This window comes from Rhodanobacter sp. Root627, from assembly GCF_001427835.1.
Classification (GTDB): domain Bacteria; phylum Pseudomonadota; class Gammaproteobacteria; order Xanthomonadales; family Rhodanobacteraceae; genus Rhodanobacter; species Rhodanobacter ginsenosidimutans.
In genome coordinates, this window is record NZ_LMGW01000001.1 from 666,195 (window position 1) to 779,272 (window position 113,078).

General features: G+C 64.0%; 104 protein-coding genes, 1 tRNA gene and 1 pseudogene (2 of these 106 cut by a window edge). 58 read left to right on the top strand and 48 right to left on the bottom strand.

The window, feature by feature from the left end; translation table 11 throughout:
* Positions 1-724: the 5' portion of a LysR substrate-binding domain-containing protein gene (locus ASD68_RS03210; protein WP_056603318.1), read on the bottom strand. Its footprint begins 188 nt before the window's first position; 724 of the gene's 912 nt are visible here — the first part of the coding sequence; its start codon is at positions 722-724; its stop codon lies off the left edge, out of view.
* A 232-nt stretch (positions 725-956) separates the two neighbouring features.
* Positions 957-2,975: an NADPH-dependent 2,4-dienoyl-CoA reductase gene (locus ASD68_RS03215; RefSeq protein ID WP_056603320.1), complete on the bottom strand. Its 2,019-nt coding sequence runs from the start codon at positions 2,973-2,975 to the stop codon at positions 957-959.
* A 177-nt stretch (positions 2,976-3,152) separates the two neighbouring features.
* On the opposite strand from ASD68_RS03215, the gene cmk reads away from it, so the two are divergent.
* The 10 genes from cmk to ASD68_RS03265 all read left to right on the top strand — a co-directional run bounded on the left by cmk (position 3,153) and on the right by ASD68_RS03265 (position 13,175).
* Positions 3,153-3,830 (top strand): (d)CMP kinase, encoded by a 678-nt coding sequence (gene cmk, locus ASD68_RS03220; protein WP_082545927.1) that lies wholly within the window; start codon positions 3,153-3,155, stop codon positions 3,828-3,830.
* 169 nt (positions 3,831-3,999) lie between these two features.
* Positions 4,000-5,673, top strand: coding sequence for a 30S ribosomal protein S1 (gene rpsA / locus ASD68_RS03225; RefSeq protein WP_007080709.1), 1,674 nt, complete (start codon positions 4,000-4,002; stop codon positions 5,671-5,673).
* 77 nt (positions 5,674-5,750) lie between these two features.
* The gene (locus ASD68_RS03230) at positions 5,751-6,050 is read left to right on the top strand and encodes an integration host factor subunit beta (protein ID WP_007080710.1); all 300 of its coding nucleotides are present in this window, start codon (positions 5,751-5,753) and stop codon (positions 6,048-6,050) included.
* Positions 6,051-6,203: 153 nt separating this feature from the next.
* Positions 6,204-6,452 carry a LapA family protein gene (locus ASD68_RS03235; protein ID WP_056078774.1) on the top strand — a complete coding sequence of 83 codons (249 nt, stop codon included), beginning with the start codon at positions 6,204-6,206 and terminating at the stop codon, positions 6,450-6,452.
* The gene (gene lapB, locus ASD68_RS03240) at positions 6,449-7,621 is read left to right on the top strand and encodes a lipopolysaccharide assembly protein LapB (RefSeq protein ID WP_056603323.1); all 1,173 of its coding nucleotides are present in this window, start codon (positions 6,449-6,451) and stop codon (positions 7,619-7,621) included. Before ASD68_RS03235 ends, lapB begins: the two co-directional genes overlap by 4 nt.
* A complete protein-coding gene (locus ASD68_RS03245; RefSeq protein WP_056078780.1) occupies positions 7,614-8,660 on the top strand; it encodes a glycosyltransferase family 4 protein in 1,047 nt (348 codons plus the stop codon). Before lapB ends, ASD68_RS03245 begins: the two co-directional genes overlap by 8 nt.
* The gene (locus ASD68_RS03250) at positions 8,647-10,542 is read left to right on the top strand and encodes a nucleoside-diphosphate sugar epimerase/dehydratase (protein WP_056078784.1); all 1,896 of its coding nucleotides are present in this window, start codon (positions 8,647-8,649) and stop codon (positions 10,540-10,542) included. Before ASD68_RS03245 ends, ASD68_RS03250 begins: the two co-directional genes overlap by 14 nt.
* A complete protein-coding gene (gene galU, locus ASD68_RS03255; RefSeq protein WP_056078787.1) occupies positions 10,543-11,418 on the top strand; it encodes a UTP--glucose-1-phosphate uridylyltransferase GalU in 876 nt (291 codons plus the stop codon). It abuts the gene before it with no gap.
* Positions 11,419-11,520: 102 nt separating this feature from the next.
* Positions 11,521-12,810, top strand: a complete 1,290-nt coding sequence (locus ASD68_RS03260; RefSeq protein WP_056603326.1) for an FAD-binding oxidoreductase — start codon at positions 11,521-11,523, stop codon at positions 12,808-12,810.
* Positions 12,807-13,175, top strand: coding sequence for a tRNA-binding protein (locus ASD68_RS03265; RefSeq protein ID WP_056603329.1), 369 nt, complete (start codon positions 12,807-12,809; stop codon positions 13,173-13,175). The genes ASD68_RS03260 and ASD68_RS03265 overlap by 4 nt, the downstream gene beginning before the upstream one ends.
* Before the next feature lie 6 nt (positions 13,176-13,181).
* Here ASD68_RS03265 and ASD68_RS03270 read toward each other — a convergent pair whose 3' ends face one another.
* Positions 13,182-14,114 (bottom strand): MBL fold metallo-hydrolase, encoded by a 933-nt coding sequence (locus ASD68_RS03270; RefSeq protein ID WP_056603333.1) that lies wholly within the window; start codon positions 14,112-14,114, stop codon positions 13,182-13,184.
* A gap of 111 nt (positions 14,115-14,225) precedes the next feature.
* Between ASD68_RS03270 and ASD68_RS03275 the strand changes: the two genes are divergently transcribed.
* Positions 14,226-14,708: a TlpA disulfide reductase family protein gene (locus ASD68_RS03275; protein WP_056603336.1), complete on the top strand. Its 483-nt coding sequence runs from the start codon at positions 14,226-14,228 to the stop codon at positions 14,706-14,708.
* 77 nt (positions 14,709-14,785) lie between these two features.
* Here the strand turns inward: ASD68_RS03275 and ASD68_RS03280 are convergent, their stop codons facing one another.
* Positions 14,786-15,643 carry a sensor domain-containing diguanylate cyclase gene (locus ASD68_RS03280; RefSeq protein ID WP_235578616.1) on the bottom strand — a complete coding sequence of 286 codons (858 nt, stop codon included), beginning with the start codon at positions 15,641-15,643 and terminating at the stop codon, positions 14,786-14,788.
* A gap of 122 nt (positions 15,644-15,765) precedes the next feature.
* On the bottom strand, positions 15,766-16,668 hold the full coding sequence (locus ASD68_RS03285; RefSeq protein WP_056603342.1) for a LysR family transcriptional regulator: 903 nt from the start codon (positions 16,666-16,668) through the stop codon (positions 15,766-15,768).
* Between the two features lie 103 nt (positions 16,669-16,771).
* Between ASD68_RS03285 and ASD68_RS03290 the strand changes: the two genes are divergently transcribed.
* Positions 16,772-17,647 (top strand): NmrA/HSCARG family protein, encoded by an 876-nt coding sequence (locus ASD68_RS03290; protein ID WP_056603345.1) that lies wholly within the window; start codon positions 16,772-16,774, stop codon positions 17,645-17,647.
* Positions 17,648-17,668: 21 nt separating this feature from the next.
* On the opposite strand, the gene ASD68_RS03295 is transcribed toward ASD68_RS03290, so the two are convergent.
* Both ASD68_RS03295 and ASD68_RS03300 read right to left on the bottom strand, forming a co-directional pair.
* Positions 17,669-18,691 carry an alpha/beta fold hydrolase gene (locus ASD68_RS03295; protein WP_235578617.1) on the bottom strand — a complete coding sequence of 341 codons (1,023 nt, stop codon included), beginning with the start codon at positions 18,689-18,691 and terminating at the stop codon, positions 17,669-17,671.
* Positions 18,688-19,245 carry a TetR/AcrR family transcriptional regulator gene (locus tag ASD68_RS03300; protein WP_056078806.1) on the bottom strand — a complete coding sequence of 186 codons (558 nt, stop codon included), beginning with the start codon at positions 19,243-19,245 and terminating at the stop codon, positions 18,688-18,690. Before ASD68_RS03300 ends, ASD68_RS03295 begins: the two co-directional genes overlap by 4 nt.
* 43 nt (positions 19,246-19,288) lie before the next feature.
* Here ASD68_RS03300 and ASD68_RS03305 point away from each other — a divergent pair, with 43 nt between their 5' ends.
* Positions 19,289-20,524, top strand: a complete 1,236-nt coding sequence (locus ASD68_RS03305; RefSeq protein ID WP_235578618.1) for a hypothetical protein — start codon at positions 19,289-19,291, stop codon at positions 20,522-20,524.
* Positions 20,525-20,572: 48 nt separating this feature from the next.
* On the opposite strand, the gene msrA is transcribed toward ASD68_RS03305, so the two are convergent.
* Entirely contained in the window at positions 20,573-21,079 is a 507-nt protein-coding gene (msrA, locus tag ASD68_RS03310) for a peptide-methionine (S)-S-oxide reductase MsrA (RefSeq protein WP_056603350.1), read from the bottom strand.
* Here msrA and ASD68_RS03315 point away from each other — a divergent pair.
* Positions 21,069-21,821, top strand: a complete 753-nt coding sequence (locus ASD68_RS03315; protein WP_235577495.1) for a TMEM175 family protein — start codon at positions 21,069-21,071, stop codon at positions 21,819-21,821. The two genes, msrA and ASD68_RS03315, sit on opposite strands and share 11 nt — an antisense overlap.
* A gap of 73 nt (positions 21,822-21,894) precedes the next feature.
* On the opposite strand, the gene ASD68_RS03320 is transcribed toward ASD68_RS03315, so the two are convergent.
* Positions 21,895-22,662, bottom strand: a complete 768-nt coding sequence (locus ASD68_RS03320) for an SDR family oxidoreductase (RefSeq protein ID WP_056603352.1) — start codon at positions 22,660-22,662, stop codon at positions 21,895-21,897.
* 140 nt (positions 22,663-22,802) lie between these two features.
* On the opposite strand from ASD68_RS03320, the gene ASD68_RS03325 reads away from it, so the two are divergent.
* From ASD68_RS03325 to ASD68_RS03345, 5 genes are all read left to right on the top strand, one after another.
* A complete protein-coding gene (locus ASD68_RS03325; RefSeq protein WP_156458317.1) occupies positions 22,803-23,705 on the top strand; it encodes a LysR family transcriptional regulator in 903 nt (300 codons plus the stop codon).
* Between the two features lie 228 nt (positions 23,706-23,933).
* Positions 23,934-24,692 (top strand): triose-phosphate isomerase, encoded by a 759-nt coding sequence (tpiA, locus tag ASD68_RS03330; protein WP_056605104.1) that lies wholly within the window; start codon positions 23,934-23,936, stop codon positions 24,690-24,692.
* 13 nt (positions 24,693-24,705) lie between these two features.
* On the top strand, positions 24,706-25,149 hold the full coding sequence (secG, locus tag ASD68_RS03335) for a preprotein translocase subunit SecG (RefSeq protein WP_056603354.1): 444 nt from the start codon (positions 24,706-24,708) through the stop codon (positions 25,147-25,149).
* Between the two features lie 24 nt (positions 25,150-25,173).
* A tRNA-Leu gene (locus ASD68_RS03340) sits at positions 25,174-25,258 on the top strand.
* A 353-nt stretch (positions 25,259-25,611) separates the two neighbouring features.
* On the top strand, positions 25,612-26,265 hold the full coding sequence (locus tag ASD68_RS03345; RefSeq protein WP_056078824.1) for a response regulator: 654 nt from the start codon (positions 25,612-25,614) through the stop codon (positions 26,263-26,265).
* A gap of 70 nt (positions 26,266-26,335) precedes the next feature.
* Here the strand turns inward: ASD68_RS03345 and ASD68_RS03350 are convergent, their stop codons facing one another.
* Positions 26,336-29,443, bottom strand: coding sequence for an Rne/Rng family ribonuclease (locus ASD68_RS03350; protein ID WP_056603357.1), 3,108 nt, complete (start codon positions 29,441-29,443; stop codon positions 26,336-26,338).
* A gap of 335 nt (positions 29,444-29,778) precedes the next feature.
* On the opposite strand from ASD68_RS03350, the gene ASD68_RS03355 reads away from it, so the two are divergent.
* Positions 29,779-30,777: an RluA family pseudouridine synthase gene (locus ASD68_RS03355; RefSeq protein WP_082545928.1), complete on the top strand. Its 999-nt coding sequence runs from the start codon at positions 29,779-29,781 to the stop codon at positions 30,775-30,777.
* Here the strand turns inward: ASD68_RS03355 and ASD68_RS03360 are convergent, their stop codons facing one another.
* Positions 30,778-31,119 carry a 4a-hydroxytetrahydrobiopterin dehydratase gene (locus ASD68_RS03360; protein ID WP_056603363.1) on the bottom strand — a complete coding sequence of 114 codons (342 nt, stop codon included), beginning with the start codon at positions 31,117-31,119 and terminating at the stop codon, positions 30,778-30,780.
* Positions 31,120-31,260: 141 nt separating this feature from the next.
* On the opposite strand from ASD68_RS03360, the gene ASD68_RS03365 reads away from it, so the two are divergent.
* Positions 31,261-31,869 carry an NfuA family Fe-S biogenesis protein gene (locus ASD68_RS03365; RefSeq protein WP_056078833.1) on the top strand — a complete coding sequence of 203 codons (609 nt, stop codon included), beginning with the start codon at positions 31,261-31,263 and terminating at the stop codon, positions 31,867-31,869.
* A gap of 75 nt (positions 31,870-31,944) precedes the next feature.
* Here ASD68_RS03365 and ASD68_RS03370 read toward each other — a convergent pair whose 3' ends face one another.
* The 6 genes from ASD68_RS03370 to ASD68_RS03395 all read right to left on the bottom strand — a co-directional run bounded on the left by ASD68_RS03370 (position 31,945) and on the right by ASD68_RS03395 (position 36,559).
* Positions 31,945-32,304, bottom strand: a complete 360-nt coding sequence (locus tag ASD68_RS03370; RefSeq protein ID WP_056078836.1) for a cytochrome c — start codon at positions 32,302-32,304, stop codon at positions 31,945-31,947.
* Positions 32,305-32,319: 15 nt separating this feature from the next.
* Positions 32,320-32,646, bottom strand: coding sequence for a cytochrome c (locus ASD68_RS03375; protein ID WP_007080738.1), 327 nt, complete (start codon positions 32,644-32,646; stop codon positions 32,320-32,322).
* A 108-nt stretch (positions 32,647-32,754) separates the two neighbouring features.
* A complete protein-coding gene (locus tag ASD68_RS03380) occupies positions 32,755-33,999 on the bottom strand; it encodes a TraB/GumN family protein (protein WP_056078839.1) in 1,245 nt (414 codons plus the stop codon).
* Between the two features lie 80 nt (positions 34,000-34,079).
* The gene (locus ASD68_RS03385) at positions 34,080-34,970 is read right to left on the bottom strand and encodes a carbon-nitrogen hydrolase (protein ID WP_056603367.1); all 891 of its coding nucleotides are present in this window, start codon (positions 34,968-34,970) and stop codon (positions 34,080-34,082) included.
* Positions 34,971-35,061: 91 nt separating this feature from the next.
* Positions 35,062-36,099 carry an agmatine deiminase family protein gene (locus ASD68_RS03390; protein WP_056603370.1) on the bottom strand — a complete coding sequence of 346 codons (1,038 nt, stop codon included), beginning with the start codon at positions 36,097-36,099 and terminating at the stop codon, positions 35,062-35,064.
* 94 nt (positions 36,100-36,193) lie between these two features.
* Entirely contained in the window at positions 36,194-36,559 is a 366-nt protein-coding gene (locus ASD68_RS03395; protein ID WP_056603373.1) for a hypothetical protein, read from the bottom strand.
* A 200-nt stretch (positions 36,560-36,759) separates the two neighbouring features.
* On the opposite strand from ASD68_RS03395, the gene ASD68_RS03400 reads away from it, so the two are divergent.
* The 4 genes from ASD68_RS03400 to ASD68_RS03415 all read left to right on the top strand — a co-directional run bounded on the left by ASD68_RS03400 (position 36,760) and on the right by ASD68_RS03415 (position 41,799).
* Entirely contained in the window at positions 36,760-38,694 is a 1,935-nt protein-coding gene (locus ASD68_RS03400) for an ATP-binding cassette domain-containing protein (RefSeq protein WP_056603376.1), read from the top strand.
* Between the two features lie 13 nt (positions 38,695-38,707).
* Positions 38,708-39,631: a hypothetical protein gene (locus tag ASD68_RS03405; protein ID WP_056603379.1), complete on the top strand. Its 924-nt coding sequence runs from the start codon at positions 38,708-38,710 to the stop codon at positions 39,629-39,631.
* Positions 39,628-41,349 (top strand): single-stranded-DNA-specific exonuclease RecJ, encoded by a 1,722-nt coding sequence (gene recJ, locus ASD68_RS03410; RefSeq protein WP_056605107.1) that lies wholly within the window; start codon positions 39,628-39,630, stop codon positions 41,347-41,349. The genes ASD68_RS03405 and recJ overlap by 4 nt, the downstream gene beginning before the upstream one ends.
* Positions 41,350-41,424: 75 nt before the next feature.
* A complete protein-coding gene (locus tag ASD68_RS03415) occupies positions 41,425-41,799 on the top strand; it encodes an STAS/SEC14 domain-containing protein (protein ID WP_056603383.1) in 375 nt (124 codons plus the stop codon).
* 40 nt (positions 41,800-41,839) lie between these two features.
* On the opposite strand, the gene ASD68_RS16750 is transcribed toward ASD68_RS03415, so the two are convergent.
* The gene (locus ASD68_RS16750; protein ID WP_156458318.1) at positions 41,840-42,100 is read right to left on the bottom strand and encodes a hypothetical protein; all 261 of its coding nucleotides are present in this window, start codon (positions 42,098-42,100) and stop codon (positions 41,840-41,842) included.
* Between ASD68_RS16750 and asnB the strand changes: the two genes are divergently transcribed.
* Positions 42,099-43,781, top strand: a complete 1,683-nt coding sequence (gene asnB / locus ASD68_RS03420) for an asparagine synthase B (RefSeq protein ID WP_056603386.1) — start codon at positions 42,099-42,101, stop codon at positions 43,779-43,781. The genes ASD68_RS16750 and asnB overlap by 2 nt on opposite strands.
* Positions 43,782-43,785: 4 nt before the next feature.
* On the opposite strand, the gene chrA is transcribed toward asnB, so the two are convergent.
* Positions 43,786-44,985, bottom strand: coding sequence for a chromate efflux transporter (gene chrA, locus ASD68_RS03425; RefSeq protein ID WP_056603389.1), 1,200 nt, complete (start codon positions 44,983-44,985; stop codon positions 43,786-43,788).
* Complete coding sequence (locus ASD68_RS03430) at positions 44,982-46,463, bottom strand: multicopper oxidase domain-containing protein (RefSeq protein ID WP_056605110.1); 1,482 nt, start codon at positions 46,461-46,463, stop codon at positions 44,982-44,984. Before ASD68_RS03430 ends, chrA begins: the two co-directional genes overlap by 4 nt.
* A 106-nt stretch (positions 46,464-46,569) precedes the next feature.
* On the opposite strand from ASD68_RS03430, the gene prfB reads away from it, so the two are divergent.
* The 11 genes from prfB (at position 46,570) to ASD68_RS03480 (ending at position 59,437) form a co-directional block, all read left to right on the top strand.
* A protein-coding gene (gene prfB, locus ASD68_RS03435) for a peptide chain release factor 2 (RefSeq protein ID WP_156458319.1) occupies positions 46,570-47,695 on the top strand; the annotation gives its coding sequence in 2 pieces (ribosomal slippage) (positions 46,570-46,644 and positions 46,646-47,695; 1,125 coding nt in all).
* Positions 47,696-47,742: 47 nt separating this feature from the next.
* A complete protein-coding gene (locus ASD68_RS03440; RefSeq protein ID WP_056603392.1) occupies positions 47,743-48,069 on the top strand; it encodes a hypothetical protein in 327 nt (108 codons plus the stop codon).
* 84 nt (positions 48,070-48,153) lie between these two features.
* A complete protein-coding gene (lysS, locus tag ASD68_RS03445; RefSeq protein WP_156458320.1) occupies positions 48,154-49,701 on the top strand; it encodes a lysine--tRNA ligase in 1,548 nt (515 codons plus the stop codon).
* 129 nt (positions 49,702-49,830) lie between these two features.
* The gene (locus ASD68_RS03450; protein WP_007080751.1) at positions 49,831-50,136 is read left to right on the top strand and encodes a YciI family protein; all 306 of its coding nucleotides are present in this window, start codon (positions 49,831-49,833) and stop codon (positions 50,134-50,136) included.
* Positions 50,133-50,393 carry a BolA family protein gene (locus ASD68_RS03455; protein ID WP_056603395.1) on the top strand — a complete coding sequence of 87 codons (261 nt, stop codon included), beginning with the start codon at positions 50,133-50,135 and terminating at the stop codon, positions 50,391-50,393. The genes ASD68_RS03450 and ASD68_RS03455 overlap by 4 nt, the downstream gene beginning before the upstream one ends.
* 128 nt (positions 50,394-50,521) lie before the next feature.
* Positions 50,522-54,022, top strand: a complete 3,501-nt coding sequence (smc, locus tag ASD68_RS03460; RefSeq protein ID WP_056603398.1) for a chromosome segregation protein SMC — start codon at positions 50,522-50,524, stop codon at positions 54,020-54,022.
* A gap of 12 nt (positions 54,023-54,034) precedes the next feature.
* Complete coding sequence (gene zipA / locus ASD68_RS03465) at positions 54,035-55,024, top strand: cell division protein ZipA (RefSeq protein WP_056603402.1); 990 nt, start codon at positions 54,035-54,037, stop codon at positions 55,022-55,024.
* Positions 55,025-55,385: 361 nt separating this feature from the next.
* The gene (locus ASD68_RS03470) at positions 55,386-55,811 is read left to right on the top strand and encodes a MerR family transcriptional regulator (protein WP_056078875.1); all 426 of its coding nucleotides are present in this window, start codon (positions 55,386-55,388) and stop codon (positions 55,809-55,811) included.
* Entirely contained in the window at positions 55,808-58,153 is a 2,346-nt protein-coding gene (locus ASD68_RS03475; RefSeq protein ID WP_056603405.1) for a heavy metal translocating P-type ATPase, read from the top strand. The genes ASD68_RS03470 and ASD68_RS03475 overlap by 4 nt, the downstream gene beginning before the upstream one ends.
* 177 nt (positions 58,154-58,330) lie before the next feature.
* A complete protein-coding gene (locus ASD68_RS16755; protein ID WP_156458321.1) occupies positions 58,331-58,591 on the top strand; it encodes a hypothetical protein in 261 nt (86 codons plus the stop codon).
* Between the two features lie 141 nt (positions 58,592-58,732).
* Complete coding sequence (locus ASD68_RS03480) at positions 58,733-59,437, top strand: glutathione S-transferase N-terminal domain-containing protein (RefSeq protein ID WP_056603408.1); 705 nt, start codon at positions 58,733-58,735, stop codon at positions 59,435-59,437.
* Between the two features lie 542 nt (positions 59,438-59,979).
* On the opposite strand, the gene ASD68_RS03485 is transcribed toward ASD68_RS03480, so the two are convergent.
* Positions 59,980-61,335, bottom strand: a complete 1,356-nt coding sequence (locus ASD68_RS03485) for a cation:proton antiporter (RefSeq protein WP_056603411.1) — start codon at positions 61,333-61,335, stop codon at positions 59,980-59,982.
* 136 nt (positions 61,336-61,471) lie between these two features.
* Positions 61,472-61,891: a CBS domain-containing protein gene (locus ASD68_RS17045; protein ID WP_056603414.1), complete on the bottom strand. Its 420-nt coding sequence runs from the start codon at positions 61,889-61,891 to the stop codon at positions 61,472-61,474.
* 114 nt (positions 61,892-62,005) lie between these two features.
* Here ASD68_RS17045 and ASD68_RS17050 point away from each other — a divergent pair, with 114 nt between their 5' ends.
* On the top strand, positions 62,006-62,470 hold the full coding sequence (locus ASD68_RS17050) for a hypothetical protein (protein ID WP_162247402.1): 465 nt from the start codon (positions 62,006-62,008) through the stop codon (positions 62,468-62,470).
* A 112-nt stretch (positions 62,471-62,582) separates the two neighbouring features.
* Here the strand turns inward: ASD68_RS17050 and ASD68_RS03500 are convergent, their stop codons facing one another.
* Entirely contained in the window at positions 62,583-64,097 is a 1,515-nt protein-coding gene (locus ASD68_RS03500) for a catalase (protein WP_056603421.1), read from the bottom strand.
* A 228-nt stretch (positions 64,098-64,325) separates the two neighbouring features.
* Here ASD68_RS03500 and ASD68_RS03505 point away from each other — a divergent pair, with 228 nt between their 5' ends.
* The 3 genes and pseudogenes from ASD68_RS03505 to ASD68_RS17200 all read left to right on the top strand — a co-directional run bounded on the left by ASD68_RS03505 (position 64,326) and on the right by ASD68_RS17200 (position 67,211).
* Entirely contained in the window at positions 64,326-65,537 is a 1,212-nt protein-coding gene (locus tag ASD68_RS03505; RefSeq protein ID WP_056603424.1) for a bifunctional alpha/beta hydrolase/OsmC family protein, read from the top strand.
* Between the two features lie 275 nt (positions 65,538-65,812).
* On the top strand, positions 65,813-66,058 hold the full coding sequence (locus ASD68_RS03510; RefSeq protein WP_056603427.1) for a hypothetical protein: 246 nt from the start codon (positions 65,813-65,815) through the stop codon (positions 66,056-66,058).
* Positions 66,059-66,302: 244 nt separating this feature from the next.
* Positions 66,303-67,211: pseudogene (locus tag ASD68_RS17200) on the top strand (urea transporter).
* A 356-nt stretch (positions 67,212-67,567) separates the two neighbouring features.
* Here ASD68_RS17200 and ASD68_RS03520 read toward each other — a convergent pair.
* From ASD68_RS03520 to ASD68_RS03555, 9 genes are all read right to left on the bottom strand, one after another.
* Complete coding sequence (locus ASD68_RS03520; RefSeq protein ID WP_056603431.1) at positions 67,568-67,816, bottom strand: hypothetical protein; 249 nt, start codon at positions 67,814-67,816, stop codon at positions 67,568-67,570.
* Between the two features lies 1 nt (position 67,817).
* Entirely contained in the window at positions 67,818-68,213 is a 396-nt protein-coding gene (locus ASD68_RS03525; protein ID WP_056603434.1) for an Ig-like domain-containing protein, read from the bottom strand.
* Positions 68,214-68,219: 6 nt separating this feature from the next.
* Positions 68,220-69,422 (bottom strand): hypothetical protein, encoded by a 1,203-nt coding sequence (locus ASD68_RS16480; protein WP_162247403.1) that lies wholly within the window; start codon positions 69,420-69,422, stop codon positions 68,220-68,222.
* A gap of 143 nt (positions 69,423-69,565) precedes the next feature.
* Positions 69,566-71,293: an Ig-like domain-containing protein gene (locus ASD68_RS03530; protein WP_056603437.1), complete on the bottom strand. Its 1,728-nt coding sequence runs from the start codon at positions 71,291-71,293 to the stop codon at positions 69,566-69,568.
* Between the two features lie 5 nt (positions 71,294-71,298).
* Entirely contained in the window at positions 71,299-71,862 is a 564-nt protein-coding gene (locus ASD68_RS17205) for a hypothetical protein (RefSeq protein WP_056603440.1), read from the bottom strand.
* Positions 71,863-71,883: 21 nt separating this feature from the next.
* Positions 71,884-72,312, bottom strand: a complete 429-nt coding sequence (locus ASD68_RS03540) for a hypothetical protein (RefSeq protein WP_056603443.1) — start codon at positions 72,310-72,312, stop codon at positions 71,884-71,886.
* A gap of 86 nt (positions 72,313-72,398) precedes the next feature.
* Positions 72,399-72,626, bottom strand: coding sequence for a hypothetical protein (locus ASD68_RS03545; protein WP_056603446.1), 228 nt, complete (start codon positions 72,624-72,626; stop codon positions 72,399-72,401).
* Complete coding sequence (locus ASD68_RS03550; RefSeq protein ID WP_156458323.1) at positions 72,623-73,270, bottom strand: hypothetical protein; 648 nt, start codon at positions 73,268-73,270, stop codon at positions 72,623-72,625. Before ASD68_RS03550 ends, ASD68_RS03545 begins: the two co-directional genes overlap by 4 nt.
* 395 nt (positions 73,271-73,665) lie before the next feature.
* Entirely contained in the window at positions 73,666-74,664 is a 999-nt protein-coding gene (locus tag ASD68_RS03555) for a DNA-binding protein (RefSeq protein ID WP_056603452.1), read from the bottom strand.
* Between the two features lie 169 nt (positions 74,665-74,833).
* Between ASD68_RS03555 and ASD68_RS03560 the strand changes: the two genes are divergently transcribed.
* From ASD68_RS03560 to fabF, 3 genes are all read left to right on the top strand, one after another.
* Entirely contained in the window at positions 74,834-75,997 is a 1,164-nt protein-coding gene (locus tag ASD68_RS03560) for a site-specific integrase (RefSeq protein WP_056603456.1), read from the top strand.
* The gene (locus ASD68_RS03565) at positions 75,994-76,302 is read left to right on the top strand and encodes a hypothetical protein (RefSeq protein WP_056603459.1); all 309 of its coding nucleotides are present in this window, start codon (positions 75,994-75,996) and stop codon (positions 76,300-76,302) included. The genes ASD68_RS03560 and ASD68_RS03565 overlap by 4 nt, the downstream gene beginning before the upstream one ends.
* Before the next feature lie 466 nt (positions 76,303-76,768).
* Positions 76,769-78,001, top strand: a complete 1,233-nt coding sequence (gene fabF / locus ASD68_RS03570; RefSeq protein WP_056605118.1) for a beta-ketoacyl-ACP synthase II — start codon at positions 76,769-76,771, stop codon at positions 77,999-78,001.
* Between the two features lie 476 nt (positions 78,002-78,477).
* Here the strand turns inward: fabF and ASD68_RS03575 are convergent, their stop codons facing one another.
* The 10 genes from ASD68_RS03575 to ASD68_RS17210 all read right to left on the bottom strand — a co-directional run bounded on the left by ASD68_RS03575 (position 78,478) and on the right by ASD68_RS17210 (position 85,148).
* The gene (locus ASD68_RS03575; protein ID WP_056605121.1) at positions 78,478-78,795 is read right to left on the bottom strand and encodes a DUF167 family protein; all 318 of its coding nucleotides are present in this window, start codon (positions 78,793-78,795) and stop codon (positions 78,478-78,480) included.
* 77 nt (positions 78,796-78,872) lie between these two features.
* A complete protein-coding gene (locus tag ASD68_RS03580; protein WP_056603462.1) occupies positions 78,873-79,226 on the bottom strand; it encodes a response regulator transcription factor in 354 nt (117 codons plus the stop codon).
* Between the two features lie 83 nt (positions 79,227-79,309).
* Positions 79,310-80,095 (bottom strand): hypothetical protein, encoded by a 786-nt coding sequence (locus ASD68_RS03585; RefSeq protein WP_156458324.1) that lies wholly within the window; start codon positions 80,093-80,095, stop codon positions 79,310-79,312.
* Positions 80,079-80,306, bottom strand: coding sequence for a ribbon-helix-helix protein, CopG family (locus ASD68_RS16485; protein WP_156458325.1), 228 nt, complete (start codon positions 80,304-80,306; stop codon positions 80,079-80,081). The genes ASD68_RS03585 and ASD68_RS16485 overlap by 17 nt, the downstream gene beginning before the upstream one ends.
* A gap of 108 nt (positions 80,307-80,414) precedes the next feature.
* On the bottom strand, positions 80,415-81,194 hold the full coding sequence (locus ASD68_RS03590; protein ID WP_056603467.1) for a succinate dehydrogenase iron-sulfur subunit: 780 nt from the start codon (positions 81,192-81,194) through the stop codon (positions 80,415-80,417).
* A gap of 71 nt (positions 81,195-81,265) precedes the next feature.
* Positions 81,266-83,053, bottom strand: a complete 1,788-nt coding sequence (gene sdhA, locus ASD68_RS03595; protein WP_056603470.1) for a succinate dehydrogenase flavoprotein subunit — start codon at positions 83,051-83,053, stop codon at positions 81,266-81,268.
* Positions 83,054-83,072: 19 nt separating this feature from the next.
* Entirely contained in the window at positions 83,073-83,477 is a 405-nt protein-coding gene (gene sdhD, locus ASD68_RS03600; RefSeq protein WP_056603473.1) for a succinate dehydrogenase, hydrophobic membrane anchor protein, read from the bottom strand.
* Positions 83,474-83,869 (bottom strand): succinate dehydrogenase, cytochrome b556 subunit, encoded by a 396-nt coding sequence (sdhC, locus tag ASD68_RS03605; RefSeq protein ID WP_056603476.1) that lies wholly within the window; start codon positions 83,867-83,869, stop codon positions 83,474-83,476. Before sdhC ends, sdhD begins: the two co-directional genes overlap by 4 nt.
* 198 nt (positions 83,870-84,067) lie before the next feature.
* A complete protein-coding gene (locus ASD68_RS03610; protein ID WP_056603478.1) occupies positions 84,068-84,934 on the bottom strand; it encodes a hypothetical protein in 867 nt (288 codons plus the stop codon).
* Entirely contained in the window at positions 84,918-85,148 is a 231-nt protein-coding gene (locus ASD68_RS17210; protein WP_235578619.1) for a CopG family transcriptional regulator, read from the bottom strand. Before ASD68_RS17210 ends, ASD68_RS03610 begins: the two co-directional genes overlap by 17 nt.
* A 136-nt stretch (positions 85,149-85,284) precedes the next feature.
* Between ASD68_RS17210 and hyfB the strand changes: the two genes are divergently transcribed.
* From hyfB to ASD68_RS03670, 11 genes are all read left to right on the top strand, one after another.
* A complete protein-coding gene (gene hyfB, locus ASD68_RS03620; protein ID WP_235578620.1) occupies positions 85,285-87,297 on the top strand; it encodes a hydrogenase 4 subunit B in 2,013 nt (670 codons plus the stop codon).
* The gene (locus ASD68_RS03625) at positions 87,294-88,247 is read left to right on the top strand and encodes an NADH-quinone oxidoreductase subunit H (protein ID WP_056603488.1); all 954 of its coding nucleotides are present in this window, start codon (positions 87,294-87,296) and stop codon (positions 88,245-88,247) included. Before hyfB ends, ASD68_RS03625 begins: the two co-directional genes overlap by 4 nt.
* 3 nt (positions 88,248-88,250) lie before the next feature.
* Positions 88,251-88,916, top strand: a complete 666-nt coding sequence (locus ASD68_RS03630) for a formate hydrogenlyase (protein WP_235578621.1) — start codon at positions 88,251-88,253, stop codon at positions 88,914-88,916.
* Between the two features lies 1 nt (position 88,917).
* Positions 88,918-90,369: a hydrogenase 4 subunit F gene (locus tag ASD68_RS03635; protein ID WP_056603494.1), complete on the top strand. Its 1,452-nt coding sequence runs from the start codon at positions 88,918-88,920 to the stop codon at positions 90,367-90,369.
* A complete protein-coding gene (locus ASD68_RS03640) occupies positions 90,366-91,919 on the top strand; it encodes an NADH-quinone oxidoreductase subunit C (RefSeq protein WP_056603496.1) in 1,554 nt (517 codons plus the stop codon). Before ASD68_RS03635 ends, ASD68_RS03640 begins: the two co-directional genes overlap by 4 nt.
* 6 nt (positions 91,920-91,925) lie before the next feature.
* Entirely contained in the window at positions 91,926-92,438 is a 513-nt protein-coding gene (locus ASD68_RS03645; RefSeq protein WP_056603499.1) for a formate hydrogenlyase, read from the top strand.
* 29 nt (positions 92,439-92,467) lie between these two features.
* Positions 92,468-94,756, top strand: coding sequence for an NADP-dependent malic enzyme (locus ASD68_RS03650; RefSeq protein WP_056603502.1), 2,289 nt, complete (start codon positions 92,468-92,470; stop codon positions 94,754-94,756).
* Between the two features lie 500 nt (positions 94,757-95,256).
* On the top strand, positions 95,257-96,129 hold the full coding sequence (gene folD, locus ASD68_RS03655) for a bifunctional methylenetetrahydrofolate dehydrogenase/methenyltetrahydrofolate cyclohydrolase FolD (protein ID WP_056603505.1): 873 nt from the start codon (positions 95,257-95,259) through the stop codon (positions 96,127-96,129).
* A 52-nt stretch (positions 96,130-96,181) separates the two neighbouring features.
* Positions 96,182-96,535, top strand: a complete 354-nt coding sequence (locus ASD68_RS03660; RefSeq protein WP_056603508.1) for a YkgJ family cysteine cluster protein — start codon at positions 96,182-96,184, stop codon at positions 96,533-96,535.
* A 116-nt stretch (positions 96,536-96,651) separates the two neighbouring features.
* Positions 96,652-96,984, top strand: coding sequence for a DUF3147 family protein (locus ASD68_RS03665; RefSeq protein WP_056603511.1), 333 nt, complete (start codon positions 96,652-96,654; stop codon positions 96,982-96,984).
* Positions 96,985-97,030: 46 nt separating this feature from the next.
* On the top strand, positions 97,031-99,997 hold the full coding sequence (locus ASD68_RS03670) for a Tn3 family transposase (RefSeq protein WP_056603515.1): 2,967 nt from the start codon (positions 97,031-97,033) through the stop codon (positions 99,995-99,997).
* Positions 99,998-100,007: 10 nt separating this feature from the next.
* Here ASD68_RS03670 and ASD68_RS03675 read toward each other — a convergent pair whose 3' ends face one another.
* The 3 genes from ASD68_RS03675 to ASD68_RS03685 all read right to left on the bottom strand — a co-directional run bounded on the left by ASD68_RS03675 (position 100,008) and on the right by ASD68_RS03685 (position 104,364).
* Positions 100,008-100,565, bottom strand: coding sequence for a VC1465 family Xer recombination activation factor (locus ASD68_RS03675; RefSeq protein ID WP_343123432.1), 558 nt, complete (start codon positions 100,563-100,565; stop codon positions 100,008-100,010).
* A gap of 224 nt (positions 100,566-100,789) precedes the next feature.
* Positions 100,790-102,646, bottom strand: coding sequence for a TonB-dependent receptor (locus ASD68_RS03680; RefSeq protein WP_056603521.1), 1,857 nt, complete (start codon positions 102,644-102,646; stop codon positions 100,790-100,792).
* Positions 102,647-102,816: 170 nt separating this feature from the next.
* A complete protein-coding gene (locus ASD68_RS03685; protein ID WP_235578668.1) occupies positions 102,817-104,364 on the bottom strand; it encodes a VCBS repeat-containing protein in 1,548 nt (515 codons plus the stop codon).
* A 378-nt stretch (positions 104,365-104,742) separates the two neighbouring features.
* On the opposite strand from ASD68_RS03685, the gene ASD68_RS03690 reads away from it, so the two are divergent.
* From ASD68_RS03690 to ASD68_RS03700, 3 genes are all read left to right on the top strand, one after another.
* The gene (locus ASD68_RS03690; RefSeq protein ID WP_056603527.1) at positions 104,743-107,055 is read left to right on the top strand and encodes a nitric-oxide reductase large subunit; all 2,313 of its coding nucleotides are present in this window, start codon (positions 104,743-104,745) and stop codon (positions 107,053-107,055) included.
* 213 nt (positions 107,056-107,268) lie between these two features.
* Positions 107,269-107,664: a SirB2 family protein gene (locus ASD68_RS03695; protein WP_056603531.1), complete on the top strand. Its 396-nt coding sequence runs from the start codon at positions 107,269-107,271 to the stop codon at positions 107,662-107,664.
* Positions 107,665-107,685: 21 nt separating this feature from the next.
* On the top strand, positions 107,686-109,167 hold the full coding sequence (locus tag ASD68_RS03700; RefSeq protein WP_056603534.1) for a UbiD family decarboxylase: 1,482 nt from the start codon (positions 107,686-107,688) through the stop codon (positions 109,165-109,167).
* Between the two features lie 16 nt (positions 109,168-109,183).
* Here ASD68_RS03700 and ASD68_RS03705 read toward each other — a convergent pair whose 3' ends face one another.
* From ASD68_RS03705 to ASD68_RS03715, 3 genes are all read right to left on the bottom strand, one after another.
* Positions 109,184-109,681 carry a hypothetical protein gene (locus ASD68_RS03705; RefSeq protein ID WP_056603538.1) on the bottom strand — a complete coding sequence of 166 codons (498 nt, stop codon included), beginning with the start codon at positions 109,679-109,681 and terminating at the stop codon, positions 109,184-109,186.
* Positions 109,682-109,794: 113 nt separating this feature from the next.
* Positions 109,795-110,262, bottom strand: a complete 468-nt coding sequence (locus ASD68_RS03710; protein ID WP_056603541.1) for an OsmC family protein — start codon at positions 110,260-110,262, stop codon at positions 109,795-109,797.
* Positions 110,263-110,264: 2 nt separating this feature from the next.
* Positions 110,265-113,078: the 3' portion of an efflux RND transporter permease subunit gene (locus ASD68_RS03715; RefSeq protein ID WP_056603545.1), read on the bottom strand. It continues 429 nt past the right edge of the window; only the last 2,814 of its 3,243 coding nucleotides appear in the window; its start codon lies beyond the right edge, outside the window — the gene reads right to left on this strand; it ends in the stop codon at positions 110,265-110,267.

Consider the following 113,078-nt stretch of genomic DNA (forward strand, 5'->3'; position numbering starts at 1 on the left):
CGGCGGCCACCAGCGCCAGCAAGCCATTGATCTGCTGCGCGTGCTGGTTGATGCGCGGCTTGAACCCGGCCTTGGCGGCCAGCTTCACCAGCCGGTCGTACAAGGTGGCGGCCAGCTCGCGCGGTTGCGTGATGAAGGCATCATCGGCTACTTCGGCCAGCCGCACGCTTTTCCTGGTGGCCAGCGGATGGCCCGACGGCAGCGCCAGCAGGAGCGGTTCGCGGTCGATCACGGTGAGGCGCAGGCTGCGGGCGTCCTTCGTATGTTGCGGTTCGTCACGGACGAAACCCACGTCGATCTGCCCGGCCAGCAACGCGGCGAACTGGGGTTCGCTGTACATCTCATTGAGCTGGATGCGCACGTTCGGCGCGATCTGGCCGTAACGCAGCAAGGCCTGGGGCAGGGCGGGGTGAAACGACACCGATACGGTGTACGCCAGGCGCAGTTGCCCGCTGTAGCCGGCGGCAGCGGCCAGGACGTGACTGCGTGCCTCTTCGGCTTTGGCCAGGATCTGCCGGGCCTCTTCGAGGAAAACCCTGCCGGCCTCGGTCAGCGCCACATTGCGCTTGTCGCGCTCCAGCAACCGAACCCCGAGGTCGCGCTCAAGTGCCTGGATTTGCTGCGAAAGGGGCGGTTGCGAAAGATGCAGCCGAATGGCGGCGCGGGTAAAGCTGAGTTCCTCGGCGACGGCGACGAAGTAGCGCAGCTGGCGGAAATCGAACATATAGCAATACCGACTAAGTGGAGCGCTAAATATATATTGGTTTCTTTATTGCGTCGGTCATAAACTATCCCTGTCCCATCACTTCCTCCCCCTTGGTGATGGTGGCCCTCGCCCCGCAGCGACGCTATCGCGATATCTGGCTCCCCTCCCCCTCGGGCCCATATTGACGCGTCGCACTTGCGGGGCGTTCTTGTTTTTGCGATCCGCCAATGCTGGCGGACCGCGCGTCGGGTCAGAGACGACAGCCCAGCTGCGTGCCTTGCGCAATGGCGCGTTTGGCGTCCAGTTCCGCCGCCACGTCGGCGCCGCCAATGACGTGCACGCGCAGGCCGGCGGCAATCAGGGCGTCGGCCAGCGCACGGTTCGGCTCCTGTCCGGCACAGATCACGACGTGGTCGACCGGCAGGACGTGAGATGCGCCGTCGACCGTGATGTGCAGTCCATCGTCATCGAAGCGCTGGTAGCCCACGTTGCCCAGCATGGTGACCTGCTTGGCCTTCAGCGTGGCGCGGTGAACCCAGCCGGTGGTCTTGTTGAGCCGTGCGCCAAGCCGCCCCTGGCTGCGTTGCAGCAGCCAGACCTGTCGCGCGGGTGCCTCGGGCTGGGGATTCTGCAGGCCGGCACGGTTCTGCAGACTCATGTCCACGCCCCACTCGCGCGTCCAGCGCACGGTGTCGGTGGTGGGTGAGGGCGGGTGTTCCACCAGGAATTCGGCGACGTCGAAACCGATGCCGCCGGCACCGATGATGGCGACTTTCGCGCCCACCGGATGATGGCGTGCCAGCACATCGAGATAGCTCAGCACGCGCGGGTCATCGTGGCCAGGGAAATTGACGGCGCGCGGCGTGACGCCGGTGGCTATCACCACGTCGTCGTATCCGGCGTCGCGCAACGAGGTGGCCGTCGCGGTCGTGCCCAGTTGCACGTCGACCCCGGTATCGGCCAGCTGATGTCGGAAATAGCGCAAGGTCTCGTGAAACTCTTCCTTGCCCGGGATCTGTTTGGCGTAGTTGAACTGGCCGCCGATTTCAGTGGCCTGCTCGATCAGCGTCACCGCATGGCCGCGCTCGCCCAACGTGCTGGCACATGCCATGCCGGCAGGGCCGGCCCCGATCACGGCAATGCGTTTGCGCGTGGCAACGGGCTCGGCGCGCAATTCGGTTTCGTAACAGGCGCGGGGGTTCACCAGGCAACTGGCGCGCTTGTTCTGGAACACGTGGTCGAGGCAGGCCTGGTTGCAGGCGATGCACGTATTGATGCGTTCGCTGTGCCCGGCCTTTGCCTTGTTCGCCCAGGCCGGATCGGCCAGCAGCGGCCGCGCCATGGAGACCATGTCCGCTTCGCCAGCGGCAAGAACGCCTTCGGCCACCTCGGGCATGTTGATGCGGTTGGTGGCCACCAGCGGGATCGACACCTCGCCTTTCAGTTTCCTGGTGACCCAGGAGAAACCGGCGCGGGGCACGCTGGTGACGATGGTGGGCACGCGCGCTTCATGCCAGCCGATGCCGGTATTGATGATGCTGGCTCCGGCCGCCTCGATGGCCTTGGCCAGCGTCACGATTTCATCCCATTGCTGGCCGCCCTCGACCAGGTCGAGCATCGACAGGCGATAGATGATGATGAAGTCGCGACCGACCGCCTCGCGCGTGCGGCGCACGATTTCGATCGGCAGCCGCATCCGCCGTTCGACATCGCCGCCCCAGGCATCGTTGCGGTGGTTGGTGCGTTCGGCGATGAACTGGTTGATCAAATAGCCTTCCGAACCCATCACTTCCACGCCGTCGTAGCCGGCTTCCCGCGCCAGCCGTGCGCAACGGACGAAGTCGTCGATGGTGTGCTCGACACCTTGTGGCGACAGCGCGCGGGGTGTGAACGGCGTGATCGGTGATTTGATTTTCGACGGTGCCACCGACAGCGGGTGATAGCCGTAGCGGCCGGCGTGCAGGATCTGCAGGCAGATGCGCCCGCCTTCGGCGTGCACGGCGGTAGTGAGCTTGCGATGCCGCGGTTTGTGCCAGGGCAGGGTCAGTCGACCACCGAAGGGCTTGAGCCAGCCGGCGATGCTGGGGGCGATGCCGCCGGTGACCATCAGGCCTACGCCGCCGCGTGCCCGTTCCGCGAAATAGGCCGCCAGCTTGTCGTAATCGCGAGCCTTGTCTTCGAGCCCGGTGTGCATCGACCCCATCAGGATGCGGTTGGGCAGGACGACATGGCCGAGATCCAGCGGAGCGAACAGGTGCGGGTAATTCATGGTGGTGCCACCTCAAACGGTCGTATGAATGTGCCGGTATCGAGGCTGTAAAAGCAAGGGGCGTAGTCATGCGCGCAGCGGTGAGCGCGGAAATATGGAGGAAGCCGGCGTCCACGTCGGGCTTCGTGGCGGTGACGGGTTAAACTTCGCGATTCGACGTTACGACCAGGAATTTCCATGCCGCACGCTTCATCCGTTCCCGTGTTGACCATCGACGGGCCGTCCGGATCGGGCAAGGGCACGATCAGCGCGCTGGTGGCGCAGCAACTTGGCTGGCATTTGCTGGATTCCGGCGCGCTGTACCGCGCGGTCGGCTATGCGGCCGGCATGGAAGGGCTGGACCTGTCGGATGTGGAGGCCGTGACGCGCTGCGCGCAGACCACCCGGATACAGTTCCGGGCGAAGAAGGGCGCCGAGACGCGGGTGATCGTCAATGGGCACGATGCCACCGACGAATTGCGCACCGAAACAGCGGGGGCGGCGGCTTCGGCGATCGCATCGGTGCCATCGGTGCGCGAGGCCCTGGTGTCCCTGCAATTGGGCTTCCGCAAGGCACCCGGGCTGGTGGCGGACGGGCGCGACATGGGTACGGTGATCTTCCCCGATGCCGCGTTCAAGGTTTTCCTCACCGCCAGTGCCGCCGAGCGTGCGAAAAGACGCTATAAGCAGTTGAAAGACAAGGGACTCAGCGTTACACTTTCCAGCCTTCAGCGCGAAATTGAGGCGCGTGACAGCCGCGATGCATCGCGCGCGGTCGCGCCGCTCAAGCCCGCCGCCGATGCGTTGCTGGTGGATACCACCGGCATGGGCATCGACGAGGTCGTCGCGAAAGTACTTGCCGTCGTGCAGCCCTGACCGGTTGCACGGCGGTTTTTGCGCCCCTGCCGCGGCAGGGGATTTTGGCCAACGGTGGCTTGCGACCGGTTCGACAGAACCGCCGAAGACACCCTCAACCGGTGGATCGATGATTTCGTGGCCAACACAGACGCCACAGCCAGCGGTCCTTTCCCACTATGGAATCAACATGACTGAAAGTTTTGCCGAACTGTTTGAACAGAGCCAACAGGCTATCTCCAAGCTGAAGCCCGGCGCCATCGTCACCGGCATCGTTGTGGAAATCCGCAACGACGTCGTCGTGATCAACGCCGGCCTGAAGAGCGAAGGCATCGTCCCGATCGAGCAGTTCAAGGACGAGCAGGGCGTGCTGGAGGTGCAGGTTGGCGACGAGGTGAAGGTTGCCCTCGAAGCCCTGGAAGACGGGTTCGGCGAAACCAAGCTGTCGCGCGAGAAGGCCAAGCGCTCGATGGTGTGGGACGACCTGGAGCAGGCGTTCGACAAGGAAGAAACGATCAAGGGCATGATCTCGGGCAAGGTCAAGGGCGGTTTCACCGTCGACATCAAGGACGTTCGCGCGTTCCTGCCCGGTTCGCTGGTCGACGTGCGCCCGGTGCGCGAGCCGACCTACCTCGAGGGCAAGGAGCTCGAGTTCAAGATCATCAAGCTGGACCGCAAGCGCAACAACGTGGTGGTCAGCCGCCGCGCCGTCGTCGAGACCGAGTTCTCCGAAGAGCGCGAGAAGCTGCTTGAGCGCCTGACCGAGGGTGCCGTCGTCAAGGGTGTGGTGAAGAACCTCACCGATTACGGCGCATTCGTGGACCTGGGCGGCATCGACGGCCTGCTGCACATCACCGACATGGCGTGGAAGCGGGTGCGTCACCCGTCCGAAGTCGTCAACGTCGGCGACGAGCTGGACGTGCGCGTGCTGAAGTACGACAAGGAGCGCAACCGCGTCTCGCTGGGCCTGAAGCAGCTGGGCGACGACCCGTGGGTCGCCATCGCCCGCCGCTACCCGGTCGGCAGCCGCCTGTTCGGCAAGGTCTCCAACGTCACCGATTACGGCTGCTTCGTCGAGATCGAGCCGGGCGTGGAAGGCCTGGTGCACGTGTCCGAGATGGACTGGACCAACAAGAACGTCAACCCGGCCAAGGTGGTTCAGGTCGGTGACGAAACCGAAGTCACCGTGCTGGACGTGGACGAGGAGCGTCGCCGCATCTCGCTGGGTATCAAGCAGACCCGCTCGAACCCGTGGGAAGCCTTCGCCGCCATGCACAAGAAGGGCGACAAGGTCTCCGGCCAGATCAAGTCGATCACCGACTTCGGCGTGTTCATCGGCCTGGACGGCGGCATCGACGGCCTGGTGCACCTGTCCGACATCTCCTGGCAGGTGTCCGGCGAAGATCTCGTGCGCGACTTCAAGAAGGGCGAAGAGATCGAGGCCGTGGTGCTGGCCGTCGACCCGGAGCGTGAGCGCATCTCGCTGGGCATCAAGCAGATGGAGCAGGACCCGTTCGGCCAGTTCATGGCGGCGAATCCGCGCGGCACGATCGTCAACGGCACCGTCAAGGAAGTCGACGCCAAGGGCGCCGTGATCGATCTGGGCGAAGGCGTCGAGGGTTACCTGCGCGCCAACGACATCGCCAAGGAGCGCATCGACGATGCCACCCAGCATCTGAAGGTGGGCGACGCGGTCGAAGCCAAGTTCACCGGCATGGATCGCAAGGGTCGCCAGCTGGCGCTCTCGATTCGCGCCAAGGACGAGGAAGATGCACCCGACGTGGCCGTCGATTACTCGGCAGCCGCAAGCGGTACGACCAAGCTCGGTGCCTTGCTCAAAGAGCAGTTCAACAAGGCTGATTGATCGGCAGCGACATTGCCGAGTTGACGCGGGGCGGCATCACGCCGCCCCGCTGTTTCAAGTCACGGACATTGGGGACCATGACCAAATCCGAATTGATAGAAGCGCTGGCAAGACGCCAGACCCATCTTGCGTTCGCGGACGTGGAGATGGCCGTAAAAAGTGTGATCGAGCAGATGAGTCACGCGCTGGCCCATGGCGAACGCATCGAAGTACGCGGTTTTGGCAGTTTCGCGTTGCATTACCGTCCGCCAAGGATGGGCCGCAATCCCAAAACGGGTGAAGCGGTTGCGCTCCCCGGCAAGCATGTGCCGCACTTCAAGCCCGGCAAGGAATTGCGCGAACGCGTGAATCTGCAGCTGGAAAGCGCAACGGCCTGAAGCACGGCCACGCGTTGATCAAGGCAGGCGACAGGTGTCGTTCCTGCCTTTCTTTTTTTTGATGGCCACCCATCCGCATCATTTGCTGACCCATGCCTGATCGTGCATGCGGCCTGGCTGTGACGACGTCAGTCAATCAGGTAAAGTCCTGCCATGCGATTGCTCGTATTGCTACTCCTCATTGCCTTCCTCGCTGCTGGCGTTTTGCTGGGGGCGCTGAATGCCGACCTCGTCGGTTACGACCTGGGCTTTGCGCGTATCCAGTTGCCCAAGGGCGCCGGCCTGCTGGGGAGTCTGGTCATTGGTTGGCTGCTCGGTGGTCTTACCGCCTGGTTTGGCGTGAGCACCAGCCATCGTCGCCAACAACGCAAGGCAAACAAGAAGCCAGCGGCTGGCGCATGAGCCTCCTGTATCTGCTGGTGATGGCGGTGCCGGCGGCCTTCGCGCTCGGTTGGTGGACCTCGCGCCGGGCAGGCGTGCGTCGCTCGGGCGCAAAGGTCAGCGAACTCTCATCCGATTATTTTCGTGGCCTGAACTACCTGCTCAACGAAGAGCAGGACAAGGCGATCGAGGTGTTCCTCAAACTCGCCGAGTACAACCGCGATACGGTGGAAACCCACCTGGCGCTCGGTAATCTGTTCCGCCGTCGCGGCGAAGTGGATCGCGCCATTCGTTTGCATCAACACCTGGTGTCACGCCCCGGCTTGAATGACGCCATGAAAACGGTGGCCTTGCTGGAGTTGGGCGAGGACTACATGCGGGCCGGGCTGCTTGATCGCGCCGAGGCGTTGTTCCGTGACCTGGTGGCGATGGATGCCCACGCGCCCTCGGCGTTGCGTCATCTCATCGCGATCTACCAGCACGAGCGGGATTGGCACAAGGCGATCGAACACGCGCGCCGGCTGGAAACCATGACCGGCGAGGACGAGACGCCGATGATGGCGCAGTTCTATTGCGAGCTCGCCGAGCGTTCACGCCAGCACGGCGCGCGAAACGAGGCGCGCGATTATCTCGCCCAGGCGTTTGCGAGCCAGGCGCAATGCGTGCGCGCCTACATGCTGACCGGCCGCCTGCATTCGGAAGACGGCGCGTACGACGCGGCAGTGGAAGCCTACGAAGCCGCCGTCGAAGCGGATGTGGCGTTTGTGCCGGATATCCTGCCGCCGCTGCTAGACAGCTATGAACGGTCGCGGCAAATGGGCCGTGCGGAGCATTTTCTGCGTGGCCTGCTTGATCGTTATCACGGTGTCTCACCGGTTCTGGCGTTGACGAACTTGTATCGGCAGCGCGACGGCGACCGGCAGGCGGTGGAATTTCTCACCGCGCAATTGCGGCAGCGGCCGTCGGTGCGCGGGCTGATGACCTTGATCGACGCCACCATGGACAAGATCGACGGTGAGGCCAGGGAGAATTTCCAGATATTGCGCGAGCTGATGCGCAAGCTGCTGGAAGGGCAGGCGATGTATCGCTGCAGCCGTTGTGGTTTCGGCGCCAAAGCCCATCATTGGCAATGCCCCAGCTGCAAGAACTGGAGCACCATCCGGCCCATTCACGGGGTTGCCAATGAATGAGCATGGATTTGTCGTGCCAGGGCTGGCAGCGGGGTGGTTGGTATCGTCATTCGTTCTGACGTCTCTGCTGGTGGGTGCCGCGATTTACTACGCGCGCCGACGCGGCATGTTCGATCAACCCGGCCATCGTCGCTCCCACCGCATTCCGACGCCGCGCGGTGGCGGTATCGGCGTGGTAGTGGCTGTGTTCATCTGCGCTTCCGGAGCACTGCTGACATTATCAAAGCCGATATCCGTGCTGGTTGTGGCGGGAATGGCGGCAGCGTTGTTTCTGGTCGCATTGGTCGGGTGGTGGGATGACCATCGCCCGCTGCCGGTATGGCCGCGGTTGGGGACGCAGGCGGCCGCCGTCGTTTTGTTTTCCTTCACGCTGATCGCTACAAACTTGTCGTGGTACTGGTTCCCGTTATTGCTGCTGGCGGGTATGTGGAGCATCAACTTGCACAACTTCATGGATGGCATCGATGGCTTGCTTGCGCAGCAAATCGTTTTCGTGGCGGGCGCCCTTGGCTGCCTGGCCTGGTCCGTTGCAGAGCCGGCGCTGGCAATCGGGGCGGGTACGGTCATGACGGCCGGTGTGGGTTTCTGGTTCTACAACCGATCGCCTGCGCGCATTTTCATGGGTGACGTGGGCAGCGGCAGCGCGGGACTGCTGGTGTTTGTTTTTTCCGTCCTGCTGTGGCGCGTTGAACCGTCGCTGGCATGGGCGGCACTGGTGCTTTCGTCGGCGTTTGTCACCGATGCCAGCCTGACCCTCCTCACGAGAATGACGGGCGGACGCTCGTGGCATAGCGCTCACCGTGAACATCTCTATCAATGGATGGTGCGCAGCGGCATGTCGCATGCCGGCGTTGACGCGCGTTACCTGGTCTGGAACCTGTTGATAGCGGCGCCTGCTGCATGGTGGATGGCCAGCCATCCGCAGGCCGCCTTGCCGATTGCTGTCGCGATCTACGCGATTGCGGCGGTGCTCTGGCTGGTCATGAAACGTCGCTGCCTGCAGCGCCCTACCGCAGGAGGTCGCCATGTTGCTGCGTAAGATGGCCGCCTTCATCCATCCGCGTGTCGCCGTGGTGCTGCACGACCTCGCGGCGACGGCGCTGGCCTGGTGGATCAGCAAACTGCTGCGCTATGCGTTGAAGCCGGACGAGATCGTCAGCTTCATGCTGTTCGAGTTTCCCATCGTGTTGCTGGTACAGGGCCTCATCTTCCGTTGGACGGGGTTGTACAAGGGCGTCTGGCGCTTCGCCAGCTTGCCAGACCTGTGGAACATCCTGCGTGCCGTGCTCATGGGCGCGCTGGCGATCGGGCTGTCGCTGTTCCTCTACAACCGTCTGGAAGGCGTCCCGCGGTCGGTACTGTTGATGTATCCGATGGTCCTGGCCGGGTTGCTGGGTGTACCGCGGCTCACCTACCGGTTCTGGAAAGACAGTCGGGATGACTCGCGTCGTGGCGTGTCCATCAAACGGGTCTTGATCGTCGGTGCCGACCGTGCCGGCGAGGTGCTGTCACGTGACCTGCGCCGCGACAGCGGCTACGCCGTAGTGGGTTTCGTGGATGACCGCATGACGTTGCGCGGCGCCAGCATCAATGGCCACCCCGTGCTGGGTGATCTGGAGCAGTTGCCTGACGTGGCGCGGGAAGCGGCGGTGGACATGCTGTTGATCGCCATGCCCGGTGCCTCGACCAACGAGATGCGCCGCGTGGTTGCGCTGTGTGACGCCACCGATTTGCCGTATCGCACCGTGCCGCGCCTGGATGACGTCGTGGCCGGTCGCGCGCAGTTCAACGAAATCAAGGACGTGGCGATCGAGGATCTGCTGGGTCGCGACGCGGTGGAGCTGGACTGGACCGCGATCCGCCAGACGCTGACCACACGCCGCGTGCTGGTTACCGGCGGTGGCGGTTCGATCGGTTCCGAATTGTGCCGGCAGCTGGCGAGGCTGGGGGCGCAATCGCTCGTCGTTGTCGACCAGAGCGAATACAACCTGTATCGCATCACCCAGGAATTGCGCGCCGACTTCCCCGAACTCATCCTGGACGGTGTACTGGCCGACTGCGGCGATCGCACCGCCATGCACAAGGTGTTCGTGGAGGCGCAGCCCCAGGTCGTATTCCACGCGGCAGCCTACAAGCATGTGCCGATGTTGCAGACGCAGCTGCGTTCGGCCTTCCGCAACAATGTGCTCGGTACGCGCACGGTGGCCGATCTGGCCAGCGAGACCGGCGTCGAGTGTTTCGTGCTGATCTCCACCGACAAGGCGGTCAACCCGACCAGCGTCATGGGCGCCTGCAAGCGCGTGGCCGAAATCTATTGCCAGAACCTCAATGCCCAGACGTCGACACGCTACATGACCGTGCGGTTTGGCAACGTGCTGGATTCGGCCGGGTCCGTGGTACCGCTTTTCCGCCGCCAGATCCGCGCCGGTGGCCCGGTGACGGTGACCCATCCGGAGATATCGCGTTACTTCATGACCATTCCGGAGGCATGCCAGTTGATCCTGCAGGCGGCAAGCCTCGGCAAGGGCGGCGAGATTTTCGCGCTGGACATGGGCGAGCCGGTTCGCATCCGCGACCTCGCCGAACAGATGATCAGGCTTGCCGGCAAGAAGCCGGGCAGCGAGATTCCCATCGTCTACACGGGGTTGCGCGCCGGCGAGAAGCTGTTCGAGGAATTGTTCCACCCGCTGGAAAATTACAGTGGCACCGCGCACGCCAAGATTTTCCTGGCGCAGCACCGCGAGGTGTCGTGGGAACTGCTGCATGCGCTGCTGAACAAATCCGTCGACGCGGTACGGGATTTCAGGGAGGAAGATCTGCGGCGCTGCGTTTCCAGCCTGCTGCCTTCGTTCCGCTGGAGCGAAGTGGCGCAGCCCGACAACGTGGTGTCCATCCGTCGCAATGAATCAGGAGACAAGTAAGTGAGCAAGCCTCTGCGCAAAGTGGTGTTTCCCGTGGCGGGGCTTGGTACACGCTTTCTTCCGGCGACCAAGGTGGTGGCCAAGGAAATGCTGCCGGTGCTGGACAAACCGCTGATCCAGTACGCGGTGGATGAGGCGGTGGATGCGGGCGCGGACACGTTGATCTTCGTGACCAACCGCTACAAGCACGCGATCGCCGACTACTTCGACAAGGCCTACGAGCTTGAGGCCAAGCTTCACGCCAAGGGCAAGGAGGCGTTGCTGGCGTTGGTGCAGGGGACGTTGCCCAAGAATGTCCGCGCCATCTTCGTCACGCAGCCAGAGGCCTTTGGCCTCGGCCATGCCGTGCTTTGTGCCAAACCCGTCGTGGGCGACGAACCGTTTGGCATCGTGTTGCCTGACGATCTGATCTGGAACGGCCAAGGCAAGGGCGCGCTGCGGCAGATGGCCGAGCTGGGCGACGAGCAGCAGGCGGGCGTGATTGCGGTGGAAGAGGTACCGCACAACGAAACCGACAAATACGGCATCGTCGCGGCAACCGCGATCGATGAGCGCAGCGCGCGCATCGACCACATGGTGGAGAAGCCCAAGCCCGCCGACGCACCCTCGAACCTTGCCGTGGTGGGCCGGTATGTCCTGCCGAGCCGGATTTTCCAGCTGCTTGAACAGACCGTGCCCGGTGCCGGCGGCGAGATCCAGCTGACCGACGCCATCGACGCGCTGCTGAAAGAGCAGGGCAAGGTGCTGGCCTATCGCTTCGAAGGCACCCGTTTCGATTGCGGCAACAAGGCCGGCCTGGTGCGCGCCACCATGCACATGGCGATGCAGGACCCGACGTTGGAGCCGACGGTGCGCTCGTTTCTCGCGGACCTCTGACCGCACGCCAGCGCATGCACGCGCAGCGGTGAGCTGAAACCCGCGCACCATCCTGACCCTCGGCACTCGTCGGGTTGCGCGCCCGGGTTGTAGGGTGACGCCATGCCCGATGGCCTGCCAACCTCCTATTACCGCGCCACCGCCACGGCGTATGCGCCGTATCCAACGTTGCATGGCTCGCATGAGGCGAACGTGGTCGTCGTGGGTGGCGGCTACGCGGGGCTGAATACCGCGCTGGGCCTGGCCGAGCGCGACGTGCGCGGAGTGATGTTGCTGGAGCGCGAGCAGGTCGGCTTCGGTGCGTCCGGGCGCAACGGCGGTTTCGTTTTTGCCGGTTATTCGCTGGGCGAGCAGAGCCTGCTCGATCAATCGGGTGCGCCGCGTGCCCGCGCATTGTTTGCGCTGACCACCGCAGCAGTGCAGCGCATCCGTCGACGTATCGCGCAATACGACATTGCTTGCGACGTGGTGGACGAGGGCGTGATCTGGGCCAACTGGTTTCGCGACCCGTCCATCCTGCGTCGACGCCAGCAGTTGCTGGCCGATCACTACGACGTGCACTGGAAGGCCCTGTCGCCAACCCAGCTGCGCCAGCTGGTGGACAGCGCGCGGTATCACGGCGGGTTGTACGAATCCGATGCCTTGCATCTGCATCCGCTCAATTACGCGACCGGGTTGGCGCGCGCTGCGGCAAGCCGTGGCGTGGCCCTGCACGAAAACAGCGGTGTACTGCAGGTGCGCCGCGAGGGTTCGCGCTGGCGTGTCGATACGGCGCATGGCAGCGTACTTGCCGATCAACTGGTGCTGGCGTGTGGCGGTTATCTGGCGGGGCTGGAGGAATCGATTGATCGCGCGATCCTGCCGATCGCCACCTATGTCATGGTGACCGAGCCGCTGGGCGAACGGATGCAAACCTGTCTGCGGACCCGGGCGGCGGTGTACGACACCCGGTTTGCGTTCGATTACTATCGTCCACTGCCCGACACGCGCCTGCTGTGGGGCGGCCGCATCTCGATTCGCGAACGTTCCTCACGCGCCATAGAGCGGCTTCTCACTGCCGACATGCTGCGGGTGTTTCCGCAACTGCGGGGCGCGCGCATCGATTACGCATGGTCTGGCCTGATGAGCTACGCGAGGCACCAGATGCCGCAGATCGGTGGCAATGCGGAAGGTTTGTGGTGGGCGCAGGCGTTCGGCGGGCACGGGTTGGCGCCAACCTGCGCCGCCGGCGAACTGCTTGCCGCCGCCATCGCGCACGGTGACGAGAGCTGGAAACAATTCCACGATTACGGATTGCGCAGCACACATCGCCCCTGGGGCTACCTGGGGGCGCAAACCCATTACTGGTGGCAGCAAAGCCGCGACTGGTTGAAGAGTGGACTGGAACGATGAGCGATACCGAGCAACAAATCGCACGCGCCCCCGGCACCGAAATATCCTGGGCGGACTTCGAGAAGATCGTCATGGTCGCGGGCACGGTCACGCGGGTGGAGGCCTTTCCGGAAGCGCGCAAGCCGGCGTGGAAGGTCTGGGTGGATTTCGGCCCGTACGGCGAGCGCAAAACCAGTGCGCAGATCGTGGCGCTCTACGGCGCCGCGGAGCTGGTGGGCCGGCAAATCGTGGGCGTCATCAATTTCCCCGAGAAGCAGATCGGCCCGTTCCGATCGCAGTTCCTGCTGACCGGTTTTGCGACGGAGCAGGGCGTGGTGATCACCACGCTGGAGAGGCCGGTGCCCAACGGCACGCGAATGGCGTGAGTGGCCTCAGTGCCGCGCTTGCCGATCCAGCCACACCAGCAATCCTTGTGCGTTGAGTTCGATATCCATGCCCAGCAGTTCGCACAGCGTCGCGCGGCTGCCGGCCCAGCCATGCGCGGCGGCGTGTTCGGCGTAAAGATCGGTGAGGGCTTCCATCAGGTGCGCTTGCCGGTCGGGCAACTCGCCTGCCGATCGGGTCAGCGTCACCATGGCGTCGATCCGGCGGTGCAGGTCGTCGGCCAGTTTTTCCACCTGCTCGACGGCGCCGTAGTGGGTGAGATGGATCGCCTCCGGCTGCAGGGCGACCAAACGCCGTAGTGATGCATGCAATGCCTCGGGGTCGAACTGCACCGGCGACGTGGTGGGAATCACGAACGGCCCGTTGGCGGTATCGAATTCGCGATAACTGAGGCCGAACGTATCGCCGCTGAAACAGCGGTTGGAGCGCTCGTCGTAAAGGCACAGGTGGTGCTTCGCGTGGCCGGGTGTATCCATGCAGCGCAGCGGCCGCCCCGCCAGGTCGATCACGTGGTTGTCCGGTGCTTCCACAACGCGCTCGGATGGAACGGGTTGCAGCCGACCGTAGGTCTGTTCCATCACCGCCTCGCCATAGACCGCACTGGCGCCGGCCCAGAGTTGCGCGGGGTCGATCATGTGTCGTGCGCCACGCGGGTGCACAGCCAGGCGTGCGTGGGGCAGTTGCGCCATCAATGCACCGGCGCCGCCGGCATGGTCCAGATGGACGTGGGTAAGGATCAGCCAGTCCACATCGTCCGCCGTGAGGCCTGCCTGGCGTAGCGCGTCGAGCATGCGCGGCACGGCGAAATTCGTGCCGCAATCGACAAACGCGCCGCGCCCGTTTTCCACGATCAGGTAGGCGGCATCGAAACGCGGGCGCACGAAACCGGTGTCGATGGTGTGGATGCCGTGGACGGTCATGGTGCCTCCGGATGCTTGTCGGGGCAGGTTAGCAAGTTGCCGCGCAGGGATCATCCGCCGTGCGTGCAGCGCGTAAACTGTGATGTCATGCAGTCTCGACAGGAGAAGCGTATGACCTCGCCCATGGCGCCCGCGTGGCAGGTGTCGCGCTGGTTCAATAGTGAACCGCTGGCCCTGGCCGACTTGCGCGGAAAGGTCGTGTTGCTGCATGCGTTCCAGATGTTGTGCCCCGCCTGCGCCATGCAGGCGCTGCCGCAGATGCAGCGCGTACGGCGCGCCTTTGCGGATGAGCGCCTTGCCGTCGTGGGGTTGCACACCGTGTTCGAACATCACGACGCGCAGGGGCCGGTTTCGCTGGCGGCCTTCCTGCACGAGTATCGCTACGACTTTCCGGTGGGCGTGGACGCGCATGATGAGGGCGACCCGTTGCCCCGCACGATGCGAAGCTATGCCATGCAAGGTACGCCGACCCTGGTCCTGATCGACGCGGAAGGGTGTTTGCGCCAGCAGCATTTCGGTGTGGCGGATGATCTTGCGCTGGGCGCCAGCATCGGACGGCTTCTGGCCGAATTGCCTGCGGCTGTGGACGCCTGAGTCCCGCGCGCAATACATCGCTTCAGATGAGGTTGTTTGCTCGAACCAGCGCCGGTCTCGTTGTATGGGCGTCTTGCCTAACCGGGCAACGATCGTTGTCGCTTGGCGGCGTACATGGTCCGGTCGGCGTGGGCCAGCAGGCTGTCCGCGTCGGTGCCATTGATGGGGAAACAGGCGATGCCAATGCTGACGTCCAGCAGGAACGGGCCATCAGGCAGGCTGAAAGGTTGCGTGAGGCGAGCGCGCAATGAATCGGCTACCTGGTGGGCCGAAGCCGTGTCGTGGCAAGCGGGAAGCAGCGCCACAAACTCGTCGCCGCCGATGCGGGCCAACACGTCGTTGGGGTTGATGCCCTCTTGCAGGCGCACGGCAACGTCGCGCAACAGCTGGTCGCCAGCATCATGCCCGGCGCGATCGTTGGCAAACTTGAAGCCATCCAGGTCGAGGTAAAGCAGCGTGAAGCCATGCTCGGCATGCGCGGCGTGGTCGATGGCTGAGCGGATCTCCGCGCGCAGGCGATCGCGGTTGGCCAGGCCGGTCAGGGAGTCGTGGTTCGCGCGATGTTCCAGTTCGCGCTCCAGGCGCCGCAGCTCGGTCACTTCGCGGCCGACGCCGATACGCACGTGATGGTCGGGCAGCCAGCGTGCGGACCACTGTATGTCCACGTCGTGGCCGTCCTTGTGGATATAGCGATTGCGAAAGTGGCGCTGCAGTTCGCCTGCCATGACCGCTTCGGCCTGTCTTGCGGTGGCGTCGCGGTCATCGGGATGGACCAGATCGAAGATCAGCCGGCCGAGCACCTCGTCGGGCATGTAGCCGAAAATGCGCTGGAAACTGGCATTGACGAACAGGAAACGTCCATCGACATCGACCACGCACACGGCATCGGGCATCAGGTCGAGTACGTCGGCAAGGGGCGGTAACGTCGGAGTCATCAATCTGCGGTGGTGGTGTGCCCGTGGCGACCTGACGTCGCCGTTGCAGGAATATCGAAACTACCAGAATCCTCTTCCGTCGCGGTGAACGTCGCTTCCGGCGGGTTATCGATGCACATGCATCAGCTCGCATGGGGGAGCTGGGCGAAGGCAGCGGGCGACGCGTTTTCGAACCGCTCCAGCAGCAACTTCACGAAGGCCGAGACGCGCGCGCTCACATGCCGATGCGAGGGGTACAGCGCCCACACCTCCACCGGGTGGGCGGTGAGCACGCCCCAGACGATCAGGCGGCCGGCATCGATGTCGGCCTGTACCAGCGAGCGCGGCATGGCGGCTGCGCCGATGCCGGCGATGACCGCGTCGTGGATCATCGACATCGACGACAGCCGCAATACCGTACGGGTCGCGATGTTGCGCACGCTGCGTGCGCGGCTGAGCTGCCAGGAGGCATCGGCCGGCGTGCGCGAAAGCGTGATGACTGGCACCGTGGCTTCAACTCGTCTTGTCGGCAGAGGCAGCGACGGCGCGGCCACCACCACCATCACGTCGCGCAGGAAGCATCGGCCGGACAACTCGGTTGAAGGGTCGGGGTTGGCGCGGATGATCAGGTCGAAATCGTCATCGACGGGATCGACGAAGCGGTCCTCCGCCACCACTTCCAATTGCACCTGTGGATAGGCGAGGGCGTAATCCGCGGCGATACGGCCCAGGCCGCGCTGGCCGAACAGCACCGGCGCACTGACCCGCAATCGGCCACGCGGCGTACTGACGCCGCGCCGCAGCGTATCGCCCACTTCGTCGATGTGTTCCAGCAGCGACTGGGTCTGCTCCTGCAGCTCGCGGCCCTCCATCGTCAGGCGCAAGGTGTGGCCGCCGCGCTCGAACAGACGCACGCCCAGCGCGTCCTCAAGCTGGCGCACGCGGCGTGAAAGCGTGGCCTTGGGGCGGCCGGTGATCCGCGCGGCGCGGCCGAAGCCGCCATGTCGCGCCACGTCGTTGAAATCGGCCAGAGCGAGGAGATCCATGATGTTTCACCAGTGAGACAGGATGTCCAGATTATGCGGCTATCGCGAGCTCCCATGAAACACCACGATGTGGCTCCACATCCACAGATACAGGAGACACCCCATGAACATTCTGGTTACGGGCAGTACCGGCACCATTGGCAGCCTGGTCGTGCAAGGGCTGGCGGCGCAGGGCGCCAGCGTCCACGCGCTGACGCGCAACCCGGACAAAGCATCGCTTCCCGCCGGCGTCACGGCCGTCAAGGGCGACATGACCGACATCCCCTCGATGCGCGCGGCGCTGAAACAGGTCGATACGCTGTTTCTGCTCAACGCCGTGGTCGCCGACGAGGTGACCCAGGCGATTGGCACCCTGAGCCTGGCACGCGAGGCGGGTATCGAACGCATCGTCTATTTGTCGGTGCTCAACAGCGATACCTATGCCGACGTGCCGCATTTCACTGGCAAATACACGGTGGAACGGATGATCGAACAGCTCGACTTGCCGGTGACGGTGCTGCGCCCTTCGTACTTCATGCAGAACGACGCCAAGCTCAGGGACGGCTTGTTGCAGGGGCGCTACGGCATGCCGGTGGGCGATGTCGGGATAGCGATGGTTGACGTGCGTGACATTGCCGAGATTGCGGTCGCCGCGCTGCTGCGCCGCGCGAATGCGCCGACGCCGCTGCCGCGCGAGGTGATCGAAATCGTGGGGCCGGATGTGTTGACCGGCGATGCGCTGGCGACGCTCTGGTCCGGTGTACTGGGCAAGCCGATAACTTACGCGGGCAATGACCTCGCTGCGTTCGAAGGTTTCATGGCTGGAATCATGCCTTCGTGGTCGGCTTACGACCTGCGCCTGATGCTTGCGCGATTCCACGTCGACGGCATGCTCGGCAAACCGCTCGCAGTGAAAACACTTACGGGGCTGCTTGGCCATCCGCCCCGTCGCTATCGTGATTTCGCTGCCGGGCTGGCACTGGCCTGGCAGGCGGGCTGATCGGCACGTGGCCGTCGGCGGTCATCCGGCGGCCTGGCCCGAGGTCTGGAAAAAAGCTGCCAGCGCGGAGGCTACGGCGGCGGGTTGCTCCTCTGGCATGAAGTGACCGCAGTCGGCGATCCTGACTCCGTGCACGTCGTCAGCAAATGCTCGCAACGGTGCGGCCATATCGGGGATGGAGCCCTGATCCGCACTCAGGGCCAGCACCGGCATCGCGAGTTTCTCCCTGGCAGCGAATGCGCGGTTCTGGCGTGCGGATTCGGGTGTTGCCCGGTAATAGGCCAGGCCGGAACGCAATCCACCGGGCAGCGTGAAGACGCGCAGGTATTCATCCAGATCCTGCTCGCTGAAAACCGACGGATCAGCCGCCTTTCGACGCAGAAACCAGGCCAGGTATTGGCGTTCGTGACCGGTGATCAACATCTCGGGTAAATCCGGAATCACATGGAAGGCGAAGTGCCAGGTGCGCCACGCCTGTTCCGGCGCCATCGGCAGGCGATCAGGCAAGGTCACGCCCGGGATACCGGCGTCGAGCAGCGCCAGCGCCTGCACTTCATCGCTGTAGCGTGCGGCCAGCGGGTAGGCGACCCAGGCGCCCACGTCGTGCGCGACCAGACCGTAGCGATGGACCCCGAGCTGCTGCAGCAGCGCGTGCACCTTCCCTGCCAGCGCGTCGGTATCGTAACCACCGTCGAGTCGGTCGGAATCGCCTTGTCCGGGCAGGTCGATCGCGATCACGTCGCGGGTTGATGCCAGGTAGGGCATGACCTTGCGCCATGCGTACCAGCTCTGCGGAAAGCCGGCCAGAAAGACGATGGTATCGCCCCCTGGCTGCCCGCCGCGGACGTAATGCAGCCGAACTCCATCGACGTTTGCGAACCGGTGGGTAAAGTCCGGCGACGGCAACCCGGGCCTCGCGCTCGACGGGGAATCAGGCAACTGTTCTACAGCCTGTGCATGGTTATCTTCTCGGTCTTTCATCATGGATTCCTCTACCAATGTAAAAAGGAAATATTCATTTCCTAATAAGTCAAAAAAAATCAATCGAGAACTTTCAGGGCGAGCGAGACCAGCGCGTTCATGTCGTCATGCGACCGCCCGGTCTTGCCGACGACGCGCATGCCCTGCAGGACGCACAGCATCAGTCGACCGGCCGCTGCGCTATCCAGATCCGCGCGGATCGATCCATCTGCCTGGCCATCGCGGATGGTGCGGACGAGCAGTCGCTCATTGCGGGCATAGGCGGCACGCACTCGCCGTGCGGTGTCCGCGTCCATGGTCGCCAGCTCGGTCGCGCTGCCAGCCACCATGCAACCCTGTTTCCCCTCTGATCCGGAGGATGCCGCGGCGTAGAGGCCAAGCAATTCCCCGAGCTGCTCACGCCCGTTGCCTGCATGGCGCAGGGCAAGGTGGCGCATGGCGTCCCTTTCCTCGACATAACGGTCGAAGGCGGCCAGGAATATCCCGCGTTTGTCCTTGAACGCCTTGTAGATACTGCCTGCGACCAGCCCGGTGGCCTGGGTGAGATCGGCAATCGTCGTTGCGTTGTAACCACGCTCGCGAAAAACCCGGACTGCTCCGTCCAGAGCTTTGGCCATGTCGAACTCTCGCGGCCGTCCGCGTCCTCGGGAGCGCGTGGCCATGGGCGGATTGGATGGGCTCATGTCGCTATTTTGGAATGGACCGTTTCCAAAATCAATGGCGATCGGTATGCGATGGATCCGGGCGGATGTTCACTCTCGAGACATTCACCAACCCACACACTGGAGGGCCTGGTCCAGAGTCATGCAAGTGCACCGTCATACCGGCCCCATTTCGACTGTTCGCCATGCCGCGCGCTGTGCCGCGTCGCTGGCCCTGTTTGTCGCGATGCCTGCGTTCGGCAGCGCGTCGGCCGACCGCGGAAAGCCGCTGAAGATCGACGTCGTTCGCGATCGGCTGACGCTGTCATTGACGCATTACCCGCAGGTGTATCTGCATGGCGAGATCGATGCCGGCGCGCCACAGCGGTTCGCGGCGCTGGTTGCGTCCGGTCGCATCGAAAGGGGTTCGGACATCTATCTCAACGCGCGCGGCGCTGACCGCGCTGCCGGCATGGCGTTGGGCAGGATGTTTCGCGCTGGCGGCATGGCCACGCATCTGGGTACGCCACGGCAGCCGAAGTGGGCGAGCGTCGAGGCCAAGACGGCTATCTGCATGGATGCCTGTCTTTACGCCTATCTCGGTGGCCTGTATCGCTGGGTGCCCAGCGGGCGCGACCGTATCGGATTCAGCTCGCCACAGACGCAGGCCACGCGCCACTCGCCCGATGCCGTCACTTATCTGAAAGCGATGGGGATCAAGGATGAAATGCTTGGCAGCGAGGCGTGGCTGACGGCCGAGAAGATGACCGCGTCTGGCCTGGCCAACAATGGCCGGCTGCCGACGACGGCCACTTATGATTTGTCCAGGCCTGCGCCACGACTGGATTTGCGCCTGGCGGATCGCAAGGGAACGCACCGGCTCACGGTCCAGTGCCAACCGGGCAAGACCACGGTGACGGCGTATGACGAAGTGGGCATCGCGCGTGCGCGGCAAATCGCCTTGCGTGGTGGTAGTTCCTATTTTCAGCTCGGGGACGAAAAGCGGTTGAGCCAGCCACGTGGCGGCGCGCAGGCGATGGGCAACGCGCTGGTGATCCGCCGTGATCTGCCGCCCGCCGATCTGGTGGATCTGATATCGGCGTGGTCGGTCGGTGCATGGGTCGGCGGCCGCAGCGATGCCTTCCGTGATGGCTTCACCATGCCGTTGCAGCCGGTGCGCGCGCAGCTCAAGGTTTTCTACTACACCTGCTGGCGCGTTGCGCCATGGCCAGCGCGGCCCAAGAAGGCGCACTGAAAGCTGTTGTCCCGCGAGCGGGACGACAACGCTTGGCGACGTCGTGCTTCAGGCGCGCCGCGGCAATATCCAGTCCGGCCGGATGAAGTGGCAGGTGTAGCCGGTGGGGAAGTGTTCGAGATAGTCCTGGTGTTCGGGCTCGGCTTCCCAGAAGTCACCCGCGGGCCCCAGCTCGGTCACGACCTTGCCCGGCCACAAGCCGGACGCGTCGACGTCGGCCATGGTGTCTTCGGCCACTTCCTTCTGCGCTTCGCTGGTGTAGAAGATGGCCGACCGGTAGCTGGTACCCCGGTCGTTTCCCTGCCGATTGATGGTGCTGGGGTCGTGGATCTGGAAGAAGAACTCCAGCAGGGTACGGTAGCTGATGACCTGCGGATCGAACACGATCTCGATGGCCTCGGCATGGGTGCCGTGATGGCGATACGTCGCGTTCGGCACGTCGCCGCCGGAATAACCCACGCGGGTGGAGACGACGCCGGGCTGGCGGCGCAGAAGATCCTGCATGCCCCAGAAACAGCCGCCGGCAAGAATGGCGCGATCAGTGGTGGCTGTCATCGAAATCTCCGGTGGTTGGTGTGCGGTTGAAGATGGGGATGATGCGCGGCTTTGTCGAGTGGTGGAACGACAGGCAGACCCATCCAACGTTTGCCGTGCAACCGCGTCGTTCCTGAGGCAAGCTTTGCCGCCTGGGGGCCGTCGGGCGCCCAACGGGGATCGACACATGGGCAAGGGGCGGTTGGAAGCGTTCAGCGATGGCGTCATCGCGATCATCATCACCATCATGGTGCTGGAGCTGAAAGTGCCTGAAAGCCATGCGCTGGCATCGCTCGCGCCGCTGGCTCCGGTTCTGCTCAGCTACGTGTTGAGCTTCGTGTACGTGGGCATTTACTGGAACAACCATCACCACATGCTCTCGACCGTGCACCGCATATCGGGGCGCGTGCTGTGGGCGAACCTGCACCTGCTGTTCTGGCTGTCGTTGCTTCCATTCACCACGGCCTGGATGGGCGAAAACCACTTCGCCGCGTCGCCGACGGCCGTCTATGGCGTGGTGCTGTTGATGGCGGCGGTCGCCTATTGGCTGCTGCAGCGCACGCTTATCGTGGCTGATGGCCGCGACGCCGTGCTCGCCACGGCGATCGGGTCGGATTGGAAGGGCAAACTGTCGCCACTGCTCTATCTGACGGGCATCGCGTTGACGTTCTGGCGGCCGTGGGCGGGCCAGGCCATGTACGTGTTGGCGGCGTTGTTGTGGCTGATTCCGGATCGCCGCATCGAACGTGCCAGCAACGCCTGAGCGCCAGCTCCCTCCGTGGAGCTGGTGGTGTCACGACGGTGTGTGGCTGGCGCCGTGGAACTTCCGCCGATGGTTACAGGAACATGCCGCCCGAGGCCTCGATCCGCTGGCCATTGATCCAGCCATTGGCGGACGTCAGCAACGACGCCACCACGCCGCCGATATCGTCCGCTTCGCCAACCCGACCCAAGGCGGTCTGTGAGGCCACGAAGGCATTCAACTGCGCGTTGTCGCGCACCGCGCCACCACCAAAATCGGTGGCGATGGCGCCAGGCGCCAGCGTATTCACGGCGATACCGCGCGGGCCCAGTTCCTTGGCCAGGTAGCGCGCGAGTACCTCGATGGCGCCTTTCATCGCCGCATAAGCGGTATAGCCGGGCAGGGTGAATCGCGTCAGGCCGCTGGAGACGTTGAGAATGCGTCCGCCGTCGGCGATCAGCGGCAACAGCTTCTGGGTGAGGAAAAACACGCCCTTGAAGTGCACGTCGACCAGTTCGTCGAACTGCGCTTCCGTCGTTTCGGCAAAGCTGACGTGCCCGCCGGTACCCGCGTTGTTGACGAGAAAGTCGAACTGCTGGCGCTGCCAGCGGCTTTCGAGCACCTCGCCCACCTGTTGAGCGAAGGCATCGAAGCGCTGGCTGTCGGCCATGTCGAGCGCCAGCGCCACTGCCCGGCGGCCCATGGCCTCGACCTGCGCCACGACGGCCTCGGCTTCGGTGCGATTGGTGCGGTAGGTGATGATGACGTCGGTGCCTTGTTCGGCCAATTTCAGTGCGGCGTTCCTGCCCAGGCCGCGACTGCCGCCGGTGACGAGGGCGATGGAAGGTGCGTGGCGAATCATGGTTGTCTCCGATCAGATGTGGGAGAGGCGACTTTATTGATCGACAGACAAGGGATAAATTGGCGTTAGTTGATTTGTATGTTCGTCATTTTTGAACAATAGGCGCTTGGACAGGCCTCGGTACCTCCACGGGAAAGCGCGTGAACAAACTCGATGCGATGCGGATATTCCTGCGGGTGGCGGAAATGGCCAGCTTCACGCGCGCCGCCGAGAGCCTGGCGATGCCCAAGGCCAGCGCGTCCATGGCCGTGCAGCAGTTGGAAAGCCTGCTCGGCACACGGCTGCTGCACCGGACGACGCGCAAGGTCGGCCTGACCCATGACGGCCAGGCCTTCTACGAGCGCAGCAAGGACCTGTTGGGGGACATGGACGAGCTGCAGTCAATGTTCCAGCAAGGTGGTCAATCGCTGCGCGGGCGCTTGCGGGTGGACATGTCCACCGGCATGGCGTGCAACATCGTGATCAGGCGATTGCCGGAATTCCTGCAGGCGCATCCATCGATCGAGTTGGAGTTGAGCAGCACCGATCGCGTGGTCGACCTTGTGCGCGAGGGTTTCGACTGCGTGTTGCGTGCCGGCCCGTTGGCGGAAAACAACCTCGTGGCCCGTCCGCTCGGCAACCTGCGCGTCATCAATTGCGCCAGCCCCGACTATTTGCGCCGCCACGGCGCGCCGCAAACGCTGGAGGATCTCTCGGCACATCGGCTGATCCACTACGCATCCACGCTGGGCAGCAAACCAGCAGGCTGGGAATATCCCACCGGCACCGGATACGCGTGCCTGCCGATGGAGGGCGTGCTGACGGTCAACAACACCGAGGCCTATACGACGGCCTGCCTGGCCGGGTTGGGGCTGATCCAGTCACCCATTGCAAGCCTGCAACCGTGGATCGAGCAGGGACAACTGGTGGAAGTGCTGCCGCAATTTCCAGCCGAACCGATGCCGCTGTCGATCCTGTACGCCAACCGCCGCAACCTGCCCAGCAGGGTTCGCGAATTCATGGGTTGGCTGGAAGGTTTGCTGGCGCCTTATCTGCGGTTGTGACGGTCAACGCGTTGCTGACCCCGGTCCCGACATGCGTTGCTGGCCCTCGCCGATCACGGTCTCTCACGACTCGCGATCGCACACAAATGTGAATTGGTATGGTCCGATGGTGCCCGTGGTATCAATTTATAGGCAAAGTGGTACTGGATTGTGGCAGGCGGCATGACCAGTTTGCCGGGGGGCAGGGGCATCAGTAAGCTTGCCGCTCGCTCGCCTATGAAGCAGACCATGCGCAGAAAACTTGTGGCCGGAAACTGGAAGATGTACGGCAGTCGCTCGATGGCCTCGGACCTGGCCGGCGCCATTGCCGCCAGCATGCCGGCCGACATCGATGTAGCCGTGTTTCCCCCGTATCCATACATCAACACCTTGAGCGAACAACTCGCCGGCACGGTCCTGCAATTGGGTGCGCAGGACGTGAGCGAGCATGAAGGACAGGGCGCCTATACCGGCGAGGTAAGCGCCGCGATGCTGGCGGAAGTCGGCGTGGACTATGTCTTGGTGGGTCATTCGGAGCGCCGCCGCTATCACGGCGAAAGCAACGAATGCGTCGCGCGAAAATTCGCGGCCGCGAGGGCGGGAGGGCTCACCCCCATCCTTTGTGTCGGTGAAACCCGCCAGCAGCGTGACAGTGGTGAAACCGAAAACGTCATCGGCGAACAACTCGAAGCGGTCCTGCGACTCAACGGCATTGCGAGTTTCGACACGGCGCTGGTCGGGTACGAACCGGTGTGGGCGATCGGCTCCGGCGAGACGGCGACGCCGCAACAAGCGCAGGACGTTCACGCGTTCATTCGTAGCAAACTCGAAAAAGAAGATGTTACAATCGCCCGTCTGACTAGGCTGCTTTATGGCGGCAGCGTCACCGCGGTCAACGCCGCAAAGCTGTTTGCGCAACCGGACGTCGATGGCGGGTTGGTAGGCGGCGCAGCCTTGACTGCAACCGACTTCCTAGACATCTGCGCCGCGGCGCATCAAGCGCCATAGGTTCCGAGAAATCATGTTCGTCATCTTCAGCGTCTTCTACATCCTGGTCGCGGCGGCAATGACCGTGCTGATCCTGTTGCAAAACGGTCAGGGCGCCAGTGCCGGCTCCGGTTTCGGCGGCGGTGCCTCTGCCACCGTATTCGGTGCGCGCGGTTCGGCCAACTTCCTGACCCGGGCCACCGGTGCGCTCGCCGCGGTGTTTTTTGCCCTCAGTCTGGGCATGGGTGTTTACCTGAACTACAACGGCAACGCTCATCAGGATGCCGTCGATCTTGGCGTGATGTCCGGCGTGGCCACCAAGCCCGCTGAAGCACCCGCCGGCAAGACAGCCGTCAGCTCGGAAGTGCCGCAAGCCACCTCGCCGGCCACGGCCGTACCCGAGGCCACAACGGCTCCCGCCGGCGACCAAGGCGAAATACCGGCTGCACCCCAGCCGAAACCTGCGACAAAACCCTGAAAAGGGCGCGGTAGAAACACACCTGCCCAGGTGGCGGAATTGGTAGACGCACTACCTTGAGGTGGTAGCGACGAGAGTCGTAGGGGTTCGAGTCCCCTCTTGGGCACCATTTGATACTTTCGCAGCAGACTGCTGCGGAATGGAAAAACCCGCCGCTCGGCGGGTTTTTTTATGCTGCCGCCATCGTCTTTTGGTATCCAACCGGGGATCCGGATGCCATCGGCGGCTTGCAGGCCAGACATTCCCGCACGGTATGCCAGGGCGAGCGCTTACATAAGAGGCAAGGGTGGGCGTGGCAAATTTTGGCGATCGATTTACCGCAGCGATGATTGGCGGGGATGCCAGATCACGGTGCGTGGCGTCGGCAGGTGGCTGCCTGTTTTCGTGGGCGGCACCTTCATGGCTTGCAATGATTTGTTCAGCAGCCTAATTTCACTAAGCCTAACCAGGGAGGGGCACGCGGTGATCAATGTCATATTGGTGGACGATCATGAGCTGGTGCGCACCGGCTTCCGGATGATTTTGCAGCAGCAGTCGGACATCTGTATCCAGGGCGAAGCGGGAAATGCGGAAGACGGCTTGCGATTGATTCGCACGCTGAAGCCGGACATCGCGCTGGTGGACGTCCATATGCAGGGCATGAGCGGCATCGAACTTACCGAGCGCGTCAATCGCGCGAAGATGTCGACCCGCATCGTGGTGGTCACCGTCGTTGATGACGCGCGTTTTCCGAAACGGTTGCTGGACGCGGGGGCGTTGGGCTACCTCACCAAGGGGTGCAGGGCCGAGGAGCTGGTTACCGCCATTCGCCAGGTCTCGACCGGCAGGCGCTACCTGGCGCCTGCCGTGGCGCAACAGCTGGCGCTGGCGACTCTCGATGGCAGCACCTCGCCATTCGACGCATTGTCCAGCCGCGAGCTGGAGGTGGCAATGATGCTGGTGTGCGGCAAGCCGCTGACCCTGATCGGCGAGCAGCTCAACCTGAGCCCGAAAACCGTGTCGACGTACAAGCAGCGCCTGATGGAAAAGCTGCGGGTGGATCACGTGCTCAACCTGGCACACCTGATGACGGTGCATGGTTTGATCGACAATCCGGGCCACGCCATCGGCGGTTGATCGCAGACGACGTGGCGCAAAAAAGCCGGGCATTGCCCGGCTTTTTTGTTTACCCAGCTGTGCCGCGGGTTCAGTCGGCTTGCGGCTGTCCGGTCGGACGATTGGTCTCGGTCGCGCTGATGTCGTGGCTTTCGGAAGCAGCACGATTGGCTGACAGCAGGTCACCTTGCTCCGGTGCCGGGATCGCGGGTGCGGGCGACAGCTCCACCACTTTCGGCGCAACCTCCTCGGCGGCGACCGCGATCGTCGGTTTTGGCGTGGGTGCCGGCGTGGAGACGGTGGCGAACGCGACATCCTCACGACGCGGTCCGTTGATCGCAGCTGCCACGGCCGCTACCAGTGGTGTGTGGACACCGGGCGTCGTGACGGTGTTCGTCTTCTCGCTTGCGGCTGCTTCTTGCGCTGGCTGCCTGGCAGGCGCCTGTGCGGGTGCGTCGGCCGATGCGATCGATGTCGGGATGGCAGCAGCCACCGGCGACGCTACCGACGGTGCGACAGGCGATGCCTTGACCACGATATCGGCGTCGTCTGGCGCCGCGGCCGAGTCCGCCATGGGGGCGGGAATCGGTGGGAGCGGCGGCAGCTCGAGTTCGGTGACGGCCGCTGCGGCGGCGACGGGTGCAGCGCGATCCTGCTCCGTGATGTTGCCGGATGCGTTGGCGACGACAGCGGCGGTGGCCGCTACGGTGACGTTGGACGGTTCCACCACGACGCGGCGTGCGGGTTCGTCGGTGGCCGCCGTGTCGACGACTGCCTTTGGCGCGTTCTGCACGGGCGTTGTGGGCTTCGACTTCTCGGTGCCAACATCGCTGGCTGCGTCGTCGCGGCCCTCATCGTCGATGGATGGCACCTGGGTTTCCGTGCCACCAGCGGCAACCGTCGTTTCGTCGTGCCGGCGCCGACGACGACCACCGCGGCGACCCCGGCGGCGGCGGGACGGACTGCCATCGGCATCGAGCGATTCTTCGGCTTCCGGGGCGACCGAAGTCACAGCCGGGGCGAGCTGCTTCGCTTCCAGCGCGGCGTCGGCGAGCGGTGCGGCTTCCAGTGGCTCGGCAACGGCTGGGCGCGGCTGGCGCTCGGGCTTGGCCTGCGGCTGGGCGTTGGGGCGCGGGGTGACGGCCGCAGCGCTTTCCGTGGCAGCCGGACGTGGCGGACGCGGTTGGCGGGCCGGGGCGGCATTCTGCGCCGGCTGCGATTGCCGGGGCTGACCGGACTCGCTGTTGCGTTGGCGGTTGCCCTTGGGCTGTTGTGACGAGGAGGATTTGGCAGCTGACGGCGATGCGCCGTCACGGCGGGACTGACGTGCCGGCGTGCCGTTCTGCTGGGCAGGCTGCCCCGAACGGCCGCGGCCGGAACGCTCGTCGCGACGGTTGTTGCGATCGGCGCCGCTGGCCGCGGATTTTTCGGCCGACTTTTCCACCGGCGCCGCTTCCATGCTGCTGCGGAACCAGCCCAGCATGCGCGCCATCAGGCCGCCAGTGGGTGCTGTGGTCGGCGATGGCTTGGCGCGTGCCGTCGATTTGGATGCTGGTGCCGCAGCAACGGGAGCCGGCGCGATTTCCTCGCGGATGGGTGCCGGGCTGGCGGGCATGATGCCGCTGACGGCCGGCTGTTCGCTGCTGCCCAGGGTCTGGCCCATTTTCGGTAATTCGGTGGCAGCGACTGCAGTGAGGCGCTCGTAGCTGGGCTTGCTGTGCTCGCCCATCTCCGCTTCCTTGATGCGCATGATCTCGATGTGCGGCGTTTCCAGCTTGTCGTCGGCCACCACAACCACGTGCACCTTGTGGCGCAGTTCGATCTCCACCACGCTGGCGCGCTTTTCGTTGAGCAGGAAGTTGGCGACGGCCGGTGGCGCCTGCACCAGCACCTGGCCGGTGTTGTCCTTCATCGCATGCTCTTCGATCAGGCGCAGGGTCGACAGCGACAGCGATTCCACGCCGCGGATGTGGCCATGGCCCTCGCAACGCGGGCAGACGATCTCGCTGGCTTCGCCCAAGCTCGGGCGCAGGCGCTGACGCGACATTTCCAGCAAGCCGAAACGGGAGATACGGCCGATCTGCACGCGCGCGCGGTCGAGCTTCAGCGCCTCCTTCAGGCGGTCTTCCACCTCACGCTGATGGCGCGGGCTGTCCATGTCGATGAAATCGATCACGATCAGGCCACCGGCGTCGCGGATGCGCGCCTGGCGGGCGATTTCCACCGCGGCCTCGCAGTTGGTGTTGAACGCGGTGTCCTCGATGTCGCTGCCCTTGGTCGCCTTCGACGAGTTGATGTCGATGGCGGTGAGCGCCTCGGTCTGGTCGATCACGATCGAACCGCCGGAGGGCAGGCGTACCTGACGATCGAACGCGCTCTCGATCTGGGTCTCGATCTGGTAGCGGGTGAACAGCGGGGTGTCGTCGCGGTACAGCTTCAGCTTGCGCAGGGCGTTGGGCATGACCTGCTGCATGAAATCGCGGGCATCGTTGTACAGCGATTCCTCGTCGATCAGGATCTCGCCGATGTCGCTGCGCAGGTAGTCGCGCAGGGCGCGGATGAACAGCTTCGATTCCTGGTAGATCAGGAACGGTGCCTTCTGCTTGCTGGCGGCTTCGGAGATCGATTTCCACAGCTGCAGCAGATAATCCAGATCCCACTGCAGTTCTTCGGCGTCGCGACCGAGGCCGGCGGTGCGCACGATCAGGCCGACATCGTCGGGTACGGTGACGTGCTCCAGCGCTTCCTTCAGTGCCTGCCGGTCTTCACCCTCGATACGGCGCGAGACGCCACCGGCCTTCGGGTTGTTCGGCATCAGCACCATGTAGCGGCCGGCGAGGCTGATGAAGGTGGTCAGGGCGGCGCCCTTGTTGCCGCGCTCTTCCTTCTCGACCTGGACGACGACTTCCTGGCCTTCCTTCAGCAACTCACGGATGTTGGACTTGTGCGGGTCCAGGCCGGCGGTGAAGTACTCGCGGGAGATTTCCTTCAGCGGCAGGAAGCCGTGGCGTTCGGCGCCGTACTCGACGAAGCAGGCTTCAAGTGAAGCCTCAACCCGCGTGATGCGGCCCTTGTAAATATTGGATTTTTTCTGTTCCCGCGAAGGGATTTCGATATCCAGGTCGTACAGGTTCTGGCCATCGACAATGGCCACGCGCAACTCTTCACGCTGAGTCGCGTTGATCAACATACGTTTCATGGTGGATTTCCTCGGCCTGCCGCGCGTCGCGTGCCGCGGTGGCGCCTCAATGGCGGCCTGCCGGGGATCGCGCCGCAGCGGTAAAGCGGCAAAATGACGGCACCGTTCCCGGTGTCGGGGATGATTCGATCTACTTGCGTTGTCGTATCCGATACCACATGGCATCGGACAAACAACAACCCAACCGTTACGATGAAAGGGAGATCGTGGTCGGTGCCGAACGGGCAACCGCCGCCATCCTCGCCGACGTTGCGGGTGGGCCACCTCTCCCGAGCCATGTATCGGCGGGCCAAGTGGACGCCCGCCGAGTATCCTATTTAAGCAGGTTTTTTTCAATGCAAACGGTAACTTCCCCCGATGCACCTCAAGGTGTGCGTCAAGTCGTGGTTGGCCCCGAACGGGATGGCCAGCGAATCGACAATGCGTTGATGACCCTGCTCAAAGGCGTTCCCAAGAGCATGATCTACCGGCTGCTGCGTACCGGCCAGGTGCGCGTCAACGGCAAGCGGGCCAAGCCGGATACGCGTCTCGCGGACGGTGATACGCTACGCATCCCTCCGGTCCGGGTGGCCGAGCGTGAGGAAGGCCGGGCACCAGCCATTGGTCTGGTGGCCTCGGTGGCCGATGCGATCCTGTTCGAAGACAAACACTTTCTGGTGATCGACAAACCCTCCGGCGTGGCCAGCCACGGCGGCAGCGGTGTCAGCCATGGCGCCATCGAACTACTGCGCGCGGCCCGGCCACAGGAACACCTGGAACTGGTGCACCGGCTCGACCGCGATACCAGCGGCGTGTTGGTTTTTGCCCGCACGCGCGCCGGCCTGACCGGCTTGCAGGCGCTGATTCGTGCCGGCGAGGTCACCAAACAATACCTGTGCCTGATGCTCGGGCACCCGTCCAAGGCCAAGTTCGACGTGAATGCGCCGCTGCTGAAGTCGGTGCTGCAAGGGGGCGAGCGGATGGTGCGGGTGGCTGAAAGCGGCAAGCCGTCGCTGACGTTCTTCCGCGAAATGGAGCAGTACCCGGGCGCGCGCCTGATGCAGGCCACGCTGGGCACCGGTCGCACGCACCAGATCCGCGTGCATGCCGCGCATATCGGCCATCCGCTGGCGGGCGACCCGAAATACGGCGACCGGGAGATGAACAAGCGTTTCCGCGAAATGGGCCTTCAGCGCCTGTTCCTGCACGCGGCGCACCTCAGTTTCGAGCTGGACGGGCGCTCGTACAGTTTTTCCACGCCGTTGCCGGACGACCTGAAGGCCTTTCTCGACGTGCTGGCCGTCAAGGGCAAGCGGCTGGTCTATACCCGCGACAAGTCGCGTACGGATATCTGATCAGCGCTCAAGCAGCGCCTCGACCCGCGCCGCGCAGATGAAATCGTTCATCGACAGTCCGCCCACATCGTGGGTCGACCACGTCAGCTGGCAGTGGCCGTAGCCGGCCTCGAGATCGGGATGGTGGTCTTCCTGGTTGGCCATGAAGCCGACGGCGGCGATGAAGCCCAGCGTGTGGTGGAAGTCGTCAAAGCGGAAATCCTTGGCGATGGCGTTTCCATCGTCGCGGAGTTTCCACCCGGGCAGTTGCTGCAACAACTCCGCCGTCTGTGACGCGTCCACCGCATCCGTCTTTCCCTTGCGCGGCTGGCAATGCTGCGCGGACAAATGGTTCGCTTTCATGCGCTACTCCGGGGATCCGTGGTGAAGCCCTGCAGCGTTGATGTTGCCGCCTGAAAAGTCAAAGCCGCGCGTGCAGGTGGAAACTGGACTAAAATGGTGCTGATTAGCCGCAACAGCGGCGCAAGCTTTGGCGGAGTGGGCATGATCGACATCTCGGAACGCGCACAGCAGCATTTCCTGCGCCTTCTTTCACAACAGGGTATCGACGATTTGAGCATTCGCCTGCGCGTTACGGCGCCAGGCACACCGGCGGCGAACTGCGAGCTGGAGTTCTGCGAGCCGATCGACCTGATCGGCGGCGAATGGACCATCGAGTGCGCCGGTTTCAACTTCCATATCGACGGTGACAGTGCGCGCTGGCTGGACAACGCCACCATCGATTTCGAACCGACTTCCACCGGCGGCCAGCTCAACATCCGTGCGCCGATGATCAAGGGGCATGTGCCAGGTGTGGAAGCCGGCCTGATCGAGCGCGTGCGTTATGTGCTGGAAGCGGAGGTGAACCCGAAGCTGGCGTCACACGGCGGCCGTGTGAGCTTGCTGGAAATCGATGCCGATGGCGTGGTGTTGCTGCAGTTCGGCGGCGGTTGCCACGGTTGCGGCATGGTCGATGTGACGCTGAAGCAGGGTGTGGAAAAGACCTTGCGCGAGCGGGTGCCCGAGATCACCGCCGTACGCGATGCTACCGATCACGCGGGTGGCGAAAAGCCGTATTACCGCAAGCACGAGGGTACATCCGCCGCGGTGTGAGCCAGGTTGACGCTGTTCTGCCCGGAAACAAAAAGCCCGCCGAAGCGGGCTTTTTTCGATCGTGGATCGAGTGGCTCAGTTGTCGCCCTGCAGGTGACCCTTGAGCGTATCCAGCTTGCTTGGCAGGCCGGCGAAATACGCGGACACATCCGCAATATCCTGGTCGGACAGGGTGGAAACCATGCCCTTCATGATCGGGTTGTTGCGTTGGCCGCTCTTGTATTCGTGCAGCACGTGGGAAAGGTACAGCTGGTACTGACCGGCCAGGCGCGGATATTGCGGATCAACCGCGTTGCCGTCGGTGCCGTGGCAGGCGAAACAGGTAGCGGCCTTTTCCTTGCCATTCGCCGCGTTGCCCGCGTCAGCGGCCAGCAACGATGTGGAGGCGAACGCCAGGACGGCGCCGAATGAAAGCAGAATGCGTGCATGTTTCATGCGGAAGTCCCTGACTTATTTGCTGGCGAGGCTGGAGAGATAGGCGGCGATGTTCTGGATGTCCGTATCGGACAAGCTCTCGGCCTGGGCATCCATCGTGGGATGGACACGATCGCCACTCTTGTACCCGTGCAGGGCATTGACGATGTATTGCTCATTCTGCCCAGCGATCTTGGGCACCGGATATTGCGGATAAGCATTGGTGTAACCGGGTACGCCATGGCAGCCGGCGCAGGTGTAAACCAGTTTGCGGCCGGCGGCCTTGTCGCCCTCGGCATGTGCGCTGGTGGCGGCAAAAAGAGTGGTCGCCACGGCCAGGCCGAGCAATTGCAGTCGAGTCATCGAATTCGTTCCCACGGGTGCGACGGTGTGGAGTGTATGCAACCGGCCAAGTATAGACGTTGCGTTGACGCGGGGACAACACGAGTACGTCGGCGCCGGCCTGACTGCTCAGACCAGACTCTTGAAAATATGGATGCCGGCGCTGTATTCGCCGATGATCGTGCCCACGCTGACGAGAAAGAAATTCAGCAGCGTGCGGGCGACACGATTTTTCCACCAACCGCTCCAGTGCACGATGTCGTCGCGCAGGGTATCGAAATCGACTACGCGTGGACGCCGCACCCAGGCCTCGGCCATGGCACTGATGCCGCCGGCGGGAATGCCGGGGCGGAACGGCTTGATCGGCGCGGCGATGAAGGCCGCCACGATGCTCAGCGGGTGCCCGCCCGCGACCAGTGCGCCGAGCGCGGCGAAGCCCCCGGTGAACAACACCCAGTCACGCAACGCCTGCGCGCCCAGCGCCGTATTGCGATGGAAGGCGTAGCCGATGGCGGCAAACACCAGCAACACCAGCGCCACCGCCAACCATTTCGGCCAGCGTGCCTTGGGCGGCGTGGTGGCCAGCTCCATGACCTTGGCGGAGGGCTCATCCTGCTGCGTGCGCAACTGCTCGCACAGTCCCTTGAGGTGTCCGGCGCCGATGACCACCAGCACGCGCCGCGCCGGGGTTTCCGATGCCGATGAACGCGCCGACTCCTGCCGCAGCCGCGCGGCCATGAACGCGTCGCGCTCACCGATCAGGCTGTCGTACAGCGGCTTGGACTCGCTGGCGAATTCGCTGAAGGCGCTCTCCAGCAAATCGCCCTGTTTCAGCTTCTCGATCTCGACCTGCTCGATCTGCTCGCGCTCGAACACGCTGGCCAGCAAGCCGCCGAGCAAGCCGAAGCGCTGCCAGAAACCCACGCTGCGCCAGGCGCGTTTCAGCGTGGTGCCCACCTCGCGGTCGATCAGCCACAGCGGCAACTGGCGTTGTTCGGCGCCATCCATCGCCGCCTTCATTTCCGCGCCGGGCTGGATGCCGGACTGGTCGGCCAGCCGTTTCTGGAAGGTGGACAGCACCAGGCTGGCGGCCACCATGCCGGCCTTTCCCTGGCGGATCACCTTGAACAGATCCATCTGCTTGAACGCTTCGGGATCGCGCATGCCCTGGGCACGGCTCTCGCAGAGTTCCACGGCGACCGCATCGAAGCTCTCGTGCGCCAGCATCGCCTCGACCGCCTCCATGCTGCTGCGCGATACGTGCGCGGTGCCCAGCACCACGTATTCCACGCCGCCGCGGATCACCCGCTCGACGGGCTGGTCCTGCAACGCCAACGGCGCGGATAACGTGGAATCGGTTTCAGGAACACTCATGCGTCAGCAGGCCGGTCGGGGTGAAGTTCAAGCATGGGGATGACCGGCATGCGGAACAAGCGGAGTGAAGTGGCGCCGGCTCAATCACGGAAGCGCTTGAGCAGGTCGGCGTAGGCATCGATGCGGCGGTCGCGCAGGAATGGCCAGATACGGCGCACATGTTCGCTGCGTTGCAGGTCGATGTCGGCCAGCAGCAGCTCGCGCTGGTCGGTGCCCGCCTGTGCCAGGAATTCGCCCTGCGGCCCGGCCACGAAGCTGTTGCCCCAGAACTGGATGCCCGCGCCGACGCCACTCGGGTCGGCCTCGTAACCCGTGCGGTTGCACGCCAGCAGCGGCAAGCCATTGGCCACGGCGTGGCCGCGCTGCACCGTGATCCAGGCGTCGCGCTGGCGATCCTTTTCCGGCTGCTCGTCGGTGGGGTCCCAGCCGATGGCGGTGGGGTAGAGCAGCAGTTCGGCGCCGGCCAGCGCCATCAGGCGCGCCGCTTCGGGATACCACTGATCCCAGCACACCAGTACGCCGAGCCGGCCCACTGAGGTGTCGATCGGGTCGAAACCCAGGTCACCCGGGGTGAAGTAGAACTTTTCGTAGAACGCCGGATCGTCCGGGATGTGCATCTTGCGGTACTTGCCGGCGATGTCGGCCGAGCGGTCGAACACCACCGCCGTGTTGTGATACAGGCCGGCGGCGCGCTTCTCGAACAACGACGCCACCACCACCAGTTGCAGCTCCTGCGCCAGCTTGCCGATGCGCGCGGTGCCGGGGCCGGGGATCGTTTCGGCCTGGTCGAAGACCTCCACCGATTCGCGCTGGCAGAAATACGGCCCGTTGTGCAGCTCCTGCAGCAACACGAGTTCCGCGCCGGCGCCGGCCGCTTCACGCAGGCCGGCTTCGATGGCATCGAGGTTGGCGTCGCGGCTGCCGCGGTCGGTTTCCTGCAGCAGTGCGACCTTGAGGGTCTTGCGGGTCATGGGATGTCCTGCCGAATGGGCCAATCGGCTCAGTTTAGCGGGTGGGGGTGATGGCGCCGCCAAGGTCGTCGCATGGGCGGCGAGCCACTTGTCAGTGCGCCATGCCCGCGGGCAATTGCATGGTGATGCAGTGCAGGCTGCCGTTCTGCCAGATCAGTGCCCGGCATGGCACCTGCACCACCTCGCGCCCGGGATGCGCCGTGCCGATGATGCGCGCCGCTTCGTCGTCGGCGGTATCGCCATAGGCGGGTACCAGCACGGCGCCGTTGACGATCAGGTAATTGGCATAGGACGCGGCGAGCCGGCGGCCTTCGTCGATGATCGGTTGCGCCCACGGCAACGGATACAACTGATATGGACGGCCATCCGCGGTGCGCAGCGCGGCCAGTTCGGCGGCCATGCGTTGCAGTTCGTCGTGGTGCGGGTCGCCGGCGTCGTCGCAGGCCTGGTAGACGATACGGTCGCCGGGTGCGAAGCGGGCGAGGGTGTCGATGTGGGCGTCGGTGTCGTCGCCTTCGAGGTAGCCGTAATCCAGCCACAGCACGCGTTCGGCATGCAGGCCGTCGCGCAGGATCGTGCTCATCTCCTCGCGCGATTGGTCCGGATGCCGCTGCACCAGGCAACGCCAGGTAGTGAGGATCGTGCCGGCGCCATCGCTTTCGATGCCGCCGCCTTCCAGCGCCCAGTCGATGCGCTTGTGCGCGGCATTGCCGAACACGCCGGCGTCGACCAGCCCGGCCACCAGCGCGTCATCCTGCGCGGCGCCGAACTTGCCGCCCCAGCCGGTGAAACGGAAATCGGTGAGCTGAAAATGGTTGCCGGCGGCCAGCGTGATCGGGCCGGAATCGCGCAGCCAGGTGTCGTCGTACGGCAGCTCGACGAAGCGGATGCGCGATAGATCGGCGCCCGCGGCGGCAAGCTTTTCCCGTGCGTGCGCCTTCAATGTGGCGTCGGCCACCACGATGATCAGCGACTGGAACCGGGTGACTGCGGCAGCCAGCGCCACATAGGTCGATTCCACCGCGGCCAGGCGGTCGGCCCAGTCGGTGCCGGCGTGCGGCCAGGCGATCAGTACGGCGGATTGCGGCTCCCATTCCGCCGGCAGGCGTAGTTGGGGGTTGGCGGTCATGTCGGCACTCGCGTTTCGAAGCCCGGCGGGCGAAACAGCAAGTGTAAAGGGAGCGGCACCCATCGCGATGCCGCAAGACGTTATCCAGCGCTTGTTACTGCACCGCCGCCGGGTTGGTGTTGTTGCCCGCGGGCGTGTTGAGCACCGAGTGGATCACGTGGTTGTGCTCGAAATACACGATGAACTTGGCGTAGTCCCACCGATTGATGACCGGGTGCTTCTTGGTGTCGCCACCGCGTGGCGTCAGCTTGCGCAACGGCGCGCCGTAATCACGTTCGACCTGCGCCATGCTGAGGCCGCGGCCGGGCAGGTTCATGCCCTTTTCCTGCTGTACGCGGTGGATCAGCAGGTTGTCGCCGTGGGTGGTGCGGGATTGGGCGTGGGTCGCGGGCGAGGCCGCAAGACCGGTGAGCGCAGCGAGCATGACGATGATCGGCAAGCCGTTCGTGGACGTGACCATGGATTCCCCTCTCCATACAAGCTGTATGCGGCGTCGTTTTATCAGAACTGCCGATGCTACGCCATGTCCGGCGGCGCCGGGTGCGACGTGATCGGCATTCACCTGCGTGATCGTCGCCCGAATCGGCGGTGGCATGGCCGGGCGGCTATCATGGGCGGCTGTGGCGACCGCACGCCTGCTTCCGGATACCTGCTCATTCCATGATTGCTTTTCGACACTTCGCGCTGCGCCGTGGCAGTCGCCTGCTGCTTTCCGATATCGACCTGGTGATCCAGGCCGGCTGGCGGCTGGGCGTGATCGGCCGCAACGGTTGCGGCAAGTCCAGCCTGTTCGCTGCCTTGCAGGGCAAGCTGGAAAGCGATGCGGGTGAACTCGACATGCCGGCCAAGGTGCGGCTGGCCTCGGTGGACCAGGAAACCCCCGCGCTGCCCGATGCCGCCATCGACTACGTGCTGGGCGGCGACGAGGAACTGGCCGCGGCACTGGCCGCCGAGGCGGACGCCGGCGAACGCGGCGACATGGAGGCGATGGCAGCCGCCCATCACCGCATCGAGGAATTGCACGGCTACGACGGCCGTGCCCGCGCCGGCAAGTTGATGCACGGGCTGGGCTTTTCGCCCGAGACGCACGAACGCGCCGTGCAGGAATTCTCCGGCGGCTGGCGCGGACGCTTGAACCTGGCGCGCGCGCTGATGTGCCCGTCCGACCTGCTGCTGCTGGACGAGCCCACCAACCATCTCGATCTCGACGCCGTGCTGTGGCTGGAGGAATGGCTGCGCCGTTACCAGGGCACCTTGCTGATCATCTCGCACGATCGCGAATTCCTCGACGGCGTGATCACCCACACCATGCACCTCGATGGCGGTGGCGCGAAGCTGTACACCGGCAACTACAGCGCGTTCGAACGCCTGCGTGCCGAGCAGTTGCGCCAGCAGCAGATCTCGCACGAGCGCGAGCAGGCCGAGCGCGCGCACCTGCAGTCCTTCGTCGACCGCTTCAAGGCCAAGGCCAGCAAGGCCAAGCAGGCACAGTCGCGCATGAAGCGGCTGGAGAAACTGGCTGGCACCGAAGCGGTGCGCGCCGAGCGGCCTTTCAGCTTCCAGTTCCCCGCACCCGGGCGGTTGCCCGATTCCATGCTGCAACTGGAAGACGTCACCGCGGGCTACGCGGTCGACCCCTCCAGCCGCGAGGGCAACGGCGAAGTTACCCATATCGTGCTGGCCGACGTGCGCTTTTCCATTGAAGCGGGTGAGCGAATCGGTCTCCTGGGTCCGAACGGCGCCGGCAAATCCACCCTGGTGAAAACCCTGGTGGGCGAGCTGGAGCCGTTCAGCGGCGAGCGCAAGGCGCACAAGGACCTGAAGATCGGCTACTTCGCCCAGCACACGGTGGAAAGCTTGCGCGAGGGATCGAGCCCGCTCGATCACCTGCAGGACAAGGCGCCGGGCGTGGCCACGCAGGTGATGCGCGACTTCCTGGGCACCTGGAATTTTGCCGGCGACCGCGCCTTCGAATCCGTCGACGGTTTCTCCGGCGGCGAGCGGGCGCGCCTGGCGTTGGCGCTGATCGCGTGGGACAAGCCGAACCTGCTGCTGCTGGATGAGCCCACCAACCATCTCGACCTGGACATGCGCGAGGCGCTGGCCGATGCGTTGGCCGATTTCGACGGTGCGCTGGTGCTGGTATCGCACGACCGCCACCTGCTGGGTCTGGTCTGCGACAGCTTCTGGCGCGTGGCCGACGGCAGCGTGGAAAGCTTCGACGGCGATCTGGACGATTACGCCAAGTGGCTGCGCACCCGGGGCACCGCCAACAAGAAGGCCGCCAAGGCCAGCGCCACCGTCAAGCCGGTGCCAAAAACGCCGGAGGTGTCGCCCGAAGAGCGTCGCCGCCAAGCGGCCGCCCAGCGCGAGGACGAGAAAACCTCACGCCAGCGGGTAAAGCGCATCGAAACCCGCACCGCCAGCATCGACACTGAGCTGGCCGCGCTGGAAAACCAGTTGGCCGATCCGGCGACCTACAACGGTCCCACCCAGGAATTGATGCGGTTGGGCCAGCGCCAGACCGAGCTGCGCCGCGAGAAAGAAGCGCTGGAAACCGAGTGGCTGGAACTGGTGGAACGATTGGAAGCGTAGGAGTGATGAAGTCGTGAGTGCGAAGCCCGAACGTCCGCTGCACCTGTGGTTGCCCGCACTGCCGCGCTTCGCGCCGGATCATCCGCTGCGCCAGTTGCTGGTTCGCGCCGATCGGTTGGCAGACGGTTCCATCGGGTATCTCGACGGGCTTGGCGACCATTTCCCCGGCGCGGGCTCGCCGTTGCCGGCGGCGGCGTTGACGCGCGATTACCTCAGCGGTGATGCGGCGGGGCATGGCTGGTTGTCGGCCGACCCCGCCTGGGTGCAGCCGGACATCAACGGCGTGCGCCTGCTGGCATGCGGCCAGATGGAACTGAGCATGGCCGACGCGCAGGCGCTGGCCGCGCCCCTGAAACCCGTGTTCGGCGACGCCGGCATGCTGTTGGAAATCACCGCGCCCGACCGCTGGCACCTGCGGCTGGCCAAGAACAGCCCGTTGCCCACCTTCGCCGCGCCGGAGCAGGCGATGGGCGAGGATCTGGCGCAGCATCTGCCGCAAGGTCCGCAAGGCAAGCGCTGGCGCGTGCTGCTCAATGAGGTGCAGATCCTGCTGCACCAGCATCCCTTGAATGCGCAGCGACGGGCCCAGGGGCTGTGGCCGGTCAACAGCCTGTGGCTGTGGGGTGGCGGCGTGTTGCCGGGTCCGTTGCGCAGCGAATGGGCTGGCGTGGTCAGTGACGATGTGGTGCTCAACGCGCTGGCGGCACGCGCCGGAACCGCGCATCAATCGCGCACGGCCGAGACGGTGGCGGCGGCGGGCAAGGGCTGGCTGATCGACTTGCAGGATCTGCCGGCCGGCAACATCGCCACCCAATGGTGGCCCGCGCTGCAATCGTTGTTGGCGCGTCAGCCGGTGATGCTGCACTTCGCCAGCGGCGAGCGCTGGCAGCGCAAACCTTGGCACCGCTGGCGTTTCTGGCGTGGAGCGGGCGCTTGAGCGCAGTGGCCTCGAGCCCGCTGCAATTGCGTCGCCGCGCCAGTCTGGGCGAAGCCAGCGGCTGGCCCGATTCGGTGCACCCGGTGTTGCAGCGGATCTACGCCGCCCGCGGCGTGTTCGGCCCCGAGCAGGTGGAGCACCGGCTGGCCCGGCTGCTGTCGCCGCAGATGCTGGGCGGCATGGAGCAGGCGGTCGACTTGCTGGTACAGGCGATCGAAGGCGACTGGAGCATCCTGATCGCCGGCGACTATGACTGCGACGGCGCCACCGGCACCGCCGTGGCGATGCGCGGGTTGCGACTGCTGGGCGCGCGGCATCTCGGCTATGCCGTGCCCAACCGCTTCATCCATGGCTACGGGTTGAGCCCGGCGCTGGTGGCCTCGCTGCAACCCACGCCGCAATTGATCGTCACCGTGGACAACGGCGTGGCCAGCGTGGCGGGCGTGGCGGCGGCGAAAGCGCGCGGCATCCGCGTCATCGTCACCGACCACCATCTGCCGGGTGAGCAACTGCCCGACTGCGACGCGATGGTGAACCCCAACCTGGCCGGCGACGGCTTTCCCAGCAAGGCGCTGGCGGGCGTGGGGGTGATGTTCTACCTGTTGCTGGCGTTGCGCGCGCGGCTGTTTCCGGCCGGCTCGCCCGCGCGTCCCGACCTTTCCGGCCTGCTCGACCTGGTGGCGCTGGGCACGGTGGCTGATCTGGTGCCGCTGGATTTCAACAACCGCGTGCTGGTGGCCGCCGGCTTGCAGCGCATCCGCAGCGGCCAGGCCTGCGCCGGCATCACGGCGCTGGTCGAGTCGGGCAAACGCAGTCTGGCGACGCTGTGCGCCAGCGATCTGGGCTTTGCCGTCGGTCCGCGGCTGAATGCTGCTGGCCGGCTGGAAGACATGCGACTGGGTGTCGAATGCCTGCTCACCGACGATGTGGGACAAGCACGCCGCCATGCCGAAGAACTCAGCGCGATTAACCAGGAACGGCGCGACCTGCAGGCGTCGATGGTGGCCGAGGCAGAAGTGATGGCCGCCAACATGGCGCACACCGACGCGATCGGCGTGGCCTTGTACGAGCCGTCCTGGCATGCCGGCGTGGTGGGGCTGGTGGCGTCCAAGTTGAAGGATCGCCTGCATCGGCCGGTGATCGCGTTCGCGCCTGCCAGTGAGGACAACACCGACGACCTGCGCGGCTCGGCCCGCTCGATCGCCGGTTTCCATATTCGCGACGCGCTGGCCGTGATCGACGCGCGCCACCCCGGCCTGATCGAGCGCTTCGGCGGTCACGCGATGGCCGCCGGGTTGAGCCTGAAAACCTGCGATTACCCGCGTTTCGCGGCGGCCTTCGACGCGGTCGCGCAGGAGCTGATCGATGCCGAACGCCTGCAGGCCGTGCTTCTCACCGACGGTGGCTTGCCGCCCGGCGCGGCTTCGCTGGCGCTGGCGCGGCAACTGCGCCACGCCGGTCCCTGGGGCCAGGCTTTCCCCGAGCCGTTGTTCGACGACGTATTCGACTGCATCAGCTGGAAAGTGATGGGCGAGCGCCACCTGCGCCTGCAATTGCGCGACCCGCGCGACGGCGCCCAACACGACGCGGTGATGTTCAACGCCTACCACGGCCATCCGCCGCCGACCTTGCTGCGCGCCGCCTACGAGCTGACCATCAACGACTGGCAGGGTCGGGAATCGCCGCGGCTGCTGTTGCGGCATATCGAGCCGGCCTGAATCTCCACGCCAGCCATTGCCCGCTCTTCACAGGTGGTGTTTCACGCTTGCGGCGTCCCATGCCCGGAGAACGCCATGATCAAGCAGATGGAAGGATTGCCCGCCGGCACGCTGGGTTTCCGCGCCCACGGCCGGGTCACCGCCGACGACTACGAGCGCGTGGTCGTGCCCGACGTGGAGGCGGCGTTCGCGCTCAACCGCAAATTGCGCTTGCTGTACGTGATCGACGAGGACTTCACCGGGTTCGACCCCGGCGCCATGTGGGACGACGTGAAGATGGGCGCGCGCCATTTCAGCGGCTGGGAGCGGGTGGCCCTGGTGACCGATGTGACCTGGCTGCGCGCCACCGCCAATGCCATGGGTTTCATGATGCCCGGCGATTTCCGCCTGTTTTCGCTGGCGGACCTGGAGACGGCCAAACGCTGGATCGCCGAATTGCTGCCGGGATGATGTTGCAACGCGGCACTTGCGTATGGACGTCCAATCTGTTCTATTGACCAGCATGCATTTTCAGCCCGCCAGTTTTTTCATCGACGCCGCCGCTCTGGCGCGTCCTGGTGTGCTGGTCGGTCGCAATAATAATCGCGCGAATAATGACGCCAACCATTGGCGGGCCGGCGCGTAGCTGAAGTTTCATCCCATACGCGAAAAGGCCCGCCCAGTGCGGGCCTTTTTGTTTTTGGGTGCGACAGAATCTTGCCGGGCAACCGGCGACACCATCAACCACATTGACAAGAAGGGGTAGTGGCATGTGTTCGATTTTCGGGATGTTTGATCTGCAGCCGGGCGACGACCTGGGTGCGTTGCGCCGCCAGGCACTGGAGTTGTCGCAGCGCCAGCGCCACCGTGGTCCGGACTGGAGCGGCGTGTTCGTCGATGAAGGCGCGATCCTGGTGCACGAACGGCTGGCCATCGTCGACCCGACCAGCGGCGCCCAGCCGCTGCGTTCGCGCGACGGCGAGCTGGCGCTGGCGGTCAACGGCGAGATCTACAACCACCGCGAATTGCGCGCCGCCAGCAGCTACGACTTCACCACCGGCTCCGACTGCGAAGTCATCAACGCGCTGTACCGCGAGCAGGCTGCCACCGATGCCGCCGGCGATTTCGTCAACAAGCTCAACGGCATCTTCGCGTTCGCGCTGTGGGATGGCGCGGCGAAGCGCTACGTGATCGCGCGCGATCCCATCGGCGTGTGCCCGCTGTACTGGGGTCACGATGCGCAGGGTCGTTTGTGCGTGGCGTCGGAGATGAAGGCATTGGCGACGTTGTGCGCCGACGTGGCGCCATTCCCGCCCGGCCACGTATACGACAGCGCCGTCGGCGAACTGCGTCAGTACTACAAGAAGGATTGGCGCGAGTACGCCAACACCCGCGGCCACGACCTGACCCCGGCAGCCTTGCGCGAGGCGTTCGAGCAGGCGGTGCACCGCCAGCTGATGACCGACGTACCCTACGGCGTACTGCTGTCCGGTGGCCTGGATTCGTCGCTGGTCGCCGCCTGCGCCGCGCGCTTCGCCCGTGAGCGGATCGAGGACAACGACCGCAGCGAGGCCTGGTGGCCGCGGCTGCATTCGTTCGCCATCGGCCTGGAAGGCTCGCCCGACCTGGCTGCCGCGCAGATCGCCGCCGACGCGCTGGGCACCGTGCACCACGGCTTCGTCTACACCTTCGCCGAAGGCCTGGATGCGATTCCCGAGGTGATCCGCCACATCGAAACCTACGACGTCACCACCATCCGTGCCGCCACGCCGATGTTCCTGCTGGCGCGCCGGATCAAGGCGATGGGCGTGAAGATGGTGCTGTCGGGCGAGGGCTCGGACGAGATCTTCGGCGGTTACCTGTACTTCCACAAGGCGCCGTCGGCCGAGGCGTTCCACGAGGAAACCGTGCGCAAGCTCGACACCTTGCACAGCTACGACTGCCTGCGCGCCAACAAGTCGATGATGGCCTGGGGCGTGGAGGCGCGCGTGCCGTTCCTGGACCTGGAATTCCTCGACACCGCGATGGGCCTGGACGCGAAGCACAAGATGGCCGGCAACGGCAAGATCGAGAAGCACGTATTGCGCGAGGCGTTCGACGGTGCGCTGCCGAAGGAAATCCTGTGGCGGCAGAAAGAGCAGTTCAGCGACGGCGTGGGCTACGGCTGGATCGACGGCCTGAAGGACCACGCCGAGCAGTCCGTCAGCGATCGCGAATTCGCCGCCGCGGCCGCGCGCTATCCGTTCAACACGCCGGCCACCAAGGAAGCGTATTTCTACCGCCGCATCTTCGAGCAGCACTATCCCAGTGAGGCTTGCGCGGCCACCGTGCCGGGCGGCAAGTCGATTGCCTGCTCGTCGCCGGCAGCCATTGCCTGGGATCCGTCCTTTGCCGCGGCCGCCGATCCGTCCGGTCGTGCGGTGAAGGGCGTGCACGAAAAAGCGCTGTCCTGAGTCGTCAGAGCAGCGCCGCAAGCAACGAGGCCGTCACGCACCATCCCACGATGGCGAGTGCCGGCCAGCGGGCCCAGGCGAACAGGGCGAAGGCACTCAACGCGACGACGGCGTCCCGCGGGCGCTGTACGGCACCGGTCCACACCGGGTTGTACAGCGCGGCGGCGAGCAGGCCGACCACGGCGGCGTTGACGCCGGCCAGCACGCGCGCCGCGTCGTTGCGCGCGGCAAGCGCCTGCCAGAACGGCAATGCCGCGGAAACCAGCAGCAACCCCGGCAGGAAGATCGCCAGCAGACAGATGGCGGCGCCCAGTGCGCCGCTGTGCCCGATGCCGATGCGCTCGCCCAGAAACGCCGCCAGGCTGAACATCGGGCCGGGTACCGCCTGGGCGGCACCGTAGCCGGCGAGGAAGCTGTTGCCATCGAGCCAGCCGGGATCGACCACGGTCTGTTTCAGCAGGGGCAGCACCACGTGGCCGCCGCCGAAGACCAGCGCGCCCGTGCGATAGAAACCGGCGGTGATCCGGGCCCACGCCGGCGCATCGGACCACGGCAACAGCGACAGAAGCAGCAGCGTGGCGAACACGGCCAGCAGCATGATGCCGCTGCGCCGTCCATGCCGCAGCGTCAGCGGCTGACCCGGATGCGCCGTCACCGAGCGGCACAGCCACGGGCCCAGCAGCGCGCCCAGCACGATCACGATCAATTGCATCCATGCGTTGCCGCTGACTGTCACCAGCAAGGCGGCGAACACGGCGAGCAGCAGGCGCGGCAAGTCTGGCGTGAGCCGGCGCGCCATGCCGAGCAAACCTTGAGCGACCACTGCCACGGCGACCAGTTTCAAGCCGTGGATCGCCGCCTGGCCCGGCGCGCCGGACCAATGCGCGCTCAGCGCGGCGAAGGCAAACATCAGCAGGGCCGAGGGCAGCGTGAAGCCGACAAAGGCGGCAACGCCGCCCCAGCCACCGGCTCGCAGCAGGCCGATGGAAAAGCCCAGCTGGCTGCTCGCCGGCCCCGGCAGGAACTGGCACAACGCCAGCATCTGGCCGAAACGCTCGTCATCCAGCCAGCGTCGCCGTTCGACAAATTCGCGATGGAAATAGCCCAGGTGGGCGATCGGTCCGCCGAACGAAGTCATGCCCAGCCTGAGAAACGCACTCAGCACTTCCCGGGCAGAGCCGGCCGGCGCGGATGCATCGCTCATGCGCAGTCGAACAGCGCCATGAAGCCGAAGTCCATGTGTAATTGCATGTGACAGTGGAGCAGCGACAACCCGGGCTGGTCGGCGGTGAAATCGACATCCATGCTCTGGTAGCCACCCAGCATCACCACGTCCTTGACCACGCCGGCGACGCGCTGGCCGGCGATGCGGGTGATCTCGAAGCTGTGCCGGTGCAGGTGCATCGGGTGGATGTCGTCGCTGGCGTTGTGCATGCGCAGCCGATAGCGCTTGCCGTATTGCAGGCGGAACCTCGGCTGCATCGCGCGCATGTCGAACGGCTGGCCGTTGATGGTCCACTGGTTGAAACCATGGAGCGCCGCGTTGCGCTTGGCGAATGTCAGCTCGATGGTCTCGTCGGGAGTGGCTGGTGGTGGCGCATCCGGCGAGGCGAAGCGGCGGTAGTCCCACCGGAACGGCGGCGGCTTGATCCACTGCGGCTTGCCGCCGTGGCCGGCGTACTCGACCACGATGCCCATGCCGCGGTTGCGATCGTCATCGGCGAGGTCGCCGAGTATCCACACGCCCGGATGCGTCATCTCGACGATGGCTGAAATGCGTTCGGCGGTGCCCAGCCACAACACCGGCACCGTGGCCGGGTGCGGCACCGGATTGCCATCCAGCGCCACCACCGTGAACGCGTGGCCGGGCAGGGCGAGGCTGCGGATCTCGGTGGCGCTGCCGTTGATGATGTGCAGCAACACGCGCTCTCCGGCGCGTACGCGGATCGGCTCGCCATGGCCGAGCATGCGGCCGTTGATCGAGAACGACTGGTAGCCCACCTCATACCCGTGCGCGGCGCCACCGGCCAGCGACGCCTTCATCGCTGTTTCGCCGCGCTGCTGCAAGATCGGGTCGCGCCCGTCGGGCTGCAGGAAATCCATCGCCATGTCGCCGCCCTTGCTGAAGAACGGATCGAACTCCTTCAGCGTCAGGAACACCTCGCGGTCCCAGGCGCCGGACTCGTGCGGCGGCTCGATGTATACGGGGCCGACCAGGCCGTTGTACTGGCCGAGGTCGAGATCGGCACCGGCGCGCACATGCGTGTGATAGAAGCGCAGCCCCGCCGGACCGGGTACGAAGGCAATCCGGCGCATGCCGTGGGCCGGAATGTACGGCGTGCCTTCCTCGGCCGCGCCATCCAGCGCGGCGGGCAGGAATTGCCCGTGCCAGTGCAGTTGCTCGGGTGTGTCGGTGTCGTTGTGGACGTCCACCACCACCGGCCGACCTTGTTTCAGCCGCAACAACGGCCCGGGAAACTGGCCGTTGTAGGTGCGGGTGGAAACGATGTGGTCCGGCGCCAGTTCCACCAGGCTGCGGCCGATGCGCAGCGTGTGGTCGGCGGGGCGATGCGGCTCGCCTGGCCGTATCACCAGCGCGTCGCCGGCGTGGAGCAGGCCGGACGCGGCGCCGGCCAGGGTCAACCCACCCAGTTTCAGGAACGCCCGGCGATCGATCGGCATGGCGGACTCCATTCGGAGATAAGCGCGGCCAGTGTAGTGCGTAGGGCGGCGAGGGCGGTGCCTCCTCTGGTATTCTTGCGTGCTTGCCTCCCACCAAGATTTCACGATGATCGAGACCAATCCCATCCATGCGCAGATCGCGGACCTCCGGGACCGGGTCGAGTCGCTTAGGGGGTATCTTTGACTACGCTACAAAAAGCGAACGTCTGGAAGAAGTAACCCGCGAGCTGGAAAGCCCCACCGTGTGGGACGACCCGGCCCGCGCGCAGGAACTGGGCCGCGAGCGCGCCCGCCTGCACACCATCGTCGACGGCATCGACACGCTCACCGCCGGGCTCACCGACGCTGGTGAATTGCTGGAAATGGCCATCGCCGACGAGGACGACGAGACGGCGCAATCGGTCATCACCGATCTGGCGCGGCTTGAAAGCCAGGTCGGCAAGCTGGAATTCCAGCGCATGTTCTCCGGCAAGATGGATGCGATGAATGCGTTCGTCGATATCCAGGCCGGCGCCGGCGGTACCGAGGCGCAGGACTGGGCCGAGATGCTGCTGCGCATGTACCTGCGCTGGTGCGAAAACCGCGGCTGGAAAACCGAGCTGATGGAAGTCTCCGGCGGCGACGTGGCTGGCGTGAAGTCCGCCACCTTCCGCGTCGAGGGCGACTACGCCTACGGCTGGCTGAAGACCGAGATCGGCGTGCACCGGCTGGTGCGCAAGTCGCCGTTCGATTCGGACAACCGCCGCCATACCAGTTTCACCTCGGTGTTCGTGTCGCCCGAAGTCGATGACGACATCGACATCGACATCAACCCGGCGGACCTGCGAACGGACGTCTATCGCTCCTCCGGCGCGGGCGGCCAGCACGTCAACAAGACCGAATCGGCCGTGCGCATCACGCACATCCCCACCAATACCGTGGTCGCCTGCCAGACCGGCCGCAGCCAGCACGCCAACCGCGATACTGCGATGAAGATGCTGGCCGCGAAGCTGTACGAACTGGAAGTGCAGAAGCGCAATGTCGAGAAGGATGCGCTGGAAGCGACCAAGTCGGACATCGGCTGGGGCAGTCAGATCCGCAACTACGTGCTGGACCAGAGCCGCATCAAGGACCTGCGCACCGGCATCGAACGCACCGATACGCAGAAAGTGCTGGACGGCGACCTGGACGAATTCATCGAAGCGAGTTTGAAGTCGGGCCTCGAAGCCGGCTCCAAGCGCAGTGACGCCTGAGTGCCTACGTCCGGGTTCCCTGTATTTGCCCGAATGGGAGTGAAGCCATGAACCGCAAGAAGAACGGCATCCTGCTGGCGATGTGCGCCGGCCTTGCCATGTTCGGCATGACCGCCCACGCGGGCCAGGAAAGCTTCGGCCAGAGCGTCAAGCAGGGCGCGAAATCGGCCGGCCACGGCATCGCCGACGGCGCCCGCGACGTGGGTCACGCCAGCGCTCGCGTGGGCAAGAAAATCGGTCACGGTGCGAAGGACGCCGGCGTGGGCATCGGTCACGGCGCCCGGGACGCGGGCGTGGCCGTGGGGCACGGTGCGCGCGACGGCTGGAACGCCACCACGCATGCGGTCAAAAAGGTTTTCAGCAAGGGCGACTGACGCGCGCGAGCCGTCATTCGACAACAGTCATCGACAACCAGCCACGCGCCCATCGCGGCGGCTGCCCGGAGCAACAGAGTTTCCATGAGCGCATCGACCGACACCCCGATCACCGACGACAGCAAGCCTGACGAAAGCAGGCCTGACGAAAACAGGCTTATCGCCGAGCGTCGCGATAAATTGAAGGCGTTGCGCGCGCAGGGCATCGCGTTCCCCAACGATTTCCGGGTGGACAGCTTTGCCGGCGACCTGCAGGCCGAATACGCCGACAAGGACGTCCATACGGCCGAAGTGATCGACGCCCTCGCGCGACGGGTGAAGGTGGCCGGACGCATCCTGCTCAAGCGCGGGCAGGGCAAGGTCAGCTTCGTGCAGATGCAGGACCAGACCGGCCGCATCCAGTTGTTCGTGCACCAGGGCACGCTGGGCGAGGCCTACGAAGCGTTCAAGGGTTGGGACGTGGGCGATATCGTGGGCGCCGAAGGCCTGCTGATGCGCACCAAGACCGGCGAGCTTTCCGTGCGGGTGGATCAGCTGCGCCTGCTGACCAAGAGCCTGCGTCCGCTGCCGGACAAGTTCCACGGCTTGGCCGACGTGGAGCAGCGCTACCGCCAGCGCTACGTCGACCTGATCGTCACCGAGGAAGCGCGCCGCACCTTCATCCTGCGCTCGAAGATCATCGGCAGCATGCGCCAGTGGCTGGAAGCGCCCACGCGCCGCTTCATGGAAGTGGAAACGCCGATGATGCACATGATCCCCGGCGGCGCCACCGCGCGGCCGTTCACCACGCATCACAACGCGCTGGATCTGGAGCTGTACCTGCGCGTGGCGCCGGAGCTTTACCTGAAGCGCCTCGTCGTCGGCGGCTTCGATCGCGTCTACGAGATCAACCGCAACTTCCGCAACGAGGGCGTGTCGACCCGGCACAACCCCGAGTTCACCATGCTGGAGCTGTACCAGGCCTACGCTACGTACCACGAGATCATGGACCTCACCGAAGGCCTGATCCGCGACATCGCGCAGAGCGTGCTGGGCACCACCGCACTGACCTGGGACGGCGCCGACATCGACGTCGGCCCAGCCTTCCGCCGCTGGCGCATGGAAGACGCGGTGCTGGAACTCAACCCCGGGATCAAGCGCGAGGAGCTGCGCGACCGCGAGGCGATGGCCGCGCACGCGAAGCGCGTCGGCGTGCAGGTCAAGCCTGGTTACGGCTGGGGCAAACTGCTGCTGGAAATCTTCGAGAAGACCGTCGAGCACACCCTGATCCAGCCCACCTTCATCACCGACCACCCGGTCGAGGTGTCACCGCTGGCGCGTGAGAGCGACACCGACAAGGGCATCACCGATCGCTTCGAGCTGTTCGTCAACGGCAAGGAGCTGGCGAATGGTTTTTCCGAGTTGAACGACCCGGAAGACCAGGCCGCCCGTTTCCAGGCCCAGGTCGACGCCAAGGACGCCGGCGACGACGAAGCCATGCACTTCGATGCCGACTACATCCGCGCGCTGGAAGTCGGCCTGCCGCCCACCGGCGGCCTGGGCATCGGCATCGATCGGCTGGTGATGCTGCTGACCGATTCGGCCTCGATCCGCGACGTGCTGCTGTTCCCCTATATGCGCCCCGAGGCCTGACATCGCGCGCGCGTAGGAGCCCACCCTGTGGGCGATGCTTTTAATTCAAGCGTGACGAAAAGCATCGCCCACAGGGTGGGCTCCTACGCGGAGCGGCCTCAACCTCATCAACCTCAACTGGAGTTCGCCATGTGGTACGCCATCGTCGGCACTGACAATCCCGAATCACTGGCGGGACGCAAGTCTGCGCGCCCGGCCCATATCGCCCGGTTGAAGCAGTTGCAGGACGAAGGCCGCTTGCTGCTGGCCGGCCCATTTCCCGCCATAGATTCGCCCGAGCCGGGCCCGGCCGGTTTCAGTGGCAGCCTGATCGTGGCCGAGTTCGCCTCGCTGGCGCAGGCACAGGAATGGGCGGGCGCTGATCCGTACATCGCTGCCGGTGTCTATCGGGAAACCTCGGTCAAGCCGTTCCTCAAGGCGCTGCCGGCAGCATGAACGGGTCGCCGGTCATGGCGCAGATCCGAGCGCGGCTGGAGGCGGCCTTTGCACCGACGGCGCTGGAAATCATCGACGAGGGCCACAAGCACGCCGGCCACGCGGGCGAGGGCAAGGGCCATTTCCATGTGCGGATCGTCAGTGCCGCGTTTGCCGGCCAACTGCCGTTGAAGCGTCACCGGATGATCTATGCGGCGCTTGAAGGGCTGATGGACAACGGCATTCATGCGCTGTCGATCGATGCAAAGACAGAATAAACAAATACATAGAAGCTATACTTGAAGCTACTTGGCACGCCGGAATGCATTGCGGCCACGGCCACCGTTTGGCACAGTGCCCTGTCGCCCGCTGCATGGGCACCACCCGATGATCCACCGATGACCGCATGCGCCTGAGCACCATCAAACTCGCCGGTTTCAAGTCCTTCGTGGACCCGACCACCCTGCACCTGCCCAGCAACATGATCGGCGTGGTCGGCCCCAACGGCTGCGGCAAATCCAACATCATCGACGCGATCCGCTGGGTGATGGGCGAAAGCGCGGCCAGCCGCCTGCGCGGCGATTCGCTGACCGACGTGATCTTCTCCGGCTCCAACTCGCGCAAGCCGGTGGGGCAGGCCACGGTCGAGCTGATCTTCGACAACGCCGACGGCACCATCCAGGGCGAATACGGCCAGTACGCCGAGATCTCGGTGAAGCGCCAGGTCACCCGTGACGGCCAGTCGTCGTACTACCTCAACGGCGCGCGCTGCCGCCGGCGCGACATCACCGACCTGTTCCTGGGCACGGGCTTAGGCCCCCGCAGCTACTCGATCATCGAGCAGGGCATGATCAGCCAGATCATCGAGGCGCACCCGGAAGAGTTGCGCACGCATCTGGAGGAGGCGGCCGGCATCTCCAAATACAAGGAGCGCCGCAAGGAAACCGAAAGCCGCATCAAGGCCACCCGCGAAAACCTCGACCGCGTGCGTGACGTACGCGACGAGGTGGACAAGCAGCTCGAACACCTGAACCGCCAGGCCCGTGCCGCCGAGCGCTGGAAGGCGCTGAAGGAAGAGCAGACGCGCAAGGAAGCCGAGCTGCGCGCGCTGGAATACCGCGGCCTGAAAAGCCAGCACGAGGGCGAAGGCGCGGGCCTGTCCGCCGCCGAGATCGAGATCGAGAAACAGCTGGCCGGCCAGCGCGAGATCGAGGCGCAACTGGAAACCGTGCGCGAGCGTCACACCGATGCCAGTGAGCATCTGAACGCGGTGCAGGCCGACGTCTACAAGGTCGGCGCCGAGATTGCCCGCGTCGAGCAGCAGGTGCACCACAACCGCGAAACCGCCGAGCGCCTGCAGCGCGCCCAGGGCGAGGCCGAGCGCGAACACGCCGAACTGGCCGCCCACATCGCCACCGACCGCGAACAGATCGAAACCCTGCGCATGGCGCTGGCCGAGGGCGAACCAAAACTCGAAGCGCTGCAGCAGATGCAGGACGAAACCGCCGAAGCCCAGCGCAGCACCGAGGCGAAACTGGGCGACTGGCAGCAGCGTTGGGACAGCCATACGCGCAGCGCCGGCGAATCCAACCGCGCCGCCGAAGTGGAGCGCACCAAACTCAATTACCTCGACCGCCAGGCGGTCGACCTGTCGCGTCGTCGCGAGGCGCTGGAAACCGAGCAGAAAGCCACCGACGTGGCCGCGCTGGACGCCGCCGGCGAACAGCTGCATACCGAGCACGACACCCAGCGCGAACGCGTGGAAACGCTGGGCAGCCTGCTCGACCAGCACAAGACCAGCCACGAAAAGGTGCAGGAGGAAGAGCGCCAGCTGCAGTCCGCCCTGAACGAGGCGCGCCAGCAACTGCAATCCGCCCGCGGTCGTCACGCCTCGCTGGAAGCGCTGCAGAATGCCGCGTTGGGCCAGGAAGAAAGCGCGGCCAGCGGCTGGCTGGCGCGGCTGGGTCTGGACAAGGCGCGCCGCCTGGGCGCCGCGCTGCAGGTGGACAACGGCTGGGAATCGGCCGTCGAAACTGTGCTGGCCGGCTTGCTGGACGGCGTGCTGGTGGATGATCCGCTGGGCCTGGTCTCCGAATTCGACAGCCTGGGCGAAGCCGACCTGGCGCTGCTCAATGCCGTCGACGGCGGGCAGGGCGCCAATGGCACGCTGGCGGCCCGCGTGCGCGGCCCCGCCGCGGCCCTGCAATTGCTGTCCAACGTACAGACGGCCGAAACCCTGGACGAAGCGCGCAACCGTGTGGGCGCGCTGGCACCGCAGCAGTCCATCATCACCCGCGACGGCGATTGGCTGGCGCCGCAATGGGCGCGCGTGCGCCGCGCGCAGGGCAACCAGGTGGGCGTGCTGGCGCGCGAGCGCGACCTGCGCCTGCTCACCGAGCAGATCGCGCTGCTGGAAGGCCAGCTGGAAGAAGCCGCCGGCCAGCTCGATGACCTGCGCACGCGCAAGTTCGAAGCCGAGCGCGCCCGCGACGACGCCCAGCGCGAGCTGTACAACGCGCACCGTCGCCAGTCCGAATTGGCCGGCCAGCTGCAGAGCCACCGCGGCAAGCTGGAAGCCGCCCGCGCCCGCGCCGACAAGGTCAGCGGCGAACTGAACGACCTGGCAGCGCAGATCGACGAGCTGCAAAGCCAGACCCGCGACGCCCGCGCCCGGCTGGACGAATCGGTGGGCCTGATGGGCGACATGGAAGACCAGCGGCGCGAACTGGAAAACGAACGCCGGGCGCTGCTTGAAGCACGCGAGGAAGCGCGCATGAACGCGCGCGAAGCGGCCGACCAGTCGCACTCGCTGGCCCTGTCACTGGAATCCAAGCGCTCATCGCTGGCCTCGCTGGATCAGTCGCTGAGCCGCATGGATGCGCAACTGCGCCAGATCGAATCGCGCCGCGACCAGATCAACGAGCAACTGGCGGCCGGCTCCGACCCGATCGCCGAACTCGAGGCCGAGCGTCAGACCTACCTCGACCAGCGCCTGCTGGTGGACAAGCAATTGGTGGAAGCCCGCCGCGCGCTGGAGGAATGCGACATCGCGTTCCGCCAACTGGAGCAGCAACGCCACCTGGCCGAACAAGGCCTGGCCGCGTTGCGCGAAAGCCTGTCCGAGAAGCGCCTCGCCGCGCAGGCGCTGCACTTGCGCGCCGAACAACTGGCGCAGGCGATCGCCGAGTCCGGCCTGGAGCTGGAAACCTTGCTGGCCGAACTGGCCGAGGATATCGACGCCAACCAGTGGCGCGCGCAGCTCACCGATATCGGCCACAAGATTGCCCGGCTGGAGCCGGTCAACCTGGCGGCGATCCAGGAACATGCCGAGCAGAGCGAGCGCAAGACCTACCTCGACAACCAGCTCGCCGACCTGGTCAGCGCGATGGAGACGCTGGAGGGCGCGATCAAGAAGATTGACCGCGAAACCCGCCAGCGATTCAAGGAGACCTTCGACAAGGTCAATGCCGGCGTGCAGGAGCTGTTCCCGCGCCTGTTCGGCGGCGGTCACGCGTACCTGGAACTCACCGGCGACGACCTGCTCAACACCGGCGTGTCGATCATGGCGCGCCCGCCGGGCAAACGGCCGTCCAACATCTCGCTGCTCTCCGGCGGCGAGAAGGCGCTCACCGCGGTGGCGCTGGTGTTCTCCATCTTCGGCCTGAACCCCGCGCCGTTCTGCCTGCTCGACGAGGTGGACGCGCCGCTGGACGAGGCCAACGTGGGCCGCTTCTCCTCGATGGTGCGCGAGATGAGCGAGAAGGTGCAGTTCATCTTCATCAGCCACAACAAGGCCACCATGGAAGCGGCATCGCAGTTGTGCGGTGTGACCATGCGCGAGCCGGGCGTTTCGCGCCTGGTGCAGGTCGATCTGGCGGAAGCAGCTAAACTGGCGGGGGCCGCCTGAGGACACATCATGATGACGCTGCAACCCGTGCTCGCCTTTGCCTGGAATCCCGCCGTCGGCATTCCCATGCTGATCGTGGGCCTGATCGTGCTGGCGCTGATCTGGCTGTTTGGCCAGCCGAAGAAGGAGCCCGGCGCGCGTCGCGCGTCCAGCCATCCGAATCCCGGCGAACGGCGCGAGCCCAGCCTGGCCGACGATGCCGCCTTCGATCCCGCGTTCAACATCTCCGGCCCGCGCGGTTCGGGCGCGCAGCAGGGCGAACTCGATATCGGCCTGCGCGAGGAGCTCGAACGGCTGGGCGCCACGTTGTCCGGCGAACGCAACTCCGCCCCGCCGGTGTCGAAACCGCAGCCGAAACTGGCCGACCACGTGGCATCCATCGTCGATGTGCTGCGCGCACCCAGCCCGCGTGACGAAGCCGCGGCAGCAGAGCCGGTCGTCGAAGCTTCCATCACACCCGCACCCGCAGCGCCGGTTGCCAGCGCACCCGTGCCGCCGCCAGCCGCCGCTGCACCGCCACCGCGCTCCGAGTTGGGCAAGCGCCCGGCCCAGTTCCCGGTGGAGCGTATCGTGACGCTGTTCGTGGTGGCCCGCGACGGCGGCCATTTCAACGGCTCCGACCTGGTGGTTGCCGCCGAAAAGGCCGGCCTCGAATACGGCGACATGGGCATCTATCACCGCCTGGTGGACGGCAAGCGCGAGCTGGGGCCGATCTTCAGCGTCGCCAACATGCTGAAGCCGGGCAATTTCGACCTGGCCCGACTCGACAACCTGCGCACCCTGGGCGTGAGCTTCTTCATGACCCTGCCGGCGCCGCTCTCCGCACTCGACGCGTGGGACGCCATGCTGCCCACCGCACAACGACTGGCCGAACTGCTCGATGGCCAGGTGCTGGACGAGGAACGCAACGCACTCGGCCGCCAGCGCGTCGCCCACATCCGCGACGAACTGCGCGGATGGGATCGCGAACACGAAGGCCAGGAAATCATCTTCGGCCGCTGAGCACGTACAACCCGCTGTAGGAGCGCACGTTGTGCGCGATGCTCTTGCCCCCCGCCTCCGGAACATCTGCGGGAGCGACTTCAGTCGCTACGCTTTTGCGCTCGAATGCAGCCTTGGAGCAAGAGCTTTCATCTGTCTGCATACGGCAGCCGAGCCCCCATGGACTCGCCCGCGTCACAGCCTCGTCGCCCCTGCCTCACCGCCGCTCGCACAGCGGCCCATCCTGACCGCACTCGGGACGAAGCAAAAGCAAAACCGTCAACCTCAGCGTTCCCCCTGAGCGTAGGCCGCAAGCCGGAGTCGAAGAGGCAACTCCCGCGCACTTGACCCTGGACCTAGATCAATGGTCTAGACTGTGGGCATGAACATCCAACCCGCTTCCCTGACCATCGGTGCCGTCGCCAAGCGCGTCGGTGTGGCGATCGACACGATCCGTTATTACGAGCGCGAAGGGCTGTTGCCTGAGCCGCAGCGGCGGGCGTCCGGGTATCGCAGTTACGACGAGGGCGCGATCGCGCAGTTGCGCTTTATCCGGCGGGCCAAGGATTTGGGTTTTACGCTGGAGGAGATCCGCGAGCTGCTGGCGTTGTCGGCGGATCGCCAGCGGGGCGTGAAAGCGGTGAAGCGGCGGGCGCAGCAGCGGTTGGCTGCGATCGAGCAACGCATTGTCGAGCTGCAGCGCGTGCGCGACGGCCTGGCGCAACTGGTGGCGTCGTGTCCGGGGCACGGCAAACCGGAGGATTGCCCGATTCTGCGTGCGTTGGCTGATGACGAGGTGAAGGCATGAGTGCGTCGTGTTGTGGTGGCGCAGCGGCTGCTGCGGAGAAGGATCCGGTCTGCGGCATGACCGTCGACCCGGCGACGGCCAAACACCACGCCGAGCACGAGGGCCACACTTACTACTTCTGCGCAGCCCGTTGCCGCGAGAAGTTCGTGGCCGATCCGTCGGCGTATCTGGAAGAGAAAGTGGCTCCCGTGGCGGCGCCCGCGGGCACGATCTACACCTGTCCGATGCATCCGGAAGTGCAGCAGGTCGGCCCGGGTGAATGCCCCAAGTGCGGCATGGCGCTGGAGCCGATGATGCCGAGCCTGGACGAAGACGACGCGGGCGAACTGGACGGCATGGCGCGGCGTTTCTGGACGCTGCTGGCGCTGACCTTGCCCGTGTTTGTCGTGGCGATGGGGCCGCATCTGTTCGGCTGGCACCTGCCGTCGCCGTGGGGTGGCATCGCGGCTTGGGTCGAGGCCGTGCTGGCGACGGTGGTGGTGCTGTGGGGCGGGGCGCCGTTCTTCCGGCGCGGGTGGCATTCGTTGAAGCCGTGGCAGCCGAACATGTACACGCTGATCGCGCTGGGTACCGGCGTGGCGTGGATCTACAGCGCGGTGGCGTTTCTGTGGCCTGGTCTGTTTCCGGCCGGTTTCCGCGACGCGCACGGCCGGGTGGCGGTGTATTTCGAATCCGCGGCGGTAATCGTCACCCTGGTGACCCTGGGCGATTTCCTGGAGCTGCGTGCACGGCGGCGCACGGGGGCAGCGTTGAAGGCCTTGCTGGGATTGGCGCCGAAAAGCGCGCGACGGATTGCCAGCGACGGCGGCGAAAGCGACGTGCCGCTGGACGTGCTCAAGGTGGGCGACGTGCTGCGCGTGCGTCCTGGCGAGAAAGTGCCGGTGGACGGCGTGGTGCTGGAGGGCGAAAGCCACGTCGACGAATCCATGCTCACCGGCGAGCCGATGCCGGTGGTCAAGGCAGCGGGCGATCCGTTGGTCGGCGGCACTGTCAACCAGGACGGTGGGCTCACGATGCGCGCGCAGCGGATCGGCAGCGAAACCATGCTGGCGCAAATCGTGACGCTGGTGGCGCAGGCGCAGCGCAGCAAGGCGCCGTTGCAGCGCGTGGCGGATCGCGTGGCGGCGTGGTTTGTACCGGCGGTGGTGGCGGTCGCGGTGCTGGCGTTTGTCGCCTGGGCGGCCTTCGGGCCCGCGCCGGCATTGACCCATGCGCTGATCGCGGCGGTGTCCGTGTTGATCATTGCGTGCCCTTGCGCGCTGGGGCTCGCCACGCCGATCTCGATCATGGTGGCCAGCGGCCGCGGTGCGCAGCACGGCGTGCTGTTCAAGGACGCCGGCGCCATCGAGACCCTGCGCGATATCGACACGCTGGTGGTGGACAAGACCGGCACCCTGACCCTGGGCAAGCCCGTGCTGACCGAGCTGGTGAGTCTGGCGGGGCGGTCGCGCGAACAACTGTTGGCGATGGCAGCGGCGCTGGAGCGTCCCAGCGAACATCCGCTGGCGCGGGCGATCGTGGCGGCGGCAGACGGCGAGAACGCGCCGGCGCTCAAGGTCACGGATTTCCGCTCGCTGACCGGCCGTGGCGTCAGCGCCGTGGTCGCCGGGGCCGACTTGTCGGCGGTCGGTCATGCCGCTGCGCTCGGCAACGCAAAACTCATGAGCGAGTTGCGCATCACGGTGGACGAACGCGCGATGGTTCGCGCCGAGACACTGCGTGCCGTCGGCGCCACCGTGATGTTTCTGGCCATCGAAGGCGAGCTCACCGCCTTGCTGGCGGTGGCCGATCGCATCAAGCCCGACACGCCAGCGGCAATCAATGCATTGCACGCCGCCGGCTTGCATCTGGTCATGCTGACCGGTGACAGCGCCACCACCGCGCAGAAGGTGGCGCGCGAGCTGGGTATCGATGAGGTTCACGCCGAGGTTTCGCCGGCCCGCAAGGCGGAAGTGGTGAACGCATTGCGTGCCGAGGGTCGCCGCGTGGCAATGGCTGGTGACGGCATCAACGACGCGCCCGCGCTGGCGGCGGCCGACATCGGCATCGCCATGGGTAGCGGCACCGACGTGGCGATGGAGAGTGCCGGCGTCACGCTGGTGAAGGGCGAACTGAGTGCGATCGTGCGGGCCCGGGCGCTGTCGCAGGCCACTGTGCGCAATATCCACCAGAACCTGTTTTTCGCCTTCATCTACAACGCCGTCGGCGTGCCCGTGGCGGCGGGCGTGCTGTATCCATGGTTCGGTATCGTGTTGTCACCGATGTTCGCGGCGCTGGCCATGAGCTTGAGTTCGGTATCGGTGGTGAGCAACGCGTTGCGGTTGAGGCGAACGGCGTTGTAATCGGTGGATACCCGTGTATTGAACGCGTGAAGGCGTCTTCATGTCGTGCAGTCGCGAGCGCAACAAGGGGCGGATTAGGTTCTGCGGCGCGGGCGCGGTGTCATGGTTTTGCCGTGGAACGTGAGCTGTGACTATCGTGATTGCCGCGCTCGCACCTTCTTGCACCGAGGAACTCCCATGAAAATATTGATCGTTGCAGGGTTGGTCGTTGCGTCCACGGTGGCGCTGTCGGCGTGCGGCAAGCACGACGAGACCGCGAACAACTCCGACACGGTGCCCAGCACCGCGACTACGGCTTATCCACCGACCACACCGGCGGCTCCCGCGCCGGCGCCGATGCCGCCGGCAACCGCATCGTCAGCCCCGACCTATCCACCGCCGGCGACCACCGCAGGCATGGATAACACCCAGCCGCCGACGGCGCGAACCGGCCCGTAAGGCACACGTTCCGCAACGGATTTGCACGGCGAAGCGAGGCCTGCGCGGACCGCGCTTCGCCTGGTTGCATGTTGGCGTTAGGATCATCGGATCTTCATGCTCGCGGTGCGGACGCTCGCGGGCTGTCACTCAGGAGCAACCATGTCAGACCTTTCACGTTTCCCGATCGCCAGCCGCTGGCCGGCGCAACATCCCGATCGGATCCAGCTGTATTCGCTGAACACGCCCAACGGCGTCAAGGCGTCGATCATGCTGGAGGAGACAGGCCTGCCGTACGAGCCGCACCTGGTCGACATCACCCGCAACGAAAGCCACACGCCGGAGTTTCTTTCGCTGAACCCCAACGGCAAGATTCCCGCGATCATCGACCCCGATGGCCCGCGCGGCGAGCCACTGGCATTGTTCGAGTCCGGCGCCATCCTGATGTATCTGGCCGACAAGACGGGCAAGTTCATTTCCACCGACCCGGCCCAGCGCTGGCACACGATCCAGTGGGTGTTCTTCCAGATGGCGTCGATCGGCCCGATGTTCGGCCAGGTGGGTTTCTTCAACAAGTTCGCCGGCAAGGAGTACGCCGACAAGCGCCCGCTGCAGCGTTACGTGGATGAGTCCAGGCGCCTGCTCGGTGTGTTGAATGGACGTCTGGACGGCCGTGACTGGATCATGGGCGACGATTACAGCATTGCCGACATCGCCACCGTGGGCTGGGTCAACAACCTGATCACCTTCTACGAGGCGCGCGAGCTGGTCGGTTACGACGCGTTTGCCAGCGTGGGGCGCTGGCTCAATCGGGCGCTGGAACGCCCCGCGGTGCAGCGCGGCCTGAAGATTCCCAGCCGCGGCTGATGGACACCCGTTGGCGGGGCAGTGTCGACACTTGAGTGGCCGCGTCACGGGTTGTCAAACGGATGGTGGTGCCACCACCGTCGTGCATCCGCTCAACTCAGCGGCTGGACTGGGGATGCGGATGCTACGTCGGGGCGGCCATGTCCGCACCGCCGGGCATCTCGCAGGCAGGGTGTCCGCAATGACAGCCGTCAGGCTGATCCGACACCGGTGATTCGACCCGCTTGCGGCAGTGTTCACTGCAATAAGCCTCACCGAGCGGGACGCTGCAATGGCAAGCCGGGTGGGCGCATTGGTGGTTGGCGTTTGCGTTCATCGAGGTGTCCTTGTCATGGTCATGGTGGTGCCGGTGAGCCTGCGGTATTCCCATGGCCTTTGGGGCGGAGCAGGGCGTCGGCCAGATTGCGCAGTGTTCACCGACTGCCCGCAGGCCGGCGCGCTGGTGCGGCGTAACCCGTTGGCGTCATGCGAGCAGAACCCATCGGGCAGTAACAACGCGTGACCTTTTCGTCGAGCAGGCGGCTACATCAGCCAATCGCGGCTCAGGCGTTCGTCCCTGACGCCGCACGGGCGATGCGCCGTTGGCGCCATGCCAGTAACGGTGGTGTGGAGATGCCATGGACGATGATGCTGAGCACGACGATCGTGATGGCGAAATCCGCCACCAGGGCGGCGGCTTTGCCCTCGATTCCGTGGGCGAGTGCGAATGCCAGGTAGTTCAGGCTGCCAATACCGCGCACGCCAAGCCAGCCAATCAACAACCGACGTGTCCGCGGCAGGCCGCTGCCGATGGTGGCCAGGTAAACGGACAGCGGTCGCACGCCGACAAACAGGACCAGCGCCAACACCGCGCCTTGCGCATGCCAGTAGCGGGCGAAAGCGGCGCCAAGCAAGACGACCAGCCCTGCGGCCATCAGCCGCTCCAGGGTCGCGCCGAAGGAGAGTGCATCCGACATCACCATGCCGGCAGACGTGGCCGGCTCGCTGATCTCGTCCGGCCCCACCCGGTTGGGGTTGATGAGCATCTCGGCAGGTGGGTGGTCGCGTGGCGCCCGGTCGCGATCGAAGCGTGGATGCGGATGTTGCGCGACCACGCGTATTTCGGCGTGGCGCAATCCCAGCCCCGCTGCGAAGGCCGCCAGGAAGCTGGACGCAGACAACGCCTGGGCGGCGGCGTAGGCCAGCGCCATCAACCCCAACGCCAGAAAATCGCTGGGGCTGGTGTCCCGACTGGTGGACTTCAAACGCACGCCAAGCAAGCCGATGGCCCAGCCCAGTGCAAAACCGACGCCCAATCCACCCAGCAGCGGCCAGCCGAAATCGCGCCAAGCCCACGAGCCGAGATCCGTTGTGGAATGCGGACCGTCCAGCAACAGTAGTGCCAGCATCAGGAAGGGTAGTGCGGTGCCGTCGTTCAATCCCGCTTCGCCGGACAACGCCAGGCGCATGGCGTCCCTGTCGCGGGCGTCGTCCACGGCCACCATGCTGGCGAGCACGGGATCCGTAGGCGCGGCGATGGCGCCCAGCAGAAGCGCCAGCGGCCACGGCACGGCGAACATGCAATGCGCCATCACGCATACGCCAAGAACCGTCAGCACCATGGCCGGCAATGCCAGCCGCGCCGCCGTGCGCCACATGGCACCCTTGAAGCCCACCCGCAACTTCAAACCCGCCAGAAAGAGTGACACCACCAGCGCAACTTCGGTCAGCTGTGCCGTGAGCACCGCATGGCCGGCGAAATCCACGTCCAGCAGATCAAGCACCCATGGCCCGGTGATAACGCCCGCCAGCAGGTAAAGGCTGAATGACGTCACTGGCAAACGACGGATCCAGCCAGAAGCCAGGGACATCAGCAACAGCAAGCCGCCAATCAACGCAGACCATGCAGTAAAGCCCATCGGGGATCCTTGCGTGCTGGCGTGCTGCACCACGTCGGGCAGTCAGCACGAAAGGCCATCCGCCGAGGGCTTCTGCTGCCCGACGCGCGGGCAGGCCATCGGCGGCTTGCGGCCGCTGACCTCGGCAGTTCGCGGGTCAGTGCGGGGTCGAGACGCGTTCAGCCACCTGTTGTTTCAACGAGCGGGCGTCGGTTGCCTCCAGGTCAGCCTGTGCCACGATGCCGCAAATCGCACCATTCGCATCGACGATGGGCACCCGGCGAATGCGATGCCTGGCCATCAGCTGGGCACACTCATCCAGCGTGGCATCGTCGCGAACCATCTGCGCCGGCGCGGTCATGCAGCTGTCGACCGTATCGTTCTGCGCATTGCCGCCTACGGCCACGCAGCGCAGCACGATGTCGCGGTCGGTGATCACACCGATCGGGCGCATCTCGCCGTCGGTGACAGGGATCTCGCCCACATCCTGTTCCAGCATCAGCCGGGCGGCATGGGCCAGCGGGGCGTCGGCGGAACACACGCGCGGACGCGGCGTCATGATGCTCTGAACGTTCATGCTTTCTCCTGGCTGCTTCGCAAAAGGCGCGGATCGATCGACCGCGTCGTGTCTGGCGAGACTGCACGGGGCCCGTTCAACAAAAGGTGTGCGAAGTGTCAAAGCAACCGGCCGATGATCAACGAGGTGCTGCTCGCCCGGGATGTGTCGCTGCGTTCTCATCGCGCTGACGTGCTGGAGCGGATGCTTTCGGCTCACCGAACCGGAGCGACCACCATGGGTGACAACGAACACGGGCATCCGCGCACCAATCATCGTGACGAAGGTGCCAGCGCGCGCACCGACGTCGACATGCCAAAGCCATCAAGCCCGTCAGACGGCAAGCAGGCGAGCGCGCAGGAATTGGCAGGCAGGCAGAGTTCGGGCGATGGACAACAGGGCACCGGCGGCATCGCCAGCGGCGAAGCGACCAGCACGCCCAGCCAACGAGGTAGCCAACCGCATCTCGGTAGCCAGCCCGGCCACGCCGGTAACGCGCCAGGTGGGAGCGGTGAGAACGAGGGCGCCAACGAAGATCGCGTCGGCATTCCCTCCGGGCCTGACGAAATCGACGCCGTCGGGGGCGCACGCAAACGCTGATCGAGGATGTCACGGCCTTCTTGCGGCCACGCATCCAGGCCACAGCCATGAAGCACCGCGCGGACGACCGCCAGGTCCACGCCCGGCGGTCGTCGTGCTGCGAAGGGCTACGTCAGCCGTCGCCCATGCCCTGGACCGGCTCCGGTGCGCTGCCGGCCTTCACCCGGGCTTCGATCCGCTGGCCGATGTCGCTGTCGACGTGTTTCCAGTAATCGAACGCGCGCTCCAGCACGGGGCTGCGCACGCCGGCTAGCAGGCTGCCGGCCACCTGTTCCACGAACTGCGTGCGTTGGGCGTCATTCCACACATCGCGAACCATCGTGCCTGCCTGGCCGAAGTCATCGTCTTCCGCATGCAAGGTGTAGGCGCTGCGGGTCATCTCGCCATCGACCTCCCAGCCATCGGCCACCGGGCCGATCTGGTCGGACCAGCTGTGGCCACCGCTGTTGGGTGCGTACACCGGCGCGTTGCCCTGGTGCTGATACGCCATCTGGCCGTCGAACATATAGGTGTTCACCGGCACCTTGGGCTGGTTTACCGGCAGTTGGTGGAAGTTGGTGCCGATGCGGTTGCGCTGCGCGTCGGCGTAGGCAAACGCGCGGCCCAGCAGCATCTTGTCCGGCGACAAGCCGATGCCTGGCACCGTGTTGCCGGGGGAGAACGCCGCCTGCTCGATCTGCGCGAAAAAGTTTTCCGGGTTGCGGTTCAACGTCATCGTGCCGACCTTGATCAGCGGGTAATCCTTGTGCGGCCATACCTTGGTCAGGTCGAACGGGTTGAAGCGGTAGTTTTTTGCCTCGGCATACGGCATCACCTGCACCGAGAGATCCCACGCGGGGTGCTCGCCGCGGGCGATGGCTTCGAACAGGTCGCGGCGGTGGAAATCCGAGTCCGCTCCGGCCATCGCGGCGGCTTCGGCATTGTTGAAAAACGCCATGCCCTGGCGCGTGTGGAAGTGGTACTTCACCCAAAACTTCTCGCCCGCGGCGTTGATCCACATGTACGTGTGCGAGCCGTAACCGTTCATGTGCCGCCATGTGCGCGGCAGGCCGCGTTCGCCCATGACGTAGGTGACCTGATGCGCGGTTTCCGGGTTGGACGTCCAGAAATCCCACTGCATGTGGTTGTCGCGCAGGCCGGAATCCGGCAGCCGCTTCTGGCTGCGGATGAAATGCGGAAACTTGATCGGGTCGCGCAGGAAGAATACCGGCGTGTTGTTGCCGACCAGGTCGTAGTTGCCCTCGTCGGTATAGAACTTCAGCGAGAAGCCGCGCACGTCGCGCCAGGTATCCGGGCTGCCCGATTCGCCGGCCACAGTGGAGAAGCGCGCCAGCATGTCGGTCTGCGCACCTTTCCGGAACAGCGCCGCGCGGGTGTAGCGCGAGACATCCTCGGTGATTTCCAGCACGCCGAACGCGCCCGCACCCTTGGCATGCGGTTGCCGTTCGGGAACCTTCTCGCGGTTGAAGTGGGCCAGCTGCTCCAGCAGGTGCACGTCATGCAGCAGGATGGGGCCGTTGGGCCCCAGGGTCAGCGAGTTGCGATCACTGATCGCGGGTGTGCCCGTGCCGGTGGTCGAGCCGGCGGCGGACGAATCATTCCGGGGCGGGTTGCTGGAACTGCTCATGAGTCGCTCCTGGGTCAGTGGGCTTGCCAGTGTGCTCGCCCGATCGTTCGGGTTGTGTCATCAGACCTTCGTGCCGCAGACGCCATCACACCAGAAGCCGTGTGAGGCGGCCATTGCACGTTAGGATGATGGCTGGCGCGCAAGCCATGGCGCACAACCAGGGCAGGTTGCCCCTGCCGAAACGGCGCAGCGGTTTGCCGGCCTTCCCTCAACCCCAGGAGATCGCCCATGTCCCGCACCGAAAGCAGCTTTACCACCCGTTCCGGGCACGTGCTGAGCGGCACCGTGGTGCAGCCGGTGGGGCCGGTTCGCGCGGTGGCGTTGTTCGCGCACTGCTTCACCTGCACCCGCGCCAGCCTGGCTGCGGTCAGGATCACCGATGAGCTGGCACGTCTCGGCATTGCCACCTTGCGCTTCGACTTCACCGGGCTGGGATCGAGCGAGGGCGATTTCGCCAGTGTGGGTTTTCCCGGTGACGTGGATGACCTGGTCGACGCGGCCGAGCACCTGGCCGCCACTATCGGTGCGCCGCAGTTGCTGATCGGCCACAGCCTGGGTGGCGCGGCCGTACTTGCGGCGGCCGCGCGCATTCCATCGGCGCGCGCGGTGGCCACCATCGGCGCGCCGTCCGATGTCAGCCATGTGCTGGACAGCATCGACGGCGACCTGCAGGCGATCGAGGCACAGGGCAGCGGCGAAGTGTCCATTGCCGGCCGCCGCTTTCCGTTGAGCGCCGCTTTCGTGCGTTCGGCGCGCGAAGCCGACGTGCTCGCCGCCGTGAAGCAATTGCATCACCCCATCCTGATCGCCCACGCGCCGGGCGATACCGTGGTCGGCATCGACCACGCGCGCCGGTTGTTCGAAGCAGCCCGCCACCCCAAGACCTTCCTCAGCCTCGATCAGGCCGGCCACCTGCTGTCGAAAGAGGCCGACGCACGCTACGCGGCGCGCATGATCGCCTGCTGGGCCGACCGCTTCCTCGAAACGGTGCCGGCTGCGGAGGCACTCGAACCCGGCACGGTACGCGTCGCCAACAACGCCTCCGGACTTGCCGTGGCGATCGATGCGCGCCATCACCAGTTGATCGCGGACGAACCGCGCGAAGTCGGCGGTGACGACGCCGGCCCCACACCTTACGATCTGCTGCTGGCCTCACTCGGCGCCTGCACCGCGATGACCCTGCGGATGGTGGCCGGCCGCGAATCGATCCCGCTGGACGAGGTCGAGGTGACGCTTTCGCATCAACGCAACCACGCCAAGGACTGCGATCACTGCGAGCAGGACGATGCGCGCGTGCAGGCCATCTACCGCCGCCTGAAACTGTCCGGCAACCTCACCTCCGCACAGCGCGACCGCCTGCTCGCCGTCGCCGAAAGATGCCCGGTCCACCGCACGCTGACCGGCAGCCTGCATATCCACGACGAGCTGTTGCCGGGCTGAGGTATCCGGGCATCAACGGCAGGCGCAGGTGAGGGGCGTGCCCGCCGATCGGGCCACCAGGGGCTGTAGGTGCATACGTATGCACTGTGTGCGTCAGTTCCTGGAACGCACAGGTTGGCGCAGAGCTACCTGACAACTCTGTCAGGGAAGGCTGACATCGACCCTTTTGCCGTTGGTGCACTCTTGCGTCTGTCCTGCAGTTTTGGCGACAGGCCTGCGATCCACGGCATCCGTTGACCGAGGCATTCTTTCGACTCAAACCGAGGCACCTGTCGATGACCGTCCTGTTCGCGATCCGGGAAGATGAGGCTGGCATGTGGCGCATCCATCGCGGGCAGGTCTGCGTGATGAATCGCCTCACCCTGGCGCGAGCCATCACCGAGGCCCGCAAGCTGGCACGGGATCATCACTGGCTGACCGGCTTGACCGCTTCCGTTGATCTGGTCAGCCCGGAAGTCACGACCCGCCTGGGACACTACGCGCACCCCAATGCCGAATCCGACGACGTGGCCGCGGCTTAGGTCTTTGTCCTCGAACGCGCCGGCTCGCTGGAGTCGCCGCGTGTAACGGGCAAGGGGTTTCGGGTTTGGGGTAGGGCGGTACCGCGCGGAGCTGCGACGGAAGGGGCGGTTGGTGGGTATCCGCTTTAGGATGTGACATCCCATCCACGGACCTTCCTCCATGCCCGTACGGCTTTCCTCGACCGGCCTGGTGCTGGACGGCCAGCAGCCGATGCAGAACCTGCTGCGTTTCCTCGACACCGTCATGCGCGGCATCGGCCACGTCATGCTGCAGAACAACAGCTACACCGGCCTGCTGTTCCTGCTCGGCATCTTCTACAACTCGTTGTTGTTCGGCTGCGCGGTGCTGGTCGGCACGGTCGTGAGCACGCTCACCGCCATCTTGCTCGGCGCGAAGCCGACGCTGGTGCGCGATGGCATGTTCGGATTCAACGGTGCGCTGGTGGCGATCGCCGTGATCTATTTCCTGCAGCCGGATGCACTGACCTGGGCTTACGTGATCCTGGCCGCCGCCTGCACCACGGTGCTGATGGCGGCGATGCTGCGCCTGTTCGACGTCTGGAAGATGCCTGTACTCACCGCGCCATTCGTCTTTACCGCGCTGTGCTTCCTGTTGGCGTGCGCGCGCTTTGGCTGATTGCAATCGACCCATGTGTTGCCCACCGCGGGCTTGCCCAAGGCGGCAGCCATCGTCGAGGGCATCGTGACCACCTCGACGGTAGTGGAAGGCGTGTTCAACGGCATCGCCCAAGTGTTCTTCCAGGGCAGCGTGATCACCGGCGTGCTGTTCGCCATCGGCTTGCTGGTCAGTTCGCGCCGGGTGTTCATCATCGCCTTGCTGGGCTCCCTGACCGGCCTGCTGGTGGCCTGGGGCATGGGTGCGGCCGAACCGGCCATCCGCTCCGGTGCGTTCGGTTTCAACAGCGTGCTGACCGCGATCGCGCTGGGCGGCGTGTTCTTCGTGCTGGACAAGGCCTCGGCCGCCTACACTTTGCTGGCCGCCATCGCCACGGCGATCGTGTTCGCCGCCGTCTCCGCTGCGCTGGAACCGCTGGGCATGCCCGCGCTGACGCTGCCATTCGTGCTGGTAGTGTGGCTGTTCGTCCTCGCCGGCCCGATGTTTCCGGGGCTGCGGCTGGCGGGGGATGCGTGATGTTGCCGTGTCAGGGATGTCTGATAAAAACGTCCGGTAAAAAGGACGGAGGCAACTAAATCATGCATCGCAGCGGCCTTTGCCTGCACTCCTTTTTATCGCTCTATTGCCGCCAGAAGTGCGTCGACAACCCGAGCCCAGCGGGCCGCGCGGCCTGGCCGGCAGCGTGGCAGAGATTTGTTTGGCGTGGAGACTGGCCTTCGCCTTGCTTGGTCCGCAACGCATCGCATTGCGAGGTGCTTTTGTGATGCGGCGTTACTCTGAATCTGCCTGACTGGGAGTGGGTCCCATGTTTGCGAGTGAGCGCAGGGATAGACTGTTCGAGCGCCGGGCTCTCGAATACAAGCTCAACAGCCTTACTTCCGCGTTTTGCCGACGAATCCCAACGCACGGATCCATTCACCATCCCGTTTCATGGTGTCGGTGCGCCGCCGGCGGTAATGGTGCTCCGCACGATCCTGCACGTAAGCAACCCACGTGCGCAGCCAACGGTCGCTCTCGTGCTGCTTTCGTATCAAGGTTCGCATCAACCAGCGTGCGGTGGAGGGTGCGAATTGCTGGAACAGTTTGTCGTCAATGCTGACCACTGCTTCAGTGGTGCCCAAGTCACCCTGCCGCGCGCAACGGCCAAACAGTTGGCGGTCGACACGCCGGATAAGTCCAGGTGCCGTCGTCGTTGCGGCATAGGCGGCCGTGCTGTGGTCCGGCGTAAACGAAGGCTTGCAGCGCATCATGGTCGGCATCGGTGTCGTTGGCCAATACATCGATCACCACCGTCTTGAGCGTACGTACGGTGGCACTGTCGTCCTGTGCAACGGGCGCGTCATCGACCGCCAGCACGGTAACCGTGAGTGGTGTCGCCGTCGTGGCCGTGTCGCCTTTGGCGGCCTCGGTGGCCGTGGATTCGACGTTCAGGGTGATCGGACCGAAGAAGTTGGCTGGCGGCAGCAGCGATCGATAAGCTGACGCGTCGTGCGATGGCTTGAGCTTCTTTGGAGCCAAGGGCTTCTACATGCGTCCCCAGAACCAAACGTGTCCCTGATAATCCAGCGCAGCACTGAAATAGCCGCCAGCCGTGATCGCCTTGATAGGGGGTAACCCCTCCACACGAATCGGCCTCGCGGAATGAGGTGCACTCAGCGGAGCGCGAGCCTGTTCCAGGCAACGGTCGTCAAACTCCATCGAAGCCGGCTGTTGGGTGATTTGTCCTCTCTCGTTGTCGCCCCATGCCCATACCGACCCATCGGACTTCAAGGCAAGCGAATGGCGCCTCCCGGTAGCGATGGCAATGACATGGTCCAATCCCACGATCTTCGTTGGACCATTGATAGGCGCGCTGGCTTTCGACGCCCGCTGATCGAACGGTCCTGTCTGACCACAGTCATCGACTCCCCAACCCCACACCTCTCCGTCCCTGCCAAGGGCCAGGTTGTGATTGTAATAAGTGGCCAGTGCCACCGTCGAGGGCAGACCAGTGACCTGCGCAGGGCTGGTTTGTGGAGAAGCCGACGTCTGGAACGCTGCTGGTTGTCCATTCGCAGAGCAATACCGGAAACCATAGGCCGGGGTGAGAACATCACTCGCCTCGAATTCCGCGCTGGAGAGACTGCCCCATTGCCATACCGTACCGTCTCGTTTCAGGGCGAGGCTGTGTCGGAATCCTGCACCGATGGCGATAACGTCGCGCAATTGCTGAATCGGCAAAATCGGTGATGTGCCGGACATTGACGTTGGTTGGCCGCTCTGTCCGCAGTCGTTGGCGCCCCAGGCCCATACAATGCCGCTGGCTTGCAATGCCAGGGAATGATCTGCTCCAGCAGCAACAGCCTTGATGTCGTGCAAGCCGGGAATTTCTAGTTCGCCAGTTTGAACCGTGCCGAGTTGGTTGAACTTGTTCAAGCCATTGGGAACGCTTTCCCATACATGGCCATCGTCGGATAGAACGATCTGCTGGACTATCCCCGAAGTCAGCGCTCGAGCTGACGCAACATGTCTATCAGGAATGAATTTCGTCGGCGGCACCTGTTTACATGACCCGAGTGCCCGCCACGCCCATGCGCCGCCATCGTTGTCGATTGCAAAACCCACGATGCCACCGCCACTTGCGCTTATGCTGACAATGGATGGCAGACCCACGATCAGCGTTGGACCGACACCGCCAAGAGGGGCATGGCACGTTTGCTCGCGTCCATTGTCGACGGCACTACGCAAAAAGTGACCTCCCAGGGCGAGGAGCAATAACGCTGAGAGAATCCAGCAAGGCTTGCATGTCATAGAGGTTTTTCGGCTATCAGAAAAGCGCTGATCACACTATGACCCTTGGTGGGATTGAACCCGATCAAGGGTCACAACAATTAGTGCGGCTTCTTGACCGTCAAGCCGGACTGCCTCGCCAAATCGTCCAGAGTGACCGGAGGTTCATCAAACAAACCATTCCACCAGTTACCACCGGCTTGCTCCGTGCCATGGGCGCTTGCCTCCGCCTCAGTGCTCCAATCGAGTTCCAGTTTTGGAGTGCGCGCGGCGTCAGTCCGCGGCGATGAAGCACCACGATTTACCACAATGTAGCCATAACCGCCGCTCCCCTGATTGAAGATCTGTGCCCCCGATTGCACCACCACACTCGCCTGATAGCCGCAGCCATGGTCGTATTGGTTGCCGACATTGAGGGAGATGGTGGCTGTGGTGCTCAGGAGGCCGTCGTTTACGGAGTAGGTGAACGCGTCGGTACCGGTGTAGCCGGTGGCTGGGCGGTAGGTATAGCTGCCGTCGCTGTTGCGGTTGAGCGTGCCATGGGCCGGATTGGCTAGCGACAAGGTCAACGCGTTGCCATCGACGTCGGCGACCAGCCGGTCGAAGTCGATCCGCACGGTGCCGTTGCTGTCTACGTTGAAGCTCGCGTTGCGTGCTGTTGGCGCATCGTTTGCCGGGGTCACGTTGATGGTGACCATCGCCAGGTTGGAACCGGTCAAATCATCCCAGGTGCGGTAGGTGAAGTGGTCGGTGCCGGACCAGTTGGCATCGGCCAGGTAGGTCCAGGTGCCGTCGTCATTGCGGCACAGGCGACCATGTTGCGGGCCGCAGGCGACGAAGGCTTCCAGCGTGTCGCCGTCGACATCGGTGTCGTTGGACAATACGTCGATTCTGACCGCCGTGTCCTCCGCCGTTGTAACCGTGTCGTCGATGGCTACCGGCGGATGCTCGGCGGTGACGGTGATGGTGACCGTCGCCAGCGTGGAGCTGAGCTGGCCGTCGCTGGTGCGATAGCTGAAGCTGTCGGTGCCGACATAGCCGCAAGCGGCGGTGTAGCTGTAGGTGCCGTCGCTGTTGCGACTCAACCAGCCATGTCGTGGTCCATCGACCAGCACGCTGGTCAGGTCGGTGCTATCCGCATCGCTGTCGTTGGCCAGCACATCGATGACCACCGTCTTGAAGGTGCGTACGGTGACGCGGTCGTCCTGGGCCACCGGGGCATCGTTGACCGGGATCACCGTGACCGCCAGCGTGGCCGTGGTGCTGGCCGTGCTGCCATTGGCGCTTTCGGTGCTGGTGGCTTCAACGCCCAGGTTGATCTGGCCATTGAAGTTGGTGGGTGGCAACAGAGTGAGCGTGCCCAGGTTCCAGTGGGTGACGTCGACCCGGGTGGTAGTCGCGGTGGCAGTGAAGCTGTGCGTGCCATCGCTCAAGGTGGCGCCGACGGGCAGGGCGTCGATCACCACGCTCAGGACTTCGGAACCGTCGGTGTCGGTCAAGCCTGCCTGGATCGCCGAAAGCGCAATCGCGGTGTCTTCCAGCCCGGTATTGGCGGGCTGCGACTCGGCAAGTGCAATGTTGTCGATCATCGCGCCGCGGCCTTCGCTGTCATGCCGCGTTGCCGTGCTGATGATGCGGATGGTTTGCGCACCGCCGGTACCGATGAAATTGAAGCTCAACGTGTGCCAGTCCAGAGCTGTGGATGAGCTGGTGTTGGCATAGTTGGCCAGCAACACACCATCCACATAGATGCCGATGGCGGTGTAGTCCGCGCTGTAGCCCATGCGACCGGCATAGTCCAGGCTCAACGTGTAGCTGCTTCCGGCCATGGTCGTCACACGGCGTTCGATGCCGAGGGTCTGGTGGCCCAGGCCGCGTGCATCATTGAGCTCCAACCAGTTTTTGCCATCGCCTTCCGCCGCGTGCACCGTGCGGGCGGAGTCGTTGGCGTTGACCATGTGATCCCGGTCGGACCACACCTCGAAGCCATTCCAGCCAGCGTGCCGCTGCTGACCAGCGTGGAGCTGTTGTCCCGGTCGGCCACGTTTTCCCAGCCGGTGCGGAACAGCTCGTGTTGGCCGCCATGCGTATCGATGAACGACAGCGTGGGTGCGTCGGCCACCGGGATGATGTCGATGAACATGCTGGCGGTGTCGCTGCCCAGTTCGCCATCGAAAGCACGGTAGTCGAAGCTTGCGTAGCCCGAGGTGTTGGCGGCGGGTACGAAACGCAGATGGCCGGCGGCGATGTCGTCCGCCGTCATCGTCTGGCCAATCGTGACGGCAACCCAGGTGGTGCCGCTGTCGACCTGCAGGGCACCGTCCGTCGGCAGCGAGGCGAGCACGATCGACAGCGTGGTGCTGTCGATGTCGCTGACGCGGAATCCGTAATTTCGCATAATGTATAGGCTTCAGTCAGATTAGCCATTGCTCTCGACCCGTGAAGAAACCTGATTATGCACGGCATTATCATCGGGCGGCAAACCGTGCATTTTCTGGCCCGAAAAATCCGCATCATCTTTGCGGTTATCAGTCTCAAGTTTCGAGATTATCGGCGCCATTTTCTCAGGCTCAATGCGCCCGGCAAGAACGACCGGATCCCACAGATGAGAGGGCGCCACAAACTCGCCGAGGCGATCCAAAGCGAGCAACGCCAAGCGCGCCCGCATCTGATCATTGAAGGCGTCGGCGAAGTCTGACGCGGTAGCGTAGGGCACGCCGTCCACTTCCCACGGTTCACCAGGAGGCGGATCAAGATCGCGCGCGGCCGCGTAGTACGCCTTCAACGCGATCCGGCAAGCATCCTCGCCGGTGAAGAAACGGCATTGCGCCGCGAAATCGGTTTTCATGCGAACATTCCTTTGGGGCTTCGGCCCCGGTTCGTTGTACCAAGAGGCCCCCGCTCAGCTCGCCAGCGTCCGGGGGCCTCGCCTTTTCAATCGTCCAAGTAGCTCAACACCCCATCGCGGAAGGCATCGAAGAACACGGCCAACCGCTTCTCACGCGACGCCACGATCCCCGGCTCAGTGACCGCCTGATACGCATAGACCGCCGCCTGCGTCACTTCCGCCTCAGAGAAGCCCATGCAAGCCGCCGCCTCAGGATCGGCCGCACCACCCATCGACCAATCACCATCATCGAAAAACTCCCCCAGCGTGCTCATGCGGCCACCGCCCAGGCTGCGCCAAGATCATCGATCTGCACCGTCCACGGCGATCGCACCAACACCCCTGTACTTCGATCCACGTAGCCCCCGGCGACTTTCACCATGTCGAAGCGCGAGAAGTCGTCCAACTGCGCCGAAAACGCGTCCCGCAGCCACCGAGCAGCCACCGTGAAGCGCCGCCACCGTCGACGCTGCAACGACAGACCGCACACCCCATGCATGCGCGCACCGTGCGGAAAGCTCGCCGCCTCATGCTCCCCTGTCTTGCTGGCGTACTTGGTCAGGTAGCCCACCGGGTTACGCGCGGTCTCGATCTTCGACATACCGTGCGGCCACCAGCCGCAACGATCCGGGCAGGGCAGGCGCAGATGCCGAGGCACGAACAGCACCGCGTGGTAGTGAATTGCCCCACGCTTTTGCGTCTCAGCCACCCAACCCATGCGCAGCGTCTCGCCGTGCTTCAGGAACCAGCGGCGAAGCGCCCGTGTGAAGTCGCCGATGTGACCAGGCTGCCAATCGTCGCCGTTGCGATAGGTCAGCGTCAGGAACGACGCCCGGTAGTAGCGGCGCCCGCGCTCGCTCGCTTCCATGCTGGACTCGAAATGCAGGTGAGTGATCGAGTAATCGATGGTCTTACGCATGTGCTTGACCCGCCGAAGCGGCCCGTTGATCCGAAACCGGCTCATGCCGACCACCTCGCCGCAAGCCGCGATCTGGCGCGGTTTTGCCTGTTCTGAGAACCTTTGTTCTTGAGATAGACAAGCCCCGGTGCAGCCGACTCCGTGGCGGCTTCGCCGCCACGGAGGCCGCTGCACCCGTTCATGACCACCATTGGCACGCCTTGTGAGATCTCAGAAGCGGGTTTGACGGGGAAGGGGTGTTCCTGCCGACCGGCCCCCGGCTCAGTTTCCCGTGTCCGAGGTATGGCCGGGATTCCGGAAATTTTCGCAGGAATGAATCTAAGTAGCTGTATTAACGCAAGTAATAGAAGATCCTGCGGAACTGGTGACTTACGCTGAACAACTCCCGGAGCCTCTTAGCCACTGCTCTTCTTGGAGTCCACACGTCTCTTCCGCTGGGTAGATTTACGCGTATCGTCGGTACTTTTCTTTGTCCCTGAGGCCTTCGCAGCCAGCAACTGCAAAGCCAGTTCCATCCCGTCGATTTGCCCGCGGTTCGACAGCACTTGCCGCGTCAAAGTCTGCTGTTCGGTCGTGAAAGCTTCGATCTGTACACGTTGTTGTTCGAGCTTTTGAAGCTGCTCGCGGTAGCGCAAACGCAATTCGGTAAGCTCCGTTTGCTGCTCTTCATGTCGCCGCTGAGCCTTGGCCAGCGCCCTTTCGGCGTGACGTTGTCCTTCGCGTGCTTCGTCGATCTGCCGGAGCATACGGTCCTGCGCCACTTCCAGTCGCTGGGTAGCGGTACCGAGTTCGGTCTGGAAGGCCAGGTCACGCTCGGCAAGACGAACCTGAAATTCGTTGGCCTGTTTCTCCTGGGTAGTGACCGCTGCTTCCTGCTGACGCGTGGCTTCGGTACGCAGACTAGCTATTTCCTGCTGCAACGCGTGGACCTGGCCAAGGGCATCGTTTTTAGTTGCACTCTCACTGACCAGCTGCTGCTGCAGTTCGGCCAACTGCGCGCCGAGTTGTGCCATCCGCTGCGCCCGCTGTTGTCCGTCGGCGATCGCGGCGTCGCACGACGCCCTGGCTTCGTCGCGTTCCCGCTGGATCGAACTCAGTTCCGCTTCCTGTGCCTCACGCTGTTCGGCAAAGGTTCGCTCCCCTTGCTCGACGGCGGCGACCCACAGCGAGCGCATGGCGTCGGCCACCGCCGGTGGCAAATCGACACCGAGTGCGTCGACCTTCGTTCGCTCGTCCTTCCACAACTTCAACTCATCGTTGATGGTGGTTCGGCTGCCCTGCTGGATGACGGCATAGATCTGATCGACGGTGATTTCGTGCGGCCGCTTTGCGCCGGCAACGAGCTGGGCGGCGGCCTCACGGGTACGTTGACGGGTATCGCTGACGCGGCTCATGGGGCAGTTCCAGTCGCTCGAAAGGTCAATTTCAAAGAACGATAACGCTGTATATTACAGTATTACGTTATATATGTAACGATTAAACTTTGAAATTTACGATAACTCCTATAATCGAAAGTCTTTTGGCGATACCCTGCATTTTCCGTGGTGTCGGACATGGGAAAGCATGACTGAGTTGATAGTGAGTCTTTTGGCGTTGCCCCAAGCCCTGCCGCCCGCCCTGTCGGGGTGCGTCGGCACCAACCGGGCACCGGTCAGCGTGGCACGGCAGATTGCGGCCAATGACGACGTGGCGGCGATCGGCTTATGGTTGGCGGAATATCACGACTCGCCACACACCTTCCGCAGTTACCGCAAGGAAGTCGAGCGGTTGTTGCTCTGGGCCACGCAAGTACGGGGCAAGCCGGTGTCGAGCCTCACCCGCGAGGACGTGATCGCCTACGAAGCCTTCCTTGCACATCCGCCTGCCACCTGGTGCGACGACGGCCTGGCGCGTCGTGGTGCGCATCGACGCCTTTTCGTCGGTCCCTTGGCCGAGCGCAGCCGTCGCCAGGCCTTGGGCATTCTGGCGGGACTGTTCAATTACCTCGTGCGTGCCGGCTATCTCGCGGGCAGCCCGTTTGTGCTGCAGCGACGACGGGCGCGCCGTGGCTCCCGACGCACGATCGAACGCTACCTGGACCGTGCCCTCTGGGAAGAGGTGTTGCGCATCGTCGACAGCTGGCCGCAGGACACCATGCGGGAAAGGCAGCGCTACGAGCGCGTCCGCTGGATCCTTCGCTTCCTTTATGAAACCGCACTGCGGGCCGCCGAAGCGGCGGCCGCTGGCGAACGTGATTTTCAACACATCCGTGGACGGTGGTGGCTGCACACCGTGGGCAAAGGCGGCGTCGAGGGCACGATCCCATTGAGCGATGGTCTCATGGAGGATTTCGCACGTTATCGGTGTTTTTATGGACTGTCAGGGGTACCTACGGTGGACGGCAAGGCACCGACCATTCTGGGTATCGCCGGACGGTCTTCCCCGCTGACGCCCACGGCGGTCTACCAGATCGTCAAGGACGCCTTTCGACGCGTGGCCGATAGCCTGCAAGAAAAGGACGGTGCCAAAGCTACGCGAGTACGGCGGGCATCGACACATTGGCTGCGGCATACGGCCGCCACGCACCAGGCCGAGGATGGCACACCGATCCATCACATCCAGCAGAACCTGCGCCACAGTTCCATCGGCACGACGTCGATCTACATTCATGCAGAGGAGGATGCACGCCATGCCAGCACCACGAAACCACGCATCGAGGCATCGGTATCCCAAGGAGACGTGCCATGACTGACCCCGACGATCGCTTTGGCATGCCGGACAGTGCGTTCAGAGCAGCGCGGGAAAGCCACGGCTTGAATAGCCCGGTTATCCGTGCGGGAATGTATGTCCCGACACGACATGAAGTCGCTACGTTGCCCGCCACGCGGCTTTCGTCGATCGTGATCGACTGGATGTGGGAAAGCCCATCCGAATTGATTCCAGACAACACGCAGATTGCGGAACTGCGCGCCATCTTGGCGCGGCGTCCAGATGTTGGCTCCCCCGACATTGGCCAACTCATCGTTGCCTGCGATGACTATTTGAAGGTGTAGCCGCATCGCTTATCCAGTTTGCTCCGACGAGCGCACTCGAAAGCACGTTGACCTGCCCAACCAAGGTGGTCGTGTCACCGAGAGGATGTTCACAATGCCATGCTGGTGTTTCTATGCGACTGCGCTGGCTGCGGTAAACTGAGGCGGCCCAAGTTTGGAGATTGCCGCGTGTTCTGCTCTTAAAGCAACGTGCTGTGCTCGCCGATCCAGCAGAAGAAGAAGGCTTGCTGCGGATAACCCAACTGCGTGGCGTTATCGGATATTGGTCGAATGTGCTCGAAGAAGAAGTTGCATACAACTTCGAGGTGCTACCCAGCATGTTCTGCACATGAGCCTTCTTTTTTCCAATTCTTGCGTCCGTCAGAAGCCCCATTTCCCTCCCAGCTGTTCGCTGAGCCACAGCGAGCTGGTGATCTTCCAGTGCATTCAAGCAATTTTCGGCCTCAATCCTTACTACGGAATCATCTTGACTAAACGCAGAGTTGTCATAACTGGCTTGGGCGCGGTATCTCCGGTCGGCATCGGTGTCGGCGAGACATGGAGCAATATCGTCGCTGGAAAATCCGGTATCACCAAGATCACCCGCTTCGATGCTTCCGCCTTCGCCTCTCAGATCGCCGGGGAAGTAAAGAATTTCGACGTCACTCAGTATCTTTCCGCCAAAGATGCACGCCGCCTGGATACTTTCATCCATTACGGCATGGTGGCGGGTATGGAGGCGTTCAATGACTCTGGCCTGCAAGTGACCCCGGAAAACGCTGACCGTATGGGGGTCAATATCGGCGCAGGTATTGGTGGACTGCCGTTGATCGAGGAGACACACACAACCTATAGGGACGGTGGGCCGCGCAAAATTTCGCCGTTCTTTATTCCAGGCACCATCATCAACATGATTTCCGGGAACCTGTCGATCATGTTTGGTCTGCAAGGCCCCAACTACGCTGTGGTGGCAGCTTGCACCAGCGGTCTGCATGCCATTGGCATCGGCGCTAGAACCATCGCTTACGGCGATGCGGACGTGATGGTTTGCGGTGGTGCAGAATCGACCGTGTCTCCGTTGGCGTTGGGCGGCTTTGCTTCAGCCAAGGCGCTTTCTACGCGCAACGATGATCCCGCGACGGCATGCCGCCCTTGGGACAAGGGGCGGGATGGTTTCGTGCTCGGTGAAGGTGCCGGTGTGCTGGTGCTGGAAGAATATGTGCATGCCAAGGCCCGCGGCGCCAAAATTTATGCGGAACTGGCCGGCTTCGGCATGAGTGGCGACGCTTACCACATGACGGCGCCCAACACCGATGGTCCGAGACGTTCCATGGTCAAGGCCTTGCACGACGCCGGTGTCAATCCGGATGAGATTCAATACATCAATGCACATGGCACTTCCACGCAACTGGGGGACAAGAACGAAACCGTGGCCATCAAACTGGCTCTTGGCGATGCAGCGCGCAAAGTGGTGGTCAATTCCACCAAATCCATGACCGGACACCTGCTAGGTGGTGCCGGCGGACTGGAGTCGGTACTGACCGTTCTTGCCGTGCATCATCAGGTGTCGCCCCCCACCATCAACATTTTCGAGCAGGATCCCGAGTGCGATCTGGACTACTGCGCCAACACGGCGCGGCAGTTGAAGATCGACGTGGCGATGAAAAACAATTTCGGCTTTGGTGGCACCAATGGCTCGCTCGTGTTTCGGCGCGTTTAAAACCTTCCGGGCTTGGCGTGCGGGCGATTGCACATCACCGATGTACTGATTAATCTGCTGGCTCTGCCTGCCATGGCGCCGTTTGTGATGCGAAGCGGTGCGCGACGTACCGCACACAGCAACTCGGTGCAGACAGTCAACGTGGCGCATGACTGTCAGTAGGACGAGGGTTTTACGAGTCAGTCGCGAGCCGCTAGCTCACGGTTGATCACTTGGTATCTCCTCGCACTGATGGTCGCCATCGCCGCGGGTTACGTCGGTCGAGAGGAATATCGCCTACGCCGTTTGGCACGGCCCCTTCTTCGGCGCACCAAGCTTGACTCAACCGAGTTGTGGCGATTTGTTCCAGTTGTTCAGACGTCCATATAGGTGCGTTGTATCTCCAGCTTGTCAACCTAACGATGCTATCGATGGCGTATGAAGCCGACCGGCAGAGCCAGTGACACGCAAGCGACCTTGGCGTGGCATCCAGCTAGTCAAAAGGCATCTCCCGTCGGAAACACGGGCGGGAGCTTCTGGGGTTCTTTGATGCGCAACTGTTTGTTGACGTTCATACGTCCGAACACGACCTCGATAGCTGAGCGCGGGACGCCAAATTCGCCGGCCAGGAAGCGCACCATGTGATCGGTCGCGCGTCCTGCGCGCGGAGCAGCCGTCACACTGACCTTGAGTTGGGAGCCTTTGGGTTTGCCGATGGCATCGCAGCTCGCACTTGGCTTGCCAAGAATGTTGACGACCAGCGTGTTTCCCTCCCACCAGAAAAAAGGTCCGTCTACTGCGTTACTTGGTTTCATCATGAGCACTATGGCAACGATTCTCTCAAGGTGTACGGAAGGAGATTGCGGCGGTAAGGGAGGCGCTGAACACGCGTCTAGCAGCCGTCCAACAAGCGATAGAGGCTGCGCTCCAATTCCACAACGCCCACCGGTTTCATCAGCGTGAAAACATGCACACAATCGGTGGGGCGAGCCAAACCCGTCGTCGTGTCTTGCTCGGCGAGCAGCAGCACGGACGTTCCACACGACTGCAAAGCAGTGATGAGGCGCCGCGTTTCGCCATAAGAAAGATGGGCATCGACGATCGCCGCTCGGAAGGCTGTCTGCAACATCGCATCAAGGGCTGATTCCAGGCCCCCAGCAGCGGACACTTCGTGACCCATCTGAGTCAGATCGCTTTTAAGTGAATGGCGAAAAGCGGCATCGTCGTCGACGATCAATATGCGCATACCACGGTCCTTTGGCTATCGTGTGTGTGATCGTCGGAGCCGATCGACAGATTTCATCATGGCCACCGCGTTCGAGCAGGCAATCAGCGCCGTCCCGTTCTTCCACCTAAGGCGTGAAAGTGCGAGGGTGGTGCCAAGTGGGCGCGAACGGTCTCGAATAAAGGATTGACCTGCGTCGGCTCCTGCAGATGCCGACTTACCGCCGCTGCGGCCAACTGAGCGACTTCCATGGGCAACGATGGCGTGCCCTCGGGCCAGAAAACCAGTTCGGGCGTATCCCTTGGTTCGGTTCTATCCAGGTGACGCAGCAAATCGCCATAGACGGTCAACCGCAGGTCATTTTTCGCATCCCCTTCGCTGGGCGCGACCATGATCCGAACGGAACGCTGACCGGAGGCCTTGAGATACGCCTCATAGGCGGTCAGGCAGCCGGAGAACAACGAGCGATAACGCGCGCCATCGGCACCCTGGCGTTCGCCAGGTTCATGGTCCACCACGGCCATGGCAAATCGCACTGGCAGGCGCTGGACTATAGTGGCCAAGGTGCTCTCGGCAACATCCTCATCCCATTCTCGTCCGAGCATTTCACTCAATTGAGGCGCCACACGTTGCACCCACATTGGAACCGTGGCGGGATGGGGTATCGACAAACCGCTGCGTTCAATGTGCGTGGCCGCTGCCGCTTCGGAGAGAATTGACCATGCAGCGGGGGTCTCGGACCAGCACAACACGTGCACGTACACATTTTTGGCCACACACTCCCCCAGGAAGGCCACGTGTTCCGGGGCAAGTCCGGCCATCGTCAACGGGTGAGCTTTGCCAGCGAGCGAGGCAGCCGACGATGGGAGGTCGTTAGCGTGCGCGGGCATGAGTGCTTCCGGGCGTCGGTGCTGCCGTTTCGACTGGGTCCTCCTCCGCATGCCATGGACGTCCCAACTTGCGTTCGATGTATTCCCGGATCAGCCGGCGTACGACCTGTGAGGACGTAGCATCTTCTCCCGCGCACAAGCGTTCAAAAACCGCCTTCTTGCGCGGGTCGATCAAAATGGTCAGCCGGGCAGTGCGATTTTCAATGGGCATTGGTTTGGAACCTATTTTCACTGGAAGCAACTTCCAAGGTTGAAACAGCTATCAGAATTTTCTTGTGCGGCGTTTTCTCAACCGCCGCAAGCTAAGGGCTTCCCCATTTCATGTGTGTCGCTCCACCATCAACTTCTTGATCTCCGCAATGGCCTTGGCCGGGTTCAAACCTTTCGGGCAGGTGCGCGTGCAGTTCATGATGGTGTGGCAGCGGTACAACTTGAACGGGTCTTCCAGGTCGTCCAGGCGCTCGCCGGTGGCTTCGTCGCGCGAGTCGACGATCCAGCGATAGGCCTGCAGCAGGATCGCCGGACCGAGGTACTTGTCACCGTTCCACCAATAGCTGGGACAGCTGGTCGAGCAGCACGCGCACAGGATGCACTCGTACAGGCCGTCGAGCTTCTTGCGCTCCTCCGGCGACTGCAGCCGCTCGCGATTTGGCGCCGGGCTCTGCGTGCGGATCCATGGCTTGATCGACGCGAACTGTGCGTAGAAATGGGTCAGGTCCGGGACCAGATCCTTCACCACCGGCATGTGCGGCAGCGGGTAGATCTTCACGTCACCGGAGGCGCACTCGCTGATCGCGCGGGTGCAGGCCAACGTGTTGGTGCCGTCGATGTTCATCGCGCACGAGCCGCAAATGCCCTCGCGGCAGGAACGGCGCAGGGTGAGCGTGGGATCAATCTCGTTCTTGATCTTCAGCAGCGCGTCCAGAACCATCGGACCGCACGCGGCCAGGTCGACCTCGTAGGTGTCGATGCGCGGGTTCTGCCCGTCATCCGGCGACCAGCGATAGATGCGGAAGGTACGTGGCTTCTTCGCATCCTTGGCCGGGTAGTGGCGGCCCGGCTGGATCCTGGAGTTCTTCGGTAGAGTGAATTCAGCCATGTCGTCAACCTTCAATGATTCGATGCGCGTGATGTCCGATCAAGGCCGAAAAAGCCGCCTACAAAGTGCCGTCAATAAACGCGTTTTGCCAAGGCTACGGACTCGACCTCGTCGGTCAAGGTATTCATGTGCACCGGACGATAATCGAAGCGTGACGCGCCGGCCTCGTCGACCCATACCAGCGTGTGCTTGTGCCAGTTGAGGTCGTCGCGCTCCGGAAAGTCCTCGCGCGCATGCGCACCGCGGCTTTCCAGTCGCTGCTCAGCCGAATGCATGGTGGCCACCGCTTGCGCCAGCAGATTGGACAGCTCCAGCGTCTCGACCAAGTCGGAGTTCCAGACCAGTGAGCGGTCGCTGACACCGACATCCTGAAACGAGTCGAAGACCTCGGAGATCTTCTGCTTGCCTTCGGCCAGCGAGGCACCAGTGCGAAACACCGCGGCATCCTTCTGCATGGTGCGTTGCATGGCCATGCGGATCTGCGCTGTCGGCGTGCCGCCCTTGGCATTGCGCAGCGCATCGAAGCGGGCCAGCGACTTGTCCAGCACATTGGTCGGCAGGTCCTTGTGCGCCACACCCGGCTGGATCAGCTCGGCGCAGCGATGGGCCGCCGCGCGGCCGAAGACCACGATATCGAGCAGCGAGTTCGAGCCCAGCCGGTTGCCGCCGTGTACCGACACGCAGGCCGCCTCGCCGATCGCGAACAGGCCCGGCACGATCGCGTCGACGTCGTCGCCGCGCTTCTGCACCACTTCGCCGTGATAATTGGTCGGGATGCCGCCCATGTTGTAGTGCGCGGTGGGAATGACAGGGATCGGCTCCTTGGTCACATCCACGCCGGCGAAGATGCGCGCCGACTCGGCGATGCCCGGCAACATTTCCTGAATGACCTTCGGCCCCAGATGCATCAGGTTCAGATAGATATGATCCTTGTGCTCGCCGACGCCGCGGCCCTCGCGGATCTCGATCGTCATCGCGCGGCTTACCACGTCGCGCGACGCCAGATCCTTCGCGTGCGGTGCGTAGCGCTCCATGAAACGCTCGCCTTCGGCGTTGGTGAGGTAACCGCCTTCGCCGCGCACGCCCTCGGTGATCAGGCAGCCGGCACCGTAGATACCGGTCGGATGGAACTGCACGAACTCCATGTCCTGCAGCGCGAGGCCCGCGCGCAGCACCATGCCGCCGCCGTCGCCGGTGCAGGTATGCGCCGAGGTGGCGCTGAAGTAGGCGCGGCCGTAACCGCCGGTCGCCAGCACCACGGCCTGGCCGCGGAAGAAATGCAGGGTGCCCTCGTTCATGTCCAGCGCGAGCACGCCGCGGCACACGCCGGTTTCGTCGAAGATCAGGTCGATCGCGAAGTATTCGACGAAGAAGGTCGCGTCATGCGCCAACGCCTGTTGGTAAAGCGTGTGCAACATGGCATGACCGGTGCGGTCGGCTGCCGCACAGGTGCGCTGTGCGGTGCCCTTGCCGTAGTGCGTGGTCATGCCGCCGAACGGGCGCTGGTAGATCTTGCCTTCCTCGGTGCGCGAGAACGGCACGCCGTAGTGTTCCAGCTCGATCACGGCGGCGGGCGCGTTCTTGCACATGTACTCGATCGCGTCCTGATCGCCGAGCCAGTCGCCGCCCTTGATGGTGTCGTAGAAGTGGAAGCGCCAGTCGTCCTCACCCATGTTGCCGAGCGCGGCGGAAATGCCGCCCTGCGCCGCCACCGTGTGCGAGCGGGTCGGGAATACCTTGGTGATGCAGGCGGCCTTGAGGCCTTCCTCGGCCAAGCCGAAGGTGGCGCGCAGACCCGCGCCGCCGGCGCCGACCACGATCACGTCATACAGATGTTGTTGAACCTTGTAGCTTTCCATGAAACCTATTCCTCGCGTCTTATGGGGTCAGCGCAATGCGCAGCACGGCAAGCACGCTTGCCAGCGCGCCCATGACCGCGAGGAACTTCATCGTCACCAGCAGCGCGACTTCCTTCCAGCGGGTATGCACGTAGTCCTCGATCACCACCTGCAGGCCGAGCACGGCGTGCCAGAACATGGTGAGCACGAACGCGATCAACAGCAGTGCGTTCCATGGCTTCGCCACTGCCGCATGCGCCGTGGCGTAATCGGCATGCAGCAGGCACAGCACGGTGGCGACAAACCACACGCCGAGCAGCACCAGGGCGGCGGCGGTTACCCGCTGGGTCCACCAGTGGCCCACGCCGGACTGGGACGACCCCAGGCCGCGGGCAATCTTCAACGGGTTGCGTCGATCTTTCACGACGGTGTCCTTCGTGCTCATGCCGCACCTCCGGCCGTCAAGACATAAGCCCACACCAGCACCGTGAGCACGATGCTGCCGGCGACCGACAACCAGCTGGAACGCACGAACTGGGGAATCCCGTAACCAAGGCCGGCGTCCTGGATCAGGTGCCGGATGCCGTTGCACAGGTGATAGAACAGTGACCAGCTCCAGCCCAGCAACAACACCATGCCCACCGGGCTGCCGGTGAGGCTCTTGAAGTGGTTGAAGCTGTCTTCGCCCGCGGCCAGATGCAGCAGGCCGGCCACCACCAGAAGGCTTCCGACGGCCAGCGCGATGCCGGTGGCGCGGTGCAGAATGGAACTCATCATCTGCACTTGCCACTTGTAGATCTGGAGATGCGGAGAGAGCGGTCGTTGCGTGTCTGCCATGGCGGTTATCCTGAGTGCAATCGCTGATGTCTGTGGCGTTCGTCCTTGGTGCTAGTCATTACCAACGAGCGGCGACAAGCACCGGGGCGTTTAGAATCGGTGCAGCACCGGCCGACAGGAACCCCATCGGTTGCTGTCGGAATGGACCGACGGATTGGATCCGGACGAAGGAAAGTGTCGGACTCATGCTCATCACCCTTAGCGGCGCTTGCGCGACTCCAGGCAAGTGGGGGGATTCACCAGCTTGGAAGCTACGGCGTCAAAGATCGGATTGGCCTGCTTGGGCGCTTCCAGGTAACGACTGATCGCGGCGGCGGCCAGGTTGGCGATTTCCAATGGCAGCGGAAGCACGTGCTCTGACCAGAGCCGCAACTCGAAGTTGGCGAGGCTGGAATCGTCGTCAAGACGGTCCCGTGTGTCCTTGAAAGCCCCAAGCAGGTTTTTGCCCTGATCCCCCTTGCGAGAAGCCGCAATCAGGACGCCGCGTGCACTTTCATGAGCGTCCTTTAAAAACGCCTCATACGCCGAGAGGCATCCGGAAAGGGATCGCCGATACAGGGCCAGTTCCGGCACCACGTTCCTTTCGTGATCGGGCTCCACGACCGAAGCGACAAAGCGCGCCGGCAGTCGCGTGATCAACGTCGCCAACGTGCTCTCTTCGGCACCCGCGTCACGGCTAAAGGGCAGGCTCAACTGGGGAGCCACGCCTTGCACCCAGGAGCGGGCACCGGGTACCGCTCCCGACGAGAACATTTCCGTACGCACCGCGACCAGCGCCGCACAGCTGCGCGTGAGGCGAGGCCATGCGTCGGGAAGCGTCGGCCAGCACAGAACCTGCACGAACGCCTTCGCGGCGGTTGCCTTGTGATGAGCGGCATGCTCGCCAAGAAAGGCGATCTGTTCGGGTTTCAGGACCGCCGGCGGCGCCGTGGTCGGTGCAAGGTTTTTTTTCACCGTGCGCTTGGCGACAGTGGATCCGCGACGGTCGGTCTCGCCGACGGCCGCGATGCTCGGCTTCGTTCGCTGTTCCTCGCCTGCGTCCACGACCCTATCGAGTGAGGTCATGAGCTTTCGCCTCCAAGGGGTTCACTTCTTTTTTTTCGTGATGCCCGACGGGTCGCCAAGGATGGCCCGATCTCTGCTCGATGTAGGTTCGGAGCAGCCGGCGCACCACCTGCGAGGGTGTGGCGTCCTCTTCGGCGCAAAGGCGCTCGAAGACCGCTTTCTTTCGTGGATCGATCAGGATGGTCAATCGTGCGGTGCGACTTTCTAGTGACATTCGAGTTCCATCAGCCTTACACTGAACATGTTTCCAATGGTAACGCCATTATCATGCTGAACACAGCCCTCTGCTATCTGCCCGCTCCCCATACCCTGATCAGCGCGGCGGCGAGCGAGTTGGTGGAGAACCGGGGGTGAATCCGTTTTTCGCTCTTTCGCACATGACGGTCCTGCTCAGTCTGGTGGCGGCCTGGCTCGTGATGGGCCTCGCGGGACTGGTGCGCTCCCACCGCATCGGCTGGGTGGCCTACACCTTGTTTCCCCTCGGCGCGTTGGTCGCCCTGGGCATCGCCGTCGTGGGTTTCTCCGCGCTCACCGACGGGTTCGTGGTGGAGCACGTCGTTCTCCCCCTCGGATTGCCGGATTTGCCGTTCCACGTTCGCCTTGATGCGCTTTCCGGGTTTTTCCTGCTGCTGCTCGGCATCGTGGGCGCCGGCATTTCGGTGTTCGCGGCCGGCTATTTCCGTGCGGGCGAAGGCACCTCGCCAGGGTTGCTCTGCCTGCAGTACCACACGTTTCTGGCGAGCATGGCGATGGTCATCCTCGCCGACGATGCCTACCTGTTCATGGTGGCCTGGGAGACGATGGCGCTCAGTTCATACTTCCTGGTGACCACGCAGCACCGCATCCCGGAGATCCAGCGCGCCGGTTTTCTTTATCTGTTGATGGCGCACGTGGGGGCGCTGGCACTGCTGTTGTGTTTCGGCGTGTTGCACGGTGGCAGCTGGCTGATGACATTCGACGCGATGCGTGGTGCCACGCTCTCGCCGGGGTGGGCTGGTGTGGCCTTCGGGCTAGCGCTGTTCGGTTTCGGCGCCAAGGCGGGGCTGGTGCCGCTTCATGTGTGGTTGCCCGAAGCCCATCCCGCCGCGCCATCGCCGGTATCCGCCATGATGAGCGGCCTGATGCTGAAGGTGGCGATCTACGGCCTGCTGCGTATCAGTTTCGATCTGCTCCACGGCGGACCGTGGTGGTGGGGCATGCTGACCTTGGTCGTGGGGCTGGGCACGGCCCTGTTCGGCGCCGTGTTTGCCGCCGTGCAGACCGACATGAAGCGGTTGCTGGCCTATTCCTCCATCGAGAACATCGGCCTGATCGTCGCGGCCATCGGTCTGGCTTTGCTGGGCTACGCGTTTCATATGCGTTTGCTGGCGGCGCTGGCGTTGGCGGCGGCGCTGCTGCATGCATTCAATCACGCACTGTTCAAGAGCCTGCTCTTTCTCGCCACCGGCTCCGTGCTGCATGCCACCCATGAGCGCAGCCTGGGCAAGCTGGGCGGCCTGATCCGCCGGATGCCCTGGGTCGCCACCTTGGCCTTGATCGGCACCCTGGCCCTCGCCGGTTTGCCGCCACTCAACGGTTTTGTGTCCGAATGGCTGCTGCTGCAGGCATTTTTGTCGACGCCCTCCATTCCGCATGCGTTCGTCAACATGATCGTACCGGTCGGTGCCGCGGTCGTGGCCCTGACCGCCGCGCTGGCCGGCTACGTGATGGTCAAGTTCTACGGCGTGATCTTTCTCGGCCAGCCGCGCGAACCGGCATTGATGCAGGCCCACGATGCCGGCTGGCTCGAACGCTTGGGGCTGGGCTGGCTGGCGTTGGGCTGCGTCCTCATCGGCGTGTTCCCGCAAGTCGCGCTGGATGCCGTCGCCCCTGTGACACAGGTGCTGGTCGGCACCGTGGTCCAGGGCGGACCCTCCCCCTGGTGGATCGCCCCGGTGGCGCAGGCGCAGGCTTCTTACAGCGGCCTGTGGCTGCTGCTGGGCATGGCCGGCGTGATCGCAGTGATGTTTGTGCTGGTACGGCGGATGTATCACGGCCGTGTGCGCCGCACGCCGCCGTGGAATTGCGGCTACCCCGCGCTGACCCCACGCATGCAGGACACCGCCGAAGGGTTTGGCCAGCCGATCCGGCACATGTTCGGGCCGTTCTTTCGCATCGAGCGCGAACTGCCGGCGCCGGATGACCGCGCTCCTCGCTACCGCATCCAGATCGATGACCGCTGCTGGCATGGGCTTTACCTGCCGCTCGCCCGCGCCGTCGGCTGGCTGGCCGATGCGCTCTCCGTGCTGCAGCGTGGCCGTCTGGCCGTCTATTTGTTGTACAGCTTCCTTACCTTGATCGTGTTGCTGGTATTCGTCCTATGAACGCGCTCGCGCTGGTCAGCCAGTTGGGCGGCACAGCGCTTGCCGTTGCACTGGCACCCGTGTTGGCGGGCTGGGTCGCGCAGTGTCGGGCCTGGCTGCAGAATCGGTCGGCACCTCCCTTGCTGCAACCCTACCGCACCTTGCGCAAGCTGTTCCGCAAGGACGCGGCACTCGCCACGTACGCTTCGCCCTTGTTCCGCGCCACGCCGTACGTCGTGTTCGGCGCGATGGCCATGGCGGCGGCGATCATTCCCTCGGTGACCACGGACCTGCCGATGGCGCGCGTGGCCGATGCGATCGCCCTGGTCGGTCTGTTTGCGACGGCACGCGTGTTCATCGCCCTGGCGGCGATGGATATTGGCACCGTGTTCGGCAGCATGGGCGCGCGGCGCGAAATGATGATCGGCTTTCTCGCCGAGCCGGCGTTGCTGATGGTGCTTTTCAACGCGTTCCTGATGTTCGGCAGTACGGCATTGCCGACGGTGGTGGAAGGTACCTTGAACGCCCAGGGGCTGACGCTGCACCCGAGTCTGGCCTTCGCCGGCGTGGCTTTCGTGATGGTGCTGCTGGCGGAGAACGCCCGTATTCCGATCGACAACCCGGCCACGCACCTTGAAGTGACCATGATTCATGAGGCGATGGTGCTGGAGTATTCGGCGCGCCATTTGGCCCTCATCGAATGGGCGTCCTGGCTGAAATTGTTCAACTACGCCTGCATCGGCTTCGCGCTGTTCGTGCCGTGGGGTATTGCGCTGCATGCGAACGGGCCGCTGGCGTTGCTGTTTGCCGTCGCATGGCTGGTGATCAAGCTGGTCGTCGCCGGCGCGGTGCTGGCGGTGATCGAAACGGTCTCGGCCAAGCTGCGCATTTTCCGCGCGCCGGAGTTCCTGAGCATGGCGTTCCTGCTGGCCGTGCTGGGGCTGCTCGTCCATCTGTTGCTGCAGTCCTGAATCATGCCCCCACTGACCCTCGCCACCCAGCTGCTGCACGTCCTCGCCGCCGGCCTGCTGATGATCTCGTTCGCCATGCTCGCGCAACGGCGTACGCGGCGGCTGATCATTCTGCTGGCCTGGCAGGGCGCCGTGCTGACCGCGTCCACGCTGTTAGTGGCCACGACCGCGCATTTGCCGCACCTGTACTACTCCGCCGCGCTGACCCTGGTCGAAAAGGTCTGCCTGATGCCGTGGATTCTGATGCGGCTCATGCGCCGCCTCGGTATCGAAGGCGATAGCGATCCGCTGGTGAACATTCCGACCCTGATGCTGGTAGGGCTGGGCCTGGTGATCTTCGCGTTCGGGCTGGCCCAGCCGATCAGTTCGCTGGCCACCACCGTGACCCGGCAGACGCTTGGCATCGCCATGGCCGTCATCCTGCTGGCCTTCCTGATGATGATCGCCCGGCACAAGGCGGTGACCCAGGTGATCGGTTTCCTGGCGATGGAAAACGGCCTGTTCTTCGCCGCCAACAGTACGACCTACGGCATGCCGATGGTGATCGAACTGGGCATCGCGCTGGATCTGCTGGTCGGCGTGTTCATTTTCGGCATCTTCTTCTTCCAGATCCGCGAGCAGTTCGATAGCCTCGATCTGCATCAGCTCGAAGCACTCAAGGAGGACTGACGTGGAGCTCGTGCTGGTATTGGCTATTCCGGTGGTTGGCGCGATCCTGCTCGCGCTCGTCGGTGCGCAGCAGCGTGCCGCGGAACTCAATGTCGTCATCAGCTTTGCCACGCTGATCGCCGCCGCTGCCCTGGTCCTGCGGATCATCGGCGAAGGGCCGATGACGGTGGCCCACGAGCAGTTTTTCGTCGACCCGTTCAATGTGTTCCTGATCGCGTTAACCGCGCTGGTCGGTTTCACCACGGCCGTGTTCTCACGCCCTTATATGCGTATTGAACAAGACCACGGTCGACTCAATGCGCGGCGTTTGCGCCTGTATCACAGCATGTACCAGCTGTTCATGACCGCGATGCTGGTGGCGCTGTCCACCAACAACATGGGACTGCTATGGGTCGCGATGGAAGCGGCAACGCTGTCGACGGTGCTGCTGGTGTCGCTGTACCGCACTCGCGCCAGCATCGAGGCAGCTTGGAAGTATTTCATCCTGTGCGGCGTCGGTATCGCGCTGGCCTTGTTCGGCACCATCCTGCTGTATTTCGCGGCCGAGCGGCTGCTCGGTAGCGAGGGCATGAGTGCGCTGCTGTGGACGCACCTCAATGCCGTGAAGGGACAGCTCGATCCGGCCGTGATCGGACTGGCTTTTGTGTTTCTGCTGGTTGGCTATGGCACCAAGGTGGGCCTCGCCCCGTTGCACAACTGGCTGCCCGATGCCCACGCCGAGGGCCCGACCCCGGTTTCGGCGGTGTTGTCGGGGCTGCTGCTCAATGTGGCGATGTACGCGGTGGTCCGCTGCAAGATTCTCGCCGTCGGCGCGATGCATTCTGAGCTGCCCGGACGCATGCTGATGGGCTTCGGACTGCTGTCCACGTTGCTGGCCGCGTTTTTCCTGTGGCGGCAGCGCGATATCAAGCGCCTATTCGGCTACTCCTCGATCGAGCACATGGGCATCATCACCTTCGCGTTCGGCATGGGCGGCCCGCTGGCGAACTTCGCCGCGCTGCTGCACATGACCGTGCACTCGTTGACCAAGTCGGCGATCTTTTTCGCCGCCGGTCATGCGTCACAGATCGCAGGCACGCAGCGTATCGACGGCATTCGCGGCCTGCTGGTGGTCAGTCCCACCGTCGGTTGGGGGCTGATGCTGGGATCATTGGCGATCCTCGGGATGCCGCCGTTCGGCGTGTTCACCAGCGAATACCTGATATTGACCACGGCGATGCGCGACCACCCCTGGGCGACGCCGATCCTGCTCGCTGCCCTGGGCGTCGCGTTTGCCGCGATCTTCGGCAAGGTGCAGCCGATGGTGTTCGGCGACACCGACGCGCGGCCCTTGCCGCATTCGCCGGCGCTGGTGCCAGTGTTCGTCCATCTATCGATCGTGTTGATGCTCGGCCTGTACATGCCCCCAGCCCTCGCCGAGTGGTATCGCCTGGCTGCACGGTTGATTGGATGAAGCATATGTGGCCTGAGTTCCTTGACACTTCCTGCGTGCCCCTGCCGTCCAACGTGGCGGTCTACCGCGTGGAAGCCGACGCCCACCACTGGACGTGGGCGGCCGATGCGCTGCGCGAAGCGGGCGCGAATCTGTTGGCCCTGTGGGGTAGCGACGATCGGGATCGCGACCACTGCCTGCGCGTGCGCGCGGCTTACCTGCTGCCGGATCGCGCGGTCGTAATTGAACACGCGATGCCTGCCGAGCGCGCGGTCTATCCCTCGCTGACGTCGCGTTTCCCGGTCGCCGATCGCCTGCAGCGTGCGGTCCATGACCTGCTCGGCATCCGCGCCGAGGGCGGTGACACGCGCCCATGGTTGCGTCATGGCGGCTGGCCGGAGAATGTGTTTCCTCTGCGCCGCGATGTCGGTTCGGCGCAGACCTATCCGGGCGTCAGTGCACCGTATCCGTTCGTGCCGGTCATCGGCGAAGGCGTGCATGAGGTGGCGGTGGGCCCTGTGCATGCCGGCACCATCGAGCCGGGACGTTTCCATGTTTCCGTCGTGGGCGAAAAAGTGCTGCGCCTGGAGGAACGCCTGGGCTATACCCACAAGGGGGTCGCCAAGCGTTTTGAAAGCTTCATGCAACGCGACGGCCATCGCCTGGCGGCGCGACTCAGCGGGGATTCGACGGTAGCCTTTGGCTGGGCTTATTGCGCCGCGTTGGAGTCCCTCACGGTCTCGGTTCCGTCGCCGCGTGCCGCCGCCTTGCGTGCCTTGGCGCTCGAACGCGAGCGCATCGCCAATCATCTGGGCGATCTCGGCGGCATCGCCAACGATGCCGGCTTCGGTTTCGGGCTGACGCAGTTCTCCAGCCTGAAAGAACAACTGCTCCGCAGCAACGCCGAGGTGTTTGGCCAGCGCTATCTGTTCGACTTTGTGGTCCCCGGAGGAGTGGCCTGCGATCTGCCGGTGCGGGCGACATCGACCCTGCTCGGCGAAATCGCGATGCTCGAACGGGCCGTGCATGAACTGCGTTCCATCTACGCCAATCACGAAGGTCTGCAGGACCGCTTTCTCGGCGCGGGGCGGCTGACGCCCGAGCAGGCGCGGGCGCTGGGGGCCATCGGCCTGGCCGCACGGGCATCGGGCGTCGCCCGCGATCTTCGTGTCGACCAGCCATGGGCCCCTTACGACCAACTGGCATCGGTGCTGGCGACCCGCCCGGAAGGGGATGTGGCGGCACGCGTCCAGGTGCGCTTTGACGAAACGCTGGAGTCGCTGCGGTTGTGCCGACAATTGCTGGACACGCTGCCGCAGGGCGAGCTCTGCATTGAACTGCCGATGGCACCGGCCGGCCAGCTGGGACTCGGCCTGATCGAAGGGTGGCGTGGTCCGGTCATGGTGGCCTTGGAAACCGGCCCGGAAGGCCGTATCCGGCGATGCCATCCGCATGACCCCTCCTGGCAGAACTGGCCGCTGATCGAGGTGGCACTGCTGGGCAACATCGTTCCCGATTTTCCCCTCATCAACAAGTCATTCAATCTTTCCTACAGCGGACACGACGGGTAAGCGAACATGTTCGATATTCTTTCACGCATCCGTCGTGTCGGTCGCCTGAGCGAACCTCTGCCGGCGCGGGACACTTCGGACACCGAACTGACCGCGATTCAGCGCGAGCTGCACAATGTGTTCGGTCGTGCTCTGTGCATACGCCATGTCGACGCGGGTTCCTGCAATGGCTGCGAGCTCGAAATCCACGCCCTGAGCAATCCGTACTACAACCTCGAAGGCGCGGGCATCCGGTTTGTCGCCAGTCCCCGGCATGCCGATCTGTTGCTGGTCACCGGGCCGGTGTCGGTCAACATGGAAGACGCGCTCAAGCACACCTATGAAGCGATGCCCGAGCCCAAATGGGTGCTCGCCGTGGGCGACTGCGGCGCGTGTGGTGGGATATTCGGCGCCAACTACGCCGTGCGTGGCCCGATCAGCGACGTGATTCCCGTGCATGCCGTGGTCAACGGTTGCCCGCCCAGCCCGCTGGCCATTCTGCGGGGACTTCTGCACATCACTCGCCATCTCCCTTCCTAACGTAGCTCTACTTACAGGACTCGGTCACCATGTCCGATCTGCTTAAACAGGCGGCGCTTGCGTATCACCGGTGCGCTCCGGCCGGCAAGATTTGCGTGACGTCGACCAAGCCCATGTTGACCCAACGCGATCTTGCGCTGGCGTATTCCCCCGGCGTGGCGGCGGCCTGCGAAGCGATCGTGGCCGATCCTCGCGAAGTCTCGACGCTGACGGCGCGGGCCAACCTGGTCGCGGTAGTCACCAATGGCACGGCCGTGCTCGGTCTGGGCGACATCGGCCCGCTGGCCAGCAAGCCCGTCATGGAAGGTAAAGGCGTCCTGTTCCAGAAGTTCGCCGGCATCGACGTCTTCGACATCGAGCTGGACGAGCGTGACCCGGACAAACTGGTCGACATCATCGCGGCGATGGAGCCCACGTTTGGCGGCATCAATCTGGAGGACATCAAGGCGCCGGAGTGCTTCATCGTCGAGCGCAAGCTGCGCGAGCGGATGAAGATTCCGGTGTTTCACGATGACCAACATGGCACTTCGATCATCGTCGGTGCCGCCGTGCTCAACGCGCTGGAGGTGGTCGGCAAGCGGATCGAGGAGGCCAGGCTCGCCACCTCTGGTGTGGGAGCGGCCGGTGTTGCGTGTCTGGACATGTTGGTGGCACTGGGCCTGAAACCCGAGAATATTTTGGCGGTGGACCGTGATGGAGTGCTTTACACCGGCCGCCCCCATCTGGATCCCGACAAAGCCCGCTACGCTCGCCCCACGACCAAGCGCACGTTGGCGGATATCGTCGAGGGTGCGGATATCTTTCTTGGCCTGTCGGCGGGCGGCATCCTGACACCGGCCATGGTCGCGACGATGGCTGATTCGCCGATCATCTTTGCGTTGGCCAATCCCACTCCGGAAATCCTGCCGGAAGAAGCCAAAAAAGTCCGTCCGGACTGCATCCTCGCGACGGGTCGTTCGGACTATCCGAACCAGGTCAACAACGTGCTGTGCTTTCCCTACATTTTCCGTGGAGCCCTGGACGTCGGTGCCACGGGCATCAACGAGGCGATGAAACTCGCCTGCGTGCGGGCGATCGCGGCGCTGGCGCGGATGGAGGCGTCCGACCTCGGTAGCGCCTACGGCAGTGAGGTGCTTTCGTTCGGCGCTGATTACCTCATCCCGCGCCCGTTCGATCCGCGTCTGCTGGTCATGCTGGCGCCGGCCGTGGCGCAGGCGGCCATGGACTCCGGTATCGCCACGCGTCCGATCACCGACATGGACGCCTATCGCGAGAAACTCGGCCAGTTCATCTATCGCACCAGTCTGCTGATGAAGCCGGTTTACGAGTGCGCCCGCAGCGACCGCAAACGCTTGGTGTACGCCGAGGGCGAGGAAGAGACCGTTTTGCGTGCCGTGCAGACGGTGATCGACGAGGGCCTCGCGTTTCCCATCCTGATCGGTCGCCCGGACGTGATCGAGACACGGATTCAGCGACTCGGCCTGCGCATGCGCATCGGTGTCGATGTCGAGTTGACCAACATCAGCAACGACCCGCGTTTCCACGAGTACTGGCAGCACTATCACCTGCTGACCGAACGTCGCGGCGTGACCCAGGCGGCAGCGAAGAATCTGCTGCGCTCGCGTCCCACCCTGATCGCCGCCCTGATGGTGGAACGCGGTGAGGCCGATGCCATGATCTGCGGCATCGTCGGGCGATTCCACAAGAAGCTGGGTTACCTGCGCAGCGTGTTCGGACTCGACCCAGGAGTACCGTGTACCTCCGCCATGACTGGCGTGATCAACGACAAGGGTGCCTGGTTCTTCGTCGACACCCATGTGCAGGTCGATCCCTCGGCCGAACAGATCGCAGAGGCCACGCTGCTGGCGAGCGGGCGGCTCAAGTTATTCGGTGTCGAACCCAAGGTGGCACTCCTGTCGCATTCCAACTACGGCAGCCACGACAACCCCAGTGCCGCGAAGATGCGCCAGGTCTGGCAGATCCTGAAACGTCGTGCCCCGGACTTGGAAATGGACGGCGAAATGCAGGCTGATACCGCGTGGGATGAGGCATTGCGCAAGCGGATGTTCCCCAACTCTACGCTCGACGGTCGCGCCAACCTGTTCGTACTGCCCAGTCTGGATGCTGCCAACATCGCCTACAACATGGTGCGGGTGATGACTGACGGTGTCGCCATTGGGCCGATCCTGATGGGGCTGAACAAGCCGGCGCACATTCTCACTCCCCATGCCACGGTGCGTGACGTCATCAACATGACCGCGATCGCCTGTATCGAAGGGTTGCTGCGCGCTCCCAGACAGGCGCACGACGCACAGTAACTTCATAGGGCACAGGAGCAGAGACAGATGACGGTCTGGACAGTGTTAACGGTACTTTTTGACGGAGCAGCAGCGGCAGCTTTCTTGATCCTTGGTTCCACGGGACGACACCGGATGCTGATGTTCGCAGGACTCGCGCTTGTTGTGGCCATGGTCGCCATGGTGGGTGCAACGCTATGGCATAGCGACATTCTGATGTCAGGAAGTTTCCTCCTGGGTACAGCAGCCTGCATGGTCGGCTTCTTTGCCATAGCGACTCGGGCAAAGCCGGGTAACAGACGTCGATGAGTCGCCGGCATGGGGGTGAGTGGCCGCGGTTACTCTCAATATTGCACGACTTGAAAGACGACATCCCCGAAGCGCGGCTTCGATCAAACGCATCATGCCCCGTGGCTTCTCCTGCCATCCCTCGATTCCCACATGTGGACCCTGTCTGTGCGACCGCCGATGATCAACCTGCGCTCACCGCTGCACCGTATTGCAGACATGCCGGCATCCCCATGAGCGCCCGCGTTCTTGATGGAAAACGCATCGCACAAGAGCTTCTTGACCGTATGGCCAAACGGGTCAACCAACGTGTGGCCGACGGACACGGCGCGCCGGGGCTGGCGGTGGTCCTGGTGGGTAATGATGCGGCCTCGTCGGTCTATGTGCGCACCAAACGCAAAGCCTGCCATCAGGTCGGGTTTCAATCGTTTGACTACGACCTGCCGGCTGCCACCACCCAAGCGGAACTGATGACCCTCATCACTCAGTTGAATGCCGACCCGGCCGTGCACGGCATCCTGGTGCAGTCACCGCTTCCGACGCACATCGACGAAGACGCATTGGTCGACAGCATTGATCCGAACAAGGACGTGGATGGTTTTCAGGCGGTCAACGTGGGGCGTCTCGCGCTACGCCGCTTTGGCCTGCGCCCATGCACGCCCAAAGGCGTGATGATCTTGCTGGGACATACCGATCGACCGGTGCGTGGTGAACATGCGGTGGTGGTCGGCGCTTCCAATCATGTGGGTCGCCCGCTGGTGCTGGAGCTGATGATCGCCGGCTGCACGACCACCTGCTGCCATAGGTTCACTCGCGATCTGGAAGGTTACGTGCGGCAGGCCGACATCCTGATTGTCGCCGTAGGCAAGCCAGGGCTGGTCAAGGGTGAATGGATCAAACCCGGAGCCGTGGTGATCGACATAGGTATCAACCGCCTTGATGACGGGCGACTGGTGGGCGATGTCGACTTCGCATCCGCGACAGAGCGGGCCAGCTGGATCACGCCGGTACCCGGCGGCGTGGGCCCGATGACCGTGGCTACGTTGATTGAAAATACGCTGGAAGCGGCCGAAGCGCAGACCCATCGAGCGAGCACCACCTGGTAAAGAGCGAGAAAGCCCATGCTGGAAAAGATGAGTGAATGGAGTGCGGGGTGTCATGACACGCAATGACCGCAAAATCGACGCATTGCGCCGGCGCATTCCGTCTTTCACCTGCATCGTTGGTTGCCATGACTGTTGTGGACCGGTGACAGCCTCATCGGAAGAGATGGCCAGGCTGCCCGCCAAGACCGAAGCCGAACATGCGAACGCGCTGGCCGAGCTGAGCTGTCCGCATCTGGGCCAGCATGGCTGCGAGGTTTACGGGGAACGGCCCCTTATCTGCCGGCTTTTTGGGACGACACCGCGTTTGCTGTGCCCGAATGGCAAGCGGCCGGTCTATATGATCGACACCAAGACCGAGGTTGAGATCCATCAGTTTCTTGCGAGCACGCGACAAGTTCTGGTGTGACACGAATGGTCCTCAAGGTATGCGGCTCGGGAATGACGTCGATGGATTCGAGTGACATGCTCTTGACGGGAAAATCAGATGCCGCCTTTGGAACATGATCCTGTCGAGTCGCCGCCATGCCATGGATTATCACCAAATACGTCATCCCTGCGGCCATCGTGGTGGCCGTGTCTGATTGGCCAAGCGCATTGCTCGCTTCGCTCTCGCTGGTGACTTTGCTTGCACTGACCCGGCTCTATCTGGACAAGCAGTCAGCGAAGAAGATCGCGAACCACGCTTGGTATACGTTCCGGTATGTCGTGCCGACGCTGCCGATGTTCCTGATCTTTCCGCGCCTGTTTGCCCGCTTCGGTTTCTGGCCCGCATTGGCACTGAGCGCGGTTATCACCGTGGTGTGCTTTGGAACTTTTGTGCTGGCCGTCAAGCCCTTCGGGATCAAGTCGCTCTAAATTTCATCTTTTTGGCCGCGGCAGGCATGTCGCATAGTGGACTCGCATGAGCACGATTCAGGACACTGCCTACCCTCAATTGAAAAAGGATCTCAGCGCCCGCGATTTGACGGCCATTTACACGCCCACCGCCGACGAGTGCGCATTTGCCGTAGGCGTCTCGGCACGTAGGCCAACCCAGGCGCTGCTGTTGATCCAGCTCAAGATTCTTCAGCGGTTGGGATACTTCGAACCGGTGTCAACCTTACCGCGCGCGATTATTGATCATGTCTGCGGAAGCGCTCAGATGCGCATCCCCACCGTGCGCGAATTGAAGGCCTACGACGCGTCAGGCAGCCGCTCGCTGCACCTGAAGAAGATTCGCGACTTCGTCGGCGTACGACGGTTTGTGGAGGCCGATTGGCTCTGGCTGGATCAGATCGCCCGCGAGGCGGCCGCGACCAAACAGGAGCTGGAGGACATCATCAACGTCCTCATCGAAGAACTGGTGCGGCAGAAGTACGAGTTACCGGGATTCACCCAGCTCGTGCGCGTGGCAAGGGCGGCGCGCAACGCGGTCAACTCGGCCATTTTCAAATCGATCGACGGGCAGTTGACCCCCGAACAGCGTCAGATGCTGGACGACCTCGTCCTTCAGCGTCGTGGACTGACCCTCTGGGACCAACTCAAACGCGAACCGAAAAGGCCTACCGTTCGCGAGGTAGCCAAGTTCCTTGAACATATTCGCTGGCTCAAAAGCCTGGGTCACGGACTACCCGACACCCGCGAAATGGCGGTGACAAAACGCCATCAGATGATGCTGGAAGCCCGCGCGTTGGACGCCAAGGACATCCGCGCCGTCAAGCCGCTCAAGCGTCATACATTGGCTGTGCTGCTGATCCAGTCCCAGCTGGAGAAAGCCACTGACGATGTCGCAAGCATTTTCATCAAGATCATGCACGGTATCGATAACCAGGCCGAGGAACGGCTGCGCCAGTACCGATTGGATCATGCCGAGCAGACCGATCGCCTGATCGGCCAGTTTCGCGAGGTGCTGGCCGCCATGCAGGAGGGCAAGTCGGCCAAGAAGCGTGTGGAAAGCATGGAACGGGTGCTGGGCGATCCGGAACAATGGATCATTCAATGCGATGAGCATGCCGCCTTTGCGGGGAATAACTATCTGCCTTTCATGTTGAAACCCTACAGCGACAAGCGTGCCTTGCTATACCAGTGCCTGGAGGTACTCGAACTTCAGTCCAGCTCGCAAGACGATACGCTGGTACGAGCCATCGCCTGGCTCCGGGAATGGCGCACGGCACGCCGCGAGCACCTCGATGTTGCCGTGCTTCCCAACGGGATCGACCTGAAGCGCTGGCTGCCCGACGGCTGGTATCGTCTGGTTGCGGTGACATCACCCGAAGGTGAGTCGCGGATCCATCGAAAATATCTTGAACTGTTCGTCTGCATGTCGATCATGAAAGACCTGCAGTCCGGCGACCTGTACTCGGCGCACAGCAACGATTTCGATGACTACCGCGAACACCTTGTGTCGTGGGACGAGTACGGCGGGGAACTGGGCCGCTACTGCGACATCACCTCGCTGCCCAAGGACGGTGCCGGCTTTGTCGCACAGCTCAAAACGGAGATGTCGACGTTAGCCAAACAGGTGGACGACAGCTTTCCCGAGAACGAGTTCGTACGAATCGGTGAGAACGGTTTGGTCATCCAGCGGCTCGACCGCAAGCAGGATCCGCCGGAATTGGCCCTGTTGGAATCGCGACTCAAGGAGGATATGCCATCCGTCAACATCCTGGACCTGCTGACCGAGGCTGAGCAGTGGCTCGACCTGCACCGACTGTTCGGACCGTTGTCCGGCTTTGAAGCTAAGATTGACGATCCGCGCAAGCGCTTTATCACGACATTGTTCTGCTACGGGTGCAATCTGGGTCCCACGCAGACAGCACGCTCGGTCCAGGGGTTGAGCCGCAAGCAGGTGGCATGGCTCAACCTTCGCCATATCACCGAGGAACGGCTGGACAAAGCGATCGTGCGGGTGATCAATGCCTTCAACACCTTCGCTTTGCCAAAATTCTGGGGTACCGGCAAGCATGTCTCGGCCGACGGCACGAAGTGGAGCATCTACGAACAGAACCTGCTGTCGGAGTACCACGTTCGCTATGGTGGCTATGGCGGCATCGGCTATTACCACGTCTCGGATATGTATATCGCGCTCTTCAGCAATTTCATTCCGTGTGGCGTGCATGAGGCGGTTTATATCCTCGACGGCCTGATCAAGAACGAGTCTGACGTGCAGCCGGACACGATTCACGGCGATACCCAAGCCCAGAGTGCGCCTGTGTTCGGCTTGTCGCACCTATTGGGCATTCGCCTCATGCCGCGTATTCGCGGCATCAAGCAGCTGGTGTTCTACAAGCCCGATCGAAAGGCTAAGTACGGGCACATCAATAGCTTGTTCACCGAATCGATCAACTGGGAACTCATCGAGCGCCACTATCCAGACATGCTGCGTGTGGCCATCTCGATCAAGGCAGGGCGGATTACTCCCTCAATGATTCTCCGACGCCTGGGTGTGGCCAGCCGGAAGAACAAGCTGTATTTCGCGTTCCGCGAGCTCGGCCGAGCCATACGAACCCGATTCCTGCTGAACTACATCAACGATGTCGAGCTGCGCCGCGTGATCCACCAGTCGACGAACAAGAGCGAGCAGTTCAACGACTTCGCCCAATGGCTGCACTTCGCGAATGACGGAATCATTGCGGAAAACATTCGCCACGAGCAGCGAAAGGTCGTGAAATACAACCATCTCGTGGCCAACATGGTCATCCTGCACAATGTCCATACGATGTCGCGAACGCTGAAAGTCCTTCAAGAGCAAGGCGTTCCGCTCAGCGAAGAGCTGCTGAACCGGTTGTCGCCATACCGGCGAGAGCATATCAATCGGCTAGGCCACTACTCACTGGACTTGGATCGGTACCAGAGCGCCATGGCCAAAGACATCAAATTTGCCTTGTAGCCTCAACGACTTATTGTCCGTTCTGCGAAAATTTCCAGAATCCCGGCCGAACCTCTGTCCGCCCCTCGCCTTGGCCGATCACCTCGCACGGGAAAGTGACGGTCGTTCCACTCCCTTCGCGCGGCTGCGCCGCACCGGGCCGCGTGGCAGCGTCATAGCCCTCGCGGAACAGGTGCGCCTGCTCGATGGTGAGCCACCAATGGCGCATGTCGCGTTCGCGGTAGACCCGGCCCTCAGGGGACACCAGCCGATCACGGACGACCCGCCAACCCTCCCAGCCGTCCAGCAGCCCACCCAGCTCGCCGGCCCGCAGCAGGCGCAGCAGCCGCACCGCCGACCACGGCACCCGGTTACGGCCGCTGTCCCAATGCCGCACGGTGCGCAGGCAAACCCCGAGGTACGCCGCCGCCTGTTTCTGGCTCAACAGGCAGCTATGACGCAGCTCGCGGAAACCGTCGGGGCTGATGAGCCAGAGGCGACGGCGTGGACGGCGAGCACCACGACGAGGGCGACCCAGAGGACGGCCCACGGGTCGAGATTCAGGGGATGGCGCAGCTTCATCGGGCACCCCGGCGATTTCGCATAATGTATATTATGTCAAATTACGAAAATGGCTCCTATGGGACTACAGCCCGCGTGGCGGCCAGAAACTGGGTCTCGACAGATCGATGCCCTGCTTGCGAGCGACCTGCTATTTCGTTGTGGAGTTTTGCGTCCGTGGTGTTCCAGCTTCTGCTGGACGCGGTCGGCGAGCTGTGCCGCCGGGTCGATTTCCGGCTTCGGTCTGCATCGTCAGAAATCGAAATCGATGCCGACGAAGCCGGTCGTGCCGACGGCCGGGAAGCCGATGTCGTCCATGTACTTCCTGTCGGTGACGTTCTCGATGCTGAGGTTGATGGCCAGTTGCGGGTTGACGCGGTAGTTCACGCGGGCATCCAGGCGGTCGTATTCGGGCATGGTTTCGTTGACGACGTCGCCGCTGTAGCGGCTGGCTTCGAAGCGGTGGCCGGTCCAGAGGTAGTTGAGGTCGAATTGCCAGTGGTCGTTGGGTGCATAAGTGGCGGTGGCGCCGGCCTTGATTCGCGGGCGGCCAAGCAAGGGGCTTTCCGCGTCGATGTCGGTGTAGCTGCCGTGGGCGCCCAAGGTCCATTTCTGGTCGTTGGAGTGCCAGCGGGCATCGATGTCGACGCCTTTCATTCGGGTGTGGGCGCGGTTGACGTTGCGGAACAGCTCGCTGTCGAAGTCGATCAGGTCCTTGTAGTCGTTCACGAAGTAGCTGAGGTTGAGGACGGTATTGCTGGCCATCCATTCGATGCCGGTGTCGCGGGTGGTCGACCGTTCGGGCTTCAAGTCCTTGTTGCCGGTGAGCGGATGGCCCAGGGCGAAGAAGCTTGGCAGCTTGTAGCCGGTGCCGGCGTTGGCGAACCAGCTGAGGTTGTCGCTCAGCTGATAGCGGAAACCGCCCTGCACGCTTTGTCGTGTGCCGAAATGGGCATTGCTGTCCGAACGGAGGCTTGCGCCCACGAACAACTTCCCGGTGAGGTAGCTGTTGAGGTTGAGGAAGGCGCTTCGGGTGGAGCGGCTGAGGCGGAAGTCCGTGGGCATCCGCTCGCCGTAGACGAGGTATCCCCTGCTCTCCCCGGCCTCGTGTCTGCCTTCGAAACCGATGTTGGCCCAGGTGCCCTGCTTGTCGCCCAGGGTGTTGATCCACTTGATGTCGGTGCGGGTGAAGTCCGTCCGGGCGCCATTGGGTGGCACGGCGTCGAAAGGGAGGATGCCGGGGGAGTCGATGTCCTGATCGCGGTTGAACCATGTCGCGGCGAGTGTGCTGGTCCAGCCGTCGCTGATCGCCCACGCCCATGAGGCGGCCGCGTTCTGGTCGGTGTAGTGGCTTCGATCCAGATCACGGTTGCGCGCAAACAGCGGGCCGCCGCTTTGTTCGGGGAAGGTGGTTTTTTCTCCCTTCGTGTGGCGATAGGTGAAGTCCAGCTGATGCGCGCCGAGAGCCGAGTCGAGTTTTATCAGCGCTTCCCGGTTGTTGGCGCTGCTGCCTTCAATGGGCATGCCGGCGTGCTTGTCCTGCAGTCGCAACACATAGCCGGTGTTGTCCACCGTGCCGGTGCTGCTGAAGCTGCCGGTTCGGTAACCATGCTCGCCGCCGGACAGGGAAAGATGCTGTTGAATGGTCGGCGTGGGTTCGGCGGTGATGATGTGGATGACGCCGGCCAGGGCGTCCGATCCGTAGATGGCGGATTGGGCGCCGCGGATGATCTCCACGCGCTGGATCGAGGCGATGTTGATGTCGTTGACATCGAACGCGCCGCCGCGCGTGTTGGTGGGGTCATTCATCTCGATGCCATCGACCAGCACCAGGGTGTGATTGGCCTCGGCGCCGCGCAGGCTGATGGTGGTGAGGCCGCCGGGACCGCCTTGCGCCGCGACCCATACGCCGGTTACTTGCCGCAAGGCATCGGCAAGGCTGTGGTTGCTCAGGGCTAGCAGTTGCTGGTGATCGATGACCGTGACGGAGGAGGCGATCTGCTCGGCGGTTACGGGGCTGTAGGTGCCGGTCACGATGACTTCGTCGGTGGCGGCGATGGCCTGGGTGGCCATCAGGCTCACCAGCACCGGCAATAGGCTGAACTTCATGCGTTTACTCGGATGTGGATAGCGACCACCCGTTCGGCCCGCGGTGAACGTGGTGGCTTGATGTGTGTGGTTCGAAAGCGTTGCCGCATCATGCGCAGCGCGCATGATGCGGAGTCACGGACAGCAGCTCATTGATCCGGATCAGTTGCGCCGACGCCACTCGCCTCAGGTCAATGCGCCGGCTTGGCGAGTTCGCCCTGCAGCAGGATCAGTCGCGGCTTCAATGCGGATTTGGCGGGCTTGGCGGTGTTCTGGGCCATGTCTTGGGCGCCCTGGTCCACGCCATCGTTTTTCACGAATTCACCCAGCAGATCCAGCTCGAAGATGCCGGCCACGATGTCCGGGCGCTGGTCGTGGTTGACGTCGGCCAGCGCCAGCGAGACGACGCCGGCGGGCCGGCTGATGATGGCGTGCGGCGTGAAGTTCTGGGCGCCGTCGTTTTCAAACCACACCAGGCTCTGGCGTTGCGGGTCGTCCCAATAGTTGAGCCAGCTGCCGGCCACGACGTCCATGTCGCCATCGCCATCGAGATCGCCGGCATCGGCGATGGCGGTGCCGTAGAAGCGGCCGATGTCGCGGAATTCGAACGTGAGGTTGCCCTTGTTTTCCAGCCATTCCACGCCGTGATACGGCTTGGGATCGGGCTGGTAGTCGAGCGCGTCGCCATTGGTGAACAGGATGTCGGGGTCCTGGTCGCCATCCATGTCGATCACCTTCATGCTGGTCGATCCGAACATGGGGTGCGGCCCGCGGTACAGCGCGGTGTAGGCGAAACTGCCCTGCCCCTTGTTCATGAAGGCCACGACCGCCTCGTGCTGTTGCGCGATCAGGCTCACGAAGTCGATCTTGCCGTCGTTGTCCAGATCGACCGGGGAAAGGTTCAGCGCGCCGGTGACCTTCAGTATCCGGTGCGGCACGAACTTGCCGCCGCCCAGCTTGCCGTCACCAAGATTCTCCAGCCACGCCAGTTCGCCCACGTCGCCACCGCCGAAGATGGCCACGCCGATGTCGAGGTCGCCGTCGTTGTCGATGTCCATCGCGCGTGCATCGGTCACCCGGCCCACCTTGTCCAGCAACACCTGCTTCTCGAATTTCCCCGACGGCAGCTGTCGCAGCAGGACGACTTTTCCGGTCAGCGCCGGTGACGGCGGGAACGTGCCCAGGTCCGCCACGATGATGTCCTTGTATCCGTCGCCATCGATGTCCGCGACATCGGTATGCAAGGGAATGTCGATATCCGCGAGCGCGGTTTCGTGCCAGGCGCGCCCCTTTTTCTGCAAGAGCACCACCTTCTTGCCGGCGCCGTCACAGATGATGAACCCGGGGGTCGTGTCGTCGTGCAGCGGCGTTGCGTTGATGTTGAGAATCAGCGGCACCGCCGATTTTTCCCCCAGCTCCGTCATGCCGAATGTCAGCGGGCTGCCTTCGCGGGTGAAATAGGGAAGCCGCGGCAGGCTCGCCGGGCTGCTGCCCACATACAAGGCGGTGATGTCCCTGAGCACGTCCGCGGGGATCGCTTCATGGCCGGCTTTTGAAGCGGCCATGTCCGCCATGCCTTGCACGACGCGCGGCCAGCCGCTCTTCGGCATGACGCTGGGGGACGGGACCTTGTGGCAGCCACTGCAGTAGCGATTCACCGATTCCAGCACCGACTGCACGGTTTTCGGTTGCGTGTCGGTCAGCAGTTGGGCATGGGCCAGTGGTGCGAAGGCAAGCACTGCCAACGGCAGCCACCTGGATATCAGCGGACGGTTCATCGTTGCTCGGACTCTTGTTTGCGTGTTGTTGTTTCGTGACCGAGAGTGCCTTGCCTCCGCCTCAAGGTGCACCCACTCCCCTGCCACCGCACGTTGCTGCATCGGGTGGCTTCGCTCGTCGATCGCGCAATCATGCTATCGGGTTCGCGGCTGGCAGAGCGTCGCCGTGAAAGCGTATGCGGCAATCTGCAGCAGCAGCGATGCCTGTCGCCATGGCGCCTGTCTGCCGATCACGGCCTGCGACAATTTCTCACAGCGACCGGCCCGCGCAACCTGACTTGAATCAAGAATGCCGACGGGGCTTGCCGCCAGCATGCGCGCATCACAGGGAGATGCGCGATGAGTACCACTCGAAAACTCTGGCTGGGCCTTGCGGCCTTGCTGATATCGTCTTTTGCCGTATTGCTGTGGGTTGGCGATGTGGTGCACCAGGAGGCGCCGCCGCTGCCGGCAGCGGTTGTCACCAGCGAAGGCCAAACGCTTTATACCCGCGCCGACCTGCAGGAAGGCCGGCAGGTGTGGCAAAGCATCGGCGGCCAGCAACTGGGTTCAATCTGGGGCCACGGCGCCCTGCTCGCGCCGGACTGGAGCGCCGACTGGCTGCATCGCGAAGCGTTGGCGATGCTGGAGCTGCTGGCGCGCGACGAAGGCGCCGCATCGTTCGCGTCCCTCGATGCGGCACAACAGGCCGCATTGAAGGCGCGCATCCAGCCTGAGCTTCGACACAACACCTACGACGCGGCCACCGACACCATTACCGTGTCGCCGCTGCGCGCGCAGGCCATGGCCATCGTTGGCGCGCACTACATGAGCCTGTTCAGCAATGATCCGGCCACCGCCAAGCTGCGCGAAAACTATGCGATGCGCGACAACACCATCGCGGAGATGGAACACCGCCGCATGGTCACCGCGTTCTTCTGGTGGACCAGTTGGGCGGCCGCCGCCGAGCGTCCGGGCAGCACCATCAGCTATACGCAGAACTGGCCGTTCGACCCGGTGGTGGGCAACGTGGCCACGCCGACCAGCTTCATGTGGTCGATCTTCAGCGTGCTGTTCATGATCATGGGCATCGGCCTGCTGGCATGGCACCACGCGCGTCATGTCAGTGATGAACCACTGCCGCCCATTCCCGCGCGCGATCCGTTGGCCGATCTCAAGCCAACGCCGTCGATGAAGGCCACGGCGAAATATTTCTGGACCGTGCTGGCGTTGTTCCTGGCGCAGATCCTGCTGGGCGCCACCACGGCGCACTACCAGGTGGAAGGTCAGGAAGCCTACGGTTTCGCCCTGGCCAACTACCTGCCCTATTCATTGACACGCACCTGGCACACCGAGCTGGCGGTGTTGTGGATCGCCACCGCATGGCTGGCCACGGGCTTGTACATCGCGCCGATGATTTCCGGCTATGAGCCGAAATTCCAGCGCTTCGGGGTGAACTTCCTGTGGGTGTGCCTGCTGGTGATCGTGGTCGGTTCGTTCGCTGGCCAGTGGCTGGCGGTAATGGACAAGCTGGGCCTGGAACACAATTTCTGGTTCGGTCATCAGGGCTGGGAATACACCGACATCGGTCGCTTCTGGCAGATATTCCTGTTCATCGGATTGATGCTGTGGGTGTTCCTGGTGGGGCGTGCCTTGTGGCCGGTGATGCGCAGCAAGACGGCGACATCCTCGATCGTTGGCCTGCTGTTCCTGTCCACCGTGGCGATCGGCCTGCTCTACGGCGCCGGCCTGATGTGGGGTGAGCACACCCATATCGCGATGGTCGAATACTGGCGCTGGTGGGTGGTGCATCTGTGGGTGGAAGGCTTCTTCGAAGTGTTCGCCACGGCCGTGATCAGCTACCTGTTCCTGAAACTCGGCCTGATCCGTCCGCTTACCGCCACCGTCGGCGTGCTGTTCGCCACCATCGTGTTCATGGCCGGCGGCGTGCTGGGCACGCTGCACCACCTGTACTTCACCGGCACCACCACGGCGGTGATCGCGCTGGGTGCCAGCTTCTCGGTGCTGGAAGTGGTGCCGCTGGCGCTGATCGGGCTGGAGGCCTACGACACCTGGAAGAAGCAGCACGTGGCGCCGTGGATGGCACGCTACCGCTGGCCGATCATGTTCTTCGTGGCGGTGAGCTTCTGGAACCTGGTCGGTGCGGGCATGTTCGGTTTCCTGGTCAACACGCCGCTGGCGCTGTACTACATGCAGGGCCTCAACCTCACTGCCACGCACGGTCATACCGCGCTGTTCGGCGTGTACGGCATGCTCGGCCTGGGCCTGATGCTGTTCTGCCTGCGCGGCATCAAGCCGGCGGCGCAGTGGCGCGAAGGCTGGCTGCGTGGTTCGTTCTGGTGCCTCAACATCGGCCTCTCGCTGATGGCGCTGTTGACCCTGTTGCCGCTGGGCATCCTGCAACTGAAGGCGGTGCTGGAGCACGGCTACTGGTTTGCCCGCTCGGCCGAGTTCATGGATCGCCCGCTGATCCACATGCTGGTGTGGATGCGCGTGCCGGGCGACACCTTGTTCGCGGTGGGCGCGGTGTTGATTGCGGTCTTCGTCGCTTCGCTATGGCTGCTGAAGGACCGCCGCCGGCCGATCGAACCGCTGTTGCAGAAGCGGCCCGTGCTGGTGGCGGTTGAACGCAAGGAGCTTGAGGAGGCGTGAGTTTCCCCTCCGTGTACCGTCGGCGCAGTCTCTTGCACCGCTGTACGGGTGCGAGGTTGTCCGGCGGCGCGGCGGTGATCGGTCCCGCTGCCAGGGAAGATGTCGAACAACGCCGTCATTCCAGCTTTCGCTGGAATGACGGACCGGACGAGGTTGTTCGAGCGCTTCCCGAGAGCGCGATCGGCCCTCCCCAGACTCGGAGTATCCCTTTCCATGCTTGAGTTCTACCCCCAGATCAAGGCCGTACACATCCTCTGCGTCCTGCTCAGCGGCGCCTTGTTCGCGCTGCGCGGCACGCTGGTGCTGGCGGGCCGCAACGGTGCTGCGCAATGGGCGCCGGTGCGCTATCTCAGCTACAGCATCGACACCACTTTGCTCACTGCGGCGTTGATGCTGCTGACCATCCTGCCAGGCGCGCTGTTCGCCAATGGCTGGCTCACTGCCAAGATGGCGTTGCTGGTCGTCTACGTGGTGCTGGGTACCCTGGCGCTGAAGCGCGCGAACAGCCAACGTGCGCGAACGGTCTGCTTCGTCCTGGCGCTTGCTACCTACATCTTCATGCTGGGCGTGGCGCGCATGCACCACCCGTTGGGTTGGTTGCATGGTTGACATGACGCGGAGCGTGCCGAGTTGAGCTTCCACGACCTGCGCGCATTTCTGGGGCGGCTTGAACGCGAGCGTCTGCTGCAGCGTGTGGACGCGCCGGTGAACCCGCACCTGGAATCCACCGCACTCTCATTGCGTGCCTTGCGCGAAGGCGGCCCTGCCCTGCTGATGACGCAACCGACAGGATCGAACCACGCCCTGCTCGGCAACCTGTTTGGCCATCGTCGACGGATCGAACTGGCACTGGCCGGGCGGCCGCTGGCCTCGCTGCGCGAATTGGGCCAGTTGCTCGCCGCGATCAAGGAGCCGCGCTGGCCATCCAGCCTGCGCCAGGCCTTGTCCACCTGGCCGGAGCTGGCGCAACTCGCCCATGTGGCACCGCGACGGGTTCGCGATGCCGCGTTCGAGGAGGAGACCTTGCGCGGTGCCGACATCGACCTCTCGCGTCTGCCGATCCAGCATTGCTGGCCCGGCGACGCCGGCAAGCTGATCACCTTCGGCCTGGTGGTGACGCGCGGCACCGGGAAGCCGCGGCAGAACGTGGCGATCTACCGCCAGCAGGTGATCGGGCCGAACCGGGTGATCATGCGCTGGCTGCCGCATCGCGGCGGCGCGCTGGATTACGCCGACTGGCGCGCCGCGCATCCGCAGCAACCCTTCCCCGTGCTGGTGGCGATCGGTGCGGACCCGGCCACCCTGCTCGCTGCCGTGGCGCCGGTGCCCGATACCTTGTCCGAGTACGAGTTCGCGGGACTGCTGCGCGGTCAACGCACCCAGGTATGGCATAGCGAATTGACGGGGCTCGACGCGCCGGCCGGCGCGGAGATCCTGCTGGAAGGTTTCATCCATCCGGACGACACCGCGCTGGAAGGCCCGTTCGGCGACCACACCGGCTACTACAACGCGCAGGATCATTTCCCGGTATTCACCATCGAACGCATGCGTTTGCGCCGCGATGCGATCTACCACGGCAGCTACATGGGACGCGCGCCGCACGACGAACCGTCGGTGCTGGCGATGGCCTTGAACGATGTTTTCGTGCCGATCCTGCAGAAGGTGTTTCCCGAGATCGTCGACTTCTTCCTGCCGCCGGAGGCGTGCTCGTACCGTATCGCCGTGGTCAGCATCCGCAAGCAGTACGCCGGCCATGCGCGGCGCATCATGATGGGCGTGTGGTCGTACCTGCGCCAGTTCACCTACACCAAGTTCGTGATCGTGGTGGATGACGACATCGATGTGCGCGACTGGTCGCAGGTGATCTGGGCGGTGTCGACGCGGGTGGACCCGGCGCGCGATGCGATGCTGGTGGAAAACACCCCCATCGACTATCTCGATTTCGCCAGCCCGGTGGCGGGGCTCGGCTCCAAGCTCGGCATTGACGCCACCAACAAATGGCCGTCTGAAACCACGCGCGCCTGGAGCCGGCCGATCGTGTCGGATGCCGCCGTGGAGGCGCGCGTGGATGCGCTGTGGGCGACATTGCAGGCGACGGTTCCGCCGCGCTGACGCAACGGCCTCACCGCTAGTCCTGCGTATCGGCCGCCGCCGGCTTGTCCCAACCCGGGTCGTTGAAATAGCGCGGATAGCTGGAGAGCGCTTCGCGCATTTCCGTCACCGACTCGACGTTCTTCGGGTCGGCCTTCAGCGACTGGGCGGCGGCGAGCAAGGGCACCAGGATGCCGTGCAAGGCAGCGTCAGGCTCGGCGCTCAGTTTGCAATTGGCAAACATGAACATCACCGCCTGCTCCACCTCCGTCGCACGATCGACGGCCATCGAATCGCTCATGTGGCCCTTCTCATGGTGGCTCAGCTGGTCGACCGCAACGTGTGCCCGCCGGATGCCTTCGCGCAATGGCGCATCGGGTGTCCAGCGTTGCGCCGGCACCGGCACGGTGTCGTGTGCGGCGCCATGTGCAGCCGCGTGCGCAACATCGCCATGCGCGTGCTGCGGTGTTGCCTGTACCGAAACAGCGAGGCCGAGGCCACAGGCCAACGCAAGAACCGACTTCACGAGTTTCATGTGGAGTACTCCGGCATGCGGCATGAATGCCGCGGATGAAATGATGCTAGTGCACCAGGCGCGGATGACGGCTGACCCACGTCAATGCCCTCGCCCCGTGGCGGCGCGCGTGTTCAGGAACCGCCGCTGGCATGCAGTGTGGCGCCGTTCCCGTCGCGCACGCTGACATCCACCGCGACACCATGCCGCACGCTTTCGGTTACCACGCAGAAGTTTTCGAACTGCTGCAACAGGCGCTCGATCTGCGCGTAGTCGGCAGCGGCGTCCGGCAATTGGATCACCACGTCGATGTGGGTTACGCGCAGGCGCTTCTGTTCGTTGCGGTCGAGCGTTGCCCGCGCGCGGGTCACGATGGTGCCAGGCGTGTTCTTGTACTTGCGCAGCGAGAACAGCAGGCTGGCACTGAGGCAGTTGGCGACCGCCGCCACCAGCATGCGCGACGGATTGGGGCCGCTGTCGTTGCCCAGGGGCGCCGACTCGTCGGTATGCAACGCCGGAATCGCGGTGTCGTCGAACTCGATCCGGAAAACGTAATCCGACTCCTGGGTCAGGGTCAGCGTGAATGCCTGGGTCTCGCTCATGCTCAAGCTCCTTCGGACGTGGATGTGCCGGACGCCGGGTGACGCTGCAACCATGCGTAATACAGCAGCGGAATGACCAGCAAGGTCAGCGCGGTGGACACCAGGATGCCGAAGATCAGCGACACCGCCAAGCCCTGGAAAATAGGATCATCGATGATGAAGAAGCCGCCGATCATCGCCGCCAGCCCGGTCAACACGATGGGCTTGGCGCGCACCGCGGCGGCATTGACCACCGCCTCGCGCAGCGGCTGGCCTGCCGCCAGCGCATGGTTGATGAAGTCGATCAGCAGGATCGAGTTGCGCACGATGATGCCGGCCAGGGCGATCATGCCGATCATCGAGGTAGCCGTGTATTGCGCGCCGATCAGCACGTGCCCGGGCATCACCCCGATCACGGTCAGCGGGATCGGTGCCATGATGATCAGCGGCACCATGTAACTCTTGAACTGGCCCACCACCAGCAGGTAGATCAACACCAGGCCGACCGCATAGGCCAGGCCCATGTCGCGGAAGGTCTCGTAGGTGATCTGCCATTCGCCGTCCCACTTGATCGCGGCGTGGGTGGTGTCGATGGGCTGGGCGATGAAATGCTGCTGCAGCAGTTGGCCGTCCAGACGCTCGTGGCCCAGTTCGCCCACCAGTGAAAACATGCCGTAGAGGGGGCTGTCCGTGTTGCCGGCATCGTCGCCGGTGACCGTGGCATAAGGCAGCAGGTCCTTGTGATAGATGGCCTGCTCGCGATGGGCCGGCTGCACGCTGACCACTTCGGACAACGGCACAAGCACACCGCTGGCCGCGCGTACGCGCAAGGCCAGCAACTGGCCCAGCGATGCCTGGTCGCCCGCGCCCAGACGCAGGCGGATCGGCACCGCGTACTTCGCCTGGCCGTCCATCAGATACGTGGCGTCATCGCCGGACAACGCGGTGCGCAGCAGTTGCGCGATCGAGCCCTGATCCAGCCCCAGCCGCGTTGCACGCGCACGATCGACCACCACCACGTCGCGCGGCGCCTCCGCCTCCACGCTGGTGTCCACATCCACGATGTCCGTATCGGCCTTGAACCTGGTCTCCAGCTCGCGTGCCATGCGCCGCACGCCGGCGTAATCCGGGCCATAGATCTCGGCCACGATCGGCGCCATCACCGGCGGACCGGGCGGCACCTCGACCAGCTTCACCGACGCGCCATAGCGCGCGCCCACCGCGACCAGTGTCGGGCGCACGGCGAACGCAATGGCGTGGCTCTGGCGCGAGCGCTCATGCTTGTCGACCAGGTTCACCTGCAGGTCGCCCACGATCGGCCCGCTGCGCAGGTAGTACTGGCGCACCAGGCCGTTGAAGGTGATCGGCGCGGCGGTGCCGGCGTAGCCCTGCCAGTCCTTCACCTCGGGCAAGGTCGCCACGGTCTGCGCCAGTTCGCCCAGCAGGCGGTTGGTGCGCTCCAGCGTGCTGCCCTCGGGCATGTCCACCACGATCTGAAACTCGGACTTGTTGTCGAACGGCAGCATCTTCAGCACCACCGCCTTGACCACCACCAGGCCGACCGCCGCCAGCACCAGCACACCCATCGCGGCAAACAGCAGATGCCGTCGGCGCGGCGCCCTCTCACCATCGAGGAACGGCAGCATCACGCGATGGAACAACCGGTGCGTGCGGCCACCATCGCCGGCGTGGCTGGCGACGGCCGCGTCCCCGGCCTCGGCATGCCCGCGCAACAGCTTCAGCGCCAGCCACGGCGTCACGATCAGCGCCACCGCCAGCGACAGCACCATGCCGGCCGAGGCGTTGATCGGGATCGGCCGCATGTACGGCCCCATCAGGCCGGACACGAACGCCATCGGCAACAGCGCCGCGATCACCGTGAACGTGGCCAGGATGGTTGCCCCGCCCACTTCGTTCACCGCCTGCGGAATCGCCTCGCGCAGCGTGCGCCCGCCCAGGGCCATGTGCCGGTGGATGTTCTCCACCACCACGATGGCGTCGTCGACCAGGATGCCGATGGCGAAGATCAACGCGAACAGCGATACGCGATTGATGGTGAAGCCCATCGCCCACGAAGCGAACAAGGTCAGAGCCAGGGTGATGATCACGGCGCTGCCCACCACCAGCGCCTCGCGCCAACCCATCGCCAGCAGCACCAGCAACACCACCGACAGCGTGGCGAAGATCAGCTTCTGGATCAGCTTGTTGGCCTTGTCGGTGGCGGTCTGGCCGTAGTCGCGGGTCACCGTGACATGCATGCCGGCCGGAATCACCACGCCTTGCAACGTCTGCACCTGCGCCGCGATGGCGCGGGTGATGTCGGCGGCATTGCTGCCGGGTTTCTTGGCCACCGCAATCGTCACCGCCGGTGCCTGGCCGGTTGCAGGCCCCGGCTTGCCCGCCGGTGCACCGAACCACGCATAGCTGGCCGGCAGGTCGGTACCCCGGTGGACGCGAGCGACGTCGGAGAGAAACACCGGCTGGCCGTTCTTCAGGCCGATCACCAGTTGCGATACATCCGCCGCGTCGGCGAGAAAACGCCCGGCCGTCAGCGGTGTGGCGCGGTCGCCGCTGATCCGGTCACCCGACTCGGTGACCACGTTGGCGGCACGCAGCGTGTTCGCCAGGTCGCTCACCGCCATGCCGTGGGCCGCCAGCCTGCCCGCCTCGAGCTGCACCACCACGGCGCGCTCGGGCGCGCCGATGGTGTAGACATCGCGCGTGCCGGGTACACGCTTGAATTCGGTCTCCAGCGTGTGCGCCACTTCGGCCAGTTGCAGCGGGCCATGGGCCGGGTTGTCGCTCCATAGCGTCAGCGTCATCACCGGCACGTCGTC

What these genes read in the sequence shown, in the direction of transcription:
- ASD68_RS03260 (WP_056603326.1), top strand. Translation starts at nt 11,521, where the DNA reads ATGCCCGATGGCCTGCCAACCTCCTATTACCGCGCCACCGCCACGGCG.
- ASD68_RS03440 (WP_056603392.1), top strand. Translation starts at nt 47,743, where the DNA reads ATGAACCGCAAGAAGAACGGCATCCTGCTGGCGATGTGCGCCGGCCTT.
- ASD68_RS16755 (WP_156458321.1), top strand. Translation starts at nt 58,331, where the DNA reads ATGAAAATATTGATCGTTGCAGGGTTGGTCGTTGCGTCCACGGTGGCG.
- folD (WP_056603505.1), top strand. Translation starts at nt 95,257, where the DNA reads ATGAGCGCCCGCGTTCTTGATGGAAAACGCATCGCACAAGAGCTTCTT.
- ASD68_RS03365 (WP_056078833.1), top strand. Translation starts at nt 31,261, where the DNA reads ATGATCGACATCTCGGAACGCGCACAGCAGCATTTCCTGCGCCTTCTT.
- ASD68_RS03630 (WP_235578621.1), top strand. Translation starts at nt 88,251, where the DNA reads ATGCCCCCACTGACCCTCGCCACCCAGCTGCTGCACGTCCTCGCCGCC.
- ASD68_RS03670 (WP_056603515.1), top strand. Translation starts at nt 97,031, where the DNA reads ATGAGCACGATTCAGGACACTGCCTACCCTCAATTGAAAAAGGATCTC.
- ASD68_RS03360 (WP_056603363.1), bottom strand. Translation starts at nt 31,119, where the DNA reads ATGAAAGCGAACCATTTGTCCGCGCAGCATTGCCAGCCGCGCAAGGGA.
- ASD68_RS03560 (WP_056603456.1), top strand. Translation starts at nt 74,834, where the DNA reads ATGACTGAGTTGATAGTGAGTCTTTTGGCGTTGCCCCAAGCCCTGCCG.
- ASD68_RS03370 (WP_056078836.1), bottom strand. Translation starts at nt 32,304, where the DNA reads ATGAAACATGCACGCATTCTGCTTTCATTCGGCGCCGTCCTGGCGTTC.
- ASD68_RS03480 (WP_056603408.1), top strand. Translation starts at nt 58,733, where the DNA reads ATGTCAGACCTTTCACGTTTCCCGATCGCCAGCCGCTGGCCGGCGCAA.
- ASD68_RS03380 (WP_056078839.1), bottom strand. Translation starts at nt 33,999, where the DNA reads ATGAGTGTTCCTGAAACCGATTCCACGTTATCCGCGCCGTTGGCGTTG.
- sdhA (WP_056603470.1), bottom strand. Translation starts at nt 83,053, where the DNA reads ATGGAAAGCTACAAGGTTCAACAACATCTGTATGACGTGATCGTGGTC.
- ASD68_RS03455 (WP_056603395.1), top strand. Translation starts at nt 50,133, where the DNA reads ATGAACGGGTCGCCGGTCATGGCGCAGATCCGAGCGCGGCTGGAGGCG.
- ASD68_RS03355 (WP_082545928.1), top strand. Translation starts at nt 29,779, where the DNA reads ATGCAAACGGTAACTTCCCCCGATGCACCTCAAGGTGTGCGTCAAGTC.
- ASD68_RS03395 (WP_056603373.1), bottom strand. Translation starts at nt 36,559, where the DNA reads ATGGTCACGTCCACGAACGGCTTGCCGATCATCGTCATGCTCGCTGCG.
- ASD68_RS03530 (WP_056603437.1), bottom strand. Translation starts at nt 71,293, where the DNA reads ATGGCCGGAAGCAGCTACACGTTGAGCCTGGACTATGCCGGTCGCATG.
- ASD68_RS03610 (WP_056603478.1), bottom strand. Translation starts at nt 84,934, where the DNA reads ATGACCTCACTCGATAGGGTCGTGGACGCAGGCGAGGAACAGCGAACG.
- ASD68_RS03580 (WP_056603462.1), bottom strand. Translation starts at nt 79,226, where the DNA reads ATGCGCATATTGATCGTCGACGACGATGCCGCTTTTCGCCATTCACTT.
- ASD68_RS03280 (WP_235578616.1), bottom strand. Translation starts at nt 15,643, where the DNA reads ATGACTCCGACGTTACCGCCCCTTGCCGACGTACTCGACCTGATGCCC.
- ASD68_RS03695 (WP_056603531.1), top strand. Translation starts at nt 107,269, where the DNA reads ATGCTTGAGTTCTACCCCCAGATCAAGGCCGTACACATCCTCTGCGTC.
- ASD68_RS03300 (WP_056078806.1), bottom strand. Translation starts at nt 19,245, where the DNA reads ATGGCCAAAGCTCTGGACGGAGCAGTCCGGGTTTTTCGCGAGCGTGGT.
- ASD68_RS03690 (WP_056603527.1), top strand. Translation starts at nt 104,743, where the DNA reads ATGAGTACCACTCGAAAACTCTGGCTGGGCCTTGCGGCCTTGCTGATA.
- asnB (WP_056603386.1), top strand. Translation starts at nt 42,099, where the DNA reads ATGTGTTCGATTTTCGGGATGTTTGATCTGCAGCCGGGCGACGACCTG.
- ASD68_RS03470 (WP_056078875.1), top strand. Translation starts at nt 55,386, where the DNA reads ATGAACATCCAACCCGCTTCCCTGACCATCGGTGCCGTCGCCAAGCGC.
- ASD68_RS03450 (WP_007080751.1), top strand. Translation starts at nt 49,831, where the DNA reads ATGTGGTACGCCATCGTCGGCACTGACAATCCCGAATCACTGGCGGGA.
- ASD68_RS03290 (WP_056603345.1), top strand. Translation starts at nt 16,772, where the DNA reads ATGAACATTCTGGTTACGGGCAGTACCGGCACCATTGGCAGCCTGGTC.
- ASD68_RS03230 (WP_007080710.1), top strand. Translation starts at nt 5,751, where the DNA reads ATGACCAAATCCGAATTGATAGAAGCGCTGGCAAGACGCCAGACCCAT.
- ASD68_RS03245 (WP_056078780.1), top strand. Translation starts at nt 7,614, where the DNA reads ATGAATGAGCATGGATTTGTCGTGCCAGGGCTGGCAGCGGGGTGGTTG.
- ASD68_RS03665 (WP_056603511.1), top strand. Translation starts at nt 96,652, where the DNA reads ATGCCATGGATTATCACCAAATACGTCATCCCTGCGGCCATCGTGGTG.
- ASD68_RS03625 (WP_056603488.1), top strand. Translation starts at nt 87,294, where the DNA reads ATGAACGCGCTCGCGCTGGTCAGCCAGTTGGGCGGCACAGCGCTTGCC.
- ASD68_RS03275 (WP_056603336.1), top strand. Translation starts at nt 14,226, where the DNA reads ATGACCTCGCCCATGGCGCCCGCGTGGCAGGTGTCGCGCTGGTTCAAT.
- ASD68_RS03540 (WP_056603443.1), bottom strand. Translation starts at nt 72,312, where the DNA reads ATGAAAACCGATTTCGCGGCGCAATGCCGTTTCTTCACCGGCGAGGAT.
- ASD68_RS03565 (WP_056603459.1), top strand. Translation starts at nt 75,994, where the DNA reads ATGACTGACCCCGACGATCGCTTTGGCATGCCGGACAGTGCGTTCAGA.
- ASD68_RS03550 (WP_156458323.1), bottom strand. Translation starts at nt 73,270, where the DNA reads ATGCGTAAGACCATCGATTACTCGATCACTCACCTGCATTTCGAGTCC.
- ASD68_RS03400 (WP_056603376.1), top strand. Translation starts at nt 36,760, where the DNA reads ATGATTGCTTTTCGACACTTCGCGCTGCGCCGTGGCAGTCGCCTGCTG.
- ASD68_RS03640 (WP_056603496.1), top strand. Translation starts at nt 90,366, where the DNA reads ATGAAGCATATGTGGCCTGAGTTCCTTGACACTTCCTGCGTGCCCCTG.
- rpsA (WP_007080709.1), top strand. Translation starts at nt 4,000, where the DNA reads ATGACTGAAAGTTTTGCCGAACTGTTTGAACAGAGCCAACAGGCTATC.
- secG (WP_056603354.1), top strand. Translation starts at nt 24,706, where the DNA reads ATGTTCGTCATCTTCAGCGTCTTCTACATCCTGGTCGCGGCGGCAATG.
- ASD68_RS03235 (WP_056078774.1), top strand. Translation starts at nt 6,204, where the DNA reads ATGCGATTGCTCGTATTGCTACTCCTCATTGCCTTCCTCGCTGCTGGC.
- ASD68_RS03660 (WP_056603508.1), top strand. Translation starts at nt 96,182, where the DNA reads ATGACACGCAATGACCGCAAAATCGACGCATTGCGCCGGCGCATTCCG.
- ASD68_RS03270 (WP_056603333.1), bottom strand. Translation starts at nt 14,114, where the DNA reads ATGACCGTCCACGGCATCCACACCATCGACACCGGTTTCGTGCGCCCG.
- ASD68_RS16750 (WP_156458318.1), bottom strand. Translation starts at nt 42,100, where the DNA reads ATGCCACTACCCCTTCTTGTCAATGTGGTTGATGGTGTCGCCGGTTGC.
- ASD68_RS03585 (WP_156458324.1), bottom strand. Translation starts at nt 80,095, where the DNA reads ATGCCCGCGCACGCTAACGACCTCCCATCGTCGGCTGCCTCGCTCGCT.
- ASD68_RS03680 (WP_056603521.1), bottom strand. Translation starts at nt 102,646, where the DNA reads ATGAAGTTCAGCCTATTGCCGGTGCTGGTGAGCCTGATGGCCACCCAG.
- zipA (WP_056603402.1), top strand. Translation starts at nt 54,035, where the DNA reads ATGACGCTGCAACCCGTGCTCGCCTTTGCCTGGAATCCCGCCGTCGGC.
- ASD68_RS03590 (WP_056603467.1), bottom strand. Translation starts at nt 81,194, where the DNA reads ATGGCTGAATTCACTCTACCGAAGAACTCCAGGATCCAGCCGGGCCGC.
- ASD68_RS03430 (WP_056605110.1), bottom strand. Translation starts at nt 46,463, where the DNA reads ATGCCGATCGATCGCCGGGCGTTCCTGAAACTGGGTGGGTTGACCCTG.
- tpiA (WP_056605104.1), top strand. Translation starts at nt 23,934, where the DNA reads ATGCGCAGAAAACTTGTGGCCGGAAACTGGAAGATGTACGGCAGTCGC.
- ASD68_RS03510 (WP_056603427.1), top strand. Translation starts at nt 65,813, where the DNA reads ATGACCGTCCTGTTCGCGATCCGGGAAGATGAGGCTGGCATGTGGCGC.
- ASD68_RS03250 (WP_056078784.1), top strand. Translation starts at nt 8,647, where the DNA reads ATGTTGCTGCGTAAGATGGCCGCCTTCATCCATCCGCGTGTCGCCGTG.
- ASD68_RS03575 (WP_056605121.1), bottom strand. Translation starts at nt 78,795, where the DNA reads ATGAAACCAAGTAACGCAGTAGACGGACCTTTTTTCTGGTGGGAGGGA.
- sdhC (WP_056603476.1), bottom strand. Translation starts at nt 83,869, where the DNA reads ATGGCAGACACGCAACGACCGCTCTCTCCGCATCTCCAGATCTACAAG.
- ASD68_RS03265 (WP_056603329.1), top strand. Translation starts at nt 12,807, where the DNA reads ATGAGCGATACCGAGCAACAAATCGCACGCGCCCCCGGCACCGAAATA.
- ASD68_RS03485 (WP_056603411.1), bottom strand. Translation starts at nt 61,335, where the DNA reads ATGGGCTTTACTGCATGGTCTGCGTTGATTGGCGGCTTGCTGTTGCTG.
- ASD68_RS03645 (WP_056603499.1), top strand. Translation starts at nt 91,926, where the DNA reads ATGTTCGATATTCTTTCACGCATCCGTCGTGTCGGTCGCCTGAGCGAA.
- ASD68_RS03375 (WP_007080738.1), bottom strand. Translation starts at nt 32,646, where the DNA reads ATGACTCGACTGCAATTGCTCGGCCTGGCCGTGGCGACCACTCTTTTT.
- ASD68_RS03415 (WP_056603383.1), top strand. Translation starts at nt 41,425, where the DNA reads ATGATCAAGCAGATGGAAGGATTGCCCGCCGGCACGCTGGGTTTCCGC.
- ASD68_RS17205 (WP_056603440.1), bottom strand. Translation starts at nt 71,862, where the DNA reads ATGCGAAATTACGGATTCCGCGTCAGCGACATCGACAGCACCACGCTG.
- ASD68_RS03705 (WP_056603538.1), bottom strand. Translation starts at nt 109,681, where the DNA reads ATGAAACTCGTGAAGTCGGTTCTTGCGTTGGCCTGTGGCCTCGGCCTC.
- ASD68_RS03285 (WP_056603342.1), bottom strand. Translation starts at nt 16,668, where the DNA reads ATGGATCTCCTCGCTCTGGCCGATTTCAACGACGTGGCGCGACATGGC.
- cmk (WP_082545927.1), top strand. Translation starts at nt 3,153, where the DNA reads ATGCCGCACGCTTCATCCGTTCCCGTGTTGACCATCGACGGGCCGTCC.
- ASD68_RS03385 (WP_056603367.1), bottom strand. Translation starts at nt 34,970, where the DNA reads ATGACCCGCAAGACCCTCAAGGTCGCACTGCTGCAGGAAACCGACCGC.
- ASD68_RS03305 (WP_235578618.1), top strand. Translation starts at nt 19,289, where the DNA reads ATGGGCGGATTGGATGGGCTCATGTCGCTATTTTGGAATGGACCGTTT.
- ASD68_RS03505 (WP_056603424.1), top strand. Translation starts at nt 64,326, where the DNA reads ATGTCCCGCACCGAAAGCAGCTTTACCACCCGTTCCGGGCACGTGCTG.
- ASD68_RS03390 (WP_056603370.1), bottom strand. Translation starts at nt 36,099, where the DNA reads ATGACCGCCAACCCCCAACTACGCCTGCCGGCGGAATGGGAGCCGCAA.
- ASD68_RS16485 (WP_156458325.1), bottom strand. Translation starts at nt 80,306, where the DNA reads ATGCCCATTGAAAATCGCACTGCCCGGCTGACCATTTTGATCGACCCG.
- ASD68_RS03545 (WP_056603446.1), bottom strand. Translation starts at nt 72,626, where the DNA reads ATGAGCACGCTGGGGGAGTTTTTCGATGATGGTGATTGGTCGATGGGT.
- ASD68_RS03475 (WP_056603405.1), top strand. Translation starts at nt 55,808, where the DNA reads ATGAGTGCGTCGTGTTGTGGTGGCGCAGCGGCTGCTGCGGAGAAGGAT.
- chrA (WP_056603389.1), bottom strand. Translation starts at nt 44,985, where the DNA reads ATGAGCGATGCATCCGCGCCGGCCGGCTCTGCCCGGGAAGTGCTGAGT.
- ASD68_RS03215 (WP_056603320.1), bottom strand. Translation starts at nt 2,975, where the DNA reads ATGAATTACCCGCACCTGTTCGCTCCGCTGGATCTCGGCCATGTCGTC.
- lapB (WP_056603323.1), top strand. Translation starts at nt 6,449, where the DNA reads ATGAGCCTCCTGTATCTGCTGGTGATGGCGGTGCCGGCGGCCTTCGCG.
- msrA (WP_056603350.1), bottom strand. Translation starts at nt 21,079, where the DNA reads ATGACAGCCACCACTGATCGCGCCATTCTTGCCGGCGGCTGTTTCTGG.
- ASD68_RS03500 (WP_056603421.1), bottom strand. Translation starts at nt 64,097, where the DNA reads ATGAGCAGTTCCAGCAACCCGCCCCGGAATGATTCGTCCGCCGCCGGC.
- smc (WP_056603398.1), top strand. Translation starts at nt 50,522, where the DNA reads ATGCGCCTGAGCACCATCAAACTCGCCGGTTTCAAGTCCTTCGTGGAC.
- ASD68_RS03555 (WP_056603452.1), bottom strand. Translation starts at nt 74,664, where the DNA reads ATGAGCCGCGTCAGCGATACCCGTCAACGTACCCGTGAGGCCGCCGCC.
- lysS (WP_156458320.1), top strand. Translation starts at nt 48,154, where the DNA reads ATGAGCGCATCGACCGACACCCCGATCACCGACGACAGCAAGCCTGAC.
- ASD68_RS17210 (WP_235578619.1), bottom strand. Translation starts at nt 85,148, where the DNA reads ATGTCACTAGAAAGTCGCACCGCACGATTGACCATCCTGATCGATCCA.
- ASD68_RS17050 (WP_162247402.1), top strand. Translation starts at nt 62,006, where the DNA reads ATGATCAACGAGGTGCTGCTCGCCCGGGATGTGTCGCTGCGTTCTCAT.
- ASD68_RS03650 (WP_056603502.1), top strand. Translation starts at nt 92,468, where the DNA reads ATGTCCGATCTGCTTAAACAGGCGGCGCTTGCGTATCACCGGTGCGCT.
- ASD68_RS17045 (WP_056603414.1), bottom strand. Translation starts at nt 61,891, where the DNA reads ATGAACGTTCAGAGCATCATGACGCCGCGTCCGCGCGTGTGTTCCGCC.
- ASD68_RS03710 (WP_056603541.1), bottom strand. Translation starts at nt 110,262, where the DNA reads ATGAGCGAGACCCAGGCATTCACGCTGACCCTGACCCAGGAGTCGGAT.
- sdhD (WP_056603473.1), bottom strand. Translation starts at nt 83,477, where the DNA reads ATGAGCACGAAGGACACCGTCGTGAAAGATCGACGCAACCCGTTGAAG.
- ASD68_RS03350 (WP_056603357.1), bottom strand. Translation starts at nt 29,443, where the DNA reads ATGAAACGTATGTTGATCAACGCGACTCAGCGTGAAGAGTTGCGCGTG.
- ASD68_RS03320 (WP_056603352.1), bottom strand. Translation starts at nt 22,662, where the DNA reads ATGATTCGCCACGCACCTTCCATCGCCCTCGTCACCGGCGGCAGTCGC.